The sequence below is a fragment of the Listeria goaensis genome, from assembly GCF_900186125.1.
GTDB lineage: Bacteria > Bacillota > Bacilli > Lactobacillales > Listeriaceae > Listeria > Listeria goaensis.
In genome coordinates, this window is sequence record NZ_FYBQ01000009.1 from 1 (window position 1) to 115,343 (window position 115,343).

Here is a 115,343-nt window from a genome sequence, read left to right on the forward strand (position 1 = left end):
TCACTCGTATCTAAAATTTCGAGCAAACTCCCGCCTACCGTCTGATACGTTTCGCGAAAATAATACTGGGAAGCTTGAATCGCTTGCCCGTCTAAGAAATAATCCACCGAATAACGAAAGGCGCTTGTTTGTACCGCTTGAATACGGGCACGCATGATGGCATTGGCCTTTTGTAAGGCTTCTTGAAAGGCACGTACTTCGGCAATACTAATCCGGCTCATGATGACAACGCCTTTCGAAGCTCGGCTTGTTGCGCCTCTAGCTCTCGTAAGGTCTGATAAGGTTCCCCGCCGCTTGCCTCCCGTAAGTCGCTGGCATGGGTCCGCAGTTCGCTTTCGCTAATTCGAATTTTAATCATGGTCATCACCTCTTGGTTGTTTTATAAATACATCCTTAAGTATAGCACAAAAAGATATGATAATAAATTGTACACAGGTGATTTCATGCTTTTATTTAACCGTTCTAGTATCCAAAAAAAAGAAGCCGTTAAGCCTCTTTTCGTTTATTATTCATCAAACAAACTTCTCACATCGTCAAAAAAACTTGGATAAGATACCGAAACGGCGTCTGCCTTTTCAAGCTCTACTTCTCCGTCTTGTACTAAAAGCGCTGCAATTTGGAGCATCATGCCGATGCGGTGGTCGCCGTAACTAGTTACCTTGGCACCACGGAGTTTGGTCTTCCCGCGAATAATAAGACCGTCTGCTGTAGGCGTAATGTCGGCGCCCATTTTCGCAAGTTCAGTTGCTACGGCATCAATTCGGTTTGTTTCTTTGACTTTCAATTCTTCGGCGTCGCGAATGATGGTTTCGCCTTCTGCTTGCGTTGCTAGGAGCGCGATGATGGGGAGCTCGTCGATTAAACGCGGAATTAAATCTCCGGAAATAGTCGTCCCAGTTAGACGTGACGTTTTCACGGTTATGGTGCCAGCTAAATCATCTTGCACAACCGAAATGTCTCCGCCCATTGCTTTCACCACGTCGATTATTCCTGTCCGTGTAGGGTTTAAACCAACATTTTTTAAAACGATTTCGCTATCTTCTGCAATCAACCCCGCTACGATGAAAAAAGCAGCCGAAGAAATATCGCCCGGAACCGTTAGCGATTGTCCTTGAAACGCCTGGTTGCCGGAGACGCGAATAGTCAGACCGTCCACCTCGATGTTCCCGCCAAATTTTTGAATCATTTCTTCCGTATGGTCACGCGTTTTTTCTTTTTCATGGATCATTGTTTCGCCTTCTGCTTGAAGTGCCGCAAAAATGATGGCGCTTTTCACTTGGGCGCTTGCAACTGGCATGTGATATGTGATGCCGTGAAGTTTTTCAGCGCGTTTAATAGCAATTGGGGCAAATTCGCTGCCCTCGCGACCTGTCATGTTGGCACCCATTTCTTTTAGCGGTAACATGACGCGATTCATTGGGCGTTTTGCAATCGAAGAATCGCCAAATAGTGTTGTAGCGAACGGTTGAGCTGCAAGGATTCCCATCATTAGTCGAATCGTTGTACCAGAATTTCCTACGTTAATAGGCGCCTTAGATGGTTTTAGACCGCCAAAGCCTACACCATGAACGATAATTTCATCGGGCGTTTCTTCAATTTGTACACCTAAATCACGAAATGCTTGAATCGTACTTAAACAGTCATCTGCACGTAAAAAATGCCGAATCCGCGTTTCGCCGTTTGCTAGCGCGCCAAACATAATGCTGCGGTGCGAAATGGATTTATCGCCTGGGACTTCGATCGTTCCGTGCAAATGGCTTTTCCCTGTTTGTAATTTCATCATTACACTCCTTTACTGCTCTAAATAGCACGTATATGCTGCTCTTGATTCAATACTTGCTTTAGCACGCAAGCGGTCAGTTTCATTTTGAAACGTAATTTGTAACACACCGTTTATATCTTCGCGCGTTTCCAAAATTTTCAAGTTCGTTAAACTAATTTTTTCATCCGCTAAAATGGCCGTCACTTCTGAAATGACACCCGGATAATCCGGCACATCGACAAATAAATCGTAGAAAGCTGGAATAGCACCGCGGTGAATCGGCAGCGAATCACGAAACTCTTTCGCACCGTCAAAAAAATCATAAATCGCGGTCTTGTCGGCGGTCTCAATGAGCTGAATAGCCTCATTCATTCGGTCGCGCCAAGAAGTAAGCTGTTCTTTCAAAATTTCACGATTGCTAAGCGAAATGTCCGTCCACATGCGCGGATCACTTGAAGCGACACGTGTAATATCGCGGAAGCCGCCTGCTGCTAAACTAAACGCATCAGGATGACTCGCTGTGAAAGCTTCCGTTTCTTGCACTAAAGCAGCCGCAACAATATGCGGAAGATGGCTCAGCATGCCTGTAATTTGGTCATGTTCTTTTGGCGATAGCGTTAGAAACTTAGCATTTGTCCCAATCAGCCATTCCTTTAATTCTGGCAGACGTTCGCTTGCCGTTTCATTTCCTGGCGTTAATAAATAGTAAGCATTCTCAAAAAGCAGGCGCTTTGCGGCAGTCACACCACTTTTATGTGAGCCTGCCATCGGATGACCCCCAATAAATGTAATCGACTTGTCAGCGAGCCCTAGTGCGGCCTGCATAACGGTTTGCTTCGTACTCCCTGTATCCGTCACGATAACCTGTTCTTTTAAGTTTAATCCCGGTAAATGACGAACGAGTTCTTCGGTTTCTTTCACCGGACAGCAAAAAATGAGCAAATCTGCTTTTGGTGCATCGATTAGGACACTTTCGCCGATTTCGTCAATAATCCCGAGCGAAAGTCCTTTTTCAAGCGTGTTTAACGAGACATCGATTCCGATGATGTGCGCCTCTTTATGTTTCGCTTTAATAGAAAGCGCAATCGAACCGCCAATGAGTCCCAGCCCAACAATAACGACTGTTCCCTTCATAAAGATTGCCTCCTATCCCAGAAACTCTTTTAGGAGCGCAATCACTTGCTCGTTTTCCGCCGCTGTCCCAACCGTAATCCGCACCGCATTTGGAAATCCAAGAGCAGCCCCTGATCTTGTAATAAAGCCATTTTTCTCTAGGTAAGAAAAAATATCCGCTGCTTTTCGGCCTAGATCGAGCAGTACAAAATTGCCTTGCGACGGGTACAGTGTGACTTGCGCATATTCTGCGCTAAACGCCTCGTAAGCCGCGATTCCCGCGTGATTTAATGCCCGACATTCCGCGACAAAATCCTGATCAAGCAAAGCCGCTTGCGCAAGCAATTGTCCCGCTGTCGTCGTATTAAACGGCGGTCTGACAACATTTAAATAGTGCACAATTTCTTTGGAACAAATGCCGTAGCCAACTCGCGAACTAGCTAGCCCGTAAATTTTACTAAACGTCCGTGTAATAATCAGATTTGGAAACTCTCGAACCCATTTTTCATGAGCAGCAGGTTGCGGTTCCACGTATTCAATATACGCCTCATCAAGAACGACTAAGCAATCTGCTGGCACTTTTTGAATAAATGCACGAATAGCATCAAGCGGCAAAAAATTCCCCGTCGGATTGTTCGGATTACAAATCCACACGATTGCCGTATTCTCATCAATCGCCGCTAACATTCTTTCGAAATCATGATGCCCATCAGGTTTTAAAGCAATTTCTCGTACTTCCGCACCTTCAATGAGCGCATTTTGGCGATACTGAACAAAAGTTGGTGTTGCCATGACCGTGTTCGTTGTTTGATCGAGCAATACGCGCGTTAAAAGCTCAATTAATTCATCAACTCCAGCCGTGAAAACAAGTTCGTCTTCTGAAATATCATAAAACTCCGCAACGGTTTTTCGAAGGTCACTCGCATGCCCGTCAGGATAAATTTCTGTTTTAAACGCTAATGAACGCGCAAGTTCTTGTACTTTTTTAGACGCACCAAGCGGGTTTTCATTGGAGGAAAGTTTCGTAATTTTAGTTAACCCTAATTCTTTCATCACCGCATCTTCTCTTTTTCCCGGCTTATACGAATGAAGCCCTTCTAAAGACGTTTTCCATTTCATCAAGAATCCTTCCTTTCCGCGAGGTCTGGGCGCAGGCGCACCGCATCGTTTAAATAAACATGTTCAATTTCCGCAAGTGATTTATCCACACTTGCTTGCACCATCATTCGAATACATTTTAAAGGGGCACCCGGTACCGGGATTTCTTGCATACCCATCACAGGAACAAGCTCAAAACCAGGCGTTACACGTACAGCACGCGCCGGAAAAGCCGCATTAATATCTTCCGTTACCGTTATGATGACCGAAATAAGCGTTTCCGCGTCAACAATTTGATTTTTCTTTAAAATTTCCTGAAAAAGTTCGCTCGTCGCCTCGTAAATTTCATCTGCCGTATTTTCTTTTATAGTCGTTGCACCGCGAATCGCTCTCACACTCATCATTCTCCTTTTTTCATTTGATTAAAAGTTTGTAAAATCAGTGCCCGGTCAGCAGGAACAATTTCCATGTGACCGATTTCGTTCAACAGCACCATTTTAATTTCTTCAAAAGTCGTTTTTTTGTCGTGTAGCATATTTTCAAAAATCGTTTCAAACGGGACGTCATCTGGGAGCTCAGTTTCGTAACCGAGTCCAGTTAGCCAAGCAGTAAATGTCGCCCTATCAAACGTGAGATTTTGGGTTTCTTCGCTCATCAAAAGCGCATAAATCATTCCAAAAATGATGGCCTCGCCGTGAAGGAAACGCGAAAAATTACCGTAGGCCTCAAGAGCATGCCCAAACGTATGACCGAAATTCAAATACGCGCGGACGCCCTGTTCAGTTTCATCTTGCGCCACTATACCCGCTTTAACCAAAATGCCCTTTTGTAAAAACGGGGTTAAATCTTGCGAGTAAAAGTCGTCCGGCGTTTTGAAAGTCGCCATCAGTTCATCTAGTAACGCCTGATCGCTAATTAAAGCGTGCTTGATAAGTTCCGCAAAGCCCGAGCGCATTTCGCGTACCGGCAGCGTTCCAAGTAGCGCCGTATCGTAAATAACCGCTTCAGGTTGATAAAAGTTGCCAATCAAATTTTTCCCAAGCGGGTGGTTTATTGCCACTTTGCCACCTACCGCACTGTCATGCGCTAAAACAGTCGTCGGAATTTGGTAAAACGGAATGCCGCGCATATAAGTCGCCGCAACAAAGCCGCCCAAATCACCAATCACACCACCACCGTAAGCAAGAATCACAGACTTGCGGTCAAGCCCCGTTTCAATAATTTTCGTCATCACATCTTCATACACCTGAAACGTTTTCGCAGCCTCACCGTTTGGCGTCACGTAATACGTCACGTGCGGCAAACTTTTAAGAACACGGTCAAGCTTCTCTTTATGCAATTCAAAAACGTGTCGATCCGTCAAAACAAAAACCTTTGAAAACCTTTTTAGCTCGGTTAAAAACTCAGCACCATATGAAACTAACATGTCATTGCCAATACATACAGGATACGTTTTGCTCGCTGTTTGAACTGTAATTTTAGACATTTTAAAAGCCCCTCGTAAGTTCGCGATGTTCTTCCACATGTTTCTTTAAAACGTCAAAACGGTCGCTATCAAATTTATCAAGCACGGCACAGGCCACTTCCCATGCGACTACATTTTCAGCAACTACACTTGCCGCTGGAACCGCCGAACTATCTGAACGCTCAACGCTCGCACTAAACGCCTCTTTCGTATCAATATCCACACTTTGAAGTGGCTTATATAAAGTCGGAATGGGCTTCATGACGCCGCGAACCACAATCGGCATACCGTTTGTCATACCGCCTTCAAAGCCACCCAAGTTGTTGCTTGTTCGGGTATAGCCGTCATTTTCTGACCAAACAATTTCATCCATAACTTCGCTACCATATTTACGTGCCGCAACAAACCCAACGCCAAATTCAGCACCTTTAAAAGCATTAATACTAACGATTGCACGTGCAATTTTGGCATCTAGCTTTTTATCCCATTGCACATAGCTACCAAGGCCAGCTGGAACACCGCCAACAACGACCTCAACAATGCCACCAATTGTATCCCCTTTTTTCTTCGTATCATCAATCTTATCCATCATCGCCTGCTCAATATCCGTATCGAGTGTTCGAACTGGCGAATTATTCGCGATGTCAGCAATTTCAGCCACCGTGTAATCACGCGTCAAATTCGCCCGCACACCACCAATTTCCAGCACATGCGCGGCAACTGAAATCCCCAGTTCACGCAAAAGTTGTTTAGCTACCGCACCAGCAGCCACTCGTACCGTTGTTTCTCTCGCACTTGAACGCTCCAGCACATTACGCATATCTCGGTGACCGTATTTCATGCCGCCCACCAAATCAGCATGTCCCGGACGAGGTCTAGTAACTTTTCGTGACGCCTCGTGTTTCTCATCAACAGGTTCAATGCTCATCACCGTTTCCCAGTGCTTCCAGTCTTTATTTTCCACAAAAATGGCAACCGGCGCACCAAGCGTTTTCCCGTGCCGAATGCCAGCCGTAATTTGCGCACGATCTTTTTCAATCTTCATGCGTGCCCCCCGACCATGCCCACCTTGCCGTCTTTTTAGTTCCACATTAATATCTTCAGATAAAAGTGGCATCCCCGCAGGTAGCCCCTCAATAATTGTCGTTAAACCCGGTCCATGTGACTCTCCAGCCGTTAAATATCTCATAAGTCCTTCTCCTTTACCACAAATATTTTAGCGCTTTAAAGTGTATGTGTTAAATAATAGCATAACATTCACCAGAAAACAACCAGTTATTTTGAAAAAACTGCCTCTTACCATAAGAGACAGTCACCATTCAAAGCCAAGAATCCGTAGCTTTTTCGTAATCCAAGAGCTCCTCTTGTTTAAAAAAGAGGCCAATTTCCCGTGCGGCAGAAGCCGAACCATCAGAACCATGAATCACGTTTCTATTCGTATGTATCGCAAAATCTGACCGAATTGTTCCCGGCGCCGCATCAAGCGGATTTGTTTTGCCCATCATTTGGCGTGCCGTGGCAATTGCTTCGTCACCCTCTAAAACCATAGCGAAAACAGGACCAGATGTGATGAACCCAATTAAGTCCGCGAAAAACGGTTTCCCGTCATGTTCCGCATAATGCGTTTTAGCCAAAGACTCAGAAATCCGCATCAATTTTACGCCTGCAATCCGCAAACCCTTTTGCTCAAAGCGCGTGACAATTTCCCCGATTAAACCGCGCTGTACGCCGTCCGGCTTTACCATGACAAAAGTTCTCTCCACCCTACATTCCTCCTAATAATCTCGTTTATCAAGCATTTTCACGATTTGTTTCAAAGGTTTAATTTCTTTCGATGCTGGAAAAGTATCTAAAATCGCCATCGCCTTCGTTAAATAAGCCGTCGCCACCTGTTCAGACTGCTCAATCGCACCGCTCGCTTTAATCGCCGCAACTAAGTGCATCATCTCCTCTTTTGACGACTCCTCCGTCACACGACTAATTCGCTTTTTAAGAAGCGGATCTTGCATCGCAAAAAAGACCGGCAACGTCACATTCCCTTGACGTAAATCTTCACCAGCAGGCTTTCCAAGCGTCCGCTCATCCGCCGCAAAATCCAAAATATCATCCGTAATTTGAAACGCCATACCTACATAGTAGCCAAATAAATAAAGTTTATCATCAACCTTCTCAGGCAATCCCGAAAGAACCCCGCCGAGCCCCGAACTTGCCGCAATCAAAAGTGCCGTCTTCCGCTTAATACGCCGCAAATAACACCTTACACTTTGATTAAAGTTGAATTTATCCTTAATCTGTTCGATTTCCCCTACCGCAAGCTCAACCGTAACCGCCGACAACATTTGATGCGCCTTGAGGCTGTCAATTTTCGTCATATATTCAAGCGATTTCCCAAAAAGAAAATCTCCCGTATACATCGCAATATGATTGCCCCAAATCGACTTAATCGTCTTTCTACCACGTCTAAGCCCCGCATCATCAACCACGTCGTCATGAACAATTGAAGCCATATGAATGAGTTCAATCGCAACCGCCGCATCTCGCACATATGTAAAATCAGCAGGCGCACCTAGTCTTGCCGTCAAGCAAACAAACATCGGCCGTATTCTTTTTCCGCCCGCCTCCAACAGATGTAGCGCAGAAGCAGAAGTCGTTTCCGCGTCAGCATTTGAAACCGCACGTTTTAATTCTGCTTCAACCGCTTCAATATCTTTTTGAATCGCCGGATACAAAAAATTAAATTTCATCTACCGTCACCTTTTTATAGCCAAAATGTGTAGCACTCGCCCCGCCACTATGTGAAATATAGCGGACATATTTAAAACCAGCTTCATAAAATAAATCAGAAAGCTCGCCCATTCCCGGGAAAGTTCTAGTTGATTCTTGTAACCAACTATATTCCTCATAACTTTTCGCAAACAATTTACCAAAAAGCGGCATCACATGGCGAAAATATGTATTAAAAAACGGACGCCAAAGTGGCACGTTCGGCTGGCTCGTATCTAAACAAACCGCCTGTCCACCCGGCTTCAAAACGCGATTCATTTCCTTTAAAACTTGTAAATAATCCGGCACATTTCGAAGACCAAAACCAATCGTCACAAAATCAAATTGATTATCCGAAAAAGGCAGCTCCATCGCATTGCCGTGAGTTAAAGTCACATTCTGAAGCCCGCTCTCGAGCACTTTTTCTCTACCAATTTGAAGCATATTCTCACTAAAGTCAAGCCCCACAACAGAGCCCTTTTCCCCAACATGCCGGGCAGAAAGAATTGTCCAATCCGCCGTACCACAACAAACGTCTAAAATTTTTGCCCCTTTCGGAACACGCATAAGTTCCATCGTTTGTTTACGCCAAAACAAATGAAGCTTAAAACTAATCAAGCTGTTCATTCGGTCATAATCCGGAGATATTTTTTCAAAAACTTTATGAACTTTCTCTTCTTTCGTTTCCACCATACAAAAACTCCCCTTTAATTTAGCGCTGTAACATTTCATTTAAACGTGCGTGTAGCGAATCAGATAGCGGTCTAGAAGTCTTAAGCAAATGATGAATTCGCATCTTTACTTCATCCATAAGTTGCTCGAGCCATTCCTCAAAAGTCGCCATCGCCTCTTTCACAAAGAAACCATGATCATATGCACGTTTCAATGTTGAAAGCCCATACTGTTCATAAAAATGTTGTTCCCGCTCCAAGCGTTTTAATAAAATAGCTTGGCAAGCAAGCTTCGTAAAAGCTTCCTCATTCTTAAAATAAGAAGAAAACTCAGCAAAGATAGCTGAAGATGAAGCAAGCAGTTCCTCCATATAATCATCATCTGTTACAACATGTAACTGATAAATATTTGTTTTAGCCGTATTCGTTTTCTGCACACCACGTTGAAGTGCTGCAAGTAATTGTGTCATACCAAGTTCTGCCATCGTCCGGTAATACAGTGCGCTATAATAATCACCGGCAAGCACCGTAAGTTCTCGTCCTTTTCGACTAACCCCTCTACCGTCTTTATCTTCATCAATCATCTCATGCGTATCATGAGCAAGAATCACATAAAGTGTTGCGGTTATAATCCGGTATTTCTCTGTTTCAGCAAGATCAGAGCCATGAATGGATTCATTCAGCCATAGCATTTGGTCCTTATCAGTTTCAGGCCCGTAAAAATTGTCCTTTAAAAACCGATAGGCTGATTTTTCATGAACCAATCTTTCCACTTCTTTCAACTGCGCCAGGCTCCCTTGATAGGTCATTTAAATTTCCCCTTTAACTCATAATAACAAATAATATGAAATATATTATATCACAAATCTATTTTGAAACGTAATTGTTCACTTCATGAATGATTAATTAACGACATCACTTCGCTACGTAATTTATCATCCGTTCGGAAAGCACCGCGAACCGCACTCGTAATCGTTTTCGTTCCCGGTTTATTCACACCGCGAATCGTCATACACATGTGCTCCGCCTCTAAAATGACCATCACACCAAGCGGCTTTAATTTTTCCATCATAATTTCCGCTACCGTCGTCGTAATACGCTCTTGAAGTTGCGGACGTTTACTCACATCATCTACAACGCGAGCAAGTTTACTAAGTCCCGCAACCCGACCATTCTGCGGCAAGTAGGCGACATGAGCCACCCCAAAAAAGGGAACTAAGTGATGCTCACACATCGAAGAAAAACGAATATCTCGAACAAGAACAAGCTCTTCATGCTGCTCTTCAAACACTGTATTAAAATGAACCGAGGGATCTTTCGTAAGCCCCGAAAAAACTTCCTCATACATACGCGCAACACGCATCGGCGTATCAATTAACCCTTCACGATCTGGATTTTCCCCAACCGCTTCCAAAATAACACGAACAGCATCTGCAATCTTTTCTTTATTAATCTCTTCCATGCCCTTACCCCTTTTTGATTTAGTCCCCTTTATCTTAACACATCACACACTTTACGGTAAATGCAAACACTTCTCATGTTTAAAGAATTAAAAAAAATCTTCCTATATATAACGATACGCAAACCTCTACTTCATTCCCGCCAAAAAGAAAAAGCTTGTCAAAAATGACAAACTTCTTAAACGGTCCCGACGGGATTTGAACCCGCGATCTCCTGCGTGACAGGCAGGCATGTTAACCCCTACACCACGGAACCTAAGTGACCCGTACGGGATTCGAACCCGTGTTACCGCCGTGAAAGGGCGGTGTCTTAACCGCTTGACCAACGGGCCATAGTGTATAATTATGCTGTGAAACTAATAACCGCTTCTCATTCAGCTTTTTTATTATATCATATTTACCTTTACTGTCAATCACTTTTTCCAGATAAAATAGAAAAACCGCTCGAACTATTTTTCAAACGGTTTTTCTGTACACGAATTAGCTTAACAATTAAGGTGCATCTTGAAGCGTCCACGAAATTTTGCCTTGGTAGGCATCACCAGCATAAACCGCCGTCGTATCAGCCTCTACAAGCACCCCGCGATTATTTGCCCAGTCCACTTGAACAGGATTTGCATTTGTCGTTTCATATTCAAAAACAGGATAGGGCGAGTCCCCTAAAACAATTTTTTCCCCGTTTGAACCAACAAAAATAAAAGCATTTTCTAAAACACGATCTGGATTTTTAGTAGAGGTTAACGGCTTCGTAATTGTAGCATTTACAACCCATTTTGAGCCCGAATTCCTCGTATCCACCACACTAATTTCCCATGTCGACTCATCACGTTCAAGAATTTCTCGCTTCCCAGTAATCTGAGCAGGTTTAAAGTCCATTTCTTGACTAACTTCCTCAAACTTCACACTACGCACAAATACATGAATCGAAACGGTTTTCGTAACGCCACGCAGTTCAAGTGTGGCCGTGTAGTCCCCTGGGACCGCTTGAAGTGTCGAACTTTGAATCGTAATCTCATTCGAAATATTAGCGCCAGAATTCACATCAAAACCGAGCGCATTCGATTTCTCTTTAATCAATTGTCCAAGCTCAGCAGCCGACTTCCCACCAACTTCACTTTGGTCAACACTAAATGAAGTTGCCTTTAAAGCCGTCCCATTTTGAACAACCGTATCAGCATCTTTCACAAAAACCGGTACGTCAATTCGCGTTTGATTTCCCGCACGGTCCGTCAAGGAAACCTCTGCTTTTTTCGAACCAAATGTGCTTGTATCTGGTGTAGCTTCAATGTTCGCCGTCACACCCTGACCACTCGTATTATCTGCTTTATCTCGAATGTTTGTCACAAAAGCATTGGCATTTGTAGAAAGCGCCTCACCAATTGAAACAATTTGTGGAACAGCATCGCCCGTTGGCGGCGTCACATCGACGACAGTAATTTTAGTTGTCTTATTAATATAATACTCCGTCGAAGCCGTCACACTTACTTCCGTATACGGTTTTATAAAGCCGCCTGGAATCGCCACTTGAAAATTCCCAGCGTTATCTGCGGTTCCAGTCAATGTTTTCGTCGTGCCATTTTCTACATAAGAAATTTCAATAGCCGCATTTGTAACGGTCGCTCCACTTAAAGTAGCCTGACTATCATTTAAGGTATTCACATTTAGCGGCAAATTTCCAATTGAGAGAACTTTCATTTTGGCAACATTAAATTCCGCTGCTGTCACTGGCACATTCGCGCTATTAATTGTTGTCGTAGAACCATTAGTCGTAATGCCCATTTGGACATTTGCTTGATCTTCCCTACTGTAGGAATAAGTTGGCAAACCAATTGTACTGGCGCTCCCGGATCTATCCCAATAATTTATTAGCCCGCCATTTAAATTCATCTGGCCAGAACCCGAGGCATAGCCAATTGTATTAGAAGTATTACCATTGTATAGAAGGAAATACGCTGGATCATTAACATTTAGACTTCCACCACTATTGAATTTAATTACATTACCGCTTCCTCCCGTTTTATTCAAAACAACAGTTGCGTCTTTATTAACCGTTAAAGCACCTGAAAGCGAGAGCAACTCACTACTAACATCCGATTGATAAATTCGTGCGGTACCTCCTTCGTCTACGAAAAAGTTGCCGCCTACACCACTGCGGTTAAAGGAAGTCGTTGTATTTAAATTAAGCGTTGCATTTTTACCAACACTTATGGAAACTGGGTTTGATGCGCTTCGGTAAAACACGCCATTACCATTAGCAGAAATGTTCACGTTGGCTCCGTCACGAACATTGAAAAAATTGCTCGTCGAAGAATCTTCGCCATACCATACCAAGCTGTCACTGGAACTTGATGGGTGATAAATTTCAATATTCCCACCAAAATTAATGCCACCTACTTCGGCAAATTCCTGGTTCGATGCTGAGCCACTAACAAATTTGCCAATTTCAACATTTGTATTTCCGACAAGTTCTAGCGTCCCAGCGGTATTCCAAATAAGTTGTGGTCCTTTGTACACCACGTTGTCATAAGTTACATTAACACCTTTTGCAGCGTTAGCAACATAAACTGTTCCATAATAATTTTTCCCCAAAATAGTAAGGTCTTGCATTGTAATTTGTTTTGTCGAGGAATTCGAGCTAATGTAAATAGTTCCTGATGTGCTTGTCGAACTCCCTGTTTCTGTTAATGTGTGTATTTCTTCTGTTGTTGGGTCTTTTCCAGAAATCGTGAATGGCGTTCGGCCGACTGGCACTTGAATACCACTTGATAAACTAATATCCGCTCCAAAATAAATTTTTGATATACTGTTATTTTGAACTGCCGCTTTTAACTCTGTATAATTGTTTACAATCGTTTCATCTGCGTTTAAAGTAATCGCCGCAGAAACAGAGTCCCGACTAGAAAATTTCGAGTCTATAACTTTAACGGATTGAAGAGCACCTAAAATGACCAAAGTGAAGAAGAAAATGAACACGCATTTTCTCATAAAGTACTCACTCCTTTAATCCTCATCATCCTTTTTGTTCTTGCGACGCACGATGAACCAGATGATAAGAAGCACGATAGCAATCGCCAATGCTCCGCCAATTATCCACCACCATAAATAATTTTTCTCAACATCGACTGCTTTTTTATTTAAATCTTTTGCATCATTTCCAATTTTAAATTCTTTTGTAAAATTCCACGTTTCGCTTCCATTATCAGCTTTTAATTTTAAAACATAAGTTCCTTCTTCAAGGGGCTGATTTTCCCAATCAATAGCATAGCCAAAATTTGAGTTTGGTGCCATCTTTAAGTCTGTTTTTGCTGTTTCATGAAGAACTTTATTTTCACCTTTTTTATATACTTTTGCATCGACCGATAAATGATCTAAAATGACTGGCTGATCATTTTGTAAAACGGCACTTACAGATGTTCGATAATTATCTAAGCCTGCTTTTACATTTAATAAATTTAAGTTAGGTTCAATTTTCTTTGCAGTTTCAGAAAGTTGAATTCCCACTACGTAAGAATATTCATTTTCAATACTTAATCCTGATTCCTTTTTATCATCCACTTCTTCATTAACTTGTGTAAATTCAACAGCGCCTAAAATGATGCCATCAAAACTTTCTTTCGGCATTTTCACATTAATCCAAACATCTTTAAAGCTATTTGCTGGGATTGTAATGTTATCCTCTATGACTTCTGCGATTTTTGGAAGCGGTACTTTTAAACTTTCATCTGCTTTTTTCAAGCTTTTTTTTGAGTAGTCTATCATACCACTCTTATTTGTTGACGCATAAGTTACGTCTTGTTTAACTTTAATTTCATGATTTGAACTGTTAAATACTTTCACTTGAAGTCTCTGCTCCATAAGTGGTTGCATACGTAAATCAAAGTAACCTTGTTTTTTATCAATTTGATTTTCTGGAATAATAGCTTGAACAGAATAATCAACATCCTCAGCATGTGCGGTTATGTTTGGAGCAAACAAAATCACGGTTAATGTAGTTGCGATTACTAAGAAAAATTTTTTCATTTTCTTCCCCCTACTAAAAAATAAAGACTGCTGCTTTTTAAGCAGCAGCCCGCATAAAAGGTTTATACGCCGGGTGCGTCTGTTAGTTTCCACGTAATTTTTGCTTGATGGCTTCCTACAGTGGCTGAACCACCTGGAACTTCGATGGATACTTTTTCATTTGTATCGCCTGCGGCCATCCATCTGTTAATCCAAGTTCCCATACCTTGATTAGAACTGGCTATCATAACAGAAGCGCTTGTTGTACCATCAGTTGGAAGTTCTACAGATTGTCTGCTTACTGGAGCATTTGAAGTTGAAGAACCTGTTACAGCCTCACCATTTTCAAATTTAATCTTAGCTCCGCGAAGTGACTCGTTTGTGCCATCTGTAAATTTGCTCGCTGTAGCTGAAACAGACCAACCAGCACCTGTTCCGCGTCTATCTGAAACTTGAATAAAAGGTTTTTTAGAAATAGCAGAGTAAACTTCGGATGCACTTGAAACTTCGTGCGATCCAAAATGAATAGAAGAAACATAATCAAGCGTCAAAGCACCTGTATCCCCTGTTGGTGAATCTGTCGGATTTTCTGGATCATCTGGATTTAATGGATTAACTGGATTTAGTGGATCTACAGGGGCAACTGGTCCAGTACCCGCAATAAATGTAATGTTCGCATTTGATTCCGCCGTTTTATCAGCTGCAAATGATGTTACAGGCAATAATGATGTTACTAAGACTGTTGTTCCTAAACCTGCTAATAAAGCTGTTGTTTTTTTCATGTGTTAAATCTAACTCCTTTGTAGTTGATAACAACATTATAGGTGATGTCTTTTTTCTTGACAATAGCATTTTTTATCAGATTCAGGTTTTCAAAGCGAAATTTTACATTTTTTCATTTTAGAAACACTCAAAACGCAGTTAAGCCAACCATTCATACAAATGTGAACAAAGTGTGACTTCCCCGGATTTTATTTTTCGTTATTAAATATCAATATATGAGTCTATACCCCAAATTACACATACTGAAAACATTTCGCGCATAAAAAAAAGAAGCCAATTTTGTGTCATTTTGAAAAATTGGCTTCTTTTAAATTATTTATCATCATGATTTTGAATATCTTTTAGTCGGTCCCCAATTAAATCACCCAATTGGAAGCCTGTGCTTTCTTCTGGAAGTTCATAGTCCGCTTCTTCAACTGGCTCTTCTTGAAGCGCCTTAATGCTAAGCGATAAACGTTTCTCACTTTCATTCACATCAAGAACTTTTACTTCCACCTCTTCACCTTCAGATAAAACTTCATTCGGTGTGCCAATATGTTTATGCGCAATTTGCGAAATATGAACTAAGCCTTCTACGCCAGGGAAAAGTTCAACAAACGCACCAAACGATACAAGACGCATGACTTTTCCTTTAAGGACTGAGCCAACAGGTGCTTTCTCATTAATATTATCCCACGGACCTGGTTCTGTTTCTTTAATGGAAAGTGAAATTCGTTCATTCGCCGGATCAATTCCGATTACTTTTACTTGAACAGATTGTCCTTCAGATAAAACTTCTCCTGGAGTTGAAATGTGTTGGTAAGAAATTTGCGAAATATGAACTAGGCCATCCACGCCGCCTAAATCAACAAACGCGCCAAAGCCAGCAAGACGTTCTACTGTACCAGTAAGTACATCGCCTTCCTTAATGTTTGCTAGAATCTCTTTTTTCTTCGCTTCTTTTTCTTCTTCCACAATCGCGCGATGGCTTAAAATAACACGGTTATTTTCCGGTTCAAACTCAACGACTTTAAATGCAATCGTTTTTCCTTTGTAATCAGAGAAATCTTCGACAAAATGGTCTTCCACTAAAGAAGCTGGTACAAATGCGCGCACGCCTAGGTCAACTACTAAACCACCTTTGACAACGTCACTCACAACGGCATCAAATACTTCACCAGATTCAAATTTAGATTGAATATCATCGACTGCTTTTAAAGCATCTACTTTACGTTTAGATAGGACAAGTACATCTTCCTCTACTTTAGTTACGATTAAATCTAATGTGTCTCCAACTTTAACTACGTCAGAAGCTGATTCCACATGTACATTTGAAAGTTCACTGATTGGAACAACACCATCCAGTTTGCTATCGGGAATACCTACGTAGACTTGTTTTTCTTCTACGCTTGTAACTGTACCGGTGACTTTGTCTCCTTCTTCAAAATTCCTAACTTCCACATTACTCAATTCATCAGACATGTGTAGCCCTCCTCAATTCGTTTGTCGAATTAGGACTTTCTGTAAGTGCAAAAGAAGTGACAAGCTTCAAAAAATTTCCTCATGAAATCACTCAGCAACATTTGTCGCAAATGATACACGTATCCATCGTTGTTAATAACACTTGATTTTTTGCAAGAAAATCCTAAAAGATTTTTAGATTTAAAAAAATCTCTCTTCTAACATCCTATAATTGCCACAATTTGTCAAGTTTTTTTATAATAAAAAAAGGCCATTCCGTTTAGGCCTTTTTTTGGAAAATATACTCTTTAATCCATTGTTTGTTTAGCAAGTGATAAAATTTTTGTTGCGACTTCATCAATCGTCATACTTGTCGTATCAACAACTATTGCATCATCTGCTTTCTTAAGTGGAGAATGGTCGCGCGTATAATCTAAATGGTCGCGCGCTTCAATTTCTTTCTTCAATTGATCCATATCGACGTCAAACCCTTTTGCCTTGTTCTCTTTAAAGCGTCTTTCAGCACGTTCCTGAACACTAGCCAAGAGAAAAATCTTGAGTTCTGCTTGTGGTAGAACAGCCGTCCCAATATCGCGGCCGTCCATTACAATGCCACCCTCTTCAGCAAAAACTTGTTGCCGCTTTTGGAGCTCAATTCGAATAGCGGGGTGAGCCGCGACAATCGAAACATGATTTGTCACTTCATTTGAACGAATGACTTCCGTAACATTTTCATCATTAAGAAACACTTGTTGCACTTCTCCTGGCTCAAAACGAATCATCGTTTTTTGTAGCAAACTAGCCAAAGTTGTTTCATCTGTATAATCAATTTTATTTTCCCATGCGAGGTAGGTAACCGCCCGGTACATCGCCCCTGTATCAATGTAAATAAAACTTAATTTTTTAGCGACGATTTTAGCTACAGTGCTTTTTCCTGCAGCAGCAGGTCCATCAATCGCAATACAAATCTTTTTAGTCATATTAAAACCCTTTCAGTTCACTAAAGTTAGTTTGATTTATTTCTACATTTGCCGCAAGTAAAACCATTAGCCGCATTCGCGCTTTCTTACTATCATAATCGCCACCCAAAAGAACGCCATGATTTAGAAGATCATATGTACTACCTAAATAATCATATGTCGTATAGACATTCCCTTCTTCCGCACTTGTTGTAATCACAACGGGTATTCCATTTTCAATGGCACGTTTTATCGCGGGCATCATTTTGGGGGCTACTTGTCCTCTACCAACACCCTCTAGAACAATTCCAGCTACATTTTTTGCAATGGCAGAATCGATAAAAAATCCATCTGCATCTAAATAGCATTTAATAATCACAACATCAGAGAGCGCTTCTTGTAGTGGATAGCATTCATGCTCAACAGGTTTTTGATAAATAAAAACTTTATCATTGTCAATAATTCCTAAATAGCCAAAACCAAATGAACTAAAACCTTGAATATTAGAAGCATGCACCTTTTTTACATACCGGGCTGCAAAAATTCGTTCATTAAATACAACAACAGTTCCTGCATTTTGAAGGAGTGGTTCACTAGCTGTATAAACCGCATGACGAATATTAATATAAGAATCTGTTCCCATTTCCTCAGGGCCGCGCTGTGAACCCGTTAACACGACTGGGCGTTCGTCCGTTACTGCCAAATCAAGAAAATAAGAAGTTTCTTCGAGCGAATCCGTACCATGCGTTACAACGACTCCATCATAACTTTCATCTTCAAAAATTTTCATTACGAGCTTTGCGAGCTCTGCCAAATTTTCTTTTGTAATATGCATGGATGGCAATTGGAAAGTAGAATAAATATCTACTTCAATTTCACGAGGTAACTCACATAATTCAACAAGTTCCTCACCAGTAAGCTCACCTGAAGCAAGCTTTCCTGATTCTGCTTTCTTACTTGCGATTGTTCCGCCAGTTGTAATCAATGCAATTTTCGCCATACATACACCTCCATTTTTCCCATAAAAAGAACGAGCGCTTTTGGAAAAAACTTTTCCGAGTCATGCTCATTCTTTTTTAATCTTATTGTGGAATTTTAAGTACTGTCCCAATTGGAACATTATTACTTGTTAAGCCGTTCGCTTGTTTGATCTTTTCAACACCGCTTGCAGCACCAGCAGAACCATAAGCATTGACAGCTATTCTGTAGAGTGTTTCGCCACTTTGTACCGTATGTGTACTTTTAGCCGCTTGCTCTTGCTGTTGTTTTGCTTCCTCAGCCGCTTTCGCATCTGCAGCAGCCTTTTCTTCCGCTGCTTTTCGGTCAGCTTCTTCTTGTGCTGCCTGTTGTTGTGCTTCTTCCGCTTTTTTTGCTTCCTCAGCTTGTTTCGCTTCTTCGACCGCTTTCGCATCCGCTACTTTTTTCGCTTCCGCTTCTTTGGCTGCTTTTTCATCAGCAGCTTTCTTTTCTTCCGCTGCTTTTTCCTTTTCAGCCGCTTCCTCTTTCGCCTTTTTATTGCTATCTACCGTAACATTTTTTTCCTCTTTAACTTCATTATCTGGCGTGCCAGCATTTTGAACAGCTAAAAAAACAATAATAGATACAATCGGAATCAGAAGAAAGAATACAATCAAAACATTTAATAACGGATATTTAAAGAAACCTTTTTTCTGTTTTCTTCTACTATCAGATCTAGATAACATCGGAGGTTCATTATCAAACTCATCCTCTTCATCGTAATAATCGTTATAATAATCGTCGGACTCCGTATAATTACGTTTGCCTCGTTTTCTTCTAGCCATCTACGTTCCTCCTTCGTTCCAAACTAACATGGATATTGAAACATCCCTGAAATAATTATACCTATAAACGTAACATTCAACAACCTTTAGAGCTAATTTCTTTTAAAAAAATCATTCTAAAAACAATTTTCCGAGGATAGCTTCCCAGTCAAACGCTTGTCGCCTAGGTCCCTCTCCCAATTGTTTCATATATGGTTCTAAGTCTAAAACGTCCAAGTCACAACATGTACCAGGTAATTTGACAGGTTGTTCTTTCTCAGAAAAATAGCGCATAATGTATTCCCGGCGACAACTTGACTCTTGCAAGTACCCCATAAATTTCTTTAAGTTTTCCAATTTCCAAGCTTTGCGGTATTCCATTTTTGTCACAATTTCCTGTTCGGAAAGTCCAGAACGGGCAAAGTAGTCTAGCAGTCTTTTTTCGGTTTCAGGAAGCGTATCGCGTAGATTTTCTGGAAGCTTTAGCAACGCCACATCAGGCGCATCTTTATCCGCAAGTTGTCTTTGTAAATTTTCATCTCCGTTTGCATACAGCAAAATGGCAAGACTTGGCTCGCCGTCACGCCCAGCCCGGCCAATTTCTTGAACATAAGCTTCTAAATCAGCTGGCATGTGATAATGAATGACGTAGCGAATATCCGGTTTGTCGATGCCCATTCCGAAAGCACTCGTGGCGCAAATGATGTCTAAAACACCCGCGACAAACTGTTGCTGAATAACAATGCGGTCGGAAGCTTCCATATCGCCATGATAATGCGCCGCCGTCAAATGAAACTCATTCCGCAACTGAAAAGCGACTTCTTCTGCCAAACGTTTGCTTGAAAAATATAGAATACCAGGACCAGAAAGTTTACGCACCCACTCTAGAAGTGCTTCCATTTTTTCTTGTCTTCCATTGAATTTTTGAACGGAAAGTGCGATATTCGGACGGTTCACGGAATAAATAAACGACTCGATTTCTTCCATATGTAATTGTTTTAAAATATCCCCTCGAACCATTTCTGTCGCCGTCGCCGTTAAAATCATCGTCGGCGGGTAATTAGACAGCTTACGAAACTCCCCTAAATATAAATAATCCGGCCGAAAATCGTGCCCCCACTGCGAAATACAATGCGCTTCATCGATGACAAACAAGGCTAATTTTTGGTTTAAAATCACGGCCCGAATTTCCTCACTAGCGAGCATTTCAGGCGAAAGAAACAGAAACTTATACGCGTTAAGATTCGCTAAAATCGCTTTTTTCTCCGGAAAAGAAAGAAAACTATTTAATGCCGCGACCCGTTTTTCGCCGCCCGCGCGCATTCGCTCCACCTGATCTTGCATTAAACTTAACAACGGCGAAACGACAATCACAAGCCCGTCTAGTAAATGCCCCGCTAATTGATAACAGAGCGTCTTCCCTGTTCCAGTCGGCAACATCGCAAATACATCACGCCCAGAAAGCGCTGCCTCAATAATTTCCTTTTGTCCGCTTCGAAACGTATCAAAACCTAAATAATTCTTTAACTCTAGCTCTAAATTCATGATTTCACCTCGGAAACGACAGCAAGTCTAAGCTCAAAATAACTCAAGTCTGGCATAAATTCTTTCATTTCCTTTAAAGTTAAAAAGGAGTGTTCAGAAAGCTTCAAAAGCACAGCATCATCTGGCCTAAAAGGGACCGTCAAATGCGGAAAAGTCGCCTGAATTTCCACAAAATGATCTTCAATTGTGCTTTTTTTCAACCTACGCCGCTGCACAATTTGTTCAAACGTTTGCCCGCTTTGGAACAATTCATATGTCGCTAAGCCCGATTTCGTAAGCAACGCCTGATCCGCGCACATGAATTCACTTAAAAGGGGAAAATCTGTTTTTTTAGCGTGGAGCACATGCAAACCGCGTAACCATTCAAAATAGCCATTCCAGAGCGGCACTTCCAAACGTTCACAAATTTGCATCGCTGTTTCGCCGATTCGGTCGCCGCCTGAAAAGCGTCCAACGTATAAATCTTGATATGTAATATCCGGCCTCTCTAACCACATTTTTAATTCTAAAAATAGCTTTTCAGCTAAATCATGTTCATTTTTATGCCGATTTAACCAGCGTTTTATCCAAATTTGTGTTTTTTTGTTGCGCACAATCGGCAAATAATGCCTATTTTGATGATGCTTATTGCTAACAACTTGCACCGCGAGGAGTAAATGCTCAAAAAAATGATGTGGCAAATCTTGCATAAAAAAGCCATTCCATTCATTTTCAATAAAATAAGTTGGTGGATCTAATTCCGTCACGGGAACAACGCCTGATTCGTCTATTCGAATGAATCCCGCTTCTTCTAAACCGTGTAGCCGCAACAAAAACACTTCTTCTTTTAAAAATGGGGCTAGTCCAAAATAATTTTTAGCCCGAAAAAGGTGTGTGTCCGTTACCGCTTGTCCCGTTCGTTTTCCGGTTACGACCGCATATAAAAATGGCTTTTTCCGTGCCCGTCCAAAAGTATGAACCATAAATAGGAGATATTCATCTAGTCTATCCAAATTTCCGCCTCCATTCTCTCGTTATCATAACATAGAAACGTTTGTTCGACATCTGTTTTTTGAAAAAAATATGTTATACTTAATCTATATTTTGGCAGAAAGGGGTGGTCAAGTGGGAAAATACGCCATTGTTGACCAGGACACCTGCATTGCGTGCGGAGCTTGTGCGCTTCATGCGCCGCAAATTTTCGACTATAATACTGATGGGCTCGCGTTTAATTTGCTTGATGACAATTCGGGAACACAGCCGATTTTTGAACGCGACGAGGACCAAGCAGCAGAAGCCGAATTAAACTGCCCATCATTATCCATAAAAATAGCGGACCGCCCGTTTAATGGCAATCCGCATCGATTCGATTCCTAGTTAAGCGTTATGAACCTCATGACGCTTTTTTTCATGCTTTTTCCGTTCTTTTGGCGATTGATTTTTAATAATGAAATTCTTCATTGGCGCATAAAGAAGCAAGAAGCCAGCACTCACAATTACACCCTTTAATAAATTAAATGGAATAATAGCCGTTATGATAAGCCCGAATACATCAGTAGACGCTGGAAGACCACCAAGTTTTATATAAAACGGCAATAATACAAAGTAGTTGAAAATTGCCAACACTATCGTCATACAAATTGTTCCAACACCAGTCGCGAAAATAAGACCTTTTGTTTCACGGAAATGACGGAATAAATAATAAATCGGTAAAGTAAAACAAATACCAGACAAGAAGTTGGAGATTTCGCCTACAGGCACGCCAACTGGGCTTCCAGAAACGATAAATTCCAAAACATTTTTAATGAGTTCAATTAAAATGATGGCGAGCGGTCCAAACATTAACCCACCAATTAGCGCTGGAATATCACTAAAATCCAGCTTTAAAAATGGTGCACTTGGTAAAAGTGGAAATTGCAAAAGCATAATGACAAAGGCCAGCGTACCAAGCACTGCAACACTAACAAAAGTTTTCATCGAGTAATTTCTCATGAGTAACTCTCCTCTTTTGTCCATCCAAAGAAAATACGGTGCCCATTTAACCGTCTAACAAAAAAACCTCTCTAATCTTTAGCATTAGAGAGGTTTGTGAATATCTAAACAAGCTGGGCGTAAAAACGCCAAACTCATGTAAATGTTCATTTGCAGACAAGCCAAAAAGGCTGCCAACATCCTCTCCCATCCAGACTATACTGTCGGTCCTGGAATTGCACCAGAGTCACCTGTTAAAAACAGATCGTGGACTATTACCACCGGTCGGGAATTACACCCTGCCCCGAAGATGAACGATATTTTATTTTCACCAAAAAGATGATGAATCATTTAATATTTTACCATGAAAGTAAAAATTAGCAACCTTTTTTTGTTTAAAATAGCCATAAGACTTCGGTATTTAATGATTCGGCAAGCACTCGGCTTGCTTTTAGACGTTCTTTTCTGGCATTCGCCCGCGCCTCACGCCCCGCATGAATCATTTTTTCTTCAGCACTTTCCGGCACTACTTCCGGCACTTCAACTGTTTTTCCGTCATCATCAATGGCAACAAAAGTCAAAAATGATGTGGCCGCTAAATAGCGATCGCCTGTCTTTAAGTTTTCAGAAATCACCTTAACGAAAATTTCCATTGAAGAACGTCCAACTGCTGCCACATATGATTCAAGACAAACAGAATGATCACTTTTAATGGGACGAAGAAAGTCAACTGAATCGGTTGAAGCCGTAACAATGCCAACACGGCAGTGTCTAGACGCACTAATCGACGCTGTGTCGTCAATATACGTCATCAGTTTTCCCCCAAAAAGGGTGCTATGGTTATTTGTATCTTGTGGAAACACACGGCTTGTTTTAATAACACGGGATTCTTTGCAAAATTTTTGTTCTCGATTGGACAATTTAACTAACTCCTTTTTAGCGGCAGGCTAATAATGAACGATGAGCCTACGCCTACTGTACTTTCTACTGTAATATTACCATTATGTGCCTCCACGATGTTTTTAACAATGGCTAAGCCAATTCCGGTGCCTGCTTTGCTGCGCGTTCTTGCTTTATCTGCTTTATAAAAGCGTTCAAACAAGTACGGGATATCCTCTTCTGGAATTCCGCTACCATTGTCACTGACAATAACTAACAACTGCCCATTTGCATAATCAGCATGCTCACGAACGGTGACAACGCCGTGATAGCCTTCTCGTCCGGTGTGACGAATGGCATTCATGATTAAATTAATAAGCACTTGCTCAAGACGATCGACATCGAAGTAATAGACTAAATCATTATCATCAACCTCCACTTTTAATTCAACAAAATTTTCTTTTGCTAAAACTTCGAAGTTAGATACAACTTTTGAAATAAACGGTGCGATTTTCATTTCTCGCCTATCTAGCTGTGTAAAGCCTGCTTCCATTCGTGCAAGGTCTAGCATATCATTGACTAGACGGCCAATTCGAAGCGACTCCTCATAAATAATTTGTGCAAACTCCCGTACTTCCTCATCTGTTTGAGCAACACCATCAATAATCGCCTCACTATAACCTTGCAACATAGAAATCGGCGTTCTAAGTTCATGCGAGATATTGCTAACAAAATCGCTTTTCATTTTCTCAAGTCGCTTCTCTTCGGTCATATCACGAATAACAGCTACAATACTACGAACATTTTCTCCGTTATAAAGCAACGTTAAAATCGCTACATACGTCTGATCTCCAAACGTAATTTCGCCAACTTGTTCATCTCGACTGCGCAAAATCTCATCAAGCATCTCTTCTAATTTTTTAGGAATTAAAACTTTCTCGTTGTTTTCATTAGAGAAAAACCAGTTATGCAAAAATTCTTCAGCTGGTGGATTACTTAAAATAATCGTTTTATCGATATTAAATTTTATAACCCCATCTGCCATTCCAACTAAAATATTCGATAATTGTTCTTTTTCTTGGCGAAGTGCACTAATATTATATTTCAACTGCTGTGCCATATTATTGAACGCCAGTCCCAAATCACCAATTTCATCATGCGTATAGCTCGGCACACGATTATCAAAATTCCCCCGTGAAACAGCAACTGCTATCTTTTTCATCTCCCGAAGTGGGAACGCCATTCTGGAAGAAAAGACAAACGATAAGAATGACGTAATTAAAATCGCGCCTAATCCAGCCAATATAAGCGTTCTAGTTGCTTGTTTTGTCACACTTAAAATATCATGGAATGATTTATAAATATAAAGCACACCACTTTCACCGTTATCCAATTGGAATTTTTTCACATAGAGTTGCACCGGATAATTCATATCTTTGTCTTTAAAATCATATTTCATTTCTAAAGGCTCATCTTTTTCAGCCAAGGCTTCATTAATCTTTTTGTTGTGCGTTAATCTTTCTATAGAATTATTAGAAATCTTATCAGTTGACTGCCTTGTATAAACGCTTTCACCATCGCTAGAAATAATAACACCTATCGTATCATCAAGTAGCGTGAGCGATTCGCTACCAATCCCGTTATCAGTAATAAAGGCATCATTTTTATGCATAACACCAATGATTTTAGATGCATCTTGGTCTAGCTCAGCTTTAATCTCATTGAAATTATTTTTTTCATAAATAACCGCAACTAAAAAACCGCAAATGACAAGGACACCAATTAGAAGTAAAATAATTGTGCTCCAAATCTTTCCGACGATGCTATTCCATAACTTCATCCCACTAAGCCTCCCTTTAACCTAAAAATGAACAGGTTTTGAAGGTTGTCCATCACAACCGATTCAACCTGTCCATCTATTTTACTTAATCTTCTGGGACTTCAAATTTATAGCCCAGCCCCCAAACCGTTACAATCATTTTGGCAGCATCTTCAGAAACATCAAGTAATTTTTCTCTTAAACGTTTTACATGTGTATCAATTGTACGCAAATCCCCAAAGAATTCATATCGCCAAACTTCTTTTAAAAGTGATTCGCGATCAAAAACTTTATCTGGTGATTTAGCTAAGTAATATAACAAATCATATTCTTTTGGTGTTAAATTAATTTCAGTCCCATCAACAATAACTCGGTGTGCTTCATTATCGATGCTAAGGTGAGGGAAATTAATCATATCCCCAGGCGTAGCAGAAAACAAATTTTTGTCTTGTTGTTTTGCGCGCCGAAGAACAGCCTTAACGCGTAGTACAACTTCTCTTGGACTGAATGGCTTTACAATATAATCATCTGCCCCCACTTCAAATCCTTGCACGCGATTTGCCTCTTCGCCTTTTGCCGTTAGCATAACGACTGGTGTCGCCTTATACTCACGTAGTTCTCTACAAACTTCGATACCATCTTTTCCTGGCATCATTAAATCGAGCAATATCACTTCGTAATTATTGTTTAAGGCCATATGAAGTGCTTGATCACCATCACTTGCCTCTTCAATACGAAAATTTTCTCTTTCCAAATACATTTTCAAGAGCCGACGAATACGATCTTCATCGTCAACAACAAGCACTTTTACTTGATCACTCATAAGTACTCATCCCCCACATTCTCATTTGCATTTCATCTACTCTGTTAGAGAGAATCATTCTGCACGATTAACTTTATAAGCAGCTAAAATAGTACCCACATACTCTTTTAGTGCCTTTACTACTTTATTAAATAGCTTGTCTATTAAATTATACATGTTTTTTTAAAAACAAGCTATTAGAAACTTTTCTTTGTCGAAAAAAACTATCATTGTCCAGAAGGTTTTTGACCGAATTTGGCAAATGCTTGCAATTGTTTAACTTCATGATGACTAAGCTCTCGCCTTTCTCCAGCGTTCATTCCTCTTAAATCTAAAAAGGCATAACCTTCACGTGAAAGTTTTTGAACTGGATGACCAATTGCTTCAAACATTTTTCTTACTTGGCGATTTCTACCTTCATGAATAGTAATTTCAACAATTGATTTACTTTTTCCTTTATCAAAAGATCGCATTCTCACTTTGGCTGGCGCCGTCTTTCTTCCATCAATGATAACACCGCGTTCTAAATTTCTAAGCGCCACCTTTTCAGGAATTCCTTTTAAGCGAGCAATGTATCTTTTCTCCACTTTAAATTTTGGATGCATTAATAGATTAGCAAATTCTCCGTCATTTGTCATGAGAAGTAACCCCGAAGTTTCATAATCAAGTCTTCCCACTGGATAAAGCCTCTCTTCAATATCCAAAAAATAGTCCGAAACAACTTTTCGCCCTTTATCATCTGTTACAGCAGACACGACACCCCTAGGCTTATAAAATAAAAAATAACGATGAATTTCTTTTGTAATTTCAATACCTTCTACTTCGATACGGTCAGAACCACTGACCTTCACGCCTAATTCCTTTACGACTTTCCCGTTCACTTTTACTTTACCTTCTTGGATAAGCACTTCTGCTTTTCGTCTTGAAGTCACCCCTGCATTTGCAATCGCTTTTTGCAATCTTTCCATTATTCGTCTTCCTCCGTTCGGTTAAATTTATCAAAAAACAGATCCAATTCATCTTGTTCCGGTTCCGCCGAAGGTTCTGCAAGTTTTGGCAGCTCTTCAATACTACTCAAACCAAAGGCATCTAAAAATTCGCTTGTTGTGACGTATAACTTGGCACGGCCAGCTCCGTCTGCTCGACCTCTATCCGTTATGAGTCCTTTAGCGACAAGCGTGCGTATTGGACCATCCGTTTTCACACCACGAACTTCATCAACTTCCATACGTGTAATCGGTTGGTTATACGCAATAATCGCAAGCGTTTCAAGAGAAGCTTGTGAAAGAGAGCCTGAGTGTGGTGCCTCCACCAATTTGCGCAAGTATTCAGCATGCTCTTTTTTCGTAGCAAGCTGAAAAGACCCAGCAAGTTCAAGAAGAATAAGGCCACGAGAATCGTCCTGTTCATAGCGTTCCCCGAGGCTCTCCAGCAAGTTCAATGCTTCAATATAGGTGATTTCCATCGTTTCCGTTAATTGCTTTGTCGAAAGCCCCTCATCACCTGCCGCAAAAAGCAAGCTTTCTAACACGCCAATTTGTTGCTCTTTATTCACTAATTTCCCCTCTACCTTCTACATACAAGTCTTCTAAGCTTCCAGATTGCTCAACCGAAATTAATTTTCGCTTCATCAATTCGAGCAGTGCAAGAAAAGTTACGACAAGCTGGTCTTTCGTTCCTTTTTCGAACAAATCATCGAATTTCATTTTCCCTTTAACTTGATTTAGCTTCTCTAAAACTTCATCCATACGGGCGTCGATAGAAATTTCCTGTGTGGTGATACGCGTATGAAGCGGCTTATTGAGTTTTTGCCGACGCAGTAACTTATTGAAAGCCCCCAGCATATCGTTTAGCGTCACGTCAAGCTCCACCGAAGTTGTGCCATCATCATATTCGCCTAAATCCATCGGCGCTTTACTAAAGTAGAAACTGCGTTCGTTTTCCTTTTCCTTTAAATCTTTCGCCGCTTCTTTATAACGTTTATATTCCATTAAACGTTCAATCAACTCATCACGCGGGTCAAGTTCCGGATCAAACTCGTCAAAATCTTCTTCAAGCTCTTGTTTTGGTAGTAACATCTTACTTTTAATCGCAAGTAGCGTAGCCGCCATAACCAAGTATTCGCTTGCCACATCTAACTCCAAAAATTGCATTGTATGAATGTATTCCATATATTGCTCAGTAATTTCAGCAACTGGAATATCATAAATATCCACTTCCAATTTGCCAATAAGATGTAAAAGTAAGTCAAGTGGCCCTTCAAATGCCTCTACTTTAAAATTCATTTCCATCATGCGTTCACCACGGTAAATCGTTTTGCACTAGATTTTCATACGATTCGCGTCGCACAACAAGTTTTGCGTTACCATTTTCCACAAATACAACTGGCGGACGTGGAATGCGATTATAGTTGCTTGCCATCGCATAACCGTAGGCTCCTGTACAAAATACCGCTAGCACATCACCAGAATTTGATTTTGGAAGCGGCAAATCCCAAATTAACATGTCACCAGACTCACAACATTTCCCAGCAATTGAAACAGTTTCTTCAGTCTCAAGTAGTGGTGCATTCGCAAGCACAGCTTCATAATGTGCCTCGTAAAGCGCAGGACGAATATTATCACTCATGCCACCGTCAACCGCAACATATTCTCTAACACCCGGAACTTCTTTTCTAGAACCAATTTTATAAAGGGTCGTTCCCGCTTCCCCCACTAACGAGCGGCCCGGTTCAATCCAAATTTCAGGAACGCGCAACCCATTTTCATTCGCCATTTTCTTCACTTCTTGGATAATTTCCTTCACATATTCAGAAGGCTCAAGCGGCTTGTCCTCTTCCGTATAACGGACACCAAATCCACCACCTAAGTTTAAAACTTGTGAGTCAAACTGCAATGTGTCATGCCACTCCACCAGTTTTTCCATAATGCGATGAGCAGCCATAATAAACCCTGTTGTTTCAAAAATTTGGGAACCAATGTGGCAATGAAGCCCGATTAAATCAAATTGATTCGGTGCAGCCAAAATGCGTTTAATGGCCTCTTCCGCTTGACCATTTGTTAAACCAAAACCAAATTTTGAATCATCTTGCCCCGTCAATATGTAATCATGCGTGTGCGCTTCAATTCCAGGAGTTACACGAACTAAAACAGGCATTTTAGTCGCCCGTTTTTCAAGTATTTCCTTTAACAATTCAATTTCATAATAATTATCGACCACGATACAGCCAATGCCATAGTCAATCGCCATTTCAATTTCTTCCGCCGTTTTATTATTCCCGTGGAAATGAATCCGTTCAGGTGGGAAATTCGCTTTCATCGCCGTATAAAGTTCACCGCCTGATACAACATCAAGCGATAAGCCTTCCTCTGCCATAAGTTCATAAATCGCAATGGAAGAAAATGCTTTACTTGCATAGGCCACCTGCGCACGAACGCCTAACTTTTCAAATGTTTTCTTAAATCCTCTGGCACGCTCACGAATTAGCGCTACATCATAGACGTATAAAGGGGTTCCAAATTCTTCGACTAACTTTAATGTGTCTACCCCTCCGATTTCTAGATGTCCTTCCGTATTCACATTCATAGTCCCAAAACGTTCAAATGTCACGCCTATCCCCCACCTTTACCAAAGAAATTTAATTTAAGTTCTTTACTATAGTAGCATAAAGGGCACTTCGGAAACAATAACAATCTAAATAAAAATACCTTTACTAAAAAAGTAAAGGTATCGAATACGCCTATTAATTTAATTCGCCAACAATTGCTTTGACGTATGTTAAAAATGTGCTTCTAACTTTGTCAGTGGTTTCAATAACTTCGGCGTGAGATAACGGCTGGTCTAAAATTCCTGCCGCCATATTTGTAATGCAAGAAATCCCTAAAACGCGCATGCCAGCGTGTCTTGCCACAATGACTTCCGAAACCGTCGACATTCCAACGGCGTCAGCGCCCAGTGTGCGCATCATGCGAATTTCGGCTGGCGTTTCATATGTTGGACCGCTGAAGCCTGCATAGACGCCTTCTTGAATGTTAATTTCCAATTTGTTTGCCAGTTTTCTTGCTGTTTCGCGTAACGAAAGTTGATATGCTTCTGACATATCCGGAAAGCGGGGGCCAAAATGGTCTTCATTTTTTCCAATAAGAGGATTGGTTCCCGTAAAATTAATATGGTCGGAAATCAGCATCAAATCGCCCGCTTTGTAAAGCTCGTTCACACCGCCAGCCGCATTTGTCACAATCAAAATTTCGACGCCAAGCTCCTTCATCACGCGAACAGGGAACGTAACGTCTTGCATGGAATAGCCTTCATAAAAGTGAAAGCGTCCTTGCATCGCAACAACTCGCTTATTTTGAAGTTCACCGAAAACAAATTGGCCAGCATGCCCTTCTACCGTTGAAACTGGGAAATGTGGCACTTGATCATAAGATAATTGAACAGGATTTACAATTTCATCTGCCAAAACGCCTAACCCGGAACCGAGAATGAGTCCAATTGTTGGACGTTCTTGATAACTTTCTCTAATTTTTGCTACTGCTTCGTTCACTTTTTGAGTGCTCATGTCTTTACTCCTTCTTTTCTATTATTTTAAGTCGTGTAAAAAACTTTTACCATATTCAGGCATTTTAACAGCGAAGTTTTCAGCAACCGTTGCACCTAAGTCTGCAAAAGTTTCGCGAAGTGGTAACGCTTTTCCGCCATCTTTAAAGCGTTTGGAATACACAAGAAGTGGTACATATTCACGCGTATGATCGGTGCCGCGGTAAGTGGGATCATTTCCATGATCCGCTGTAATCATTAATAAATCGTCTTCCGCCATTTTTTCAAATACTTCTGGAAGTCGTGCATCGAATTCTTCAAGTGCACGTCCGTAGCCTTCTGGATCGCGGCGATGACCGAATAACGCGTCAAAATCAACTAAATTGAGAAAACTCATACCTTCAAACGGTTTGTCTAAAACTTGTACAAGTTGGTCCATTCCGTCCATATTAGACTTCGTACGGATGGATTCTGTGACGCCTTCCCCGTCAAAAATATCGGAAATCTTGCCAATCGCAATGACATCCTTTCCACCGTCTTTTAGCGCATTCATAACAGTTGGTTTAAATGGCTTAAGTGCGTAGTCGTGGCGATTCGCCGTCCGTTTAAACGCGCCTGGTTCCCCGACATAAGGTCGTGCAATAATTCGCCCTAGCATGTAAGGGTCGTCAAGCGTAATTTCTCGACAAAACTCACAGATTTCGTAAAGCTCTTCAAGCGGGATAATATCCTCATGCGCCGCAATTTGCAGCACCGAATCAGCAGATGTGTACACAATTAGTGCGCCGGTTTTCATTTGTTCCTCGCCGAGCTCATCTAAAATTTCCGTACCGCTAGCAGGTTTATTGCCAATTACTTTCCGCCCCGTCTTATCTTCAATCTGCTTAATTAGCGCATCCGGAAAGCCGTCAGGAAATACACGGAAAGGCGTATCAATGTACAGTCCCATAATTTCCCAGTGCCCGGTCATCGTGTCTTTCCCACGCGACGCTTCTTGCATTTTCGTAAAGTAGGCAAGTGGTTTCTCTTCTTTTTCTATGCCTAAAACGGGTTCAATGTTGGAGAGGCCCAGTTTGCCCATTTCTGGCATGTGTAAGCCTTTCATGTGTTCAGCAATATGACCAAATGTATCGACACCAAAATCGTCAAATTCGGCCGCATCCGGCGCCTCACCAATCCCAACTGAATCCATCACAACAACGTGAATACGTTTAAACTTTTCAACCATTTCCTCATCGCCCTTCTATAATTTATGCGCGCGGATGAAACTCTTTGTAGACATCTTTTAAACGCGCCTTTGTTACATGTGTATAAATTTGTGTCGTCGAAATATCTGAATGACCAAGCAGTTCTTGAACAGAACGCAAATCTGCCCCGTTTTCAAGTAAGTGCGTCGCAAATGAATGCCGTAACGTATGCGGGGTAATCGGTTTTTCAATGCCCGTCTTTTTCGCAAGTTGTTTCAAAATTTTCCAAAACCCTTGCCTTGTAAGCCCGTTTCCGTGATGATTCAAAAAGACAAAATCATTTCGATTAGAAGACTTCCTAAGTTTTGGTCGACCGTTTCGCAAATATTCTTCCAAAACCGTTGTCGCCGTTTTCCCAAGCGGAATGATACGCTCTTTGTTCCCTTTTCCAATCGTTTGAATAAAGCCCATATGTAAGTGAAGGTCATCCATTTTAAGTTGCACCAGCTCAGTAACACGAAGCCCTGTCGCATAAAGCACCTCAAGCATCACTTGGTCGCGCAAGCCAAGCGGCGTATTCGTATTTGGCGCATCTAGCAGCTTCTCAACCTCTGCAAGACTAAGCACTTTAGGTAAACTTTGCGCTTGTTTTGGCGTCTCAATTTGGATCATTGGATCGCCTTTAATTTTACCATCATGAAGTAAAAAATGAAAAAACGAACGAAGTGATGCAATGTAACGTGCCACCGTACGCGGCGACTTCCCGTCATTTCTAGCCACACTAATAAATGCCACAATATCTTCACGCCCAACCTTTTCAAAATCATCATCGTTTGATTTTTCCTTGTAGAAGTTCGCAAAGTAAAGCAAGTCGCGTTTATAGGCAGCAAGCGTATTCATCGATAAACCACGTTCAACAGATAAAAAATGCAAAAAATCCTCAATTAAATCGTTCATTTTCTCGCCTCCTGCCCATTCATTTTAACATGAAACCCTTTTCTGGTGAACTTTTATCTGCTCACTCCGAAATTGTTGTTTTTTTCATATAATTAAAAAAGAACTACTACATTCTTGTAGCAGTCCCAAACTATTTCTTGCTTTTTTTCTTGCAGTCTGAACAAACACCTTGAAACGTTAAACGATGGTCTTTAATAAGAAAATTCCAGCGCTGTTCAATTATTTTCTCGACATCTTCAAGCAAGTCTTCTTGAATCTCTTCCACCGATCCGCATTCTAAGCAAACAAGGTGATGATGGAAATGCTTGGCACCTTCTTTACGCAAATCATAACGCGATACGCCATCACCAAAATTAATTTTATCGACAACACGCAGCTCCGTTAAAAGTTCGAGCGTCCGATAAACCGTTGCAAGGCCCGTATCAGGCGCGATATTCTTCACACGTAAAAAGACTTCTTCTGCACTTAAATGATCTTTTTCATTTTCCAGCAAAACACGAACTGTCGCTTCACGTTGCGGCGTTAATTTATAACTCGCATCATGAAGCTGAGCCTTAATTCGTTTAATGCGACCTTCCATATAGACGCCTCCCTTTAAAAATAAATATTCTCAATCAGAAACCATTATTTAGAATTATTATTATTTAGAAATGAGTATCTTCACATTTCAACACTCTAAAAATATCCGCATTTCCATTCAGATAACTATGTTTATAACGATAACATAATTTACAAAAACTGTCTATAGTGATTATCATTTACAGTAAAAATCAAGATTATTTATAATTATTATTATTTATAATTTTTACTTCCTAAAAGTTTGCCTTGAAAGTTACGCCTAAAACGTCTATACTAAATTCATTGAGAATCATTATCACTAAAATAAATGGAGTGATTTTATGCAAAACTTATATACAGAAAACCTGCAAATTGCTTATGATAAACGAATTATTGTTGACTCATTAAATATATCTATTCCTAAGGGAAAAATTACCGCCCTAGTTGGCGCAAATGGTTCTGGAAAATCTACCATTTTAAAAACAATGTCTCGCCTTATGAAACCAAGTAAGGGACATGTCATTTTAGATGGTAAAAAAATCCATCAAGTCGCGACAAAGCAAATTGCGAAGGAACTTGCCATCTTGCCACAAAATCCGACAGCTCCCGGCGGCTTAACGGTTTATGAACTCATTGCTTATGGCCGCAGTCCTCATCAAACTGGTTTTAAAATCAGCAGTAAAGAGGATCAACATATGATTGAATGGGCGCTTAAAATGACGAATCTTGAAGAGTTTAAAGACCGCCCTATTGAAAACTTATCTGGTGGTCAAAGACAACGCGCTTGGATAGCGATGGCACTTGCACAAGATACATCCATTTTATTTTTAGATGAACCTACTACCTTTTTAGATATGACACACCAATTAGATGTGATGAACATTTTGAAGCAGTTAAATCAAACTGAAAATCGTACCATCGTTATGGTCGTACATGATTTAAACCATGCTTCACGGTACGCTGAACATATGATTGCCATCAAAAACGGGCAAGTTGCCGCAAGCGGAACACCTCAAGAAGTGATGACTTGCGAAATTTTAGAAGATGTTTTTAATATTAAAGCCGATATTTTAATGGACCCTAGAAGCGGCGTACCGCTTTGCCTGCCATATGAAACTTGTAACGGTTGTGAAATTAAAGATGTTGTAAGGGAGCTTGATCATGTTGAAGCCATCTCTATTTGATGTCACCATAATTGGTGGCGGCCCAGTCGGTTTATATGCCGCATTTTATAGCGGTCTTCGTTCTATGAAAACAAAAATTATTGATGCTGAACCAGATGTTGGCGGCAAAATTCGCTACTTCTATCCTGAAAAGCTGATTCATGATATTGGCGGCATCCCTGAAATTCTCGGTGCTGATTTAGTCGCTAATTTTACGAAACAGGCGGAAACGTTTAATCCGACCTTTGTTTTAAACACCCGCGCAACGTCTGTCGTCAAACAAAATGATGGCACTTTCTATATTAAGACGGACGACGGGACCGTTCATTTAACCAAAACGATTATTATTGCAGTTGGTAGCGGGACTTACAAAATGAATCCGCTCGAAGCTCGTTTTGCGGAAAATTTCCCAGCACAGATTCACTATCATTTGCGCGATTTGGAAAAGCTTAGAGATAAGAAAGTCGTCATTTCAGGAGGTGGCGATGCGGCGCTTGATGCAGCATTGATGCTTCTTCCGATTGCTAAAAGTGTTGAACTTATTTACCGTGGCGATGACTTCAAAGGCTATGAGGAACGCGCGAAAGCCGTTCATTCTTCTGGTATTACGACACATTTGCACCACGAGATTACAAGCTTACATGGTGATGAAAATTTGAAAGAAATTGAATTAACTTGTAAGCATTCTGGGGAAAATAAAAAAGTTATGTGCGATGCGGTTTTTGTCAATCACGGCGTTGAAGTCGATATTGGTACGATGCGTGACTGGGGATTTGCAACTGAAGAATGGGGCATAACAGTCGACAAAGAAATGCAGACGACTGTGCCAGGTATTTATGCTTGCGGCGATGTCGCCTGCTATCCGAGAAAAATTCGAATTATTGCAGCGGGGCTTCACGAAGGTCCAATTGCTGTCAATAGCGCGAAAAAATATTTGGATCCAAATGCGGCGCCAGAAGCAATGGTTAGCACACATCACGAGCATTTTATGCACTAAAAAAGGTTGGGAATTTTGAGCCACCAAAAAAAGTTAGACCTAAAATCTAACTTTTCGGGGGCATAACATTTTCCCAACCTTTTACTGTTCTTCTGCTTTTAATTGTTCTAACTCTAAATATTGAATTGCAAACATTGTTTTGGCATCGCAAATTGAAGCTTCTTCAATTAACTGCTTGGCTTCATCTAAAGTGACTTCTAAAACATTGATAAATTCATCATCATCTTGGGCTAAAGGTTTATTTTGTTTATGTAAGCCTCGTGCGACATAAATATGGATAATTTCATCAGCAAAGCCTGGTGCCGTGTAAAAAGAAGTTAATAACTCTAGTCCACTTGCCTTATAGCCTGTTTCTTCTTCTAGTTCACGTTGTGCTGTTTCTTCTTTTGGTTCATTTACTTCCATTTTACCTGCTGGAATTTCAACGACTGTTTTCTCTAAAGGTTTACGATATTGCTCGACCATAACAATTTTCCCATCGTGTGTAATCGGAATAATCCCCACTGCTCCCGGATGTTTAATGAGCTCTCTTTTCGCGATTTTACCGTTTGGAAGGCGCACATTTGCTACAGAAAGCTCCACAACACGTCCTTTAAAAATGGTTTCCTCACTAATTGTTTTTTCTTCTAAATCCTTCATTTAGAGCACCTTCTTTCTATTTATATATTTTAACATAAAATTTGGTCCGAGATGAATTTACATCGCACGACTGATAACATCATTTCTTCAATTATGGTATGATGAAGTCAAATCAAACATCCTTTCTAAAAAGAAAAAATCTTGTATAATGAAAGTAAGTAATCCCAAGAGATTACATAAATTTATTTTTTAGAATAGGTATCTGAAGGAGAAGATAAACAATGACTACATTTAAAAAGATTATGGCGTTTACAGGTTCCATTTTTATCGTCATCGTGTTATTCGGTATTCTTTCAGCCATCTTAAAGAGTAGCTGGCTTCTGATTGCTTTAATCACCATTGCTGTAGCTTCTATTCTGTTTTTCTTTTCTGCAAAAGCAGGTGACCAAGCTTTAACCGAAAAGACAGGTTTAACAAAAAAAGAATTCAAATATATTCGCTCAAATTTAGAGGAAGCGCGTCTTAAAATAATGCGCCTTCAAAAAATCATGTCTACAAATAAAGGACTCTATTCTTTTCAAGAACGTAACAAAACACTTCAACTGGCGAAAAGAATCTATGGGATTGTAAAAGATGAACCAAAACGTTTTTACGAAGCGGAAGATTTCTTCTTCTCCCACCTTGATTCACTTGTAGAACTTACTGAGAAATATGCTTTTCTTGAGAGCCAACCTGTTAAAGATAAAAAAATCTATCAAACTTTGTCAGACACTCGCTCACTTTTAAATGATTTGAGCCGTGTGATTGAAAAGGATTTGTTTACACTCCTTAATCAAGATGTTAACAGTCTTGATTTTGAGCTTGAAGTTGCTAAAAACTCAATTTCCAAGCAAAAACAAAAGTTCGAAAGGAGCTCGAAACATGAGTGAGAACAGTGAAAAAAAAGAATTAAATCAAACTGAATTACTTGAGAAAGATATGAATCATACATTAGATGATTTACTTAGCAATCCATTCGGAATGGATGATACAAAAAACACGAGCATTACGAATAGCGAAAATGACGCGGCGCCTCGCCTCGTAGATATGCTTCCTGAAAGCAATAAACGTCAGGCTCTTGAACTGAGCAAACAAATTGATGCGGGAAATCAGGCGGCCATTCTTGGATACGGTGCACCTGCTCAAGCGAAACTTCATGATTTTTCGCACTCAATGCTCGCCCACGTGCAGAAGCAAGATGTTGGTCCGATTGGGGATATCATTAGCGACTTGATGTATCGACTGCAAGAAGCTGATCCAGACGAGCTTGCTGCACGCAATAAAAATATTTTCACAAAAATGTTTCACCGTGTGAAACAATCGATTAATGAAATCACGTCAAAATATCAAAAAATTGGCACCCAAATCGACCGAATTGCTTTAAAACTAGAGCATTCGAAAAAACGCTTGATGGAAGATAACTCCTTCTTAGAGCAACTTTATGATAAAAATAAAGATTATTTTCAAGCTTTGAATATTTATATCGCGGCTGGCGAATTGAAGCTTGAGGAAATCAATGATAAATTGTTGCCTGAACTTCGCAAAAAAGCTGAAGAAACTGGCGATCAAATGGATTTCCAAGAAGTGAATGATTTGACGCAATTTGCTGACCGTCTTGAAAAACGTGTGCATGACTTAAAACTTAGTCGGCAGATTACGATTCAACAAGCACCGCAAATTCGTTTAATCCAAAATACGAACCAAGCGTTAGCTGAAAAAATTCAATCGTCCATTATGACGGCTATTCCGCTTTGGAAAAACCAAGTGGCGATTGCCTTAACACTTTTAAGACAACAACAAGCAGTTGAAGCACAACGTCAAGTTTCTGAAACGACAAATGAACTTCTGAAACGCAATGCTGACATGCTGAAAACAAACGCGATTGAAACTGCGCGTGAAAACGAAAGAGGTATCGTGGATATCGAAACGCTTAAACATACGCAATCAAGTTTAATTGAAACACTGCAAGAAACACTTAAAATTCAACAAGAAGGCCGTGCTAAACGTGCTGCAGCAGAAAAAGAACTCGTTTCTATGGAACAAGAACTAAAAGATCGTTTAATTGAATTACGTTAAAAATACTATAACTTAAACGTGTCGCGCAAAACTAGGCTTTGGAATCTCAAAGCCTAGTTTTTTAATGTGCGGTACATTAGTGTCACCGCATAGAACTTGTCGTGAACGCGGAAATAATCGGGATACTCCCCCGCCACATTAAATCCGAATTTTTTATATAACAGAAAGGCAGCTCGGTTCTCACTCACAACTTCAAGCGTCAAAATGTGCAGACCGGCTGTTTCGGCCGAATGGACAAGCGCCTCCAGCATTTGCGAGCCGATTCCTTGTCCCCAAAACGCTTTTTTCACAGAAAGTGAAATCTCCCCGCGGTGCGCCATTCGCTCTTTAGGCGGCACAATCACAAGCCCAACGCTAATTAGCTCATCATGTTCATAAGCCACGAGCATACAAGCCTTTTGATGATAAAAATAATCTTCGATGATGGCTTCTTCGTCTGAACGGGAAACTAAAAATTCATTTTTCCCAAAAGTTAAAAATGAAGTTTCTCCCCCAACACCGTTTAAATAACGAATAATATTTTCGGCATCCTTTTTTTCAGCAACGCGAATTGTAACCATATACTCCTCCTTTTATATACCTTCTAGGCGCATATTTTCAAAATGAATGGGTTTTAAGTTTGTGACGGTCAAACCGATTAGACGAATAGCTTCTTTACCATCATAAACATCATTTAGTAGCGCGGCTCCGGCTTCGTATATCATTTGGCGATCATGGATATAATCGGTAAGCGTCATCCGTTTTGTTATCGTCGTGAAATCACTATATCGCAGTTTTAAGACTACCGTTTTTCCGTGCTTTTGGATTTTAAGTAGTCGCGTTTCAATCTTTTCCGCAAACCGCATTAAACTTTTTTCAAGCAGAGCTTCATTTAAAACATTTCGTTCGAAAGTGGTTTCTTTCCCAACTGATTTACGGTCACGATGCGGATTAACAATGTTATTCGAACGACCTCGCACGTGGCGATACAAGTAGTAGCCATGTTTATGGAACTCTCGAATCAAATCCCATTCACTCCATGCTTTTAAGTCTTTACCCGTTTTTATGCCTAAACGATGCATTTTTTCGGAAGTTACTTTTCCTACTCCATAAAATTTGTCAATGGGAATAGTTTCTAAAAATTGTTCAGCTTTTTCTGGCGGGACGACTGTCAGACCGGCTGGCTTTTTATAATCGGATGCTATTTTAGCAATAAATTTATTGTAGGACACTCCAGCAGACGAAGTGAGGCCTAATTCATTGTATATCGCATATTGGATTTCCCTTGCGATAAGTGTTGCGGAAGTCATGTTTTTTTTATTTTCTGTCACATCTAAATACGCCTCGTCCAACGAGAGCGGCTCAATGATGTCCGTATAGCGTCTGAAAATATCGCGAATTTGGCTAGAGATTTCCATATAGTGCTCCATGTTTCCATGAATGAAAATCCCTTCTGGGCATAGCTTAACTGCTTGTTTTGTGGGCATTGCAGAGTGTACACCAAATTTACGCGCTTCATAAGAACAGGTCGAAACAACACCGCGCTTGTTTGGATCGCCGCCGATTATAAGCGGTTTCCCGCGGTACTCAGGATGGTCGCGTTGCTCAACAGAAGCATAAAACGCATCCATATCAATATGAATTATCTTTCTGCTCACATCCATGTTAAGCCACCCTTTCGAAAACGAACGTTTGTTCTATTTCCATTATACCAGAATCTTAATTTTTTTCAAGAAAAAAAACGCCTAATATGGCGTCATTTTTTCATGAAAGCATTTCGCCCAAAAAACTCGACGACACTCGGCATTACTTGATAAATTCTTGTCCCTATGTTCATCAAAAATGGCAAATTCACCTCGCGCCGATTTTTCCCAATGATTCGGATTGTTTTTTCAGCTACTTTTTCGGGTTTTAAAACGAAAAATCCTACGCTTTTTAAATACTCTCCTGATTCATCTGCAAGGTCAAAAAAGTTTGTCGCAATCGGTCCAGGATTCACCGTTGTCACCTTAATGTTGTCCGCCTTTAGTTCCATCCTTAACGCATTTGAATAGCCTAACACCGCAAATTTGGTTGCCGCATACGCACTCGATTTTGGCGTCGCAATTTTGCCGGCTTGAGAAGCAATATTTACAATATGCCCGCTTCGTTTTTCCTTGAAATGCGGAATAAAAAGTTGCGTCAAGCGAATGAGTCCCAAAACATTCGTATCAAACATCGCTTCCACCGTTTCAAACGGAGTGTTTTCTGCCGTTTCAAACAGACCAAAGCCAGCGCAATTGATTAGCACGTCGATATCGTGAGCCTGTAAAATTTCTTTGATTATTTGTTCCATAGCAAGAAAATCTGTCACATCGAGCGGGTAGACGTGTGTACTGACTTGGTAGTCACGTTCAATACGCGCACTAATTTCGGTAAGCTTAGCCGCATTTCGCGCAATCAAAATAACACTCGCTTCTGATTTCGCCGCATAATGGGCTAAATTTTCGCCAAGACCGCTTGAAGCGCCCGTTATTAGAACCGTTTTTCCTTTTAAAAAAGAATTCATTTTTGCCTCCTAAATAGTAAAACTAGCAAAGTCTTCGGCGATATCCGTATTTGGAAACACTTCACGCGCCTCGTCGCAAAGCTGTAAACTGGCTTCCTTGTCGTACCGCGAGCTAATATGCGTCAAAATAAGATGTTTCGCGCCAGCAATTTGGGCAAGCTTGGCCGCATCGGTTGTCGTTGAATGCATGTATTCTTTCGCCATCTCTTCTTTAGACGCTTCAAACGTCGCTTCATGCACAACGATATCTGCATTTTCCGCTAACGCTCGCTCGTTCTCTTGTGGCCTCGTATCACCAAAAATCGCAATAATGCGCCCTTTTTGTTTTGGCCCAATAAACGCCTCACCATCAATCATTCGACCGTCAGGAAGCGCCACTTTTTTTCCTTGCTTTAATTCCTGATAAAGTGGCCCTGCCGGAACCCCTTCCTGCTTAAGTCGTGCGGCATCAAGTGTCCCCGGCTTATCCGCCTCAACCAACCGGTAACCAAAGCTCGAAATGCCGTGATCGAGCTCATCACAAACAACTTGCCACTGATTGTCGCGGAAAATTTCGCCTGGTTCAACTTCTATGACCTGAAGTGGGTAGGTCAAATGAGAACCACTAAGTTCCAAAGAATTTTCGATAAAGGCAGCTATGCCCGTCGGACCATAAACTGTCAATTCTGTTTCTCCGCCTTGAAATGAACGGCTGCTTAAAAGACCGGGCAAACCAAAAATATGGTCGCCGTGTAAATGTGTAATAAAAATTTTTTCAAGTTTGCTTAGCCGAATTGAACTGCGCAAAATTTGATGCTGCGTCCCTTCTCCGCAATCAAACAGCCAAATCGCATTTCGCTCATTTAACATGGAAATGGCAATTGATGTGACGTTGCGATTTTTTGAAGGCACTCCCGCACCTGTCCCAAGAAAAATAAGTTCCATTTTTCTCCCAACTTTCTAAATCAATATGTTCCATTTTATCATACTCCTTCAAAAATGAAATGAATTCTCGAAATAAAACGTTTTCATTTTAAATTCACATTCTTTTTCTAGTTCAAACAGTTGCACAAACATACTTTAATGGATAAAATAGTATGGAGCTATAGAGCTTTTTGTGCTCGAATGGATTTATGTAATCCTTGTTAAAGCAGAAACGAGAAAGAGGGTAAGTGCGTATGACAGATAATTTAGAACAAAAAGCTTTGATTACAATTTTTGGCGGTACGGGAGATTTAGCAAATCGAAAACTTTACCCTTCGCTATATCATTTATTTAGCAAAGGCTATTTAAAGAAAAATTTTGCTGTAATTGGAACTGCGCGCCGGGAATGGAGTAATGATTTCTTTCGAGATAAGGTGAAAGAATCAATTCAAGATATTGCCGCTTCAAGTGCTGAAGCAGATGAATTTGCTAGTCATTTTTACTATCAGTCACATGATGTCACCAATAAAGAGTCCTACGTTTCGCTTAAAACATTGTCAGATGAACTTGATCAAAAATATGATTTAGCTGGCAATCGTATTTTCTACTTAGCTATGGCGCCGAACTTTTTCGGCATTATTGCAAGCCGCATCAAATCTGAAGGCTTTGTTGATACGAAAGGTTTCCATCGTTTAATTATTGAAAAACCGTTTGGGCATGACTTAGAAAGTGCTCATGAATTAAATGATTCCCTTCGTGAAGCTTTTCATGAAGATGAAATCTACCGTATTGACCATTACTTAGGGAAAGAAATGATTCAAAATATTTCCGTTATTCGCTTCGCTAATTCTATTATCGAATCACTTTGGAATAATCGTTATATTGACAATATTCAAGTTACGCTAAGTGAAGTTTTAGGTGTTGAAGACCGCGGGCGTTACTATGATGAAAGTGGTGCACTCCGCGATATGGTGCAAAACCATATTTTGCAAATTGTTTCCTTACTTGCCATGGAACCGCCTATTAAACTTTCCACCAAAGAAATTCGTCATGAAAAAGTACGAGCACTACGTTCTCTTCGCGTTTATGAAGGTGAAGAAGTGTTAGAAAACTTCATTCGTGGGCAATACGGTTCTGGTCACGCATTTGGTAAAGATTTAAAAGGTTACCGCGAAGAAGACAATGTGAATCCAGACTCCAATACCGAAACGTTTGTCGCGGCGAAACTATTAATTGATAATTTCCGCTGGACTGGCGTCCCGTTCTATATCCGAACTGGTAAACGTTTAGCTGCCAAAGCTACACAAATTGCGATTCACTTTAAAAACGTCCCAATGAACCTTTTTGGTAGCGATATGTCACTAGGCGGCAATGTGCTCGTCATTCATATCCAACCTAATGAAGGTATCACTTTACATCTTAATGTTAAAAAGCCTGGTCAAGGTATGGAAACCATGCCGATTAATTTAAACTACGCTCATTCTTCTCCAGACGGAATGAACACACCAGAAGCATACGAAAAACTCATTTTAGACTGCTTACGCGGTGATGCCACTTACTTCTCACATTGGGATGAGGTAAGTCTATCTTGGAATTTCATCGATCACGTAGCAGATGTTTGGAAAAACACGAAGGGACACTTCCCGAATTATAAACCTGGCACGATGGGGCCAGATGAAGCAGATGAACTACTCGCTAAGGACGGCTTTAGCTGGTTTAAAGTTCATGAAGAATAAAAAACAAGCGGCGAGGAATTAAATCCTCGCCGCTTGTTTTTAAACATTGTCCGCACTTTTATGGCTAATCGCAAAAGCTCTGCTTCTGTTTTTGGCTCCATTTGGGAATTTTAATGCCTCTAATCTTATCATTACTTCCCTTAGCTGTTTATATTTTGGAGGGCCCAATCAATTTTCCCGCGCCCAGATTTTTCGAGAAAGTCATTTGCTTTTGAAAATGGTTGGCTTCCAAAAAATCCGCCATTTGCTGCAAGTGGTGATGGGTGTGTTCCTTTAATTAAATAATGTTTTGGATTCGTCACACCTTCTGCTACCTTTTGAGCGTGGTTGCCCCAAAGAATAAACACAAGTGGTTCGGGGTAATCATTTAGTTCAGCTAACACTCTTTTCGTGAAAGTAGCCCAGCCATATGATTTATGGCTTCCCGCCGCCCCTTCCTGAACGCTCCAACTTGTGTTCATCATCAAAACACCTTGCTCCGCCCAACCACCTAAATAACCATGATTTGGCGCATCAATATTTAAGTCCGTTTTCAACTCTTTATACATATTTCGCAAGCTAGGCGGAATTTTTTGCCCCGGTTTAACCGAGAAACTAAGTCCATGCGCCTGCCCCGAGCGGTGATACGGATCTTGCCCGATAATGACCACTTTAGTCTTTTCATATGGGCATAATTTAAAACAGGAAAACATATCTTCTTCAGGTGGATAAACATTTCCTAAACGACGTGCCGCACCAACTTTTTCCATCAGTTCGACAAAATAAGTTTCATTCGCTTCCTGCTCTAAAAATTCACTCCAGCTTTTCATTAAGCTTACACCTCTTGCTTTCTTTTTTGACTAAAAAGAAAATATACGCCTAGCATACTTTCTAAGCCTCATCTTATGTATTTTTTTAGATTGCCCTAACTTATACTACAAAACGTAGTTATAAAAATTATATCATACCTAGAAGTTAAAAATAAAGTGCAAATTGATTATTCAAGCTTGAATTTAAATGGGCACATGCTAAAATGAAAGAGAATAATCTTAAAGGAGCAGTTGTAAAATGGCTGATAATTTGCAAGACTACATCGACAACGGGTTATATGGTCCGAAAGAATTGAATCCAGCAGAAAAAAAGAAATATTTGGGAACGTACCGAGAACGCGTCATTGTTGCGTTAAATAAAAGTGAAGTTCTTTCTAAAAAAATGTTGCCTGAACTAGAAGAAAAGGTTCTCACGTATGAAGGTTCCAAATTACTTTTAAATGGCGCACTTGGATACGCGCTGCTTCGGCCATATATTCAAATTGCTGAACGAACGAAACACGAGTTTTCAATTGTGTCACGTGAAGAAGAGGATACCGATATTTATCTCGTTTTAGCCGATACAAAAGAAGTGAATATCGAAGACGTCCATTTACATGCGGAGCAAAAGGAACCTGAAAACACAGAGAAACGCTCCCTTTTAGACAAAATCAAAGAAATTTTAAATTAGCATAGGAGGTTTAAAAGATGTTACACATAGTTGTTGTCGCATTATGCGCGCTAATGCTAATTCAATCACTTTACTTTTTCATTCGAAAAAACGTCAATATGGGCGTACTTTTCTTATTAATTACAGCCGCTTTATTCATGCTCACACGCATTTAACGGCTGATTGGACAAAATGGCTTGTTTCAATTTTGCCTGCATCACGCCAATTCCCGAGTAGCCAATGAGTGGCTGCACAAATTGCTGCGTACCACCTGTGATTTGTTCCAGAAGCGGACCATATTTTTTGCCACCAAGTAGAATAATTGATTCTTGATTTTCAAGTTTTAATGCGCGCCACTGCGCTTTTAGTGCGTCTAGTTGAATAGTTTCAGCTGTGACGCCTTTTTGATTGAAACGGACATCATATGTTTTCAAAAGGGTATCATTTGGGTGCAGGAATCCGTATTTGGGGGACAAAATCACGTATTCATCTGCAAATTTTTCTGCGTAAGCCTGACAGAGTTTATGAAACGTTCCAGTGTATGCTTTTCTTGCCTGACAAGGACCATATTTTGGATTTTTATCCCATATCTTAGGTTTCCCAGAAGGAATTATCATCATGTTTGATCCAGCTCCCAAAGTGTAATTTTCCCGCCTAGTTGCATTTCATCGTGGCCTTCTCGGTATTTAAAGCCGGTGCCTTGTAAAACATGTATCGAAGCTAAATTATGCTCAAATGACCGCGCAAAAATGCGGGTTATTTTTTTCTGCGCGACAAGCCACAAAACCATTTCAGCTAACGCCTCTTTCATGTATCCATGGCCTTGATAGCTTTCTACAATGCTGTATCCGAGCTCAATTTCTCCTGTTTCGTCGGGATTCCCTTGCCCACCAATTTCACCGATTACAATGCCTTCTTCTTTTAAGACAACAAGTTTTGTCCACTTTGTCATCTCAGGTTTGTTTTTCACATTTTCCAGAACATATGGTAAATAAAAAAAGAAATCGATTCCCGGCCATTCTTCTGAAACATCGTATCCCGTCACTTTTTCGAGCTCTGAAATACCTTTAATTGTGGCCTCAATCATTTCAAATGTATATTCAATTAAAAGCAACCGTTTTGTTTCCAAAGGTTCCATTTTATTCCCTTGCTTTCCTCATCAAATTTACTAATTTAAACTTATCAAAAAAAGCTCCACTTGTATACTTTTGGGCCCATCGTGATAAAAATATAATAATTTTAATCAAAAAGTAAAACTATTCTGTTTTCTTTTTTTATTTTCATTGAGAAAGCGTTTTCTTTTAAGTTATAGGTGGATTGTTATACCTGGTACTAATTTATCATTTTTCTATTCTCAATTATTGAATCGTCTAAACTGACAGAAAATTTTCAAATAACTGTTGACTTCTACGAGCAACACGTTTATATTTAATTATAACATTACATCACTTGCTAGATTTAAAGCTTTGATGTGGTAAATTATGAATGCTATATCCCATTTTGATTAAAAGGAGTTAATGACCATGAAACAAGTATCATTTAATGCCGTCATTACAATTTTATTACTCTAGCAGGACTTTGAATTCGCGATTTCAAGCGGTTTCGAGTCCTGTTTAGAATTACTAAATGGGATTCTTTCAAAGCATCCCATTTTGTTTGGAACAAAATTGGGGTGCTTTTTCTTTTGAAAAGATAGCTAGCATACATTTATTGTTTAGTAAATTCACAAAATTCTGCTTAGAAAATTTATGGTAGGAAAAGGGGTAGAAAAATGCGAAGTGATAAAATCAAAAAAGGTGTTGAACAAGCACCGGCAAGAAGCTTGCTGCATGCAACGGGGCAACTAAAAAGCCCGGGTGACATGAATAAGCCATTCATTGCAATCTGTAATTCATATATTGATATTGTTCCGGGTCACGTACATTTACGTGAACTTGCAGATGTAGCGAAGGAAGCTATTCGCGAAGCTGGCGGTATTCCATTTGAATTCAATACGATTGGTGTAGATGATGGGATTGCGATGGGACATATTGGTATGCGTTATTCCCTACCAAGTCGCGAAATCATTGCGGATGCGGCAGAAACTGTTATTAATGCGCACTGGTTTGATGGCGTGTTTTATATTCCGAATTGCGATAAAATTACGCCCGGCATGTTGCTCGCATCAGTTCGGACAAACGTCCCCGCTATTTTTTGTTCAGGTGGCCCGATGAAAGCTGGTCTTTCAGCAACCGGAAAAGCGTTAACGCTCTCCTCCGTTTTTGAAGCTGTTGGATCATTTAAAGAAGGCTCGATGTCGAAAGAAGAATTTTTAGATATGGAAAAAAACGCGTGTCCAACTTGCGGTTCATGCGCAGGAATGTTCACTGCCAACTCCATGAATTGTCTGATGGAAATTCTTGGTCTTGCTCTTCCGGGTAACGGGACGACACTCGCAGTTTCAGATGACCGGCGCGAACTGATTCGGAAATCGGCTTTTCATTTGATGGATTTGGTTAAAAAGGACATTCGTCCAAGAGATATTGTTACGAAGGATGCCATTGATGATGCGTTTGCGCTTGATATGGCGATGGGCGGTTCAACCAACACGGTACTGCACACGCTCGCGCTTGCTAATGAAGCAGGCATCGATTATGAGCTTGAGCGAATTAATGATATTGCAGCTCGTGTACCCTACCTTTCAAAAATCGCCCCGTCTTCCGCCTATTCGATGCACGATGTTCATGAGGCTGGTGGCGTTTCTGCCATAGTGAAAGAACTTGTGGAACTTGAAAATGCGATTCACCCTGACCGAATCACGGTAACGGGCAAAACGATTCGCGAAAATGTAGCGGATGCGGCAATCAAAAATGAAAAAGTCATTCATCCGAAAGAAGATCCTTATAGCCCTGTTGGCGGGTTATCCATTCTCTTTGGCAACATTGCACCAAAAGGAGCGGCGATTAAAGTCGGCGGTGTAGATCCGTCCGTTCAAGTGTTTAAAGGCGAAGCGATTTGCTTTAGTTCACATGATGAAGCGGTTGAAGCGATTGATAATCATACCGTAAAAGAAGGTCACGTCGTGGTCATTCGCTATGAAGGTCCAAAAGGCGGTCCGGGAATGCCAGAAATGCTCGCACCAACCTCTTCTATCGTTGGTCGCGGACTTGGTAAAGATGTGGCGCTCATCACAGACGGTAGATTTTCCGGAGCAACTCGCGGCATTGCCGTCGGTCATATTTCACCAGAAGCAGCAGCGGGTGGTCCGATTGCACTCGTTCGGGACGGTGACCAAATTATCATCGACTTGCCGAACAGAACGCTAAACGTGGACGTGTCAGATGCCGAACTTGAAGCGCGCAAACAAGAACTACAACCTTTTAAAGCAAAAGTAAAAACGGGTTATTTGGCTCGTTACACAGCGCTCGTCACATCGGCTCACACAGGCGGCGTTATGCAAATTCCAGAAGACTTATTAGATTAAAACGAGGTGATGAAGATGCTAAAAAACGAAGTAAGCGACACGGCAGCAAAAACAGGCGCCGAACTGCTAATTGATGCCTTGAATAAACAAAACGTTGAAATGATTTTTGGCTATCCGGGTGGTGCCGTTCTACCGCTTTACGATGGATTTTATGACTGCAATATTCCGCATATTTTGGCAAGACACGAACAAGGTGCCATTCATGCGGCGGAAGGTTATGCGAAAGTGACGGGCAAACCAGGCGTTGTTGTTGTGACAAGTGGGCCTGGTGCTACGAACGTGCTAACTGGAATTACTGATGCCATGAGCGATTCAATTCCTTTAGTCGTTTTTACTGGCCAAGTTCATACGCCGGGAATTGGTAAAGACGCCTTCCAAGAGGCTGATATGATTGGGCTAACCATTCCGATTACAAAATACAATTACCAAGTGCGCGATGTGCGTGACTTACCACGAATTGTAAATGAAGCATTTCATATTGCGACAACCGGTCGAAAAGGCCCTGTTGTAATTGATATTCCAAAAGACATTGGAATTGCGCATACGGATGTGGTACATCCCGATACAATTGATTTACCGGGATACCAACCTACTTACTTACCGAATCCATTGCAAGTAGAAAAATTGATGCAGGCGCTTGAAAAAGCGAATAAGCCGCTCATTTTAGCAGGTGCAGGCGTAAATCATTCGCGCGCGACGGCTGAACTTTTAGAATTTGCAGAACGTTATGAAATACCAGTTGTGAATACCTTACTTGGTCTTGGGAGCTTCCCTTCTGATCACGAACTTTTTCTTGGTATGGGCGGTATGCATGGCTCCTATGCTGCCAACATGGCGCTAACAGATTGCGATTTGCTCATCAACTTTGGTTCACGCTTCGATGATCGTTTAGCAAGCGCACCAAAAGAATTTGCCAAACACGCTGTTATTGCTCATGTTGATATTGACCCAGCGGAAATTGGTAAAATTATTCCGACGCAAATTCCTATTGTGGCAGACATTAATGAAACGCTACAGCAAATTTTAAAAATGGATTTAGCGGACAAGGAAGATATTGCCCACTGGCACAAATTAAATATGACGCGAAAAGAACGACATCCTTATTCATATGACCGGAAACAAAATGCTGAGATTAAACCGCAAAAAGTAATTGAACTCGTTGGTGAATTAACAAATGGTGAGGCGCTTGTGGCAACGGACGTTGGGCAGCATCAAATGTGGGTGGCACAATTTTATCCTTTCCAATTTGACCATCAAATTATTACAAGTGGCGGTCTAGGCACGATGGGCTTTGGGATTCCAGCTGGGATTGGCGCAAAGTTAGCTTTTCCAAATAAAACGGTCGTGGCTTTTGTTGGCGATGGTGGCTTTCAAATGACGTCGCAGGAACTGGCGATTTTAAATGATTACGGCATCGCACTTAAGACGATTATTTTAAACAATGGCTCTCTTGGGATGGTCAGACAGTGGCAGGAAAAATTCCACAATGAGCGCTTTTCACATTCCATTTTCCAAAGTCAGCCTGATTTTGTGAAGCTTAGTGAAGCATACGGGGTCAAGAGTGTACGCATCACAGACCCTGAAACGCTTGAAGCGAAATTACGCGAAGCTTTTTCACACGATGGTCCTGCTGTCATTGATGTTCATATTTCAAAAAATGAGCTCGTGCTGCCGATGGTGCCGAGTGGAAAACCGAATCATCAGATGGAGGGAGTCGAGTGAGATGCGCAGAATTATTACGGCAACGGTGAACAACGCTTCGGGGGTTTTGAACCGGATTACGGGTGTCATTTCGAGGCGACAATATAATATCGATAGTATTTCGGTTGGTTGGACAGAAACCCCGAATGTATCGCGGATTACGATTGTTGTTCATGTGGACTCACTGTATGAAATTGAGCAAGTGACGAAGCAATTAAATAAGCAAATTGATGTGTTAAAGGTTAGTGATATTACAGATGATCCGCATATTGAGCGTGAATTAGCACTTGTGAAAATTAGCGCCCCTGCTTCTGTTCGTGCGGAGCTCACTGCTGTGATTGAACCTTTTCGAGCGACGATTATTGATGTCGGTGCAAAAAGCATTGTCATTCAAGTTGCGGGAACGAGTGAAAAGGTAGACGCCTTTGTCGATGTTGTCAGACCTTATGGAATTAAACAAATGGCAAGAACTGGTGTGACTGGCTTTACACGCAGTCCGAAAAAAAATTAGGTAATGAATTACCCTATAGAAAAAATTTGGAGGTTAGGAAAATGACAAAAGTTTATTATGAAGATGCAGTAAATGGAAATGCTTTAGAAGGAAAAACGGTTGCGGTTATTGGGTATGGTTCGCAAGGTCACGCCCATTCTCAAAATTTACGTGATAATGGAAATAACGTTATTATCGGTATTCGTGAAGGTAAATCAGCGGAAGCGGCAAGAAATGATGGTTTTAAAGTATATTCTGTCAAAGATGCTGCTGAAAAAGCTGATGTGGTCATGATTTTGCTTCCTGATGAAACACAAGGAGAAGCTTATGAAAATGAAATTAAACCCGGCCTAGAAGCTGGCAATGCACTTGTTTTTGCACATGGTTTTAACATTCACTTTGACGTTATCACGCCGCCAAGTGACGTGGATGTATTTTTAGTAGCACCAAAAGGTCCTGGGCATCTTGTTCGTCGCACATTCGTTGAAGGCGGTGCAGTCCCTGCCCTGTTTGCAGTTTACCAAGATGCAACTGGAGGCGCGCGCGATGTTGCTTTATCTTATGCAAAAGGTATCGGAGCAACACGTGCTGGCGTTATTGAAACAACCTTTAAAGAAGAAACGGAAACAGATTTATTCGGTGAACAAGCTGTTCTTTGCGGCGGTGCTACACATTTAATCCAAGCTGGTTTTGAAACGCTTGTGGAAGCGGGTTACCAACCTGAACTTGCTTACTTTGAAGTGCTGCACGAAATGAAATTAATTGTAGATTTAATGTATGAAGGCGGTATGGAAAAAATGCGCCACTCCATTTCAAATACGGCAGAATACGGTGATTACGTATCTGGTCCTCGCGTTGTGACGGCGGATACGAAAAAAGCAATGAAAGAAGTACTTACGGATATTCAAAACGGAAATTTTGCAAAAGCCTTTATTGATGATAATAAAAACGGCTTTAAAGAATTCCACCGTTTGCGTGCTGAACAAAAAGGACATCAAATTGAGGAAGTTGGCGCGAATTTACGTCGTATGATGCCATTTGTAAATCCTAAACAAGTTGAACAAGTCAAATAATTTTGTTCCATCAAATAAATCTAATGAGGTGAAATCGAATGAAAAAAATCCAGTTTTTTGACACTACACTTCGCGACGGCGAACAAACCCCTGGAGTAAATTTTGATGTAAAGGAGAAAGTTAGAATCGCCTTACAACTGGAAAAACTTGGTGTAGATGTCATCGAAGCCGGTTTTCCGATTTCTTCTCTAGGTGATTTTGAATGCGTGAAAGCCATTAGTGAAGCCGTTCAAACATCTAGTGTAACTGGTTTAGCACGTTGCCGGGAACAGGACATTTTACGGGCACATGAAGCGCTAAAACATGCGAAAAGCCCGCAACTGCATATTTTTCTTGCGACAAGCGACGTCCATATGCAGTACAAACTCAAAATGACCAAAGATGAAGTTTTGGCTTCTATCAAACACCACGTTACTTTTGCTAGAAAGCTATTTAACATTGTTCAATTTTCGCCAGAAGATGCGACGCGGACAGATCGGGCGTTTCTAATTGAGGCCGTTCAAACCGCCATTCATGCTGGCGCAAAGGTAATTAATATCCCTGACACGGTCGGCTACACGAATCCTACCGAATTTGGCCAGCTCTTCCGTGACCTAAAAGCGAACATTCCAGAATTTGATGATGTGATTTTTTCCTCGCATTGTCACGATGACCTTGGAATGGCAGTTGCCAATTCGCTGGCGGCAATTGAAAACGGTGCGCTCCGCGTGGAAGGTGCTATTAATGGCATCGGCGAACGTGCGGGCAATACTGCACTTGAGGAAGTCGCTGTAGCGCTCCACATTCGGAAGGATTTCTACCAAGCGGAAACGAATATAACACTCAATCAAATTAAGGCGACGAGCGATTTGGTAAGCCGGCTTTCAGGCATGCCGGTTCCGCGCAACAAAGCGGTTATTGGTGGCAATGCCTATGCGCATGAATCGGGCATTCACCAAGATGGTGTGCTGAAAAATCCGGATACGTATGAGATTATTACGCCAGCTCTTGTTGGCGTTCAAAAAAATTCGCTACCACTTGGGAAGCTTTCTGGGCGGCACGCGTTCACAGCACGCATGGAGGAACTCGGCTATTCGCTTTCGGAAGCGGAACAAAACGAAGCCTTTAAACAATTTAAAAATCTTGCTGATGTTAAAAAGGAAATCTCCGAGGCAGACTTGCATGCGTTAGTGGCTGGTCAAGCGGCTGAAACAGCGGAAAATGAATCGCTGACTCACCTCCAAGTGCAATTTGTGACAGATGGCGTTCAGGCGGCGGTCGTTAGAACAGAGGGACAAGATGGCGTGCGCGAAGACGCTGCGACTGGAGCTGGAAGCATTGAAGCGATTTACAACACGATTAATCGTCTGCTAAATCAAGACGTTACGCTCGTGAATTATCACATTCAAGCCATTACTCCTGGTCAAGATGCACAAGCGGAAGTTCATGTGGTTATTAAAAATCAAGCGGGCCATGAAATTCACGGAATTGGCATTGACCATGATGTGCTGACCGCAAGTGCGAAGGCATACTTAAATGCAAGCACGAAAAAAATGCCTGAAACAGAAAAGTCATTTGAGGAGGCACGCTAAATGGAGTACACGATTACAGCACTTCCAGGCGACGGGATTGGATCAGAAATTATGGAGGCTGGTCTTTCTGCGCTAAAGGAAATTGAAAAACAATTTGGTCATACGTTTCAAATTAAAACTTGCGCGTTTGGTGGGGCGGCAATTGATTTGACAGGCCAGCCATTTCCAGAAGAAACGCTTCAAGCATGTCTAAGCGCTGACGCCATTTTGCTTGCGGCAATTGGAGGCCCAAAGTGGGATGATGCACCGATTCGGCCGGAACAAGGCTTACTTGCTCTTCGGAAATCACTCGGTTTGTTCGCAAATATTCGTCCTGTACAGGTGTCTGGAAGTATTAGCCATCTCTCCCCTTTAAAACAAGAGATTGTAAATGGCACTGACTTTGTGATTGTGCGGGAGCTGACGGGTGGGCTTTACTTCGGTGAGCCGAAGCGTTTCGACGCAGACAGCGCGGTAGATACGCTCGTTTATTCTGCTGAAGAGATCCGTCGAATTATCGTTCAGGCGTTTGAAATTGCGAAAAACCGCAAGAAAAAAGTGACTTCGGTTGATAAAGCGAATGTACTTGCATCGAGCAAATTGTGGCGCCAAATCGCAAATGATGTGGCGGCGGACTATCCTGACGTTACACTCGAACATCAATATGTGGACGCATGTGCGATGCATTTGATTCAAAATCCGCGGCAATATGATGTGCTCGTTACGGAAAACATGTTTGGTGATATTTTAAGTGACGAAGCTTCTGTTTTGTCTGGCTCACTGGGCATGCTTCCTTCGGCGAGTTTTGCGGAAAATGGACCTTCGCTTTATGAGCCGATTCACGGATCTGCGCCTGATATTGCGGGTCAAAACGTAGCAAACCCAATTTCGATGATTTTATCAGTTGCGATGATGTTAAGGGAATCTTTCCACTTGGAAGCTGAGGCGCACGCACTGGAAACCGCTGTAAATGATACCTTAATAGCCGGGTTTTTCACAAAAGACTTAAAAGGCGAAACGAGTACGACGGCCTTTACGGCAGAAGTTCAAAAACGGATTAAAGGAGGCGTTACACATGGGTAAGACGCTATTTGATAAATTGTGGGACCGTCATGTGATTTACGGGGAAGTTGGTGAACCGCAGTTATTATATGTTGATTTGCATCTCATCCATGAAGTGACTTCTCCGCAGGCGTTTGAAGGGCTTCGCATGGGAAATCGTCCAGTAAGACGGCCAGATAAGACGTTTGCGACGATGGATCACAACGTTCCGACTGAAGATATTTTTAACATTCAAGACTTAGTAGCGAAAAAACAAATTGAAGCTTTGCAAAAAAACTGTCGCGATTTTGGTGTCACACTTGCCGATGTAGGTTCTGACCGACAAGGAATTGTGCACATGGTGGGCCCTGAAACGGGGCTGACACAACCTGGGAAAGTCATTGTATGCGGTGACTCGCATACGGCGACACACGGGGCCTTTGGCGCGATTGGTTTTGGGATTGGTTCAAGTGAAGTGGAACATGTTTTTGCGACGCAAACCATTTGGCAGCAGAAACCGAAGTCGATGGGCATTGAAATTACGGGCGAGCTGCAACCAGGCGTTTATGCGAAGGATATTATTTTGCATTTAATTGCCACTTATGGCGTTGCTTTTGGAACGGGATATGCCATTGAATATTTCGGCGATACGATATCGAAGCTCACGATGGAAGAACGTATGACCATTTGCAATATGGCAATTGAAGGTGGCGCAAAAATGGGCATGATGGCGCCAGATCAAACGACATTTGACTATGTTCGCGGACGTGAATATGCACCGCAAGATATGGAAGCGGCCATTACAGATTGGCAGACGCTGAAAACAGACGACGACGCTACTTATGATTTGCATCTTCAAGTTGACGTTTCCACTCTCGAACCTTACGTCACATGGGGAACGAATCCTGAAATGGGCGTGCCGATTTCCCAGCCGTTCCCAGCGATTCAAAATATTAACGATGAGCGTGCCTACACTTACATGGGACTTACTCCTGGCGCACGCGCCGAAGATATTGAGCTCGGATACGTCTTTATCGGTTCGTGCACGAACGCACGGATTTCTGATCTTGAGGAAGCGGCTAAAATCATTGCGGGGAAAAAAGTTAAACCGGGGATTCGCGCACTCGTCGTCCCGGGTTCGCGCAAAGTCCGTTTTGAAGCAGAAAAGCGTGGTTTAGATGAGGTGTTTAAGGCGGCCGGATTTGAGTGGCGCGAGCCTGGTTGCTCAATGTGTCTTGGGATGAATCCCGACCAAGTGCCAGATGGTGTGCACTGCGCCTCGACGTCCAACCGTAATTTTGAAGGACGACAAGGGAAAGGTGCTAGAACGCATCTCGTCTCCCCTGCTATGGCCGCGGCGGCAGCTATTCACGGCAAATTTATTGATGTTCGAAAGGAGGCTGTTCTTAGTGGAAGCTATTCAAATTCATAAAGGGCAAACGGTGGCGCTCATGAATGATAACATCGACACCGACCAAATTATTCCAAAGACCTTTTTAAAACGAATTGAAAAAACGGGATTTGGTGAATTTCTGTTTGACGAGTGGCGCTATTTGCCAAATCGTAAGCCAAATCCTGAATTCCCGCTTAATGCGGCTGACAGACAAAACGCGACGATTCTAGTAACTGGCGACAATTTTGGTTGCGGCTCGTCGCGCGAACATGCCGCTTGGGCGCTACTTGATTACGGCTTCCGGGTCATCATTGCCGGTGGCTACAGCGACATTTTTTACATGAACTGCACAAAAAACGGAGTCCTCCCCATTGTGTTGCCTGCTCTGGCACGCGAGAAACTGTCCAAAATTTCCTCCGAAGAAGAAATCGTTATTGACTTGCCAAATCAAGAGGTGCGAAGCTCTGTCGGTCAATTTTCATTCACGATTGACCCCACTTGGAAAGAAAAGTTTTTGAACGGACTCGACGATATCGCGATTACGCTCGAACATTTAGATGCCATTTTGGCGTATGAAGAAAAAATCGAAACCAAATAGAAAGGTTGTGAAAAAATGGAACTGGCTGATGTACTCGTATCAAAATCCGATGTTTTAAAAGCATATGAGGTGTTAAAATCCATCGTAAAACGGACTCCGCTCGAACTAGATCCGTATCTCTCGCACAAATACGACTGCCAAGTTTTCCTTAAACGCGAAGATTTGCAATGGGTCCGCTCCTTTAAACTCCGCGGTGCCTACTATGCCATTCACCGCTTAGGCGAAGCCGAACGCGCAAAAGGCGTCACATGCGCAAGCGCTGGCAATCACGCACAAGGCGTTGCTTATACATGTCAAAAATTGGGGGTAAAAGCAGCCATTTTCATGCCCACAACTACGCCAAATCAGAAGGTCTCGCAAGTAAAATTTTTCGGTGGTGAGTTTGTCGACGTCATTTTAACAGGCGACACATTCGACGCATCTGCTGAATCTGCCAAAGCTTATTCAAAGGAGCATGAAACTACTTTCATCGCGCCGTTTGATGATCTTGATATCATTGCAGGCCAAGGCACGCTTGCTGTTGAAGCCTTTTATGACCTCGAAGCGGCTGGGGCAAAAGCCGATTACGTTTTCGCAGCAATTGGCGGTGGCGGCTTAATTAGTGGCATTTCGAGTTTCATGAAAGAAGCTAGCCCACATACGAAAATAATTGGCGTTGAGCCAAGCGGTGCACCTTCGATGGCTGCTGCCCTTGAAGCCGGCAAAACGGTCAATCTCCCCCAAATCGACAAGTTTGTAGACGGGGCGGCTGTGAAGCAAGTCGGTGAACTCACCTTTAAACATGCCGAGAAGTTTATAGATGGTTGTATTTCAGTCCCAGAAGGCGAAGTTTGCCAGACGATTCTTGAGATGTACACAAAGCAAGCGATTGTGGCGGAACCAGCTGGAGCCCTGTCTGTTGCGGCGCTTGAACACTATAAAGAAGAAATTAAAGGGAAAACGGTCGTCTGCGTGGTGAGCGGTGGTAATAATGACATCAATCGCATGCAGGAAATCGAGGAGCGCTCCCTTCTGTTCCAAGGTTTAAAGCATTACTTTATCGTAAATTTCCCGCAACGCCCTGGTGCGCTAAAGGAATTTGTTGGTGAGGTGCTCGGACCGCATGATGACATTACTAAATTTGAATACACGAAAAAAGTCAATCGTGGCAACGGGCCTGTTATCATTGGCGTGCTACTAAGTTATAAAGAAGACTATCCCGCGCTGCTCGAGCGAATGGAAATCTTTGACCCAAGTTTCATTCCGATTAATGACAATCAAACTTTATATACTCTTTTGGTTTAAAAAAAAAGCGTTTGGGGGTGCCCCAAACGCTTTTCATTATTCCGTGATAATTTTATGCACCAGTTTCGGCGCTTCCGCCTGACTAGAAATGCGGATATTCTCATAAATTTTCTCTGTGACACCCGCCACATCTTCCTTATTGCTGAAAATGGTTACGAGAGAGTCGCCTGCTTGAACGGCATCGCCAACTTTTTTGCGTAACATCAGTCCAACCGCTAGATCAATTTCATCTTCTTTCGTTGCACGCCCGGCACCTAGAATCATTGCGGCCACACCAATTTCGTCTGCTACAATTTCGCTCACAAAACCACTTTTTTTAGCAGGTACTTCAATTTTATATGTAGCTTGTGGCAATTTTTCTGGCGAATCTACAATGCTTGCATCGCCACCTTGGTTTTCTAAAAACTGTTTAAATTTCTGAAGCGCCTGTCCATTTTTCATAACAGCAAGCAATTTTTCGCGCGCCTCTTCTAAACTTTCTGCCTGCTTCGCTAACACTACCATTTGACTGCCTAGCACTAAAACAAGTTCCGTCAAATCAGCTGGACCTTCCCCTTTTAGCGTATCAATCGCTTCCTTCACTTCAAGCGCATTCCCAATTGCGTAGCCTAGCGGTTGCGACATATCAGAAATAACGGCCATCGTATTGCGACCAACACTGTTCCCAATGCGCACCATCGCCCGCGCCAAGTTTTCAGCATCTTCATCGGTTTTCATAAACGCACCCGCGCCAGTTTTCACATCCAAACAAATCGCGTCCGCACCTGCGGCAATTTTTTTACTCATAATTGAACTCGCAATAAGCGGAATAGAATCCACCGTACCCGTTACATCACGAAGAGCGTACAGTTTTTTATCGGCGGGTGTTAAGTTGCCAGACTGTCCAATGACAGCCACCTTATCGCGGTTCACAAGCTCAATGAAGTCATCTTTCGTAATCTCGACATGAAATCCTTCCACCGCTTCTAATTTGTCAATCGTGCCCCCTGTGTGCCCTAAACCTCGCCCAGACATTTTCGCAACCGGAACACCTAAAGCCGCAACAAGCGGAGCTAAAACGAGTGTTGTCGTATCCCCTACACCACCTGTGGAGTGTTTATCTACTTTTATTCCGTGAATGGCCGACAAATCAATTGTTTCACCTGAATTCACCATCGCCATCGTCATATCCGCGCGCTCGTTATCTGTCATATCTTCAAAATAAATCGCCATGAGTAGTGCACTCACTTGATAATCAGGAATTTTTCCTTTCGTATATCCCTCAATAAAAAAATTAATTTCAGCCGTCGTAAGTTCGTGCCCGTCCCTTTTCTTGGAAATAATATCCACCATTCTCACGCTAACCACTCCTTATTTGGTATCGGTTACATTTTTAGTAAACCGTTTTACTTTTGACTAAAACTATCAGATGTTTTCACTATACTTGAGGCTACCAAGTTCTGTCAAATCTTTTTTGTGCTGCCTCGCTCAATCAACTTTAAATCGAGTAAACGATTTTTCATTTTTTCTTCTGGGCAAGCAATTTTTTGCAAGAGAAATTCGGCTGCAATCGCGCCAATTTCATAGATAGGCTGGCGAATGGTTGTAAGTGGCGGCGTCATGAATTCCGAAAGTTCGATATCATCAAAGCCAATGACCGATAAATCCTCTGGAATTTTAATCCCCTTATCAAAAAGAAAGCGATAAAGTCCGACAGCCATTAAATCATTCGTTGCGAACACGCCTGTTACACCGCCTGCAAGCAACTTATCCCCAGCTTTAAATCCGCCGTCCATCGTCTGATCCCCGCTAGCAATCCAGTCTTCTGGTACGGTTATGCCCGCATCTTTCATACATGCCAAATAGCCTTCATAACGCTCAAATACGTTGTAAAATGAGTTGTCCGAAATAATAATCCCGATTTTTTCGTGACCAAGTTCAAGTAAATGTTTGGTCGCCATATAACCGCCCTCATAGTCATCAACAGCAATTCGTCCTTCTTTTTGTTCATTTCGTTGTCGATCGAGTAAAATATACGGTTTCTTTTTTTCACGCATACGTTCGAATACTTTGGAAGCTAAAATATTTGGGCTGGCAATAATAAGTCCATCTACAGCGCGGTGTAGTAGTTCCTCCACATATCTATCTTCGCGCTCTTTATCATTGGAAGAGTTGCAAAGCATAATCATGTAATCATGTTGATTTAAATAGTCTTCTGCCCCTTTGACCATTTGCGAAAAAAAAGCATCCGTCACTTCTGGTACAACCATGCCAATTGTATTCGTATGATTCGTGACCATATTTTTAGCAAAAAAATTCGGTTTATACGCCATATCTTTTGCTGCTTTTAACACGCGATTTTTAGTTACCTCGCTAAACCTGTCCCCTTTTCCGTTTAAGATTTGCGAAATGGCCGTAATCGAAACACCCGTTTTCTCCGCAATCTCCCGAATCGTTACACTCATGCCGTTCCCCCGCTTCCTTCAACGCTCCTCTTCATCATACACTAAAGCGACAATCGTTGCAACGCTAGCAATGTAAACGCATACTATTTTATTTTATAAAAAAGAAGCATGCCCGCATGCTTCCTCAAGTTATCCTAATAATCTGATGTACTCGTGCCGCCAGAAACAATAGCAACTCCCGCACTAGCGCCAATTCGTGTCGCACCTGCTTCAATCATCGCAAGAACATCTTCTTTTGTGCGTATGCCACCAGATGCTTTTACCCCAATATTCGGTCCAACTGTTTTGCGCATTAAAGTAATATCAGCTGCAGTCGCACCGCCTGTTGAAAAGCCTGTTGAAGTTTTTACGAAATCAGCTCCCGCTTTTACAGCTAGCTCACATGCACGCACTTTTTCATCGTCAGTTAATAAACATGTTTCAATAATCACTTTAACGAGTGTCCCATTCGCTGCATCTACAACGGCTTTAATATCAGCAAGAACTGCGTCATCGTTACCGTCTTTTAGTTCGCCAATATTAATAACCATATCTACTTCCGTCGCGCCGTTTTGGATAGCATCTTTCGTTTCAAAAGCTTTTACTTCTGCAGTGTTTGCCCCGAGCGGAAAACCAATAACCGTACAAACATCTACATCCGTTCCTGAAAGTGCTTCGCTTGCTAATTTTACCCATGTTGGATTGACGCAAACAGAAGCAAATTGATACTCTTTCGCTTCACTTGTTAGCTTTAAAATTGCCTCTTTGCTTGTTTCAGGTTTTAAAGCAGTGTGATCAATCATCTTCGCAATGTCCATTATTCAAAACTCCTTCGATACGTGATATCTGTATCTTAACCTAGTTTTCACTGAAATACAACGGAATAAAAAAATCTAGCAAATATTTTTATTTGCTAGATTTTTGGCTTGGTCAAACTGAAAATTATAATTTAGTTACGTTTTCAGCTTGTGGGCCACGTTGGCCTTCAACAACTTCAAATTCAACTTCTTGACCTTCGTCTAAAGTTTTGAATCCGTCGCCTTGGATAGCGCTGAAGTGTACGAATACATCGTCTCCGCCTTCAACTTCGATAAATCCAAAACCTTTTTCACTGTTGAACCATTTTACTTTACCTGTTTGCATATTTCACAAACCTCCAAAAATTTACTAATATGGCCTTTCTCAAAAAAAACAAACTGGTTCGAGCTAAACAACAAACAACCGAGTGCTTTTTTAAAAAAAATTCACATATTATAAAAAGTATTCAAATGACAAGGCGAATACCCTTTATAACATGTGAATAGTTCTCATCATTACTTCATGATACAACTTGCTTATTTTCTTATCAATATATTTATATTACATCGTTCTACTCTAAAATGCAAGTAAAAAGTAAGGCGTTTACATGATTGAAAATTCCAACCCTTTTATAAAACTTAATAAAAAAAGTGAAGCTTTCAGCATCTTTTCTGAAAAACTTCACTTCAATTTGTTTGCTTATTCTACAACACTTTTATCGTTAAGACGCCATTTTTTTAACATATCATGAAGTGGCTTGCGAACTAAGAAATAAACACCTGTCGAAAGGAAAATCGATGCCATTCCGAATAAGAAACCTCCCAATACGTCTGTCGGGAAATGAACGCCTAAGTAAACACGAGAATACATCACATAGCAAATGATAAATAGTCCTACTACACCTACAACAATTTTCAGCCACATTTGACGCACCGTGAAAATCAAAAATAGTGCTGCTAATCCATAAAACACGCTTGTTGCCGTCACATGCCCACTTGGGTAACTATAGCCAGTTTCAGAAATCAACCAATTTACTGAATCTGGGCGAGTGCGTTCAACTAAGTTTTTGAACAGTAAATTCAAAACGACTCCGCAAAGTAAAACTGTTCCACCGAACCATAGTCCAACTACAAATTTTCTCAAAATAAATAAGACAATCACGACGATAATCGTCATCACTATGATGTATTCAGCAGAACCAAAATGGGTCAGGAATTCAACCATGTTTGTCGTGCTCGGTTTAATGTTTCCTTCCCTAATACGTTCAATCCACATTAAATCAAATTTCGCAACCCATCTTTGTTCCGATGCCACACTCATAAGTTCAATCAAAAATAGTAAAAGAGCAAATCCTCCTATGACAAAAAGTGGCAAAGCTTTCTTTCGATTTGTATTCATAAATTCTCTCCTTATTTTGTATCATTTAAAAATTGTTCCACTTCACGAACCATCTTTAGATAATTTTCCTGCTCACCCGTTTCAGAAAAAGCGGTAACTTCAAAACCATTATCACTCAACTCAAAAGTCCCAAAAGCCGTAAATGTCGCATTTCCGATAAGTTGGATGGATTTTTCATCCGCCTTCACACGAACACGTCCACCATCATTATAAACGTCAAGCACCTCATCCAGTTTATCATGGTCGATGAGTTTTTTAATCAGACTAGAGGCCGACATCGCCGTTCCACATGCATTAGTGAAGCCTACTCCTCGCTCATACGTGCGCACAAAAATCTTTTCCGGCGTAAGCTTACGAACAAAACTAACATTGACACCGTCCGGAAAATAGGGATTTTCCCCGTTCAAATAATGCGAGAGCTCCTCCTGCTTACTCGATTCCAAAACGGCCTGACTAGTAAACGTAATCAAGTGCGGATTCGGCACCGCCACCGCAGAAAAAGTCAGTTCGTCATCAAATTCAGGGATTTTTTCATTCAAAAGTTCTTTTTTCTCGTAGTTAAAAGGGAGGCTTCCTAAGTCAAACAAAACGGGTGAAATTTCGACTTGATAGGTTGGAATGTCATAGCCGAGCGATTCATTTTTCTGAACCAAAAGATCCGCTTTCATCGTTTCAACTTTCGCCTCGTTTAAGTTTGCCTTCTCAAGCAAATAACGCGCGACCGTCCGAAGACCATTCCCACACATCGAAGCTTCCGAGCCATCCGCGTTAAAAACACGCATTTTCCCAATTGTACCCGCACGCCCAGTACTCACAAATAAAATTCCGTCAGCACCACGTAGTGCATTATCGCGCGCACAAATTAAAAGCGCCAAATTAGTTCGTCTTTCATCAGACCAATTTTCGATGTCATTTAAACGTTCATCGATGATAAAAAAGTCGTTTTGTGAGCCATGAACTTTAATAAACTCTATTTTCATTGCGTCAAAACTCCTCTCACTTTTTTATTAAGGAAAAGGGAGGTCGCTAGTAACGCCCTCCTCTACTCCTTTAATAGTTTTCCGTTACAATTGTCGCACAACGTCCGCAAAGCGTTGGATGAAGCGCATCTACGCCAACATCTTTTTTCACAACGCGGCAACGTTCACATGTTTCGCCTTCTGCTACTGTGATTTCTACGGCAACATGTTCACCTTTTACGGCTTGTTCATTCGCTTTTTCTAAACCAACGACCAGTTCGAAATCCGATACAATAAAGAGCTGCGCAAAGTCACCTTGTAAGGAGTTAAATAGTTGTTCACCTTCTGCATCAACGTAAAGCGTTACTTTCGCTAGCATGGACTTCCCAATTAGTTTCTCATTTCGCGCTTCTTCAAGTGCTTTTTGGACGTCATCACGCACACGGAGGAATGCATCCCATTTTGTTACTAAATCAGCAGTATCTGCGTAATTTTGAACTTCTGGAAGATCTTCTAAGTGAATGCTAGACGATTGTTCCCCGTTTAAATGGTACCACACTTCATCTGATGTATGTGGTAAAATTGGCGCCAGTAGTTTAGCCAGAGAAGAAGCGGCTTCGTAAAAGACTGTTTGCATTGCACGACGATCCGAGCTATTTGCCGCTTCGATGTATACGACATCTTTCGCGAAATCCATGTAGAACTGGCTTAGCATAACCGTACAGAAGTTATTGATTTGATGATAAATCGTCGAGAATTCGAACTTTTCATAGCCATTACGGACATTTTGCGTAAGCTCATTCAGTTTCACAAGCATAAATTGGTCCACTTCACGAAGATCCTGAAAAGCTACTTTATCAGTTTCAGGGTTAAAATCGCTCACGTTTCCAAGTAAGAAACGCATCGTATTACGGATCTTACGATAAACTTCCGACACTTGTTTTAAGATGTCATCACTAATCCGCACATCTGCTTGATAGTCAACGGACGCCACCCAAAGGCGAACAATATCCGCACCAAGCTGATTAATGACTTTACCCGGTAAAATCGTATTTCCAAGCGACTTACTCATTTTCCGACCTTCGCCGTCAAGCGCAAAACCATGGCTAAGTACATTGCGATAAGGCGCAGCACCCGTCATAGCAACCGCCGTAGTTAAGGAAGAGTTAAACCAACCACGATACTGGTCGGAACCTTCCATGTAGAGGTCAGCCGGACGCGAAAGTTCTGGTCGACTCGCTAAAACAGCTTGATGACTTGAACCAGAATCAAACCAAACGTCCATAATATCCGTTTCTTTTGTAAATTCGCCGTTTGGACTTGATGGATGCGTAAAACCTTCAGGCAATAAATCCTTCGCTTCGCGTTCAAACCAAACATTCGAACCATGCTCTCGGAATAAATCGGAGACGTGCTTAATCGTTTCATCCGTGATGATGGGTTCCCCGTTTTCACCATAGAAAATTGGAAGCGGAACCCCCCATGCGCGCTGACGCGAAATAACCCAATCGCCGCGGTCACGAACCATATTGTACAGGCGCGTTTCACCCCACGAAGGCGTCCACGTTACATCTTGAACGGCATCTAAAAGTTCACCGCGGAATTTATTAATCGAAGCAAACCATTGCGGAGTTGCTCGGAATATAACCGGCTTTTTCGTACGCCAATCATGCGGATAACTATGCGTAATGAATTCCATTTTAAGAAGCGCGCCCACTTCTTTTAATTTTTCCGTCACCAATTTGTTGGCATCATCATAAAACAGCCCTTCAAATCCGGGTGCCTCATCTGTAAATACCCCGCGCGAATCAAGTGGAGCTAACACCTCAAGCTCATATTTTTGCCCCACAATAAAGTCATCTTCCCCGTGCCCAGGCGCGGTATGAACTGCCCCAGTACCAGCGTCTGCTGTCGCGTGCTCGCCGTTAATAACAAGCGAATCGCGGTCATAGAATGGATGTTTCGCCACAACGCGGTCAAGTTCAACGCCGCGAATTGTTTTTTCAATGGTTACATCCGTCCAATCAAGTTGCTCTTTTAAGGAATCTACAAGTGCTGCTGCAACCACATATTTTTGCCCGCCAGTGTTCACAACCGCGTAGTCTAAATCTGGGTTTACCGTAATCGCCATATTAGCCGGAATCGTCCACGGTGTTGTTGTCCAAATGATAATTTTTGTGTCATTATCTAAGACACCTTTTCCATCTTTAACATCAAAAGCCACATAAATGGAGGCAGATGTTTTATCCTGATATTCGATTTCTGCTTCTGCTAGTGCGGATTCGCTTGAAGGCGACCAGTAGACCGGTTTTTTACCTTTGTAAATATAACCTTTTTTCGCCATATCGCCAAAAACTTTAATTTGCTCTGCTTCATATTCCGGTTTTAGCGTAATGTATGGATTATCAAAATCACCGCTAATCCCAAGGCGTTTAAAGCCTGTGCGCTGAATATCAACTTGCTTATACGCGTACTCTTCACAAAGTTTACGGAACTCTGCAACCGTCATTTCTTTACGTTTAACCCCTTTTTTGGTTAAAGCTTGCTCAATCGGCAAACCATGTGTATCCCAACCAGGTACGTACGGTGAGCGGAATCCAGCCATAGATTTGTACCGCACAATGAAGTCCTTAATCGTTTTATTCATGGCGTGTCCCATGTGAAGTTCCCCGTTCGCATACGGCGGTCCATCATGCAAAATATAAGTCGGACGTCCAGCATTTTTTTCTTGAATTTTATGGTAAAGATTTTCACTCTCCCATTTTGCTTGCCATTCTGGCTCCTTATTTGGTAAATTTCCTCGCATCGGGAAAGCTGTTTTTGGCATTAATAATGTGTCTTTGTATTCCATTTTTATTTGGCTCCTTTAAGATTTGTATATTTTTTGTGGATCAACGCAGGGCTTTGCCCAGCCTTGTATTGGAACTCTAAACGCTGATGCGTTAAGAGTTTTGTGGATCAACGCAGGGCTTCGCCCAGCCTTGTATTGGAACTCTAAACGCTGAAGCGTTAAGAGTTCCAACAAAAAATCTCCTCCCTCAAAAAAGGGACGAGATTATCGCGTTACCACCCTTGTTGACAGGAATTTAATTTCTTGCCCACTCGTTCCAATAACGCTTGGCGGCGCTAGTTCTTACTGGATTCGGAACTAGAGATTCCAGAGTGATTTCTATTTTCCGTCCAATTTCAGTCTCACACCGTCACTGAATCGCTTGGATTGGGTTAGAAAAATATACTTGTCTCTTTCAACATCTATTTAGTCAATATTTTCTTCTGAATCGGCATCTTGTACTTCTTTGATGGATTTTAATTCTGTTGCGTCAACATCATATTCCATCATTTGTTGCCAATCGTCACTTTGGATTAAATCCATTTGTGCTTCTACAAGTAGGCGAAGTCTTTCGCGGAAAACTTTGGATTGGCGTTTTAAATCTTCAATTTCAATCGCAATTTTACGTGCTTTTGAAAGAGAGTCAGCTAAAATTCGGTCTGCGTTTTTCTCTGCTTCACGAATGATTAATTTTGCTTCTTTTTCAGCAGATAGTTTCACTTCTTCGGCAGCTGTTTGCGCAACGATAAGTGACTTATTTAAGGTTTCTTCAATGTTTGTAAAATGACCTAAACGCTCTTCGTTGTTGCTAAGCGAATCCTCCATACGTTTCTTTTCTTTAATTACTTGCTCATAATCTTTGATGATTTGATCAAGAAAATCATTGACTTCATCTTCATCGTAACCTCTAAAACCACGGGTAAATTCTTTATTATGTATGTCCAGTGGTGATAATGGCATAGCTAACACCTCCATGCAAATTATAAAAACAGTTTTTAATTTTTTCTTTTAAATAGCTTTTCTGTAAAAATAGCCTAATATAAATTACATTTTACCATAAAGACCTTCGTTTTCATAGTTTTGTGTCAAATTTATTGAACTAGTATGCCTAAACGTCCTAACGCTTCAATAGCTTCATCTAATTGTTCGTCTGTATCTGCTTCAATTGTATGCAAATGAATACCATTAGTTAGCCCTGAAAGCATCATTGCGTTTGTTGCTCCGAGACGCCTAATAAATTTTTCAACATCAAAACGGTTGTTTAAATGTAACGACGCAACGATTTCTCCGTAAATGGGGTGTTCCACAATGACATCAATAATGGATACTCCATAATCAACAAGCGTGTTAAGTTCCTTTTCCGATTCTCGTTTCGTATGTTGACAAGCAATCACTCGCCTTGGCCGACTGCTCTCTGATACGTATAAATAGCCTTGTGGTGTAGAGATAACTGGTGAATTTGTTGCACGAAGAAGAGAAATATCTTGTACAATCACTTGGCGACTGACGTTTGTTCGTTTGGCTAGTTCTGCACCAGAAATTGGCTCGTCTGCTTCCATCAGCCATTTTGAAATCGATTTACGACGTTCCTCACCTAGCATTTTCTTCATTGGCACACCTCTTTAATTTTTATTTCAAAAAACCGATATCCATGCGAATTTTATCTTTTCTTGTTCGTCCATGTATATACAAAAGTTTAATTCGACCGTATCCGCGGACGGATAAGATGTCTGCTTCCTCACAATCAAAATCTGGATTCTCAACAACTTTCCAATTCACTTTAACAAGTCCTGCTTGAATCATTTGTTTCGCTTTTTGCCGTGATAAATGTAGGGCATTAGCTACCACACTATCTAAACGAAGACTTGGAACTGTAATCATTGTTTCTTCCCAGACTGGTTCAATTTGTAACGCCGCATCAAGCGGTAGCTTTTCAAGCGTAATATTGACTTTCCCGATTTTATCAAGTTGACTTGAAACATAATTTTCCATTTCTGAATCTACAAAAAATTGCCATTCCTCTTCTAAATTGACTATGTCACCAAAAATCTCCCTTTTTATTCCGAGTGACATAAGTGTTCCTAAAATCTTTTGATGCGAAAGCGTCGTGAATTTTACTGGGTAGCGAATATGGAAAAGCGCGATGTTAAAATCATCTATTGTTGGTGTGTAATAATCTGGATAGATGAGTGCTCTTTTCCGTTCTGTAACAGGCGTTCCGCCGAAAAACTTCACTTCAATATTTTCATAACTGCCCACTATCGTTTGTACGATAAAACGTTGTCGTGGATCTAAAAAGTCGGTTAGTTTCGGCGTATATTCATCTGTTACTTGCATCGTAATTTCTAATATTTGGTCAATAAAAGCATGTTCTTCCCCGCGAAAATGTTGATAAATCCCTTCCATTCGTACTCTCTCCTCTTTTTTAAACGCATATACATTTCATTATACCATGGATTTATAACGAACAAAAAAAGCCATGCCTAAGCATAGCTTTAAAATAACAATGGTAATACATATTTATAAATTAAATTTGTTAACACCGACATTGCAAATTGGAATGCAATAAAGGCAACAAGTGATGAGATGTCAAAAATACCAATTGGCGGTATAATCCTTCTAAACGGTTCTAAGATTGGTTCAAAGATTTTTCCTAGAAAACGTCCGATTTTAGATTCACGCGCTCCTGGGAACCAGCTCATCAAAAAGTAAACAAACATTAAAGTTGGCAAATAGCGAATGATAAACAAGATTACTTGCACAACTTGATATAAAAACAGTTCCAAAAAGAGTCCACCTCTCTAGTTACTTACATGAAGTCTTGTTCTTCTAACATTTCGGAAATAGATCCATCTACGTCCACATTTTCAGGTGTACATAAGAAAATATTATTTCCAATGCGCTGAATATCTCCGCCAAGAGCATATACAGTCCCACTTAAAAAGTCTACAATCCGAATCGCCTGATCATGGCTAATTCGTTGTAAGTTTACAACTAGTGTTTTATATTCTTTTAAGTAATCCGAAAGTTCTTGTGCTTCTGCATAAACACGAGGTTCAGCTAACACTACTTGACTAGAAAATTGCGCACCTTGCATACTTACCACCTTGTTGTTTTCAGATTCTTCCACTGCTCGGAATTTATTCTTAGCTGCTTTTTTTTGTACCATTGGTTCAGGCTCCTGTACTTTTTTTGATGTTGGTTCTTCGTAGTATTCTTCTCCATCTTCATCTAAAAAGAAAAAAGATTTAAATTTGTTTGAAAGTCCCATGATTTTTTGCACCTCCGTAATTAGTCGTTCACCAAAGCTCTACCTACTCGAATATGTGTAGCACCTTCTTCTATCGCAATCATGTAGTCATTCGTCATTCCCATCGATAGTTCCTTACATGGTACACGGTTTAAACCGAGCTTTTGAATGTCTAGTTGCAACTGCTTTAATTCGTGAAATACTTGATGTAACTCACTCACATCTTCCGTAAGTGGTGCCATAGTCATTAAACCAATAATTTCAATATTCTTAAAATCCGTCTCTTTCAAGAAACGAACAGCTGCTTCCCTAGTAAAGCCATGTTTTGCTTCTTCACCAGAAATATTAATTTGCAAGAAGCAAGGTGATGATTTTGTTGTACGTTTTTCAATTTCTTTTGCTAAACTAGGGCGGTCTACAGAATGAATGATGTCCACTTTATCCACTATGTCACGCACTTTTCGCGTTTGCAAGGAACCGATGAAATGCCAGACAATATCGGGCAAATCCTGTAAGGCCTCAAATTTTTCTAAAAAAACGTCCGCCCGGTTTTCACCAAAATTCCGTAAACCTAACTCGTATAGCTCTCGTATTCCAGCCACATCGATTGTTTTCGTGACTGCCACCAGATGGACATCATTAGTACGTCCAACTTTTTGGCAGGCTGCTTCAATATTTGATTCAATGTGACTAAGATTGTCTTTTTTCGTCATGATTACCTACACCTTTTTATGTGGATTCCCACTTTATCCGCGGTTTAAACGAAATTAGCTTCTGCGATTTCGATTGCGAATGAAGGCTGGCACATCAACATCGCCGTTATTCGTTTCCACAGCTTGTTTAGGTTCCGCAACTTGCGGTTCCTCATGCTTCACTTCTTGTGTTTCATTGGCTGCATAGTTTGGACGATTTACTTGAATTTGTTGCCCGGCAGCTGGACGACGGTTTTTCATCTCCGCTTGTTTCGCTTCATCAAATCCTGTCGCAATTACAGTCACAATAAGTTCATCTTTTAATTCATCATTGATGACTGAACCAAAAATCATATTGACTTCTGGATCAGATGCGCTTGATACAATTTCAGCTGCTTCTTGAACTTCATACAAGCTTAAGTTTGAGCCACCTGTGATATTCATTAGCACACCTTTTGCTCCATCAATTGATGTTTCAAGAAGTGGAGATGAAATTGCTTTTTTAGCGGCGTCTGCGGCACGATTTTCACCTGTCGCGATACCAATTCCCATGAGGGCAGATCCGCGGTTTGTCATGATGGTTTTTACGTCAGCGAAGTCTAAATTGATTAGCCCTGGGACAGCAATTAAATCCGAAATACCTTGAACGCCTTGTCGTAAAACATTATCAGCTTCACGGAAAGCTTCAAGCATTGGGGTGTTTTTATCTACAATCTGCAAGAGGCGATCATTTGGGATAACGATAAGTGTGTCTACCGCTTCTTTCATCGCTTCAGTTCCAGCTACAGCTTGCTTCGAACGTTTTGGTCCTTCAAAGCCAAACGGACGAGTCACAACACCGACAGTAAGAGCGCCCATTTCTTTTGCAATTTGTGCAATAACAGGGGCTGCTCCTGTTCCTGTCCCGCCGCCCATTCCAGCAGTGACGAAAACCATATCCGAGCCTTTTAATGCTTCTTCAATCATTTCGCGACTTTCTTCCGCAGCTTTTTTCCCGATGTCAGGAACAGCTCCGGCTCCTAGTCCACGCGTTAGCTTTGTGCCAATTTGTAATTTAATTTCTGATTTTGCTAAATTAAGCGCTTGAGCGTCAGTATTCACAGCAATAAATTCAACACCTTGAACACCGTGTTCAATCATGCGGTTAACAGCGTTATTTCCGCCACCACCGACACCAATGACTTTAATCGTCGCCAAGCTCTCAGAATTTGTATCAAACTCTAACATATTTTTGCCTCCTAGTTTCACGATTTCCGATATATTTTATTCGAAAAAGGCTCCAAAAAAGTTTTTCATTTTCGTTGTTACCTTTTCATCTTCTGTTTTCTTTCGCTTCGGCTGTTTCGTAGCTCTTGCTTGCGTTTTTTCCTCTACTTGCTCCTCTGTATCGCTGCTTAAATCTCGGCCATCAAACTCAGCTAAGTTATAAGCATACTGGATTAAACCGACCGCTGTCGTATAAGCAGGATCGCGTACACCGATATAATCTGGCATCGCGAGTCTAACGTGCCCACCTAGTGTTTTAGCCGCTAGTTCGAGGGAGCCAGGTATGCCAGAGCCGCCGCCAGTTAAGACAAATCCGCCCGGCAATTGGGTGAAACCAGCTTGTTTTAAGCCGTCTAGTGCGAGTAGGAAAATTTCTTCCATGCGAGCCTCGATGATGTCGGCGATTTCAACTTGCGTGAAATGTTGCTTCTGGTCAGAACCAATCACATCAATCGCAAAAATTTCGTCCGCTGAAGCTTCGTCATAAAAAGCGTAACCGTGCTCTAATTTAACCTTCTCCGCATTTGTCGTAGAAGTATTTAGACCAAGAGAAAGGTCTTTTGTGACATTATCTCCGCCAACTGGAATGACAAACGTATAAACTAATTTGCCATGTTCAAAGACGCTGACAGTCGTTGTGCCGGCACCGACATTAATTAATGTTGTGCCAAACTCCAAATCGTCTTCCGATAATGAAATTGCTGCTTCTGCTAAAGGTTGCAAGACGATTTCTGTAATTTCAAGTCCTGCTCGCTCCACACATCTCAGTGTATTATGTAAAATTGTTTTTGAGCCTGTTACAAGTGTTCCTTCCATTTCAAGTCGAACACCACTCATGCCGCGGGGATCTGTAATGCCATCAAAACCATCTACAACGAATTGTTCTGGAATTAAGCTAATGATTTCTCTTTCAGCAGTAAGCGGTATCACTTGCGCTGCATCCATCACATTCCATACGTCTTCAACAGTAATTTCAGGCTTGTCACTGCTTACGGCAACAATGCCACGCGCTTCTAAAAGCGCTACTTGACTCGCGACAATGCCAACAATGACTTGCGAAATTTCAACGCCAACCATGCGTTCAGCTTGACTAATTGCTTTTTTAATAGATTCAACGGCTTTATCGATATCAATAATAATACCTTTTTTAATTCCCTGTGCAGGAACATCTCCAACACCAATAATGTTAAGACGTTCGTTTGCCATTTCGGCAATAATGACCTTGATTTTGGATGAACCAATGTCAAGGCTCACATAAATTTCACTTTCTCCCATTTATCGGCACCTCCTTTTATTCATTCATATATTTTCCCAAAACGGGGTTGTTTTCTCTATCCTGTTTTCTATTGTTAGCTTCGAGTTCACTTATTTACAGTCTACACTAACAAAACATGTAATTAAAGCACAAAGAACAATTTTTGACTATTTTTTTGAATTTATTTTTTCAAAACTCAAAAAACGCGAACAAACGCTCGTAATCAAGCCTTAATTCTAATCTTTTTTCTGTTCTTCTGACTTTTTCGCTTCATTTTGTTTATAGTAACTTTCAAAATAGGCGCCTACTTCTAAATTAATGACACCTTTTTGTCCTTCTTGAAGCTGGGCTACAATAGACGGATAATAACTCATTTTTTCTGCAAAAGTAGGGATTGTTGCGGAAACTTGATTGCCGTCATTCATGTAAAGCACAATATGTTCGGCATCGCTTTTTTTAGGGTCTAAATGGACTTCTGAAATGGCTCGTATGACTTCTTCTGGCAATTGATTCATTTGCTCGACCATGTCTTTTAATACCGTTCCATTTTTAAAGCCGACATATAAAGCGCGGTTTCCAATTGGAAATTTTTGGGCATTATCATTTAGAATTTTGCCATTTTCTAAAATATCGTAGTACATGCCGTCTTTTTCCATATAGCCTACCGTTTTATATTCGGTAATTTTTAATTTTAAGTTGCGCAGTCCATCTTTTTCAACAACTGCCTTTTTAATGAGTTCTTGCTTCTCAAGTTGCTTTTCCACTTTGCTATTGTTAACAGCAATCACAAAATCGCTTGAGTCAACGCCACTTGCTTGTCTGATTTCATTCTCGGTCAATTGGCGATTTCCTGAAACATAGATTTGATCAACCTTGCTGAAAGGGGATAGAAAATAAAGGGTAATCAGGATTAAAACGGCAAAGAAGCCTACCAATATAGCGAGATGACGAATAAGTTTCTTCTTGCGATAACGTTTTAGTTCAGGAATTTTATTTTCGATTGAGATAATTTTTTTGTTGTCCGTCATATTCGCATCTCCTTTCTATTGTTTTCATCCCTTTTTTATTTAATTAGTTGCACAACCACATCAACAAGACGTTCTGCTGCGTCAGGTACTCCGAGCTCTTTAGCGGCGTAAGCCATTTTGTTTAACTTGGTTTCATCTACCATAATCGCATCGACTTTTTCCATTAAATTAGCTTGGGTTAATTCTTCTTGCGTAATGACGATACTGGCGCCATTTCTTTCTAAAGAACGAGCGTTATTCTCTTGGTGATTCGCCGTCACGTAAGGGCTCGGGATTAGAATACTTGGCAGTCCTAATGCTGTCAGCTCGGCAAGCGTCGTCGCGCCGGCTCTTGAGATGACGAGATTCACAGAGTTTAAAACAGCGGGCATATCATAGATAAAGGGTTGCACGCTAATGGTATTTGGTAAATCCATTGCGGCTAGCTTATCTTTTATTTTTTCGTAGTGCACTTCGCCAGTCACATAAAGGAGCTGGTAATCTTTTTCACACCACGCGGGTAAAATTTGCTCGACTGCCTCATTAATTGCTTTCGCTCCCCTACTTCCGCCAAATGCAAGCACAGTTTGTTTGGCAGAATCTAAGCCGTATGCCGAAAGAACAGCGGCGTCTTCTGTGCGGATGACTTCTGAGGCGCGCGGATTTCCGGTGAAAACAATTTTTTCAGAAGCAAAAGAATCGCTCACTTCTTCAAAACAGATTGCCACTTTATCCGCATACCGACTTAAAAACTTATTCGTCAGACCCGCGACACTATTTTGCTCATGTATGACAGTTGGAATGCCTAACTTTGCTGCCGCATACACGACAGGTCCGCAAACATAACCACCCGTACCAATTACACAATCTGGTTTAAAATCACGCAAAATTTCCTTTGAGCGCGTAACGCCCTTTAGAAAGCGTGTTATCGTTTTGATATTTTCAAAAGAAAGCGAGCGTTTAAAACCAGTGATTTCAATAGCTTCAAACGGAATGTCTGCATGCTTCACAATATCAGATTCCAGCCCCTTTTCTGTACCAATGTATAGAAATTCGGCGTCTGGATATTCTTTTTTACATTCTCTTAGGAAAGCAAGCGCCGGATAAACATGGCCACCCGTACCGCCTCCGCTTAATACGATTCTCATTGTTCCACCTCATCTGTCAATTCTTGAATAGCATTCATATAGGCGTTGCCACGCACTTCAAACGTGCGGTACTGGTCCCAACTTGCACAGGCTGGCGAAAGCAAAATGACGTCGCCGGGTCTTGAAACCTTGAAGGCAACTGGAACGGCGTCCTCAACATTTTTCACGTAGTGGACATCAATCTCGACTTCTTTTGCAATGCGTGCCATTTTATTTGCTGTTTCGCCAAAGACAACAACGGCTTTAACATTTCTTAAAAATGGTTTTAATTCATCAAATTCATTGCCGCGATCAAGTCCGCCGGCAAGCAATATCACAGGCTGTTTAAACCCTTTAAGCGCGCTTTGAGTTGCAAGAATGTTCGTTGCTTTTGAATCATTATAAAATTTTCTGCCGAGTAGCTCAGTGACAAACTGCGTCCGGTGCTCCACACCTTTAAAGGTTTCAAGCACATGCATGAGGGCTTCATTCTGTACGCCAATCGTCTTCGCTACCGCAATAGAAGCGAGAATATTTTCCAAATTATGTTCGCCCGGAAGTAAAATATCATCGCGTTTCCCAATTTCTTCCTCGCCAAACATCAACATGCCGTTCTGCACATAAGCCCCTTCTGAAAGCCTTTGGGTGGTTGAAAACGGGATGATCTTAGCCGCCGTTTTTTTCGTTAAGTGGATAAGTTCTTCCTGGTCCCAATTGATGACTAAATAATCATCTGCGGTTTGATTTTTTTGGATTTTCCACTTGGCAGCCACATATTCCTCACGCGTATGATGATAATCAAGATGGGCTTCATAAATGTTTGTAATCACTGAAATTTGCGGACGGAATGTATCAATTCCCATCAATTGGAAAGAGGAAAGTTCCATCGTAATGTATTGGTCACTTGTTGCTTTTTCTGCCACTTCTGACGCGGGGAAACCGATATTCCCTGCAAGAAGCGACTTGTTTTTTTCCATTTCATTTAACATGTGATGAATAATGGTCGTTGTCGTTGTTTTACCATTCGTTCCCGTAATGCCAATGATAGGCGCATCTGAAATTTGGTAAGCAAGTTCAACTTCTGTTAAGATAGGCAATTTCAAGCGTTCTGCTTTTGCAATCATCGGGTTATTATATGGAATGCCTGGATTTTTCACAACCAGTTCAAAGCCTTCATCAAGTAATTCTGTTGGGTGGCTGCCGCAAATGACTTTGATTCCTTGTTCAAGTAAACCTTGTGCTTCTGGGTTCTCACTAAAAGGTAGTTTGTCGTTGACTGTTACGAATGCGCCCAATTTATGAAGTAAACTTGCTGCACTAACACCACTTCTGGCTAAACCAAGCACAAGTACTTTTTTGTGATGGTATTGACTAATATTTTTCATAAAAATTTCCCCCGTTTTTTAAATGCTTAGAAACGACCGAAAGCGCCAACTAAAACTGGTTTTTAAAACCGTTTAGAGACGCCTTATGCCGCAAATTGCGGCCTATATAATAACAAGTAGTACGGCTAAAATGCCCGCTACAAGTCCTACTGCCCAAAAAGTTAAAACAACGCGCCATTCGCGCCAGCCAACAAGCTCAAAATGATGATGAATTGGCGTCATTTTAAAAATTCGTTTTCCGCCTGTCGCTTTAAAATAGGCGACTTGTAACATGACAGACGCGGTTTCGATGACGAAGACGACACCGATTAAAAGGAGCAACCATTCGTGTTTTAAGAGAATCGAGACGGCTGCAAGTGCCCCGCCTAGCGCAAGGGAACCTGTATCACCCATAAATATTTTCGCTGGGTTTTTATTAAAAAGAAGAAAACCTAACATGCCGCCAACAACAGCAAAACAGAAAAGCGCTACTTCCATTTGGTTTTCGTAAATCGCGATAATCCCGAACGCGAGAAACGCGATGCTTGAAAGTCCTGAAACGAGCCCGTCTAAACCATCTGTTAAGTTGACCGCGTTTGAAAAGCCCACAAGCCAGAACAAAACAAACAGCAGGAAAAACCAGCCAATATTAATTTCTGTGCTTGTAAAGGGAATCGTTAATGTGTCTGGGTAACCGCTCAAATGGTAAATGATATAAAAGAGCAGCGAGATAGCTACTTGACCAAAAAACTTTTGTTTAGATGTTAAGCCAAGATTACGTTTTTGTACTACTTTAATATAATCATCGAGAAATCCTAGTGCCCCGAACAGTAGCGTCACTATCAAAATCAGCCATGTTGCAGATGTAAAATCTCCACTTATAACAGATAGAAGCACATAGCTAATTACAATAGCCGTTAAAAAGACTATCGCGCCCATCGTTGGAGTCCCGGATTTTTGCGCATGCAGTTTCGGGCCTTCCTCACGAATGCTTTGACCAAATTTTAGCTTCACTAAAAATGGGATAAATATTGGTACGAAGGCTACTGTTATGATAAAAGCAACCGCTAATGCTGTAATTAAAAAGTATAAAGACACAATTTTTTCTCTCCAATCTTTTTTTCCACTCTAAACTGTTACTATTGTATTAAAGTTTTTGTTTTTTTTCAATAGCTTCTCTAGCGACAACGCGGTCATCAAAATCATGTTTTTCTGTACCGATGATTTGATAATCTTCATGCCCTTTTCCCGCAATTAAAATCACATCGCCGGGTTCTGCTTCGTTTATAGCATATTCAATGGCTTCTTGGCGATTCACACGCACCTCATAAGACTGGCCTTCCACGCCTTTTAGCATGTCCGAAATAATCGACATTGGCTCTTCCGTACGTGGATTATCTGATGTAAAAACAGGATCGGTTGCATATTCTGCCGCGATTTTCGCCATTTTAGGACGCTTGCCTTTATCGCGATCTCCCCCACAACCGACTACAACAAAAATGCGTTTTTTGGCAAATTCAGAAACGGTTTGTAACACGTTCAAAAGTCCGTCTGGTGTGTGTGCGTAATCAACAATGACTGGGAAATCTTGTCCGGCATGGACTAACTCAAAACGACCGGCAACACCTTTTATCGTACAAATTGTTTTCATAATTTGTTGCAGCGGAATTCCGCTAATATAACAAGTTGCGATGGCCGCTAACACATTATAAATACTAAATTTACCAATCATTTGAATGTGAACCTTTTCGCGTCCTTCTGGAGAAAACAATTCGAAAGTGGAACCTTGACTCGTAATTTCAATATTTTGTGCTTGGAAATCTGCCGTTTTATCAATACCATATGTAATTACATGTGCAGCTGTTGCGGTTTTCATCGTGTCAAAAACCGCATCATCCACATTTAAAACCGCCATTTTCGGATGACTTTTCGAGTAACGATTGCCCAGTTGCGCAAAAAGAAGACTTTTCGCATAGGCATATTCTTCCATTGTTTTGTGATAATCTAAATGGTCTTGCGATAAATTCGTAAAGACCGCAACATCATAATCCGTGCCGTAAACACGTCCTTGCACAAGCGCGTGACTGGATACTTCCATGACCGCAGATGAGACGTCTCTTCTTTTCATCTCGGAAAAAACACGCTGTAAAGTCAGACTATCTGGCGTTGTATTTTTCGTTTCAACTGTTTGATTCGCAATGCGCATGTACATCGTACCAATTAATCCCGTTGTTTCGCCTGAATCGCGCAAAACCTGCTCCACCAAATGACTTACAGTTGTCTTGCCATTTGTGCCAGTGATGCCAATGAGACGCATCTTTTGACTCGGAGAACCATAAAAACAATCCGCAAGAAGCGCCATTCCACGTTTTGTATCCCGAATAAGGACAACCGGAATCGAAACGTCTACTGGCTTTTCAGCAATAATGGCTACCGCCCCGTTTTGTTCCGCAACTTGCGCAAATTGGTGTCCGTCTACAACTTCGCCATCAATACAAATAAAAAGCGTGCCTGCTTCGACTTCGCGACTATCTTGTGCAATTTTGGTGATTTCCATATTTAAATCCGCCTTCGACTCATAAAGCGGCAATATACTGAGCAACTCTTTTAACTTCAAAATGTCCATCTCCTTTAGCGACATTTTCCCGCACTTTGCTAAGAGAAAAAATATCCTTCTCTATCTTAGCAAAAAGCAAGAAGCATTTCCATAGGGTAAAATGAGTACATGTCTCAGACAAAAATGGCTTATTTGTCTAAGACACGTCTTCATTTATCTTGTAAGCAAGTCCCCAACACCCGCATTTTCTTGAATGTTCGTATCCTGCTTCAATTGGTCTTGATTCGTCTGATCACGGTTTTGATTAAAGGCATAAATTTCATTTGGTGCTTTCATCGTTAAGGTCACTTTCGAATTTTCATTTAAAATAGAACCTGCTGAAACGCTTTGCTTCGCTACATATCCGCTTCCATTATAGGTGAACGGGATACCTGTTATTTCGGAAACTTTTTGAGCATCATCGCGCGACCAATTTGTCATGTCTGGCATCGTCATATCGCCATCTGTCATGATGACAATTCTCTCGCCTTCCATCACTTTATTTGCCTGTTGCGGGATTTGTTGAACTACTTTTGAACCATTTCCGACAACAACAGGAACCAATTTGCTTTTCGTAATAGCGGCCTTAGCGTCTTCAACCGATTGTCCAGCATAATTTGGAACTGAAACTTTTTCCATCTTCGCTTCTTTCGCTGGCTTAATGTTCATATATTGCAAACTGTTTTTCATAACCGGATTAAACACTTCTGAAACGGCCTCACCACCAGTTTCGCTGCCCTCCAATTGCGGCTGTTGCATCGTAACATACATCACCAATTCTGGATCGTCTGCTGGTGCCATTCCCATGAAAGAGAAAATATAATTATCGCTTCCCGTCATGTATTTGCCCGTTTTCGGGTCAGCAATTTGAGAGGTTCCCGTTTTACCGGCAACCGAGTAGCCTGGAATCGCATATAATTTACCAGTTCCGTGTTCTCCGCTAACAACTTGCTGCAATTCTTCACGTGTTTTCTTAGCAGTTGCCTCACTAATTGGTGTTCCTGATACTTTCGTTTTCGTTTCGGTTACTTCATTTGTATTTGGATTGGTAATTTTTGAAACAATATAAGGCTGCTTCATTTTCCCATCACTTGCAATTGCTGAAGCTCCTTGAAGCATTTGCATCATGGATACGGTTGTCCCTTGACCGAAAACAGTTGTTACTTTTTCAACTGGATAGTTGTAGAGGATTTTCCCGCTTGCTTCATTTGGGAGCTGGATTCCGGTTTTTTGGCCAAAGCCGAACTTCGTCAAATATTCTTCAAACGTATCCGTCCCCATTTTATTCAAAAGAGTAGCAAACGCCACATTACTAGAGCGTTCAACGCCTTCGCGATATGTGATTGTCCCCCAGCCGGCACCGCCGTTATGGTCATGAATCGGAATATCGCCGACGCGGTAAATACCGGATTTATAGTAGGCATTTGGATTATAAACACCTGTATCAATTGCTGAGGCTAATGAGAAAATTTTCATAACAGAACCTGGCTCATAAGCATATTCGACTGGCAAATCTTGCCACACACCCGCATTTTCTGTACTTAAACCTTCTTTAGTTGACGGATTGAATGATGGGCGTTGACTCATCGCTAAAATTTCACCTGTTTTAGGATTCATGACAACTGCCATCATATTTTTAGGTTTATATTTCGCATTAACTGTTGTCATCGTATCTTCTAAGAATGTTTGAATCTTTTTATCAATAGTCAGCGTAATATCGCTTCCATCTTCTGCTTCTTTTACGTTTTTCTTTGAATTAGGTAAAATGTAACCGAGTTTATCTGTACTATAATTAATTTCGCCATCTTTACCCGTTAATATGGAATTGTAGCTTTTCTCGAGTCCCATTTTTCCAACAAGTGTGGATTCACCTGTTTCGCCTTCGGTTTGTTGCGCAAAGCCCACTAGCTGCGAAGCAAAGGTGCCATTTGGATAAAACCGGGCAGCTTGACGTGTAAATTCAAGTCCTGGTAAATTCTCCGCTTCAATTTTATTTTTCGTTTCGACGGATATATTTTTTCCAGCTTTTCCAAATTCAACTTGGTAAACATCTTCCGTATTTAAACGTTCTAAAATTTCTGCTTTAGACATAGCAATGTATTTCGCAAGTGTTTCCGCTGTTTGCTCTTTATCGACGACATATGTAGGATTTTTTGATGTTTTGGAAAACTTATCCGACACGACAGCCGCAAGCGTATACGTTGATGTATCTTCAGCAATCACTTCGCCTTTTTGGTCTAAGATAGAACCACGTTTCGCTTCTATCTTTTCCGTTTTCAAATGTTGTTTTGCGGCTTCAGCGGCTAATGGTTCGCCGTTTGCCTCGCCGGTAATTTGCAAATAAAGAAAACGGCCAGTAAGAATAAGGAAGAGCGTCGCGAAAAAGACAAAAAGTACCAGTGCGCCCCTCCTCATATTTCCTCTGCGCCGTTTCATTTACCGTCCACTACCTTTACATTATCTCCGTTTAAACTTAAGCCTTTTTCTTTCGCCATTTTCAAGATGCGTTCATACCGACCTAAATCGTTTACTTGCACTTTTAAATCATCATTCGTTTTTTGCTGAGTTGCTAATTTTTCTTCGCTTGCTTCAATATCCTTATTAACGGTATAAATAGAAGTTTGAACGCTGATGATAGAAAATGCAAAAATCGCCATAGCCACAATCGCCATGAGTACAATTAGTTTTTCAAAGAGTGTCACTTGTCCACGCTTTAAAATTGCTTTTTTCGGTTGTTCTACTTCCTTATGTATTCGCTTAGGCTCCAGATTGGATTTGTAGGCAAAATTACTCACATTTTTCAACTCCTACTCATTTCTCAATTTTTTCAATAACGCGCAGTTTTGCTGAACGCGCCCGATTATTTGCTTCAACTTCTTCTTCACTAGGTAAAATGGGTTTTCGTGACACAAGCTTAAAGTCAGGCTCAAATTCTTTCGGAATAACAGGAAGTCCTTTCGGTATTTCCGGCCCCTTCGTCACTTCTTGGAAAATGTGCTTCGTGATGCGGTCCTCTAAAGAATGAAACGTAATCACACTAATTCGACCGCCCGGTTTTAAAAGCGTAAGCGCATCGTGTAATGAATCCTCGACAGCACCAAGTTCATCGTTCACCGCAATTCGAATCGCCTGAAAAGTTCGCTTACCAGGGTGTCCCCCTTTGCGTCTTGCCGGCGCTGGAATCGCTTCTTTAATAATATCAACGAGCTCTTGTGTCGTTTCGATCTTCTTCATTTCCCTACGACGCTCAATCTCACGTGCGATTTGTTTTGAAAATTTTTCTTCCCCGTAGCGAAAGAATATTCGCACCAAATCTTCGTACGCCCATTCATTAACAACAATTTGCGCTGTAAGTTCTTGTGATTGATCCATGCGCATATCTAGCGGAGCATCTTGATGATAGCTAAAACCTCGTTCACGAACGTCAAGCTGCGGTGATGAAACACCTAAATCATATAAAATACCGTCCACCTTTGAAATGCCATTTTCTAACAGCGCTTCTTTAATAAAACGAAAATTAGATTTAATAAAGAGCACTCGCTCATCTTGTAATTTCACTTTCGCGTTTTCGATTGCCGTAACATCTTGGTCAAAAGCCACTAAACGCCCTTGCTTTCCCAGTTTGCTTAGCAAGTATGCGGAATGACCTGCACCGCCTAGCGTGCAATCCACATAAATGCCATCTTTTTTTATATTTAACATGTCTACAGTTTCATGTAGTAAGACAGTTTCATGCTTAAACATCGTAGCCCCCCTTTAAATATCGAATCCAATCATATTTTCTGCAATTTCGGAGAAGGATTCTTCTGATTCCTCAAAAACAGCATCCCATTCCGACTTACTCCAAATTTCAATACGATTTGAAACTCCGATAATAACGGTTTCTTTTTCAAGCCCCGCATAACCGACTAGATTTTGCGGAATATTAATTCTTCCTTGTTTATCTAACTCACACTCAGAAGCACCTGAAAAGAAGAAACGCGTAAAAGAACGAGCATCTTTTTTAGTCAGTGGAAGCGTCTGAAGTTTTTCCTCGAGTTTTGACCATTCATTTTGCGGATAGGCAAATAAGCACTTATCTAGCCCGCGCGTAATGACAAAATTGTCCCCGAGTAGTTCACGGAACTTCGCTGGCACGATTAAACGGCCCTTTATATCAATGTTGTGTTGATATTCTCCCATGAACATTAGACTTCCCCCACTTTCTTACGTACAACTTTACCACATCTCCCCACTTTGTACCACCCAAAACCTAAAAAAAGACAAAAAAAATTCATCTCTTCATTTAAAAGAGATGATAAATCATTGGTACAAAGCCATTTTCGCATAAGATTATAAAGTGGTGGGAAAGTGGGGGACAAAACCACTAATCCCCACTTTCAAGAGAATCTGATTCATTTCCGGCAAGAAGAACTTGTTTTTTTCTGAGTGCAAGACGCCCGAAGATACATGCCAAGGCGCCGCAAACAATGATGAAAACGCCCATTCCATATTTTCCTATTAAAGGAGCGAATAATAAACTGGCGGCGCCAAATAGTTTTCCGACTTGAAAGATAATCCCATTAAAAGCCATATAAGCGCCTCGTTTATTGTCGTTGATAATCGCTGCTAAAATGGTTTGGCGTGTTGGTACATAGAGCAATTCCCCTAAAGAAAGTAAAAGCGTTGCGAAAAATAACAACCACATGTTTGATAAAAAGGCTGAAAAAGAAAAGCCTACTGCGAATAGAAGAAAGCCAACATACATGACCGGTTCATTTTTGCGATGTATTAGCCACTTGGCGACTGGCGCTGTGAACAATACGATGCACAACGTATTTAGCGCCGTGAGCAAGCTTAAAATTCGCACGCCATCAATTGGGATTGCCAAAAGCTGCCCCAATTGCAGCGTAAGGTTTTGAAATTCATCTGCAAGACGTACAGAAATGAAATTGTTACGCTGAAACTCAATTGTCATGATAAAAATCCCAGAAATCGTGAACAAAACAAAGCTTTTATCGCGAACGACGTCGGAATAGGCGTTAAAAACTTCTTTTATGCCAGTCCCTGAACTTTTACTTGAGTCTTGCTCATGCGTTTCTGTAATAAAGTGGAACGTTAACCACGTTGTTAGTATCGACATAAGAAAGAGCGCAATTAAAAGTTCGAAAAAATGTGTTGTAAAGAGCCAACCACCTATAATAATTCCAATCATAGAAGACAGATTATTTGCCCAGTAGCTAATGGAATACATAAAACTTCTGGATTCTGGTGTGCTGACATCGATTAGCATTGCATCTGCTGCAGGATTAATGATTCCTTGTGCAATTCCGATGAGCAATAAAAATACAAATGTGAGTAATGGAGAGCTAAATAGTGCGGAATTCACCAAAACTAGCCCCAGATAGCTAATCATTTTTAGCACTTCTCCGGTCACCATTAGTTTTCTGCGCCCCAATACATCTGCTAAATGGCCACCATAAAGGCCTACTACAAACGGGATCGCAATGTTAAGCATTAATAAAATGCCCGCTACAGAAGGATTAAAATGCGCTGTAAAGTAAATGGCCAAAAAAGGGAAAATCATGGAAGCAATAATTTTACTAAAAAAGTTAATCACAATTCGCATGCGAATATTTGGGTGAAGCGCACGAAACATGAATATCCCCTCCGTCTAAAATTTCTTTTGATACGTTACTTCTGTTATTATAAAGTAGAAACAAATTTATAAAAAGGGACGTTAATTGATTTTTTTGTCCCCTTTTAACAGGTGGAGGTTTTTAATATGGATTTTGACTATTTTAAATTGCGGACTTATTTAGAAAATCATAGCTGTTCTTTCAAACTGGCTGAAATCGCCAATCTTTGGTACTGCTCGCCCAAAAATGCGAAACGAAAAATCCAAGCTTACGCCACTCAAAATCTACTTTATTATTCTCCCGGCCGCGGTCGTGGGCATTTATCTTCCATAACTTTCACGCAATCTTTTTTAGAAGATATCACCTCTTTTTTGGGAGGAAAAACAAAAGAAGAACGACTTTCTTGCATTGCAACTTTTCTAGAAAGTGATTTGCCGCCTCATATTCTTTCCTTTATAACAGAAGAGTTTCGCCAATTATTTAATACGCAACTTCACGAGGGGAATACGGACGTTCTCCGAATGATGATGCGACGCAAGATTAGTACATTAGAGCCTAAACGGGTGTCCACTTCCATTGAGTCTTTCCTGCTGAAACATTTAAGCGACACATTGGTCATCTTTAATCGAGAAACACAAAAAATCGAACCGTGGCTTGCGCACCATTTTTCTTCTAACGCGACTAAAACAAGCTGGACTTTTTATTTACGTAAAGGGGTGTCTTTTCATAATGGACGTTATTTAACTAGTGAAGATGTCACCTATTCGCTTTACCGCGCAAAGGAGGCGGATTCTGTAGTGGCACATTTTTTGAAGGATATCCGGCATATTGAGCTTGTTTCTACTTACATTTTGCGGATTCATTTGGTTAAGCCAGATCCTTTCTTTATTCGTTATTTAACGTCTATTAATGTTCCCATTTTGCCTAAAAATACGATTTTTGATGAAATGAAATGGATTTCGACAGGGCCTTTTCGCCTGAGCGAACGTTCTGGGAATAAAATTACGTTGGAAGCGTTTGATGGCTATTTCATGCCGCGGGCTTTGCTAGATAAAATTGAGTTTTGGTATATTGAAGGTGCTGAAAAATTAAATGATGTGCGCTTTTCCTATGGTTTGGAAAAATCGGATGAGCATTACGTTAAAACGGCTAGTCAGTCTTCTGGTGTTTCGGCGGTTTGTTTTAATTTCCAAAAACAAGATTCGCTTATTCAAAATAAAGCGTTTCGCGAAGCGATTTATCATTTGTTTGATGGACAATTAATTGGAGTTTCTAAAGAGCGGCAGGCGGCGAGTTATTTTAAATCGGGAAGGAATCCTGGTATTCGGAAAGACGCAAAACAAATTCCCTCTTTGCTAGAAAAGTCGGGTTATGACGGGCGCATCATTTATTTAGGGATTTTTGACCGCCCCATTATTAAACAAAACGCTGAAATTTTCAGGCAACAGGCTTTGGCGTTTGGCCTTCAAATGGAATGGGTGCCCATCAATTTGGCGACTGATTATTATGACACGAGTTTTCAAAAATTAGATTTTATTTGGCTGGAGGACGAACCAGGCGCTGATATGGAACTTGGCTACATGGAGTTCTTCACTAACCCTCATTTATTCCCAAAAAGGTTTTTAAGTGAAAAAATCTTAGCTACTGTAGCTCCTTTTTTGGAAGATATGAAGTTTGGTGAGACTTTTTTAGAGCGAGAAAAAAGCCGCATGTCGCTTGACACATGGCTTACGGAAAATTTTTTCTTATTTTATGTGGCTTACGGCGATAAAACACATAACATTGACAGCCATATTCGCGGCGTAGAGGACATGATTTATGGTTATTTCAGTCTTTCTAAAGTTTGGGTGCCTTTATCCGAGTAGGTAAACGACGCTCATTACAAGACCCGTAAGGAACAATGCGATATAAAGCAAGCTGAAAACAAAGAAGCAAATGCGCCAATAAATACGAATTGTTCGATAAACATGAATTTCTCCATCACGTTTAGCAAACAGCGCGATGATAACGATCCCAATGATGAATAAGAAAAGGAATATGTATAGTAGGAAAGAATGATTAAATAGCAGTTTCATGAATAAGTGAACAGCAATAATAAGGAAAAGAGTTGTAAAATCGGCTGCGAGTTTTAACGCGCGACGTGGTTGTTTGAGTAAAAAGCGAACTGTCCAAAATACGATTAAAAAAACGATTACGGGTAGCACGATTAAAACAAAAGTCGTGTCGGTTAGCCAATTAAACATATTGTTGCTCCTTTCCTTTTATTAGTTTATATAGGGTCCCTAGACGAGTTGCAGGGTAATTGCCCTCTTCTAACAACCGGATCACGGGAAGTAAAATGCTATCGATTTCTGTGCGGCGATTCAATTTTACGTCGGTTGCCATGGAAGATAGATTTTCTTTTGTCGCGATTAACACCTGCTCCACTTTCTGCATGGCATCATCAATTTGTAGCGCGCGGTTCACTTCTTCGACGATTTCGTGAAGTAACTCGCGCCAGTTTTCGTTTTGGATTAAATCGCCATTTTTGGCTCCTAAAACCGCGGCAAGCGGGTTCACTGCTGCATTAATTAGGAGTTTCTCGTACATCGCTTTTTTGATGTCATTTGAAAATTCGAAGGAAAAATCGGCCAATTGTTGTAAGAAATTCAATTTTTCTGTAGCGACACTCCCTTTTAGTACGCCGAAAATTGTTTTCCCTTTGCCTTTTTGTTCAACAGAAAAGTCATTCAGGCGCTTCGCTCCGTAGGTCGTCGTGGCCGCCCAAATATTTGTCGCCGTGAGGTCTAAAATGAATTTCAAGTGCGCAATGCCATTTTGAATGAACAAAAGCGGAATTTCTGACGGAATTTTATTTAAATCTGTCCAAATATGTTCAAGTTCATAACTTTTCACGGCAATTAAAATAATGCCATGCTGTTTCATTTTTTCAAAAGAAATGCCCTTGGTCGCCTGAACAGGGAGAGTTTCTCCGTTAAAATGCAAACCGTTCTTATTCAAACTTTCCAGCTGTTCCTCGCGCCTTACATAAAGTGTTACGTGCGCATATTTAGCAAGATGAGCAGCATAAAGCAGCCCCATCGCACCTGCTCCAATTATTCCAATACTCGGCTTCATCTTCTCACCTACTTTTATAATATAGAAAACGCACTACATCTCATATTTTACACTATTTTGTTATTTATGTATGCAAAAAAACGACAAGATCCATGGCATCTTGTCGTTTTTTTAGTGAACAAGTGTACGTCTCACTTGTTAGAATTAGCTATTTACCACGTCTTTACCATCGTAATGACCACATTCAGGGCATACACGGTGAGAAAGTTTCATTTCACCACAGTTTGAACATTCGTTCATACCAGGTACTTGTAATTTGAAATGCGTGCGACGTTTGCGTTTTTTTGTTTTAGAAGTTCTTCTAAAAGGTACTGCCATTTCCATACACCTCCTTAGAGATTAAAACTATTCTTAAGGTTTCCCTTAGATATATTCCAGCTTTACTGAAACTAATCTTCTTTTTCGTTAAAAAAGTCGGCTAGTCCAGCAAGACGAGGATCCACTTTCGGTTCGTTTTTTGCTTTTTCAGAAGCAAATTTTTCTTCTGTTTGAAGTTCCCAGTCACGACCTTTAGGAAGTGCGTCTACATCAGCCGCTTCTTCACTAAAAACTTGCATGGGAATTTCAACTAGCAGAAGTTCGCTCACAACAGGAACTAAATCTACCGTATCTTGTTCCATTACATGCCAAGATTCATCATGAACTTGGTCACGATTTTTAACAAAGGTTTCCACCGCTTTAATTTCATACGGATAAAAAACGTCTGTAAGCGTCCTTGCACACGGCAACGTCCACTCGCCAGCAATTGTCAAATGAGCAATTACTTCGTCGCGCTTCATTTCGAATGTTCCGGTAACGTGAACAGGCGAAGCCTCTCTGACGTCATGATTATTTTCTTTTAAAAACTCGGTTAAGTCGATCGTTTCATTAATTTCAAACTCGCCATCGCGATATTTTTTTAGTTGACTTAAAGACCATTTCATCATTAATCACCTCGGGCGCAACAAAAATCATTATAGCTTTTCTAGGCGGGTTTGTCAATCCTTTTTAGGAAAAGAAACGGCACCACATCACGCAAATTTGTGCTAAAATAAAAAGAAAAAAGGAATAGGTGATTTTCATGCGTGCTACGGGAATTGTGGTTGAATATAATCCATTTCATAACGGACATCTCTATCATGTGAATAAAGCTAGAAAACAAACTAAGGCGGACTGTATTATCGCAGTTATGAGTGGCTCTTTTGTTCAGCGGGGGGAACCTGCTATGCTTGATAAGTGGACTCGAACAAAAATGGCGATTCTTGGCGGGGCTGACCTCGTCTTTGAACTGCCTGTTAGGTTTGTCATGCAGCAAGCTGATATTTTCGCAACTGAAGCCGTGCGAATACTTGCAGATTTAAAGGCTGAAACCATTTTTTTTGGAAGTGAAAATGGGGATAGCGAAGCCTTTGTTGAGGCGGCAAAACTAGCCAATCAAGAATCATTTGATGCGCTTATAAAAGAAAAATTAAGCGATAAGACATTAAGTTACGGTGCGGCACTAACAGAAGCTCTCCATGAACAAATTGGGGACCGACTTGATGTGACACTGCCAAATAATATCCTTGGCTTCCATTATGCGCTAGCCAATGAAAAAATGAATCGCCCGCTAAACATTCAAACTTTAACGCGCACAACAAATTACGCGGAATTAGCGCCCGCAAGACCGGCTGTCACAAGCGCAACCGCTGTTCGCAATATGCTTTTACAAGGACACTTTAACGAGGTAAAAAAATACATTCCTCCGTTTGTTTACTGGGAAATCATTGGGAGTTCAGCAAATTTGATGACATTTGCCGAGCTGTATCCGCTTTTGCGTTACCGTCTTATAACGGACGATCCGGGGACACTTTCGAAAATTAATAGCGTTACAGAAGGCATCGAAAATCGCTTTGTGAAAGCGGCCAGACATGATGAGGCGGAAGCCTTCTTAAATGAAATCGTAACAAAACGCTATAGCCGCGCACGTGTTCAGCGTACGGCCATGCAAATTTTAATGCGCTTTGAAAAACAAGACGAGGTGTCGCCTTACTTGCGCCTCCTAGGCATGAACCAAACTGGGCAGGCCTATTTATCCCAAGTAAAAAAAGACCTTGAACTTCCGCTCGTTACGACGGTTTCAAAGGCAAAAGAAAAACTTATTGCCTACGATGTTCGCGCGACAAAGCTCTACAGTCTGATGGAAGGCAGCCTCGTTGCGCCAGATAATGATTTTTCAAGGCGACCGCTCATCTACTGGTGAAACACGAACTGACTGTGTATCTTGGCTAATTTTAATGCGCGGAGCTACTCCTGAATGCGCGATATGTTGAAGATCCACAGCACGTGCGCGGTACTGAACCGCGATAACGGGCGCTTTGGTTTCGCTTACCGTACAAACATAGTTCAACGCCACTCTTTGATACGCCGAAACAACTAGAGCCCGAGGACGGCTTTCCGCATAAAGCGGCGTCTTGCGTGGCTCTTCTGCTACTAAAAAGGTGGCGCGAATGCCAATTGCCGTCAAACTATTCGCGTCACCTTCTTTATGGTGCCCAATATGCCTAAAATTGTATGCTCGGTTATCCCCGCGCGAATAATGCCCAATAATTTGTGTGTCATACGCCGCAGAGCTCGTTTCATGCGCCTTAATTTCCACGCCACCAAAACAATTTTCCGTACGATTATTGTGTAACACCACATGCCGCGAACCATCGTCCACTTCAATTCCATTCGAGTTCGAGGCGCCTTTTTTGTGCGCTCTACCGCTCGGATTGTGCAAATAAGAATGCGTAATGTACACATAATCACTATGATGCGTCGTCACACCATCATCACCAAACCCATAAACCTCCACGTCATCAATCCACACGTAGCGACTCCTAAAACGCGAAGTCGTCCCGTCACCCCCATAACTATAATAAGCAGACGTCACATCAATTCCGTGCAGCCCCGGATTTTGCACACAAACATCCCGCACGAGCCCAAACATCACATTGCAAAACGCAATCCCACTCGAACGAATTCCTCGAGCCGCACTTTTTTCTTTTTCAGGAAAACGCTCCGCGCGCCAATCGAGCGTGAAGCCTTCTAGCCGAATGCTCTTGTTCCCTGTGAAGCGATTCCGATTTCGAATCCCCTGACGCGATTTCGCAGCAAAATCATGCATCCGCAAAATTGTTTTCCCCGAGCCCGCCCCGATCAGCTCCGTATGAGAAGGCACCTTAAGGCCAGTTATGATAAACTCCCCTTCTGGAATCCGAACGCTTCGCCCGCCTTGTCCCATCGCGCGTACAAATGCCCCCGTACAATCCGTTTTTCCGTCCGCTACCGCACCAAAATCCAATACCGAAACTTGAACCGCTTCACCTCGAAGCTTGCCTAGTTCAGCAAAAAGAAGCGGCTGCCAGTCCACTTCAAGTAGCGGCCGTTTTTTAATCAGCGCCGGTCGCATAAACGTATTATCAAGCTTTCCCGTCGTATGCCATTTCCACGTACGCATCTTTTCGATTTCCCGTGTAAAAGGCAAAGCTAAAAAAGCCCGTTCCGTCTCCAAAATTCCCGCATCAAGTCCTTCCGCGTCCACGTATGCCGGAAAGAAGTGACCAATTTTATTTTTCGTATCATTCTTAAATTTCATCGTCCCCACCTATTTCTTGTTCTTACCTAGTAATTTCCCGAATTTCAAACAAAAAAACAAGAACTTCGAATATAAGAAAAATGTAACAAAATTTACAAAAAAATTGATAGAAATTTGATTTTAATAGCCTCTGAATTTTTTCCTGAAATGTTACCATGACAATGTATGATTGACAAGGAGGTGGATTTGATTTGGAGAATAAATAAAGATTTTTTTCTGATTTTTCGTTATGTAGTACAGATTATTACTTAAAAAAGGAGAGTTTAGCATGTACATAAAAAAAGAACAATTAAGAAAATCAGCAGTTAGTATTTTAACAGGAGGACTTATCATTTCAACCATGTTTTCCCCACTGTTAGGTAACGACAAAGTGAGTGCATCTAGTGTTGAAACAAAAAAAAGCAGTCTAAAAAATTCAACCACAAACCAATATATTCTCACGCCAATCAGCATTAATTCTCTGACATCCGAATCTATAACAGTTCAAGGAACAGCTGAACCAAATGCTGTTATTTCAATAAGTTTGAATGGAATAATACTTGCAACCGGGAAAGCAGACTCAAATGGAAGATACAGTTTTTCGATTCCTAGGCAAGCTGCTGGTACGCTTATAGTAGCAACAGCATCTTTAAACGGAAAAACAACAAGTGCCAGTACAGTTGTCGCACAAGGCAATATTGCCCCAACAACTATCAACCCGTTAACTACAGACTCTACGAAAGTTGAAGGAACTGCTGAGCCAAATGCCTCTTTACTAATTAAAACTGGCGCAACAAGAATTGGAGTAGGGCAAGTGAGTTCAAGTGGTCATTATAGTATCACAATCCCTCAACTAGAAGCTGGTACCATTGTAACAGCAACAGCGACAGCTAGCGGACAAACAACAAGTGCCAGTACAGTTGTGGCACAAGGGGCTTTTATTCAGCACAAGAATGAACTGAATGTCACACCTTATACACTCTCAACTGACTCCTATGTAAGAGGCACTTTTGAGGGAGATGTAAAATATATTTCATTAGTAGTAAATGGAACTGAGTATAGTAGAGTACGCGTTTTAGATGCTTCGAATTGGCAATACTATGCAAAGGGGAAAATTAGCCTTTCAGATATTGTAAGCATAAAAGCTTATAATTCAGCAGGTATAGTTATAAATCAAGAACGTGTAACAGTCAATCAAAGTGCAATTTTGAATCCAGATGAGTTTGTCCTGAACCAGGATAGTTATGTGAAAGGGACTTACACAGGAAACATAAAATATGTAGCGTTAAAAGTGAATGGAACCATTTTAAGTAGAGTAGGTGTCATGAATACAACAGATTTCCGATACTATGCAAAGAGCCGCGTATCGACTGTAACTGATCAAGTGAGTCTTCTAAGCTACAGCCATGAGGGAAATGTTATAGCAGAAACTCCAGTCAAAATAGCAAAATAAATAACAATAAGCGCTAAAGGTCAACGTTCGACCTCCTAGCGCTTATTGTTTCTTAACATATTAGAGCCTGACCAAATTCGAGTGAGGTAAGCTTTTATTCCTTACTTTAAATCCATCAAATAATCCACCGCGTCCTGAAACGTCTTAACAGGCACAATTTTCATATCTGTATCAATGTCTTTCGCCGTTTCAACCGCTTCTGCATAATTGGATTTTAGCGAGGCATCCTTTTTCTTCATTTCAGCCGTAATCTCATCATTTGGAGCAAAGAAAATTTCTGCACCGCTTTTATCTGCCGCCACAACTTTTTGATTAATGCCGCCAATACGCCCGACATTGCCAGCTGGATCGATTGTTCCAGTCCCAGCAATTTGATAGCCTTTTGTTAAATCAGCCTCTTGAAAACGACTGTAAATTTCTAAACTAAACATTAATCCCGCAGACGGACCACCAATTTGTTCCGAATTAATTTTCACCGCTGGATCCGTCGTCACTTTTTCATCATCAACAAGCGTAATCCCGATGCCAACTGTGCCCTTATCATCAATCGTTGTCAGCTCAATTTCCGCCGACTCCGCTTTTTTCTTATGCACATAATCAATTTTCACAACGTCCCCAGCTTTTTTGCTCTTCACATATTTAATAAACTCCGCGCTAGAATCAAAAGCATGGCCATCAATTTTTGTGATTAAATCACCTGCGTGTAGATACTTTGCGGCCGGTACATTTTCCAGTACGCTCAAAACATAAATCCCGTCGTATTCCACTGTCACCTTTTGATGCGCCGCTTTATAGGCTACTTGAATCGCGTTGTTTTTCGATTCATTCATCATGTACATTTGACGGACGTTATATTCTTCATCCGTTTCGTTTTCATAGCGAACATCGCTTTCCTTTTCGATTTCCTGATAAGGCAAAAGTTTAGCCAATCCGTATGTATAAATGTTCGCATTGGCCATCGCAATGGTCACAAGACTTAACGAACCTTTCAATTCACTTTCATGCCCTGCAATTTCAACAAGCGGCTCAAGTTTTTCCGTCGAACCGGGTTTTGTAATGTAATAGGGCATTGGAATGAAAAAGCCCGCAATTACAACCACTAAAATGACAATAGCAACTATTTTTTTCCATTGCGTTCGCATCTGATTACTACACCTCTATTTTTTATATTTAGCAAGTAGCGCCTCGTTCACATTAGGCGGCACTAAATTTCCAACATCACCATTATAACTCGCCACTTCGCGAATCATGCTAGAACTCAAGAACGAATATTTTGGATTGGTCATCACAAAAAAAGTTTCCAATTCCGCATCAAGCGTTCGGTTCATTGCCGCAATTTGCAGCTCGTATTCAAAATCCGTCACAGCTCGCAAGCCGCGAATCACGACTGTTGCCCGTTTTTTGCGCGCATAATCAACAAGGAGGCCTTCTGAACTTTCCACGCGGACGTTAGGCAAATGGTTTGTTGCGTCCTCGATTAGCTGAATTCGTTCCTCCAAACTAAATAGCGGTTTTTTATTCGCATTTTTTAAAACCGAAATAAAAATCACATCAAAAGTTTTCGCCGCGCGTTCAATAATATCTAAATGACCATTCGTAATCGGATCAAACGTTCCCGGACAAACTGCAATTTTTTCTTTCAATGCGCTCACTCCTCAAATTTAAAAATGGATAGCACCGTAATGCCATAATTCACCTCGCGTGTCTTCGTAAAACGACCAATCGCATCCGGCAAAGCATCATCTTTCTCATACTCACAAACAACAAGCGCGCCATCAGACACTAAATTTGCTTCGTCCAAAAAGGTCAAAATTTTCGCGAGCTGCTGCTTTTTATAGGGTGGATCTAAAAACACCAAATCAAACACTTCTTCATTTTTTTGGAAAATTTTAAGTGCGCGCATCGCATCGTTCCGATAAACGACCGCCTGATTTTCCAAACGGCACGCCGTCAAATTTTCCTTCACCGTCTTAACCGCGAGAGACGCCTGATCAATAAAGACGGCTTCGCCTGCGCCACGACTTAGCGCCTCAATGCCAAGGCCTCCACTTCCCGCGAATAAATCCAATACTTTTTCCCCATCAAAAAAAGGACCAATAATCGAAAAAAGTGACTCTTTAATTTTATCTGTCGTCGGGCGCGTCGTTTTCCCTGGAACGGCTTTTAGCGCGTGCCCTTTCTTACTTCCCGCAATAACTCTCATGTTAAACATCCTTTTCGCTTCGATTTGACACTTGAGGCAGTGCCCGTTTTGAGCACTGCCTCGCATTTAAATACTGATTTGAACATCTTCATTTTTACGTTCATACATCATTTCTTTCTTCGATTCATATTCCGTTTTCAAAAACGGCCGAAAAGAAGGCTCGACACGCTTCACATAATTAAAACGCGCTATTTTCGTGGAAATTTCTTCTAGTTCATTCATGTTGCAATATAATACCGCATATTTAAGTTTTCGTGAAACATAATGAACATTTCCAAAACGTTTGAGCGAACGCACTTGCTTCAAATGATTCATCCAAACAATAATCGCTTGTCTATCATTTTCCATCTCTATTGCCCCTTTAGCACGCAAAGTCCTAGGCTGAACAACTACAACTCCCGCCGCTACCACAACCTGAACTGCATGCAGATTTTTGTTCAAAAAACGGATTCCCAGTTGGAACCTTTATATGACTGGATACGGCATTTGCTAGCATCAGACTGATTTCATCGAGCAGTGACTGAAAATCCATCTCCGCTTGCCGAAAAGCCGCAATATGCGCATCCATGTCTAATTCACGTTTTAAAGCACGCGTTTTCCGTGTCACTTCTTTATAATCGGGATGATACCGACCAAAGCGTTCCACTTCTTCAAACTGCGTTTTAATTTTCGTAAAAGCTTTAATTTTATTTTGCGTTTCCGCATTTTCTAGCGCACTCTTTTTCTCAACATACGCTTGTCTTTCTTCTGACTCTAAAATCATGGCAGATAGTTCATCCGACAAGTCAAGAAGCGCTAAACTTTCCATTGTTGCAAACAAACTTATTCCCCCTTAGTTTCATCGATATTTCATTATAACACGTAGAGCTAAAATTCGTCTTTTATTTTGTAATGAAATTTTGCGTATAATATTTTTGGAAAGTGCCCTCTCCCATATACGTAAAACTTTTATCGAGCAGATTTTTGCGATGCCCTGGCGAATTTAACCAGCCTTCAACCGTTGCGCCCGCATCTAAATAGTTATATGCAATGTTTTCGCCCGCCTTCGTGTACTTCACCATGCCCTTTTCTAAGCGGTCAGAAAGTGTTCCGACAGTTGGTGAGTCGTGATCAAAATAATTATTGTTCGCCATGTCCACACTATGACCGTAAGCTACGCGCGCAACATCTGGATCGAGCGCCACAGGTTCCGCCCCGTAACGTTCACGAAGCACATTTGTAATTTCGAGCACTTGCATATCGCTCGCTTTATCAATTTCGCTCCATAAAGCCGCCGAAACATCTTCCTCGTAAATATCACCTTGATAGTTAAGCTCGTAAGGATGCATTTTTATGAAGGAAAGTTTGTTCAAATAGCGCACGCTCACGAGCTTCCCGTCTACCTTGTCGAAATTTAGTTGGGCATAAACACCACTGCCTAAATTAGCAACTGGGCGCATGTTTAAATCGTTCTCGGATAGCTCAAAACGATAAAAATTATTTTCATAATTAAACGCGATTTCAGATTGCAATTTCGCATTTGTAAATACTTTTTCAACAGACATACCAATTTTATATGGGGTTAAATTTAAGTCTTGACCTAGCGCGTAAATAGTCTGCACTTTATTATTTAAAACGCCAACCAACATGTAGCTTGTATTCGGTTGGTTGTAGACATAATATTCAAAGCCATATGGCGTCTTATCAATTCGAATGGGATCGCCAAATTTTTCTTTTAATTGACTGACGTCTTGATTGACAAAACTTGCCATACTGTCCGTATTCGCTATGTCCTCAGTCGATTCATTCGTTTTTTTATCTTCAGGAAGGATTGTTCCTTGCTTCACTTTTTCAGAAGCCTCATTTTTTTCCGTCGGTGCTTGAAAAAATAAATCTGTGTTATAGAAAATAAAGAGGCTGATAACAAGAAGCACAATCACTCTTAAAATAAATTTCACACTTTAGCCTCCCGAATAACCTTTTCTCTATTGTAGCCGTTTTTCGAGTTAAATACTAGCCTTCACTCATAAATTTCCGTATATTTACCGTCCGCCACGATATGCGGCATCATACCTTCCATTGCAAGCTTTTCTTTTTTATCGGTCGTCCAAGAATCACCATAGACATGGCTAATTTTTCCGTCTTCCAGAAGCACAATTAAATCAAATTGATTATTTTCCTGCGTCAAATAGGCTTTTTCCGCTCCGTCCAGTGCAAACATTTGGTAAAACTTAAAATTCATAAACGCATGATAATTTTTAGCATCTGCTATTTTCTGTTTAAATGTTGGTAAATACGAACGTGCGACATATTCCAGAAGCGCAACATCATTTTGTTTTCCGTTTTCAAGCAATTTCCGAAGAGCTAACACACGGTCATAATCCGCGCTAAAAGTGGCATTTTCAGACGTATTCGCAACGCGCATCTTTTTTTCCGCATGCGACTGCACCATCATTTGCCTTTTTGGCACAGCCACTTCCTGTTTCACCGCATCAAGCGCCAAATGCACAACTTGAATCCCCGCCGGAATAAACAGGATTATCAGTGCGATAATCGCAATTGGTAAGCGCACATACCGGTTTTGCTTCGCTTGCATCGTTTCCTTTTGCCGGGTGCCAGTTTGCACTAAAATCGCGACAATTAAAATCCCTAGCGGAATAATCCACATGACAACCGCAAGATAGCCTACTGAATTTAATGCCCACATGAAAAGAAGCACATAGGCTAACACGATGAGTATAGTAACACTAATTGGCACACGATGCGTATATAGACGTACTTTTTCATACGTGCCAAAAAACGGATTTTGCGCAAGCTCCACTTCCTCATAAAGCTCACGCGAATCTTCTCTGTCTGGCGCAAGACACAAAGCACGCTCCGAGTATTGAAGCGCCTTTTTAAAATCACCGCGCGCATAATTCATTTTAGCAAAGCGATTTAAATTGTCTATGTCATCTGGTTTTGTCGCAAAAGCTAAGTTTTCCAGCTCAAGCGCACGTAGATTTCGTGGATTTTGGTTGAAAATAGCCTCGCTTAAAATGCCCATATAGCTCGTATTGTTGGGCGCATAAAATAGGGCTTTCTCGTACAAAGCGATTTTTTCTACCAATCCTCCACTCCCATTTTCTGCCAAAGCTTCGTAAAATTTCGCTTGCGAGTGATCAAGCGTTAGACCGAAGCGAGCGAGCTCTGTGACGCGTTTTGGTTTATGTAACTGTTCGTAGATGGCAATGCCGACGACGTAATTTTCAACAATATTTTGGTTATATGATAAAGCTTGTTCAATATAATTTGTTGCTAAATCGAGATTTTGATTCGTTTCTGCATAAACATAAGCAAGGCAAAGGTAACCCGCGTAATGCGAAGGATTCTCGGTAATCATATTTTGGCTTTCTTTTTCAGCCTCTTGTTCTTTTCCACTGATAAGCAGTTGTGTCATTCGCTCAAAACTTGCTATTTTCATAACAATCAACTCCGATTTCTTCGTTCTCCCCTTGACTATATCACCTGAAATGGAAAAAACGATGAGGAAAATTCAAAGATTTTTTAAAGAAAAAAAGCCCGATTAAAATCGGACTTCAGCTTGTAGAAAACCTCTAAACTTAAGCCAAACAAAACGTACCACGCACAATCAGACTGATGACATCCCCTATAAGAAAATTGAAATTACAATCATGGAGACAAATAGAATGGTCATGTAGTTTAGTGAGTAGACAAACATTAGGCGGGACCATTTTAGGCTGTCTTTCATTTTGAAGCCGTAAAAGCTTAAAACGAGCCAGCCAATATTAAGTGCGGTTGCTAAAATAACATATACGATGCCGAGTTCGGTCATAAAAAATGGCAAGACACTTAAAAGTAGCACCCAAAAGACCATGCTTTTTCTCGTCCGCTCGATGCCTTTTACAACAGGCAACATAGGAATCCCAGCAGCGCGGTATTCTTCTTTTCGCTTAATCGCAATCGCATAAAAATGCGGTGGTTGCCAGCAAAACATCACAAGAAACAACATCACTGGGATTAAACTAAACGTCGGGTCAACTGCAAACCACCCAATTAGTGGCGGGACAGCGCCTGAAAAGCTACCGATAACCGTGTTGCTAACTAAATTTCGTTTTGCGTACATGGAATACACCACAACGTATAAAAACACGCCTAGTATGCCAAGCACACCAGCCTGCCAAGTTGTCATAAAGAGCATCGCTACACCAATGATTAGCAGCACAGAAGCTAAAACGAGTGCTTTTTTCCCCGAAATTTTCCCTGTCATCGTTGGTCGGCTTTTCGTTCGCTCCATTTTACCGTCGATATCACGGTCAATAACGTTATTAAAAGCGCCCGATGCGGCGACGATGAGCGCAGAACCAATAATCGTAAAGAACATCACATCAAGATTTTGCATAAATGAAATACCATTTAACTGGAATGCAAGCCACATTCCTGTAAATGCTGTAATTGTATTGGAATTAACGATTCCTATTTTAACCAGTTCCGTGAAATCCCGAACCGTAAATTTACTGGCAACTCCTGTTTTTAACTCGCCAGTATTCTCTATTCTGTTCAAAATCTCTCCCCCTTAAACGCGTAAATCACTCTACGTCTATTATGTGAAATTAGGACATGCTTTGTCAATCAATCGGCTTCACAAAACTCGGCTGGATAAAACTAATTCCAAGCAAGCGTTATGTGAATTTGTTAGCAAAGATTTCGTTTTAGTTTGTGAAACAGCGCCAAATAACGAATTCTTTACTTCTGTTTTAAAATTCGCTACAATAAAATTAATGTGTAAAAGCACGTTTGATGACAGATTCATCTAAAAGGAGAGAATAAGAAATCATGAATAAGTTTCTTAAAATTTGGTCCGTCTTGACGATTATTTTCATGACATTTGTTGTTTTTGGTGGGGCTTTGGTGACCAAAACGGGTTCAGCAGATGGTTGTGGAAACACTTGGCCACTTTGCAACGGACAACTCGTTCGCCTGACAGACGTTACAACGGAAAAACTAATTGAAGTCGCGCACCGAATGACAACGGGACTCGCTTCCATTTTTGTTATTGTGTTGGCCATACTCGCTTGGCGAACAATTAAAGATCGCCGCGAAACAAAACCACTCGCTATTATCGCTGTTTTATTTTTAATTTTACAAGCTTTCATGGGTGCTGCCGCCGTCATGTGGGGCCAAAACCCATACATCATGGCGTTACATTTTGGCATTTCCATTATCTGTTATGCGGCAATCATTTTACTGGCGCTACTTATATTTGAGTTTGACCGCAAATTTGATGCCAGAAATTTAGTGATGGGCACGAAACTGCGATTTAATCTTTACTTTTTAACCATCTATACATACTTAGCTGTCTATACCGGCGCACTGGTTCGACATGAGCGCGCAAGTCTCGCCGTTCCAGTTTGGCCATTCCAAGACGGGACATTCATTTGGCCAGATTCCATTCAAGATTATGTGCAATATGGGCACCGCATTGCCGCTTTCATTTTAGTCGTTTGGATTTTCTATGTGACATGGCTTGTTTTCCGTGATTACAGACATTACCGCGTGCTCACCTATGGCATGGTCCTCGCTGTTATTCTCGTAGCACTTCAGGCGCTCACAGGTATCCTGTCTGTTTACACCGAGGTTAATCTTTATGTGGCACTATTCCACAGTTTAATCATTACCATTTTATTCGCGCTCTTCTGCTACTTATGTATGCTCGGTGCGCGGAGCAAAAAAAATCGTTTACGTATTCGTTAAAACGAGCCCTTTCAGGCTCGTTTTTTTTGTTCAACATATGCTATGATAGCTAAGTGAGAATAGAACATTGAAGGAGTTTGACATGAACCAACAAATTATTTTCATTGATGTTGATGGTACACTTTGTAACGATTATGGCCGCGTTCCCGAGTCCGCTGGGGTGGCCATTCATAAAGCACGACAAAACGGGCATAAAGTTTATTTATGCACTGGCAGATCCAAAGCGGAAATCACGGACGAAATTAAAAATATTGAATTTGATGGCTTTATCGGCGCAGGCGGCGGCTACATTGAAGAGCAAGGCAAGCTCCTTCTGCATAAAAAATTCGATTTAGCAGATCTTTCAAGCATCGTTCGCTTTTTCAAAAAAGAAGGTATCGGCTACTATTTGGAATCAAACGACGGCCTTTTTGCAAGTGACACATGCATTCCAGAAATTCGCAAACAAATTTTTAAAGGGCTAAACAAAACGGACGCCGAATACCAAAAACGCGCCAGCGAATTGAGTTTCTTTTTTGACTTACTTTTACCTGAAAAGCCCGTTTCTGAACTGACTACGGTAAACAAAATTTCATTTATGAGCGAACACGTGCCTTTTGAAAAAGTTAAAAATGCATATCAAGATAAATTTACAATTTTACATACTACTGTTCCACTTTTTGGAGAAAATAGCGGCGAAATTGTTTTACGTGGTATTAATAAAGAAGTCGCAATTCGCTACTTACTGACACACCTCAATGCGAGCCCTGCACAGACAATTGCAATTGGGGACGGTATGAATGATTTTGAGATGCTCCAATTTGTAAATTACGGTGTTGCAATGGGAAATGCAAAACAAGAATTAAAAAATATTGCCGATTTTGTCACAGGTACGCCAGATGAAGATGGCATTGCAAATTTCTTTAAGCAACACGGTCTCACTTGAATGAAAGGATGATGATTATGAAAATCTCAAAAAGGACACTTATATACGAATTATTCATGCTTTTACTTGTTATATTATCCCTCGCGTTACTTCCCTATCATAATTTTTGGACAATCCTTTTAAATTGGGTGATTTGGGGAATCTTCACATTAGACTATTTTTCCCGCCTCGTTCGGGCAGAGGACAAAAAACGCTACATTAAAACACACCCGTTCCAACTAATTGCCATTATCCCATTATACGGCGGTTTTCGGGCAGCACGAATCGTGAGCCTATTCCATATTTTACGCCTTACCGCAATGGGAAATCGCTATTTAACACCTCTTTTTAATTTTTTAAAAACAAACGGTCTGAATCGCTTCATTTTAATTTTCTTACTACTTGTTATTTTCATTCCACTTCCAATGGTACTGATTGAGCCAGATATCCACGACTACCCCGATGCAATCTGGTGGGCAATTGTGACCGCTACAACTGTTGGTTACGGCGACATCATTCCCATTACACCAATTGGGCGCATTTTAGCCAGTATTATGATGCTTGTCGGTATCGGTTTTATCGGTATGATTACTAGTACGATTATGAGCTACGCGAGTAAGCAACGAAAAATTTCCACCAGTTCTGAAAAAATCTCGCATATTACGAAAGCAATCGACCAAGTGGAAGAGCTTGATGAAAAGGAAATTGCTGTTTTGGAAAGTTATCTTGATATGAAAAAGAAAAAATAGCTTGCTCTGAAATGCATTACAGAATGTATACTTCTTGTAGAACAAAAAAGGAGGAGCTATTTAATGAAACTAATTGTAGAAAAAGATTATGCGTCGATGAGCAGAGTTGCAGCGAATATTTTACTTGGAAAAATGTATCAAGTAAATCGGGTGAATTTAGCCATTACGGCCGGAAACACGCCAGTCAAAATGTATGAGTATTTAGTAGCAGAGATAAAAGAGCGTCCTTATTTGGAAAATGTTCATTTTTATAACTTTGACGAAATTCCTTATGCTGGCGAAAGCGGTTTTGGTGTGACGATGACAAATTTAAATCGCCTTTTCTTTCATCCGGCAAAAATTTCGGAACGAAACATTCACGTTTTAGATACTGAAAACTATCAAAATCAAGATGCTCGTATTCAAGCAGACGGCAGCTTAGATTTAATTTTGCTCGGTATTGGTGAAGATGGGCACTTTTGTGGCAACCTTCCGGGAACAACAACCTTCGCAGATGAAACAACACTCGTGCGAACAGACTCTATTCCTGAAATGCGCGACATCTTAATTGCAGAAGTTGGCGGCGACGAATCCAAATGTCCTGACGTTTACGTAACGATGGGGCCAAAAAGCGTAATGGCAGCCAAATCAATTGTTTTGTTTGCAAATGGACGAAAAAAAGCAAGCATCATCAAAAAAGCCTTTTTTGGCCCGGTCGACAGCGCTGTCCCTGCTTCCATTCTTCAGATGCATCCGAATTTAACCGTAATTTTAGATGCGGAAGCGGCTATGGAGTTAGATGTGGAGGAACAATAAATTCTTGATGAATCTAAAACAGGAGAGAAAATCAAAAAAGATTTTCTCTCCTGTTTTATTATTGAAAAATCAACCTTTACATTATCTAAAAATGATGTGGTCTACTCACTACAGCTTCAAATTAAAGAATCTTTTAAGTTCAGTTACTTTATTCAAGAATATAATCAATTATTGCCTTCGTATTAACACTCACATATTCATCTACATCTAGTTGAACAGCATCAACTAGATCATTATAAGTCGGTAGATTTAAAGCCCCTCTATGTTCGACCAAGTTTGGCGATGTCACCTACTTGAGTTTTGCAACTTTTTCTGCAAGGACTCATAGTAGCGTTCGGACAAAGCTTTGACGGCGGCAATCCTTTCGAAATCAGCTTTTGCTCCTTTTTTATGTAAAACCATCTCGTGACAATAAGCAACTGTAACTTGGTGCGCGTCCGCTTCAAGCAAAATCACTTCGTCCAATTGCTGAATCTTCCCTTCCTTAATCGTGCGGCACAAGTAGCCTGTAAAGCCGGTTTGCTGCACTTCTTTATAGAGTTCAGGCATATGATTATATTTTCCAATGGTGGAACACGGGTTACGCGCCTCTGTCACCTGAATGACCGCTTCACCAATTTGGAAAATATCGCCAATCGCAACATCTTTTTCAAGCATGCCAGAAACCATTAAATTTTCGCCAAATGCACTTTTTGGTAACTTCTTTTGAAATTTCTCCTCAAAATACGCATAATGTTCCACTGGAAACACACATACCGTACGGTCAGGGCCGCCGTGATGCTTCATGTTAAACGGTCCATCGCCAACAAATCCTTGAAATGTGAGCTGGGCTTCTAACACACCTGTTTTTTCAATTCCTGTCAACATTTTCGACTTGCTCGAAAACGCCAGTTCCTTAGGCTTCCCAATCGCGACATGATGTACTTTTCTCATTTCTAGCACACTCCATTTTGTATTATTTTTTCTTCCGAAGTAAAGCAAACAAACTAACAATAATGGCTAAAAGGCTAATTCCAAGTGTCGTGTAAATGAGCCAAGCAGAGAATTCATTTTTTTCGTCCTGCTCTTTGCTCGTGGTATTTCCGTGCGCGTCCGTCTGCGGAACACTCGATTCATTCACCGTCGTAACCGCATGCGGCGTATCCGAATTCGCATCCCCCGTCCATTCCACTATCGACCCGTCCGCATAGTATTGAAAAGCATCCCAATTAAGTTGAGCGGCTTTTTCCGGGTTGCTCGCGATGAAACTAAAACGCATAAACTGACCTGGCAAAATGCCCGCGCCTGTTGCCTCCCATGTTATCACATTTTTCGATTTATCAAAAGTCGTTTTAAATCCAGCCACTGGCTCATAAGAAACATACGTAGCTCCGGCAGGCATTTTAAGTACAATTTTCGTCGTGTTACTCTCTTTTTCAACAGGCACCTTCATCGTATACGTCTCGTACGCTCCCGTTTGCGATTCACTAGGCGAAACACTGACATGGGCGCTCACAAGAGCAGGAAATCCCCAAACTAACATCGCTACACTACACATTACAATCCATTTTTTCATCGCTTACTCCTTTATTTGCACAGTAAATGTTTGTTCTATCGTCTCAAAATTTTCCGTTAAACCGCGCACCGTAATTTCCCATTTTCCAATTTGATTTAAGTATAAACCGCTTGCGACATAATCGCCGCTTTCCGCGAGCTCGCCCTGAAACTCATGCGCACGGCCACCCGCATGTTTAGCGCTAAATGTTACTTGTTGAAACGCTTCAAGCACAGCCCCTTCTTTGGTTAAAAAACGAGCTATAAATGTGTTATCTCCGACTTTGGCTGGCGTAATTTGCAGCCGAATTTTTGCTCGATCATTTTTGTCCGCCATCACCTCACTGAAAGGTTTACTTGGCGCAGGGGGCGGTGTTTTCGTGTCAGATAAAATACTCGCGGCGCTTAAAATAAGCAAGCCCAGTAGCATTTCAATGAGAATCGTTTTAACCGGAATTTGTTTTTGCGTATTCTTCAAATAGAAGTAGTGGCCTAAACCGATTAGCGCCATTAAAATGACGAGGCCGATTTTGATGAGTAGCGTGATGCCATACGCGGTTTGGACGAGGTTTTTCATTTGCCCGATATTCATGACGGACATGAGAATGCCCGATAAAATGAGCAGACCAAACGCAGCCATCGCGTAAATCGCAAATCGGTTCCACATTGCTTTGGCTTCTTGTTTTGGGACAACGAAAAGCAAGGCAATAATGCCGCCTACCCAAAGGCTCGCCGAAATGAGATGCAAGAAGTCAGCGGTTGTCGCAACAATTCGGTCCGCCTGCGCCTGGCTGTGCCCACTAAGTGCTTTGGTCATAAAGATGGCAAGCAAAGTTAGGGCAGCAAGAAGCGGCATTAAAATCCGGCTTTTTCCTTTAAACAAAAAGAAAAACAAACTAGCGAGTATGAGCCACAAAATGAATTGCGTAAGCCAAAGTTTCCCAGTGCTCGTGCCGAAAAATGTGCGCATGAGTTCGGGCGTCAGGGCGGCGCCAAATGTCATGGTTTTGACTTGAACCGGTAGGAAAAGCGCCACCACGCTGCCCATCATCCCCATTCCAATAGCTGTCAGGATTTTTGCTCGTTTCAGCATTTGCCGCGGAAATGCTTCTTTCTGCGGGAAAAGAACGAATAAAACGAACAACACACCGAAAACAATACTAAAGCTTATATAAAGAAAGTCTTTTAAAATGGTGTTCGTTATTTCTAAGTTTGGCGTTTCAGCAATCGTTTTCGGGAGTTCTTTGTCCGTCTTACCGACTTTAAAAGAAATAACACCTGAAATCGGATGACCATCCGCCGAAACGACACGCCATTCTGCCGCGTACACGTCTGGTTTTGCTTCTCCGTCCACATGCACCGAAACAACATGATCATTCTCTGCAGACACAAGCGTTTTTCCTGTCGAAATTCGCTCCCCTTTCGAGTTGGTCACTGTAATTAGCGGAAAATCAGATTTGATCGTTTCATTATATGTAAGAACAATTTCTGCCGGCATTTTAGCTACACTGCTACCATCTGCCGGTGTTGAATTTTGTAAATAGGCATGGGCATCTGCGTGAGTTGCCGGAAAAAGAATAAGTAAGAAAAAAATCAGGAACCCTTGCCAAAATCGATTAACAGCCATTTCTTCCTCCCTTTTCATAATCACTTTCCATTTTACGATACCTGAATTCTTTTTCTATTTAAAGCAATATGCATTCAAAAAAGCCACAGTATATAATACCGTGACTTTCATAAATAACCGTTTAGAAGCCTCTCCCAGCTCCGCCACCGCCAGAACTTCCGCCGCCACCAAAGCCGCCAAAACCTCCACCAGAGCCGCCTGAGCGTCCGCCTCCAAAACCGCCGCCGATAAATGGACCGCCACCACGCCCCCGTCCGCTATCAAACGGACCTCGTGAACCGCCGCGCGGGCCTCTGCCATTTATCATCGAAATAATAATAAATGTAACAACTACAAGAATAATGATGCCAATAACGCCCGGACTAAGCTTACCTGAAGCGCCTTTCTCTCCATTCGTTTTTGCCAGTTGCATCTCGTTAGTGTAGTTCTTAAAAATCGTTTCGTCTTTATAGTTATATTCTTGATTTACTTTTAAAGCCACTTCCGAAAAAATATTGCGCAACCCCGTGTTATAATCATCCGCCTTTAAGTAAGTCAGGTTATTGTCTAAAATTTCACCCGCCGTACCGTCCGTAATTGCGCCCTCAAGCCCGTAGCCGACTTCAATTTTAATTTCCCGCTCACCAGTTGAGAGCAAAATCAAAACGCCATTGTCGAGAGAATCACTACCAATTTTCCACTTATTAAAAAGTTGATGCGCGTATTCTTCTTTGGTTAAACCATCAAATGAATCCACCGTTGCCACCACAATTTGTGGCTTTTCCATCTGATTTTGATACGCATAGTTCACCGACATTATCATATTTTTCGTCGTTTCATCTAAAATATTCGCGCTATCCGTAACATAAAATTGCTCGGTTGGTTCAGGAAGTTTGACTGCTTGTGCATGATTGGGCAGAAATACAACAGCCAGAAATAAAATAAAAAATGTAAAAAAGGTTAGCCGTTTCAAAACGCGTCATCTCCCTTTCCTCTATAGTTAGTCGAAATTCACTTCCGGCGCTTTATCCGCCCCTTCTACAGCTTTAAAATACGGTTTCGTTTCAAAGCCTAGCATGCCAGAAACAAAGCTTGTTGGCGCGCTTGTCACTTTCGTATTGTAGGAACGGACGACATCATTATATTTATCTCGTTCAACTGAAATTCGATTTTCCGTTCCAGCTAACTCGTCCATTAAACGCGTCACATTCTCGCTTGATTTTAGTTCTGGGTAGTTTTCTACGGTTGCAATTAGGCGTGTGACAGCTTGGTCCATTTGGTTAGCCGCATTCATTTCTTCACTTTGCGTACTAGCTTTAGACACAGCGGTTCTTGCTTCGGCAATTTGACCGAAAACTTCTTTTTCCTGCTTCATGCTGCCTTGCACTGAATTTACTAAGTTGGGAATTAAATCATAGCGGCGTTGCAACTTACTTTCTACGTTTGCCCACTGCGCAGAAACTTCATTTTCTTTTTTATTTAAAGAATTATATGTAGCAATAAAGGGCACGCCTAAAACAATCAAAGCAATCGCTATCCCAATAATTACTTTCCAAGTATTTTTCATTCGTTTTTCTCCTTTTAAATAAGATATTTTCATTATATCAATAACGCTGTATTTTTTCATACTTCCCTCGCATGATTTTTTGTAAAACACATTTATTCTGTGCTACACTAAGGTGAAGCGAGGTGATTAGATGCAGGAAGCACTCATTTTAACGAGTATTATCGTCCTCGGACTCATTGCACTTGTATTTGAATATCATTACACAGTGAAACGAGCCATTCGTTATATGAAAAAAAATAATCTTACCAAACAAGCGATTAAGGATAAAATAGAAATTTATGAGGATTGAAAACCCGTGCTGACACGCAGCACGGGCTCTTTTCATAATTTAAAATGAATCAAATTGATTTTTCTCACTAGAAAGTTTTGCTAGCGACATAATTCCTGAAATAAGGAATAAAACGCCCGTTACAAAACCATAACTAAAGAAACTGATTCCGCCAATCACAATTAAAACGATTGACCAGCCTTTTACACTAACACCATTTTTCAATTTAAAGGCAGCGATAAAACCAAACACGCAAGCTGCAATAGCAAGCAAGAGGCTAAGTGCAATAAATCCAATACCAAATGACATATCAATAAAATCATCACGTGTCACTACTGGATCAACCGATGCTGCAAATAGCATTATAATGCTAAACCCTCCCATAATAAAGACGCCTAGAGCTGCTAAACTGGCACCAATAATACTCATGATAAATTCTGCTTTTCTATTAATCATAATTGCCCTACTTTCTGTTTATTCTAAAGTACATTATACCTGAAAATAAAACATAATTAAATAGCGGATTACAATAAAAGAAGAACAGGCCTAGGTGAGCCTGCTATTTTTTATTTATCAAACTCTCCACCAAGTATTCTTGTTCGTAATTCTGAAACTTTCTTTTGTATCAAGTCCCTTGTTTCTCTAAACTTATCAATTGAGCTTCCACTTGGATCAACTAAGCCCCAATCTTCCTGATAACGGCTCGGCAAATTAGGGCAAGAAACGCCACACCCCATTGTAATCACTATATCTATTTCGCCAGGAATATCCGCCAATAATTTAGGATATTGCTCGGCTATATCTACTCCTGCTTCCCCCATAACCTCGACTGCTAACGGTTTTACTTCTGGATAGTTCTCCGTTCCTGCTGAATATATCTCTGCTATATCATTTAATAATACTTTCCCCCAGCCTTCAGCCATCTGAGAGCGACATGAATTATGAATACAAATAAAGGCAATTTTCCGCATAATAATCCTCCAAACATTTCTCCGTGTTTATTATATAGTATTAAAGCAAAAAAAGATAGAGGCAACAGAGTGCCTCTATCTTTCATACTAGCCAAACATAGTCATTCAAAGATTATAAAATCCTTCGTTTTAATACCAACCAGTTTGCAAGTGGTGTGCTTTCGCATTACTCCAAGAACCATAGCGGCTCTTCACATAGTTTTCAGCTACACGTTCTTGATTGGCAGCAGAATAGTCACCATTTAAGTACGAGTTCGTTAATTGGTAACGACCAATATATTTACCTGTTGCACTTACTGCACCGTAGTTACCACCAGATTCTTTTTGTGCAATCCATTCTTTCGCTTGTTGCTCTGTGGAACTTCCAGTTGATGCGCTCGCGCTTTGACGAGGTTGCGTTTGTTTTTGCGCTGGTTGTTGTTGTGTCGGTTGCTTGCTTTGTGCAGCTGGTGCAGGTGCAGCAGTAGCTACGCCATTTCCACCTTCTCCAACTTCAAGCGCTTGACCTATATAAATAAGATTAATATTCGAAATGTTGTTATCCTTGGCAATTTGATCGACAGTCGTATTGTTATTCTTGGCGATTTCGGATAGAGTGTCTCCCTTTGCTACATTGATTTGTTTAGCGTCTACGAATTGACCTCCAGCGATAATTACTGCTCCAATCACAAAAGATGATACGGCAATTCCTAATGCATTTTTTTTCATTCCTTAAAAACAACTCCTTAATTTTTCTACGGGATTCATCATAACATAGCAACATTTCAAAACAACTACTGTTCCATTTCATTTTGTTTCAAAACAAAGTCATAGGCACCAAACGTCAATAGGAAAATTTTACCAATTAAAATCTAACTTCCTGCTATACAGCCCTTCTTCTAAGTTTGAATTTTCAGACGTTTAGTGACATATCCCTTCATTAAAATTTATTTTTTTACTGAATTTATTAGTGAAATTGCTTGATTTCATTAAAAAACACGGCTAAACTTATTCATTTTCTCCCTGTATCGACAACCCTATATCCAAAATTTGTTCTATTTCTTCTATAATAAGAAGCCCACCTTTTTTGATAACTTCATCATTTAAAACAACAATTGGTAATTTTTCAGCCATGAATAAAGGCTCCTCACGAAAAAAGTTCCACCTTTTCTCCTTTTAACTTAAAATAAATGTTTTGAAATTCTTCACACACACACCAAACTTTGGAATATTTCTAGTTCCATATCGTAATTTTCCTTATTACTTCCACAAAAATATTCTAGTTTTATCATTTCTATCCAATAAAAAAAGCACCCTTTTGAAAGGGTGCTTCCTTTAAATTAACGAATTTCTTTAATACGAGCCGCTTTACCGCGTAAGTTACGCAAGTAGTAAAGTTTCGCACGACGAACTTTACCGCGACGAATAACTTCTAGCTTAGCGATACGAGGTGTATGTACTGGATACGTACGTTCAACACCAACGCCATAAGAAATTTTACGAACTGTGAAAGTTTCGCTAATACCAAAACCACGGCGTTTAATTACAACACCTTCGAAAAGTTGGATACGTTCGCGCGTACCTTCGACAACTTTTGCGTGAACACGTACAGTGTCACCAGGACGGAAATCCGGGTTGTCAGTTTTTAGCTGTTCTTTCGTAATTTCTTCGATAAGTTTATTCATCTTATTCTCTCCTTCATACAAATATTCATACGTATTAAGAACGAAGCGGAATATTGTTATCAAATCTGGAATAGCCCAGATACTTAATTAGATTAACACAAACTTCTTTGACTGTAAAGTTTTTTTCTTGATAGTTTATCTTTTAATAGACGCCCATCTCTTCTGTAAGCTTTCTATTCAGAAAGAGAAGTCTATATTTATTAGCATAACTTATAAGTTGAACTTTTGTGTCCTTGGGAATGCTATCTTTTCTTGTAAACCATGTTTTTGTAGCATCATACGCTGTCCCTTTCACCTTATCCTCAGCATAATCCCCTACGTACGGTAAAACACGATTAAGCCCCTCAGCCAATATTTGAAAAAGTCTGGGTGGCATTTTATGATAGTCATAATGAATCAAGATATCCAATAAAATATTGATATATTCATCATAATTGGAAAATGCATTTCGTTTTCTAGCTTTCTCCCATAACTCATTAATGCAAACTAATAGAAATTCGATATACGATGAAATCATATGATACTCAAATTGAGGAAGCATTTCTAAGAGCTGTAGTCTAAAATCTTGATTAGTAATAAATTCTTGAATTTCCTCATCTTCTTTATTATTCAAATTTTCTACAACAGCTTGTAGCTCTTCTAATTTATGAAGATACAAACCTTGAGATTTTTGTATATAGTCCGCTAATTCTTGTAGAAACTCTTCTATATTCGAAATTTCAATAATTAAATTTCCCATCTCATCTCTATATGGCAGCTCTTTTGGATTTTCTGACCAAAGAGCTTGAATAATTTCATAGGGATATTCATTTCCTCTTGTGTATAAATTCTTCGACCAATCTACTGCAGACAATACATTTACATCCCCAAGCCCATATCCAAGAACTAATGTTGTAGATTCTCGTATTGTCATTGCTAATTTTGATTGTCTATATTCAGTTGGTCTAAAAAGTGGGACATAATCTTCCTGAACAATGATAATCGATTCCGGATCATTCCGCACGCCATGTAAATGATAAATAGGAATAATACCTTTAGGAGCTGAAAGATAATCAAGTGGACCTAAGCTCTTACTTTTTCCCGTTAGAATTGTTTCTAGAACTAAATCATAGTTTGTCGTTACAATCCAAGAAGGCTTAATTTCATCAAATAATTTTTTTAAAAGTTCAATCTTATCTTCTTTTGGGAGCCAATTGGCCAGCAAGCAAATTTCTTCTTTAAAAGTATTTTTTGCCTCAGCGTAATCATCATAACTTTTCCTATCCGCCAATTGTTTGCACAATAATGTCGCAAGTTCTGGCATGGAAAGACCAATTAAATTTTCTCCCTCAGGCATATGCAATTCGTGTACTATACTTGCTTCTTTAATTAAATCATACCATCCCAGTGCTTCGTCAGCCATTGCTTTCGAAAATCCAGCACCTATAAACAAACCCAAGTTCCCATAACTATGTGCATTAAATAGTTTCTCAAAAACTTCTTCCCTTTTTATACTGCTCATCCCGTCTCCCCCATCTATGTATGCGTTTTCTTTCAGTTTAATGCTAAAACGTATAGATTTCAAATTATATACATTTATATACGTAAAAAAATCACTAGGCAATGCTAGTGATTTTCTTTTAAAATCTCGTAATCTTAATATTCACAGCTGTACCGTATGCGAGTTGATAGACGCGGTCGCCGACAAATTGTTCCGTGAAGTTACAGTGGATTATCCCGTTTCCCCCGACGTCAAGCGCTTTTTGTTGGAGCTCTTTAAGTAAGTTTTCAAAGCCGACTGTTTCTAAAATCGCTTCGTCGTCTGACTTCAATTTTTGGCGCACACTTTTTGCGAAAACGACCGTTAGAACATCGTGATTGACATTAATGCCACCCGTTGACACTTGCACATTCTCCCAAGTTTCACCAATTCGTTTCTGGTCATTTTGCTCAGATACATATTCTTCCCGATTTTTATCCCGAACAGCTCGGTCTTTCCCAAAAAAAGTCATATTAACGCTTCCTTTCATCACATTCTTCTTCTATTTCATGTAGCCATTCTTGCTCTTTTTTGGATAAATTGTATGTTTCAAGTAAGTCCTTGCGGCGTAAAAACGTTCTCCGAAGCGACTCTTTGTTTCGCCATTCCTCAATTTTCGCGTGGTTCCCACTTAAAAGCACATCTGGAACCTGCATGCCACGAAAGTCAGCGGGACGCGTATAGTGCGGATGTTCAAGCAAACCGCTTGAAAATGAATCGTGCACCGCAGAATCGGCATTGCCTAGAGCGCCTGGAAGCAGCCGAACAATGCTGTCCGTCATCGCCATTGCCCCGATTTCGCCGCCTGTCAAAATGTAGTCGCCAATTGAAACTTCGTCGGTTACAAGATGCTCGCGAATGCGTTCGTCGTAGCCCTCGTAGTGCCCACAAATAAAAATGAGTTGTTCTTCTTCTGCAAATTCTTCTGCCATTTTTTGATTAAACGGCTTACCAGCTGGATCCATCAAAATGATGCGCGGTTTTTTATGTTCGAGTTGTACATGTGACACGGCATCGAAAATGGGTTGCGCCTTGAGCAACATACCTGCGCCGCCGCCATATGGATAGTCGTCCACCACCTGATGCTTTCCTTCGGCGTATTGTCTAAAATCTGTCACCGCAATGTCCACGATGCCTTTTTGAATCGCTTTGTTCATAATGGATTCAGATAGCATGCCGCTGAACATTTCCGGGAAGATGGATAAAATATCAATTTTCATTTAATCTAGCAACCCTTCAAGTGGCTCGATAACAATTTCCTTGCTCCCGATATCGATTTTTTTTACAACGTCAGCAATATACGGAATAAGCATTTCTTTTCCGCGCTCTGGTTTCACAACCCAAACATCATTCGCGCCTGGCGTCAAAATCTCAGTAATTTCGCCGAGCAAAAGGCCGTCTGAGGTGCGCACATGACAACCAATAATTTCATGAAAATAATACGCGTTTTCCTCTAATTCACCTAGCGCTTCTTCTGGCACTTTTAAAATGCCTTCCTTCATTTTTTCTACTTGATTAATCCCAGTGTAGCCTTCAAACGTTAGCAAGTCGAAATTTTTATGCACGCGGTGTGAGCGTACCGTAAGTTCAATTGGCGTATTTTCATTTTTTAAATACAAAAAAAGTTTATTGCCTGTGCGGTAGCGTTCGCTTGCGAAATCAGTTCTTGAAATGACGCGCACTTCGCCCATTAGTCCGTGTGTATTCACGATTTTTCCTACATTAAACATCTTTCCCATAAGTCACCTCTAGCGTATTTCTGTAATTACTCCGTCCGTTACAACAATCGTTTTACTAAGTGTGGCATCGCTCCACTCATCGCCAACTTGAACATCTACAATCGTTTCAAGCTCGCGTTCGCGAATTTCACTCCCAAGCGGTAGCGTTTCAAGTTGTTCCATTTGAAATTCCACCAACTTGATTTTCTCTTGGCGCAAGTTTAATTCATGTTCAAAATATTCATTAACACGCTCTGGCTGGTAACGGTTTTTATGTTCCACTTTTTTTTGTTCAAATAAAAGCTGTTCACTTTCTGTTTCTAAAAGGCGTTTTTGCTCTTTATAATACGTTAAAAGTTCAAGTTTGCTTTGTTCCGTCAAAACTTGCATAATGACTACTTTTTGAATGAGTTTCACTTTGCACCTCCAGACGCGTTACTACTATTTTTATTTTATCAGTTTGCCGCACACTTTCCAAAGGTTTTCTAAAAAAGCTTAGTTTTTCTTACTTGCTTTTACAAAAAGGGCGAATAAATCTTCGCTCTCTCTGTCCATTTGGAACATGAGTTCAGGGTGCCACTGGACGCCGATGAAAAAGCTTTCTAGTTCGTTTCCTTCCACAGCTTCAATCATACCGTCTTGTGTACGCGCTGTGACATGTAGACGACTAGCTACTTTTTTAACATACTGGTGGTGCAAGCTATTCACACGCTTTCTAGTGCCATGAACTGTTGCTAGTAAACTTCCTGGATCTATATCAATTAAATGGGAGCCGAGTTGTTCATCTACTTGCTGTAAGTGTTGCAAAAGCGAACCTTCTACGTACTTCCCGTCTTGATAAAGCGAACCGCCAAGCGCCACATTGACTACTTGCATACCACGGCATACTGCAAGAATTGGCGTTTTAGCTGCGAATGCTTGTTTCGTAAGTTCAATTTCAAATGCATCGCGAATGGGTGCATAATCGGCAATTTCAGGAAGCGGTTCTTCTCCGTAATAAAACGGCGTAATGTCTTGTCCTCCCGTCATTAATAAGCCATCTACTAACCCGATCATTTGCTTGGCGCTATCTGGGTCATCAATCGGGATAACAATTGGTAATCCCCCTACTTTATGAATCGCATCAACATAGCGTTGTTGCGTATATGTGACACGATGCCCGTAAAATTTATCAATACCTTTTGCGAGCCTATTTCCTGTAATCCCAATAATTGGTTTCATTTTCTCTACCTCCTGACCTCAATTTATTTTACCCCATTCAGAAGGATTTTACTCTGTTTTTGCAAAAAAGAAAAACTCGCCTGGATTTCTAGCGCCAGACGAGTCTACTTCGATTATTTTACATTTGACACAAGCCAAGTTAAAGCTTGTGAATCATTATACGCTTTTTCCCATGAGGCGTGTGGATTTGGTGCCACTAAACCAGACGGGTACTCTGTCATTTGAACTTTCTTACCTCCTGCATCTTGAATCGCTTTGACCGCTTGAAGCGAGCCTTGAACACTGTTGACAGGATCATCTTCTGCTTGGAATGTCCAAATCGGAATATCTTTAATTTTCGCAGCATCCGCTTTATCTGGCGCTAAATACCGTGCGGAACCAACTTGAATGAATTCCGAACCTTCATGATACATATAGCCAGCAATTGGCATCGCAGCCGCGAAGAAATTAGGATTCTCCGTTAACATTTTCCAAGTTCCTGTCGCTCCATTGGAAACACCTGAAATATAAATTCTTGATGTATCAATATCGTCATTTTCCGAAACCACTTTATCAATTAGT

General features: G+C 41.0%; 121 protein-coding genes, 2 tRNA genes, 1 riboswitch and 1 other annotated feature (1 of these 125 running past the window's edge). Of the genes, 25 read left to right on the forward strand and 98 right to left on the reverse strand.

Features of this window, described 5'->3' with window-relative positions; all coding sequences use genetic code 11:
- From CFT42_RS10390 to CFT42_RS10500, 23 genes are all read right to left on the reverse strand, one after another.
- The coding region (locus tag CFT42_RS10390; protein WP_425268593.1) for a hypothetical protein at positions 1 to 221 on the reverse strand (221 nt) is incomplete at its 3' end.
- Positions 222 to 505: 284 nt separating this feature from the next.
- Positions 506 to 1,780: a 3-phosphoshikimate 1-carboxyvinyltransferase gene (gene aroA, locus CFT42_RS10395; protein WP_088816101.1), complete on the reverse strand. Its 1,275-nt coding sequence runs from the start codon at positions 1,778 to 1,780 to the stop codon at positions 506 to 508.
- Positions 1,781 to 1,792: 12 nt separating this feature from the next.
- A complete protein-coding gene (locus CFT42_RS10400; protein ID WP_088809644.1) occupies positions 1,793 to 2,896 on the reverse strand; it encodes a prephenate dehydrogenase in 1,104 nt (367 codons plus the stop codon).
- A gap of 12 nt (positions 2,897 to 2,908) precedes the next feature.
- Positions 2,909 to 3,994 carry a histidinol-phosphate transaminase gene (gene hisC / locus CFT42_RS10405; protein ID WP_088809643.1) on the reverse strand — a complete coding sequence of 362 codons (1,086 nt, stop codon included), beginning with the start codon at positions 3,992 to 3,994 and terminating at the stop codon, positions 2,909 to 2,911.
- On the reverse strand, positions 3,994 to 4,368 hold the full coding sequence (aroH, locus tag CFT42_RS10410; RefSeq protein ID WP_088809652.1) for a chorismate mutase: 375 nt from the start codon (positions 4,366 to 4,368) through the stop codon (positions 3,994 to 3,996). The genes hisC and aroH overlap by 1 nt, the downstream gene beginning before the upstream one ends.
- Positions 4,369 to 4,373: 5 nt before the next feature.
- Complete coding sequence (gene aroB / locus CFT42_RS10415; RefSeq protein ID WP_088816102.1) at positions 4,374 to 5,459, reverse strand: 3-dehydroquinate synthase; 1,086 nt, start codon at positions 5,457 to 5,459, stop codon at positions 4,374 to 4,376.
- 1 nt (position 5,460) lies between these two features.
- Positions 5,461 to 6,627 carry a chorismate synthase gene (gene aroC / locus CFT42_RS10420; protein WP_088816103.1) on the reverse strand — a complete coding sequence of 389 codons (1,167 nt, stop codon included), beginning with the start codon at positions 6,625 to 6,627 and terminating at the stop codon, positions 5,461 to 5,463.
- A gap of 130 nt (positions 6,628 to 6,757) precedes the next feature.
- Positions 6,758 to 7,201, reverse strand: coding sequence for a nucleoside-diphosphate kinase (gene ndk / locus CFT42_RS10425; protein ID WP_088816104.1), 444 nt, complete (start codon positions 7,199 to 7,201; stop codon positions 6,758 to 6,760).
- A 12-nt stretch (positions 7,202 to 7,213) separates the two neighbouring features.
- Positions 7,214 to 8,182: a heptaprenyl diphosphate synthase component II gene (gene hepT / locus CFT42_RS10430; protein WP_088809639.1), complete on the reverse strand. Its 969-nt coding sequence runs from the start codon at positions 8,180 to 8,182 to the stop codon at positions 7,214 to 7,216.
- Positions 8,172 to 8,894, reverse strand: coding sequence for a demethylmenaquinone methyltransferase (locus CFT42_RS10435; protein ID WP_088816105.1), 723 nt, complete (start codon positions 8,892 to 8,894; stop codon positions 8,172 to 8,174). The genes hepT and CFT42_RS10435 overlap by 11 nt, the downstream gene beginning before the upstream one ends.
- A 19-nt stretch (positions 8,895 to 8,913) precedes the next feature.
- Positions 8,914 to 9,681, reverse strand: coding sequence for a heptaprenyl diphosphate synthase component 1 (locus tag CFT42_RS10440; RefSeq protein ID WP_088809637.1), 768 nt, complete (start codon positions 9,679 to 9,681; stop codon positions 8,914 to 8,916).
- A gap of 83 nt (positions 9,682 to 9,764) precedes the next feature.
- Positions 9,765 to 10,334, reverse strand: coding sequence for a GTP cyclohydrolase I FolE (folE, locus tag CFT42_RS10445; RefSeq protein ID WP_088809636.1), 570 nt, complete (start codon positions 10,332 to 10,334; stop codon positions 9,765 to 9,767).
- Positions 10,335 to 10,515: 181 nt separating this feature from the next.
- Positions 10,516 to 10,588 (reverse strand) — tRNA-Asp (locus CFT42_RS10450).
- A gap of 4 nt (positions 10,589 to 10,592) precedes the next feature.
- Positions 10,593 to 10,664, reverse strand: a tRNA-Glu gene (locus tag CFT42_RS10455).
- A gap of 160 nt (positions 10,665 to 10,824) precedes the next feature.
- On the reverse strand, positions 10,825 to 13,317 hold the full coding sequence (locus CFT42_RS10460) for a pectate lyase-like adhesive domain-containing protein (RefSeq protein WP_088816106.1): 2,493 nt from the start codon (positions 13,315 to 13,317) through the stop codon (positions 10,825 to 10,827).
- Positions 13,318 to 13,332: 15 nt separating this feature from the next.
- Entirely contained in the window at positions 13,333 to 14,352 is a 1,020-nt protein-coding gene (locus CFT42_RS10465; RefSeq protein ID WP_088809634.1) for a WxLIP family cell surface protein, read from the reverse strand.
- 62 nt (positions 14,353 to 14,414) lie between these two features.
- Entirely contained in the window at positions 14,415 to 15,113 is a 699-nt protein-coding gene (locus CFT42_RS10470; RefSeq protein ID WP_088809633.1) for a WxL domain-containing protein, read from the reverse strand.
- A 313-nt stretch (positions 15,114 to 15,426) separates the two neighbouring features.
- Positions 15,427 to 16,575 (reverse strand): 30S ribosomal protein S1, encoded by a 1,149-nt coding sequence (rpsA, locus tag CFT42_RS10475; RefSeq protein WP_088816107.1) that lies wholly within the window; start codon positions 16,573 to 16,575, stop codon positions 15,427 to 15,429.
- 287 nt (positions 16,576 to 16,862) lie between these two features.
- Positions 16,863 to 17,534: a (d)CMP kinase gene (cmk, locus tag CFT42_RS10480; protein WP_088809631.1), complete on the reverse strand. Its 672-nt coding sequence runs from the start codon at positions 17,532 to 17,534 to the stop codon at positions 16,863 to 16,865.
- Between the two features lies 1 nt (position 17,535).
- Entirely contained in the window at positions 17,536 to 18,513 is a 978-nt protein-coding gene (locus CFT42_RS10485; protein ID WP_088809630.1) for an asparaginase, read from the reverse strand.
- A gap of 82 nt (positions 18,514 to 18,595) precedes the next feature.
- Positions 18,596 to 19,315 (reverse strand): LysM peptidoglycan-binding domain-containing protein, encoded by a 720-nt coding sequence (locus tag CFT42_RS10490; RefSeq protein ID WP_088816108.1) that lies wholly within the window; start codon positions 19,313 to 19,315, stop codon positions 18,596 to 18,598.
- A gap of 111 nt (positions 19,316 to 19,426) precedes the next feature.
- On the reverse strand, positions 19,427 to 20,839 hold the full coding sequence (locus CFT42_RS10495; RefSeq protein WP_088809628.1) for a RecQ family ATP-dependent DNA helicase: 1,413 nt from the start codon (positions 20,837 to 20,839) through the stop codon (positions 19,427 to 19,429).
- Positions 20,836 to 21,831, reverse strand: coding sequence for a YpbB family protein (locus tag CFT42_RS10500; RefSeq protein ID WP_088816109.1), 996 nt, complete (start codon positions 21,829 to 21,831; stop codon positions 20,836 to 20,838). Before CFT42_RS10500 ends, CFT42_RS10495 begins: the two co-directional genes overlap by 4 nt.
- Positions 21,832 to 21,901: 70 nt before the next feature.
- Between CFT42_RS10500 and CFT42_RS10505 the strand changes: the two genes are divergently transcribed.
- Complete coding sequence (locus CFT42_RS10505) at positions 21,902 to 22,195, forward strand: ferredoxin (protein WP_162859594.1); 294 nt, start codon at positions 21,902 to 21,904, stop codon at positions 22,193 to 22,195.
- Here the strand turns inward: CFT42_RS10505 and CFT42_RS10510 are convergent, their stop codons facing one another.
- The 12 genes from CFT42_RS10510 to fur form a co-directional block, all read right to left on the reverse strand.
- On the reverse strand, positions 22,196 to 22,810 hold the full coding sequence (locus CFT42_RS10510) for an ECF transporter S component (protein ID WP_088809625.1): 615 nt from the start codon (positions 22,808 to 22,810) through the stop codon (positions 22,196 to 22,198).
- A 174-nt stretch (positions 22,811 to 22,984) separates the two neighbouring features.
- Positions 22,985 to 23,105, reverse strand: a riboswitch (FMN riboswitch).
- A gap of 79 nt (positions 23,106 to 23,184) precedes the next feature.
- Entirely contained in the window at positions 23,185 to 23,709 is a 525-nt protein-coding gene (locus CFT42_RS10515) for an acyl-CoA thioesterase (protein ID WP_088809624.1), read from the reverse strand.
- A 5-nt stretch (positions 23,710 to 23,714) separates the two neighbouring features.
- Positions 23,715 to 25,508, reverse strand: coding sequence for an ATP-binding protein (locus tag CFT42_RS10520; protein ID WP_088809623.1), 1,794 nt, complete (start codon positions 25,506 to 25,508; stop codon positions 23,715 to 23,717).
- A gap of 85 nt (positions 25,509 to 25,593) precedes the next feature.
- Positions 25,594 to 26,310 (reverse strand): response regulator transcription factor, encoded by a 717-nt coding sequence (locus CFT42_RS10525; protein WP_088809622.1) that lies wholly within the window; start codon positions 26,308 to 26,310, stop codon positions 25,594 to 25,596.
- 206 nt (positions 26,311 to 26,516) lie between these two features.
- On the reverse strand, positions 26,517 to 27,257 hold the full coding sequence (locus tag CFT42_RS10530) for a pseudouridine synthase (RefSeq protein ID WP_088816111.1): 741 nt from the start codon (positions 27,255 to 27,257) through the stop codon (positions 26,517 to 26,519).
- Complete coding sequence (gene scpB / locus CFT42_RS10535) at positions 27,257 to 27,844, reverse strand: SMC-Scp complex subunit ScpB (RefSeq protein ID WP_088809620.1); 588 nt, start codon at positions 27,842 to 27,844, stop codon at positions 27,257 to 27,259. The genes CFT42_RS10530 and scpB overlap by 1 nt, the downstream gene beginning before the upstream one ends.
- On the reverse strand, positions 27,837 to 28,583 hold the full coding sequence (locus CFT42_RS10540) for a segregation/condensation protein A (protein WP_088809619.1): 747 nt from the start codon (positions 28,581 to 28,583) through the stop codon (positions 27,837 to 27,839). Before CFT42_RS10540 ends, scpB begins: the two co-directional genes overlap by 8 nt.
- Before the next feature lie 4 nt (positions 28,584 to 28,587).
- On the reverse strand, positions 28,588 to 29,898 hold the full coding sequence (lysA, locus tag CFT42_RS10545; protein ID WP_088809618.1) for a diaminopimelate decarboxylase: 1,311 nt from the start codon (positions 29,896 to 29,898) through the stop codon (positions 28,588 to 28,590).
- A gap of 133 nt (positions 29,899 to 30,031) precedes the next feature.
- Positions 30,032 to 30,850 (reverse strand): purine-nucleoside phosphorylase, encoded by an 819-nt coding sequence (locus CFT42_RS10550; protein WP_088809617.1) that lies wholly within the window; start codon positions 30,848 to 30,850, stop codon positions 30,032 to 30,034.
- Between the two features lie 21 nt (positions 30,851 to 30,871).
- Complete coding sequence (gene deoB, locus CFT42_RS10555; RefSeq protein WP_088809616.1) at positions 30,872 to 32,056, reverse strand: phosphopentomutase; 1,185 nt, start codon at positions 32,054 to 32,056, stop codon at positions 30,872 to 30,874.
- A 22-nt stretch (positions 32,057 to 32,078) separates the two neighbouring features.
- Positions 32,079 to 32,972: a site-specific tyrosine recombinase XerD gene (gene xerD, locus CFT42_RS10560; RefSeq protein WP_088816112.1), complete on the reverse strand. Its 894-nt coding sequence runs from the start codon at positions 32,970 to 32,972 to the stop codon at positions 32,079 to 32,081.
- Positions 32,973 to 33,102: 130 nt separating this feature from the next.
- Positions 33,103 to 33,552 carry a ferric iron uptake transcriptional regulator gene (fur, locus tag CFT42_RS10565; RefSeq protein ID WP_088809614.1) on the reverse strand — a complete coding sequence of 150 codons (450 nt, stop codon included), beginning with the start codon at positions 33,550 to 33,552 and terminating at the stop codon, positions 33,103 to 33,105.
- Positions 33,553 to 33,871: 319 nt separating this feature from the next.
- Between fur and CFT42_RS10570 the strand changes: the two genes are divergently transcribed.
- A complete protein-coding gene (locus CFT42_RS10570) occupies positions 33,872 to 34,714 on the forward strand; it encodes an ABC transporter ATP-binding protein (protein WP_088809613.1) in 843 nt (280 codons plus the stop codon).
- A complete protein-coding gene (locus CFT42_RS10575; RefSeq protein ID WP_369821463.1) occupies positions 34,692 to 35,690 on the forward strand; it encodes an NAD(P)/FAD-dependent oxidoreductase in 999 nt (332 codons plus the stop codon). Before CFT42_RS10570 ends, CFT42_RS10575 begins: the two co-directional genes overlap by 23 nt.
- Positions 35,691 to 35,771: 81 nt before the next feature.
- Here the strand turns inward: CFT42_RS10575 and CFT42_RS10580 are convergent, their stop codons facing one another.
- A complete protein-coding gene (locus CFT42_RS10580; RefSeq protein WP_088816113.1) occupies positions 35,772 to 36,329 on the reverse strand; it encodes an NUDIX domain-containing protein in 558 nt (185 codons plus the stop codon).
- Positions 36,330 to 36,550: 221 nt separating this feature from the next.
- Here CFT42_RS10580 and CFT42_RS10585 point away from each other — a divergent pair, with 221 nt between their 5' ends.
- Together CFT42_RS10585 and CFT42_RS10590 are read left to right on the forward strand one after the other, a co-directional pair.
- Positions 36,551 to 37,198, forward strand: a complete 648-nt coding sequence (locus CFT42_RS10585; RefSeq protein WP_088809611.1) for a 5-bromo-4-chloroindolyl phosphate hydrolysis family protein — start codon at positions 36,551 to 36,553, stop codon at positions 37,196 to 37,198.
- Positions 37,191 to 38,384 carry a toxic anion resistance protein gene (locus CFT42_RS10590; protein WP_088809610.1) on the forward strand — a complete coding sequence of 398 codons (1,194 nt, stop codon included), beginning with the start codon at positions 37,191 to 37,193 and terminating at the stop codon, positions 38,382 to 38,384. The genes CFT42_RS10585 and CFT42_RS10590 overlap by 8 nt, the downstream gene beginning before the upstream one ends.
- Positions 38,385 to 38,437: 53 nt before the next feature.
- On the opposite strand, the gene CFT42_RS10595 is transcribed toward CFT42_RS10590, so the two are convergent.
- The 4 genes from CFT42_RS10595 to rnz form a co-directional block, all read right to left on the reverse strand.
- Positions 38,438 to 38,944 carry a GNAT family N-acetyltransferase gene (locus tag CFT42_RS10595; RefSeq protein WP_088809609.1) on the reverse strand — a complete coding sequence of 169 codons (507 nt, stop codon included), beginning with the start codon at positions 38,942 to 38,944 and terminating at the stop codon, positions 38,438 to 38,440.
- Between the two features lie 12 nt (positions 38,945 to 38,956).
- Positions 38,957 to 40,027, reverse strand: a complete 1,071-nt coding sequence (dinB, locus tag CFT42_RS10600) for a DNA polymerase IV (RefSeq protein ID WP_088809608.1) — start codon at positions 40,025 to 40,027, stop codon at positions 38,957 to 38,959.
- 92 nt (positions 40,028 to 40,119) lie between these two features.
- Positions 40,120 to 40,911 carry an SDR family NAD(P)-dependent oxidoreductase gene (locus tag CFT42_RS10605; protein ID WP_088816114.1) on the reverse strand — a complete coding sequence of 264 codons (792 nt, stop codon included), beginning with the start codon at positions 40,909 to 40,911 and terminating at the stop codon, positions 40,120 to 40,122.
- Between the two features lie 9 nt (positions 40,912 to 40,920).
- The gene (rnz, locus tag CFT42_RS10610; protein ID WP_088816115.1) at positions 40,921 to 41,835 is read right to left on the reverse strand and encodes a ribonuclease Z; all 915 of its coding nucleotides are present in this window, start codon (positions 41,833 to 41,835) and stop codon (positions 40,921 to 40,923) included.
- Positions 41,836 to 42,068: 233 nt separating this feature from the next.
- Here rnz and zwf point away from each other — a divergent pair, with 233 nt between their 5' ends.
- Complete coding sequence (gene zwf / locus CFT42_RS10615; protein WP_088809605.1) at positions 42,069 to 43,550, forward strand: glucose-6-phosphate dehydrogenase; 1,482 nt, start codon at positions 42,069 to 42,071, stop codon at positions 43,548 to 43,550.
- A gap of 140 nt (positions 43,551 to 43,690) precedes the next feature.
- Here zwf and CFT42_RS10620 read toward each other — a convergent pair whose 3' ends face one another.
- Entirely contained in the window at positions 43,691 to 44,359 is a 669-nt protein-coding gene (locus CFT42_RS10620) for a uracil-DNA glycosylase (RefSeq protein WP_088816116.1), read from the reverse strand.
- 238 nt (positions 44,360 to 44,597) lie between these two features.
- Between CFT42_RS10620 and CFT42_RS10625 the strand changes: the two genes are divergently transcribed.
- On the forward strand, positions 44,598 to 45,029 hold the full coding sequence (locus CFT42_RS10625) for a YueI family protein (protein ID WP_088809603.1): 432 nt from the start codon (positions 44,598 to 44,600) through the stop codon (positions 45,027 to 45,029).
- A 17-nt stretch (positions 45,030 to 45,046) separates the two neighbouring features.
- A complete protein-coding gene (locus CFT42_RS14850; protein ID WP_088809602.1) occupies positions 45,047 to 45,184 on the forward strand; it encodes a hypothetical protein in 138 nt (45 codons plus the stop codon).
- Here the strand turns inward: CFT42_RS14850 and CFT42_RS10635 are convergent.
- Positions 45,161 to 45,628 carry a DUF6884 domain-containing protein gene (locus tag CFT42_RS10635; protein ID WP_088809601.1) on the reverse strand — a complete coding sequence of 156 codons (468 nt, stop codon included), beginning with the start codon at positions 45,626 to 45,628 and terminating at the stop codon, positions 45,161 to 45,163. The genes CFT42_RS14850 and CFT42_RS10635 overlap by 24 nt on opposite strands.
- Positions 45,625 to 46,146 carry a GNAT family N-acetyltransferase gene (locus CFT42_RS10640; RefSeq protein ID WP_088809600.1) on the reverse strand — a complete coding sequence of 174 codons (522 nt, stop codon included), beginning with the start codon at positions 46,144 to 46,146 and terminating at the stop codon, positions 45,625 to 45,627. Before CFT42_RS10640 ends, CFT42_RS10635 begins: the two co-directional genes overlap by 4 nt.
- Before the next feature lie 633 nt (positions 46,147 to 46,779).
- Between CFT42_RS10640 and ilvD the strand changes: the two genes are divergently transcribed.
- The 9 genes from ilvD to ilvA are packed head-to-tail and all read left to right on the forward strand — an operon-like array spanning position 46,780 to position 57,601.
- The gene (gene ilvD, locus CFT42_RS10645) at positions 46,780 to 48,471 is read left to right on the forward strand and encodes a dihydroxy-acid dehydratase (protein WP_088809599.1); all 1,692 of its coding nucleotides are present in this window, start codon (positions 46,780 to 46,782) and stop codon (positions 48,469 to 48,471) included.
- Positions 48,472 to 48,480: 9 nt separating this feature from the next.
- On the forward strand, positions 48,481 to 50,193 hold the full coding sequence (gene ilvB / locus CFT42_RS10650) for a biosynthetic-type acetolactate synthase large subunit (RefSeq protein ID WP_179946580.1): 1,713 nt from the start codon (positions 48,481 to 48,483) through the stop codon (positions 50,191 to 50,193).
- 1 nt (position 50,194) lies between these two features.
- Positions 50,195 to 50,683, forward strand: coding sequence for an acetolactate synthase small subunit (ilvN, locus tag CFT42_RS10655; protein ID WP_088809597.1), 489 nt, complete (start codon positions 50,195 to 50,197; stop codon positions 50,681 to 50,683).
- A 41-nt stretch (positions 50,684 to 50,724) separates the two neighbouring features.
- The gene (gene ilvC, locus CFT42_RS10660; protein WP_088809596.1) at positions 50,725 to 51,735 is read left to right on the forward strand and encodes a ketol-acid reductoisomerase; all 1,011 of its coding nucleotides are present in this window, start codon (positions 50,725 to 50,727) and stop codon (positions 51,733 to 51,735) included.
- A 38-nt stretch (positions 51,736 to 51,773) separates the two neighbouring features.
- A complete protein-coding gene (locus tag CFT42_RS10665) occupies positions 51,774 to 53,306 on the forward strand; it encodes a 2-isopropylmalate synthase (RefSeq protein ID WP_088809595.1) in 1,533 nt (510 codons plus the stop codon).
- The gene (gene leuB, locus CFT42_RS10670) at positions 53,307 to 54,368 is read left to right on the forward strand and encodes a 3-isopropylmalate dehydrogenase (protein ID WP_088816118.1); all 1,062 of its coding nucleotides are present in this window, start codon (positions 53,307 to 53,309) and stop codon (positions 54,366 to 54,368) included.
- On the forward strand, positions 54,361 to 55,758 hold the full coding sequence (gene leuC / locus CFT42_RS10675) for a 3-isopropylmalate dehydratase large subunit (RefSeq protein WP_088809593.1): 1,398 nt from the start codon (positions 54,361 to 54,363) through the stop codon (positions 55,756 to 55,758). The genes leuB and leuC overlap by 8 nt, the downstream gene beginning before the upstream one ends.
- Positions 55,736 to 56,317 carry a 3-isopropylmalate dehydratase small subunit gene (leuD, locus tag CFT42_RS10680; RefSeq protein WP_088809592.1) on the forward strand — a complete coding sequence of 194 codons (582 nt, stop codon included), beginning with the start codon at positions 55,736 to 55,738 and terminating at the stop codon, positions 56,315 to 56,317. Before leuC ends, leuD begins: the two co-directional genes overlap by 23 nt.
- 15 nt (positions 56,318 to 56,332) lie before the next feature.
- On the forward strand, positions 56,333 to 57,601 hold the full coding sequence (gene ilvA / locus CFT42_RS10685; RefSeq protein ID WP_088816119.1) for a threonine ammonia-lyase IlvA: 1,269 nt from the start codon (positions 56,333 to 56,335) through the stop codon (positions 57,599 to 57,601).
- A gap of 36 nt (positions 57,602 to 57,637) precedes the next feature.
- Here the strand turns inward: ilvA and CFT42_RS10690 are convergent, their stop codons facing one another.
- The 25 genes from CFT42_RS10690 to CFT42_RS10810 form a co-directional block, all read right to left on the reverse strand.
- Positions 57,638 to 58,939 carry a pyrimidine-nucleoside phosphorylase gene (locus CFT42_RS10690; protein WP_088816120.1) on the reverse strand — a complete coding sequence of 434 codons (1,302 nt, stop codon included), beginning with the start codon at positions 58,937 to 58,939 and terminating at the stop codon, positions 57,638 to 57,640.
- 104 nt (positions 58,940 to 59,043) lie between these two features.
- On the reverse strand, positions 59,044 to 60,045 hold the full coding sequence (locus CFT42_RS10695) for a LacI family DNA-binding transcriptional regulator (protein ID WP_088809589.1): 1,002 nt from the start codon (positions 60,043 to 60,045) through the stop codon (positions 59,044 to 59,046).
- A 134-nt stretch (positions 60,046 to 60,179) separates the two neighbouring features.
- Entirely contained in the window at positions 60,180 to 60,842 is a 663-nt protein-coding gene (gene deoC, locus CFT42_RS10700) for a deoxyribose-phosphate aldolase (protein WP_088809588.1), read from the reverse strand.
- Between the two features lie 124 nt (positions 60,843 to 60,966).
- Complete coding sequence (cspD, locus tag CFT42_RS10705; protein WP_007472424.1) at positions 60,967 to 61,167, reverse strand: cold-shock protein CspD; 201 nt, start codon at positions 61,165 to 61,167, stop codon at positions 60,967 to 60,969.
- A gap of 354 nt (positions 61,168 to 61,521) precedes the next feature.
- On the reverse strand, positions 61,522 to 62,220 hold the full coding sequence (locus CFT42_RS10710) for a phosphatase PAP2 family protein (protein ID WP_088816121.1): 699 nt from the start codon (positions 62,218 to 62,220) through the stop codon (positions 61,522 to 61,524).
- A gap of 11 nt (positions 62,221 to 62,231) precedes the next feature.
- Positions 62,232 to 63,200: a diaminopimelate epimerase gene (dapF, locus tag CFT42_RS10715; protein ID WP_088816122.1), complete on the reverse strand. Its 969-nt coding sequence runs from the start codon at positions 63,198 to 63,200 to the stop codon at positions 62,232 to 62,234.
- A gap of 70 nt (positions 63,201 to 63,270) precedes the next feature.
- On the reverse strand, positions 63,271 to 66,030 hold the full coding sequence (gene ileS, locus CFT42_RS10720; RefSeq protein ID WP_088816123.1) for an isoleucine--tRNA ligase: 2,760 nt from the start codon (positions 66,028 to 66,030) through the stop codon (positions 63,271 to 63,273).
- A 191-nt stretch (positions 66,031 to 66,221) separates the two neighbouring features.
- Positions 66,222 to 66,437 (reverse strand) — a binding site (T-box leader).
- Positions 66,436 to 66,969 carry a DivIVA domain-containing protein gene (locus CFT42_RS10725; RefSeq protein ID WP_088809583.1) on the reverse strand — a complete coding sequence of 178 codons (534 nt, stop codon included), beginning with the start codon at positions 66,967 to 66,969 and terminating at the stop codon, positions 66,436 to 66,438. It overlaps the preceding feature by 2 nt.
- A 131-nt stretch (positions 66,970 to 67,100) precedes the next feature.
- Positions 67,101 to 67,619: a transcription repressor NadR gene (locus CFT42_RS10730; protein ID WP_088809582.1), complete on the reverse strand. Its 519-nt coding sequence runs from the start codon at positions 67,617 to 67,619 to the stop codon at positions 67,101 to 67,103.
- A gap of 19 nt (positions 67,620 to 67,638) precedes the next feature.
- Positions 67,639 to 68,415 carry a YlmH family RNA-binding protein gene (locus tag CFT42_RS10735; protein WP_088816124.1) on the reverse strand — a complete coding sequence of 259 codons (777 nt, stop codon included), beginning with the start codon at positions 68,413 to 68,415 and terminating at the stop codon, positions 67,639 to 67,641.
- A gap of 89 nt (positions 68,416 to 68,504) precedes the next feature.
- Positions 68,505 to 68,795, reverse strand: a complete 291-nt coding sequence (locus tag CFT42_RS10740) for a YggT family protein (RefSeq protein ID WP_088809580.1) — start codon at positions 68,793 to 68,795, stop codon at positions 68,505 to 68,507.
- A gap of 23 nt (positions 68,796 to 68,818) precedes the next feature.
- On the reverse strand, positions 68,819 to 69,280 hold the full coding sequence (locus CFT42_RS10745; protein ID WP_088809579.1) for a cell division protein SepF: 462 nt from the start codon (positions 69,278 to 69,280) through the stop codon (positions 68,819 to 68,821).
- A gap of 20 nt (positions 69,281 to 69,300) precedes the next feature.
- Positions 69,301 to 69,972 carry a YggS family pyridoxal phosphate-dependent enzyme gene (locus tag CFT42_RS10750; RefSeq protein WP_088809578.1) on the reverse strand — a complete coding sequence of 224 codons (672 nt, stop codon included), beginning with the start codon at positions 69,970 to 69,972 and terminating at the stop codon, positions 69,301 to 69,303.
- A gap of 54 nt (positions 69,973 to 70,026) precedes the next feature.
- Positions 70,027 to 71,178, reverse strand: coding sequence for a cell division protein FtsZ (ftsZ, locus tag CFT42_RS10755; RefSeq protein ID WP_088809577.1), 1,152 nt, complete (start codon positions 71,176 to 71,178; stop codon positions 70,027 to 70,029).
- Between the two features lie 36 nt (positions 71,179 to 71,214).
- Positions 71,215 to 72,492 (reverse strand): cell division protein FtsA, encoded by a 1,278-nt coding sequence (gene ftsA / locus CFT42_RS10760; protein ID WP_088809576.1) that lies wholly within the window; start codon positions 72,490 to 72,492, stop codon positions 71,215 to 71,217.
- Positions 72,493 to 72,708: 216 nt separating this feature from the next.
- The gene (locus CFT42_RS10765; RefSeq protein ID WP_088809575.1) at positions 72,709 to 73,500 is read right to left on the reverse strand and encodes a cell division protein FtsQ/DivIB; all 792 of its coding nucleotides are present in this window, start codon (positions 73,498 to 73,500) and stop codon (positions 72,709 to 72,711) included.
- A 35-nt stretch (positions 73,501 to 73,535) separates the two neighbouring features.
- Positions 73,536 to 74,627, reverse strand: coding sequence for an undecaprenyldiphospho-muramoylpentapeptide beta-N-acetylglucosaminyltransferase (gene murG, locus CFT42_RS10770; protein WP_088809574.1), 1,092 nt, complete (start codon positions 74,625 to 74,627; stop codon positions 73,536 to 73,538).
- Positions 74,624 to 75,991 (reverse strand): UDP-N-acetylmuramoyl-L-alanine--D-glutamate ligase, encoded by a 1,368-nt coding sequence (gene murD, locus CFT42_RS10775; protein ID WP_088816125.1) that lies wholly within the window; start codon positions 75,989 to 75,991, stop codon positions 74,624 to 74,626. Before murD ends, murG begins: the two co-directional genes overlap by 4 nt.
- A gap of 102 nt (positions 75,992 to 76,093) precedes the next feature.
- Positions 76,094 to 77,068 (reverse strand): phospho-N-acetylmuramoyl-pentapeptide-transferase, encoded by a 975-nt coding sequence (gene mraY, locus CFT42_RS10780; protein WP_088809572.1) that lies wholly within the window; start codon positions 77,066 to 77,068, stop codon positions 76,094 to 76,096.
- 49 nt (positions 77,069 to 77,117) lie between these two features.
- Complete coding sequence (locus CFT42_RS10785) at positions 77,118 to 78,587, reverse strand: UDP-N-acetylmuramoyl-L-alanyl-D-glutamate--2,6-diaminopimelate ligase (RefSeq protein ID WP_244169965.1); 1,470 nt, start codon at positions 78,585 to 78,587, stop codon at positions 77,118 to 77,120.
- Between the two features lie 153 nt (positions 78,588 to 78,740).
- Positions 78,741 to 81,002: a penicillin-binding protein gene (locus tag CFT42_RS10790; RefSeq protein WP_088809571.1), complete on the reverse strand. Its 2,262-nt coding sequence runs from the start codon at positions 81,000 to 81,002 to the stop codon at positions 78,741 to 78,743.
- Positions 80,999 to 81,361 (reverse strand): cell division protein FtsL, encoded by a 363-nt coding sequence (gene ftsL / locus CFT42_RS10795; RefSeq protein ID WP_088809570.1) that lies wholly within the window; start codon positions 81,359 to 81,361, stop codon positions 80,999 to 81,001. Before ftsL ends, CFT42_RS10790 begins: the two co-directional genes overlap by 4 nt.
- Before the next feature lie 16 nt (positions 81,362 to 81,377).
- Positions 81,378 to 82,310 carry a 16S rRNA (cytosine(1402)-N(4))-methyltransferase RsmH gene (gene rsmH / locus CFT42_RS10800; RefSeq protein ID WP_088809569.1) on the reverse strand — a complete coding sequence of 311 codons (933 nt, stop codon included), beginning with the start codon at positions 82,308 to 82,310 and terminating at the stop codon, positions 81,378 to 81,380.
- 12 nt (positions 82,311 to 82,322) lie between these two features.
- The gene (gene mraZ / locus CFT42_RS10805; RefSeq protein ID WP_088809568.1) at positions 82,323 to 82,754 is read right to left on the reverse strand and encodes a division/cell wall cluster transcriptional repressor MraZ; all 432 of its coding nucleotides are present in this window, start codon (positions 82,752 to 82,754) and stop codon (positions 82,323 to 82,325) included.
- A 178-nt stretch (positions 82,755 to 82,932) separates the two neighbouring features.
- Positions 82,933 to 84,204, reverse strand: a complete 1,272-nt coding sequence (locus CFT42_RS10810; protein WP_088816126.1) for an MDR family MFS transporter — start codon at positions 84,202 to 84,204, stop codon at positions 82,933 to 82,935.
- A gap of 126 nt (positions 84,205 to 84,330) precedes the next feature.
- Here CFT42_RS10810 and CFT42_RS10815 point away from each other — a divergent pair, with 126 nt between their 5' ends.
- Complete coding sequence (locus tag CFT42_RS10815; protein ID WP_088816127.1) at positions 84,331 to 86,049, forward strand: ABC transporter substrate-binding protein; 1,719 nt, start codon at positions 84,331 to 84,333, stop codon at positions 86,047 to 86,049.
- Here CFT42_RS10815 and CFT42_RS10820 read toward each other — a convergent pair.
- The 4 genes from CFT42_RS10820 to CFT42_RS10835 all read right to left on the reverse strand — a co-directional run bounded on the left by CFT42_RS10820 (position 86,038) and on the right by CFT42_RS10835 (position 88,224).
- Positions 86,038 to 86,427: a DUF3397 domain-containing protein gene (locus CFT42_RS10820; RefSeq protein WP_088809565.1), complete on the reverse strand. Its 390-nt coding sequence runs from the start codon at positions 86,425 to 86,427 to the stop codon at positions 86,038 to 86,040. The two genes, CFT42_RS10815 and CFT42_RS10820, sit on opposite strands and share 12 nt — an antisense overlap.
- Complete coding sequence (locus CFT42_RS10825; protein WP_088816128.1) at positions 86,420 to 87,301, reverse strand: 2-dehydropantoate 2-reductase; 882 nt, start codon at positions 87,299 to 87,301, stop codon at positions 86,420 to 86,422. Before CFT42_RS10825 ends, CFT42_RS10820 begins: the two co-directional genes overlap by 8 nt.
- A 144-nt stretch (positions 87,302 to 87,445) precedes the next feature.
- Positions 87,446 to 87,619 carry a 50S ribosomal protein L32 gene (gene rpmF, locus CFT42_RS10830; RefSeq protein WP_088809563.1) on the reverse strand — a complete coding sequence of 58 codons (174 nt, stop codon included), beginning with the start codon at positions 87,617 to 87,619 and terminating at the stop codon, positions 87,446 to 87,448.
- 71 nt (positions 87,620 to 87,690) lie between these two features.
- Entirely contained in the window at positions 87,691 to 88,224 is a 534-nt protein-coding gene (locus tag CFT42_RS10835; protein ID WP_088809562.1) for a YceD family protein, read from the reverse strand.
- A 137-nt stretch (positions 88,225 to 88,361) separates the two neighbouring features.
- Between CFT42_RS10835 and CFT42_RS10840 the strand changes: the two genes are divergently transcribed.
- On the forward strand, positions 88,362 to 89,522 hold the full coding sequence (locus tag CFT42_RS10840) for a nucleotidyltransferase (RefSeq protein ID WP_088809561.1): 1,161 nt from the start codon (positions 88,362 to 88,364) through the stop codon (positions 89,520 to 89,522).
- Here CFT42_RS10840 and CFT42_RS10845 read toward each other — a convergent pair.
- Positions 89,496 to 90,899 (reverse strand): glycosyl hydrolase family 28-related protein, encoded by a 1,404-nt coding sequence (locus CFT42_RS10845; RefSeq protein ID WP_088816129.1) that lies wholly within the window; start codon positions 90,897 to 90,899, stop codon positions 89,496 to 89,498. The two genes, CFT42_RS10840 and CFT42_RS10845, sit on opposite strands and share 27 nt — an antisense overlap.
- 268 nt (positions 90,900 to 91,167) lie before the next feature.
- Between CFT42_RS10845 and CFT42_RS10850 the strand changes: the two genes are divergently transcribed.
- Positions 91,168 to 92,331 (forward strand): immunoglobulin-like domain-containing protein, encoded by a 1,164-nt coding sequence (locus tag CFT42_RS10850; protein WP_088816130.1) that lies wholly within the window; start codon positions 91,168 to 91,170, stop codon positions 92,329 to 92,331.
- A 101-nt stretch (positions 92,332 to 92,432) separates the two neighbouring features.
- Here CFT42_RS10850 and CFT42_RS10855 read toward each other — a convergent pair whose 3' ends face one another.
- From CFT42_RS10855 to cyoE, 8 genes are all read right to left on the reverse strand, one after another.
- Positions 92,433 to 93,473: a SepM family pheromone-processing serine protease gene (locus tag CFT42_RS10855; RefSeq protein ID WP_088809558.1), complete on the reverse strand. Its 1,041-nt coding sequence runs from the start codon at positions 93,471 to 93,473 to the stop codon at positions 92,433 to 92,435.
- Between the two features lie 15 nt (positions 93,474 to 93,488).
- Positions 93,489 to 93,974, reverse strand: a complete 486-nt coding sequence (gene coaD, locus CFT42_RS10860; RefSeq protein WP_088809557.1) for a pantetheine-phosphate adenylyltransferase — start codon at positions 93,972 to 93,974, stop codon at positions 93,489 to 93,491.
- Between the two features lie 5 nt (positions 93,975 to 93,979).
- Positions 93,980 to 94,600, reverse strand: coding sequence for a 16S rRNA (guanine(966)-N(2))-methyltransferase RsmD (gene rsmD, locus CFT42_RS10865; protein WP_369821462.1), 621 nt, complete (start codon positions 94,598 to 94,600; stop codon positions 93,980 to 93,982).
- Entirely contained in the window at positions 94,601 to 94,882 is a 282-nt protein-coding gene (locus CFT42_RS10870) for a YlbG family protein (RefSeq protein WP_088809555.1), read from the reverse strand.
- A 28-nt stretch (positions 94,883 to 94,910) separates the two neighbouring features.
- Entirely contained in the window at positions 94,911 to 95,354 is a 444-nt protein-coding gene (locus tag CFT42_RS10875) for a YlbF/YmcA family competence regulator (RefSeq protein ID WP_088809554.1), read from the reverse strand.
- Positions 95,355 to 95,415: 61 nt separating this feature from the next.
- The gene (locus tag CFT42_RS10880) at positions 95,416 to 96,471 is read right to left on the reverse strand and encodes a CAP domain-containing protein (protein ID WP_088816131.1); all 1,056 of its coding nucleotides are present in this window, start codon (positions 96,469 to 96,471) and stop codon (positions 95,416 to 95,418) included.
- 62 nt (positions 96,472 to 96,533) lie between these two features.
- Entirely contained in the window at positions 96,534 to 97,976 is a 1,443-nt protein-coding gene (locus tag CFT42_RS10885) for a tetratricopeptide repeat protein (RefSeq protein ID WP_088816132.1), read from the reverse strand.
- Positions 97,977 to 98,162: 186 nt separating this feature from the next.
- Positions 98,163 to 99,077, reverse strand: coding sequence for a heme o synthase (gene cyoE / locus CFT42_RS10890; protein WP_088809551.1), 915 nt, complete (start codon positions 99,075 to 99,077; stop codon positions 98,163 to 98,165).
- Between the two features lie 272 nt (positions 99,078 to 99,349).
- Between cyoE and CFT42_RS10895 the strand changes: the two genes are divergently transcribed.
- The 4 genes from CFT42_RS10895 (at position 99,350) to CFT42_RS10910 (ending at position 102,715) form a co-directional block, all read left to right on the forward strand.
- Positions 99,350 to 100,267, forward strand: a complete 918-nt coding sequence (locus tag CFT42_RS10895; protein WP_088809550.1) for a COX15/CtaA family protein — start codon at positions 99,350 to 99,352, stop codon at positions 100,265 to 100,267.
- 82 nt (positions 100,268 to 100,349) lie between these two features.
- A complete protein-coding gene (locus tag CFT42_RS10900) occupies positions 100,350 to 101,192 on the forward strand; it encodes a Cof-type HAD-IIB family hydrolase (RefSeq protein ID WP_088816133.1) in 843 nt (280 codons plus the stop codon).
- Between the two features lie 17 nt (positions 101,193 to 101,209).
- Positions 101,210 to 101,920 carry a potassium channel family protein gene (locus tag CFT42_RS10905; protein WP_088809548.1) on the forward strand — a complete coding sequence of 237 codons (711 nt, stop codon included), beginning with the start codon at positions 101,210 to 101,212 and terminating at the stop codon, positions 101,918 to 101,920.
- Between the two features lie 63 nt (positions 101,921 to 101,983).
- Positions 101,984 to 102,715, forward strand: coding sequence for a glucosamine-6-phosphate deaminase (locus CFT42_RS10910; protein ID WP_088816134.1), 732 nt, complete (start codon positions 101,984 to 101,986; stop codon positions 102,713 to 102,715).
- 285 nt (positions 102,716 to 103,000) lie between these two features.
- Here CFT42_RS10910 and CFT42_RS10915 read toward each other — a convergent pair whose 3' ends face one another.
- From CFT42_RS10915 to CFT42_RS10930, 5 genes are all read right to left on the reverse strand, one after another.
- Positions 103,001 to 103,648: an MOSC domain-containing protein gene (locus tag CFT42_RS10915; RefSeq protein WP_088816135.1), complete on the reverse strand. Its 648-nt coding sequence runs from the start codon at positions 103,646 to 103,648 to the stop codon at positions 103,001 to 103,003.
- Positions 103,649 to 103,670: 22 nt separating this feature from the next.
- The gene (locus tag CFT42_RS14905; RefSeq protein WP_088824925.1) at positions 103,671 to 104,270 is read right to left on the reverse strand and encodes a YcnI family copper-binding membrane protein; all 600 of its coding nucleotides are present in this window, start codon (positions 104,268 to 104,270) and stop codon (positions 103,671 to 103,673) included.
- A gap of 3 nt (positions 104,271 to 104,273) precedes the next feature.
- Positions 104,274 to 105,875 carry a copper resistance CopC/CopD family protein gene (locus CFT42_RS10920; RefSeq protein ID WP_088824924.1) on the reverse strand — a complete coding sequence of 534 codons (1,602 nt, stop codon included), beginning with the start codon at positions 105,873 to 105,875 and terminating at the stop codon, positions 104,274 to 104,276.
- A gap of 121 nt (positions 105,876 to 105,996) precedes the next feature.
- Positions 105,997 to 106,827, reverse strand: coding sequence for a TPM domain-containing protein (locus tag CFT42_RS10925; RefSeq protein ID WP_088809543.1), 831 nt, complete (start codon positions 106,825 to 106,827; stop codon positions 105,997 to 105,999).
- Between the two features lie 27 nt (positions 106,828 to 106,854).
- Positions 106,855 to 107,421, reverse strand: a complete 567-nt coding sequence (locus CFT42_RS10930) for a LemA family protein (RefSeq protein WP_088809542.1) — start codon at positions 107,419 to 107,421, stop codon at positions 106,855 to 106,857.
- A gap of 130 nt (positions 107,422 to 107,551) precedes the next feature.
- Between CFT42_RS10930 and CFT42_RS14795 the strand changes: the two genes are divergently transcribed.
- Positions 107,552 to 107,710, forward strand: coding sequence for a hypothetical protein (locus tag CFT42_RS14795; protein WP_159457901.1), 159 nt, complete (start codon positions 107,552 to 107,554; stop codon positions 107,708 to 107,710).
- 39 nt (positions 107,711 to 107,749) lie between these two features.
- Here CFT42_RS14795 and CFT42_RS10935 read toward each other — a convergent pair whose 3' ends face one another.
- The 12 genes from CFT42_RS10935 to CFT42_RS10985 form a co-directional block, all read right to left on the reverse strand.
- Entirely contained in the window at positions 107,750 to 108,145 is a 396-nt protein-coding gene (locus CFT42_RS10935; RefSeq protein WP_088809541.1) for a hypothetical protein, read from the reverse strand.
- 110 nt (positions 108,146 to 108,255) lie between these two features.
- Positions 108,256 to 108,660, reverse strand: coding sequence for an arsenate reductase ArsC (locus tag CFT42_RS10940; RefSeq protein WP_205408887.1), 405 nt, complete (start codon positions 108,658 to 108,660; stop codon positions 108,256 to 108,258).
- A 129-nt stretch (positions 108,661 to 108,789) separates the two neighbouring features.
- Positions 108,790 to 109,368, reverse strand: a complete 579-nt coding sequence (apf, locus tag CFT42_RS10945) for an aggregation-promoting factor (protein ID WP_088809539.1) — start codon at positions 109,366 to 109,368, stop codon at positions 108,790 to 108,792.
- Positions 109,369 to 109,647: 279 nt separating this feature from the next.
- Positions 109,648 to 109,773 (reverse strand): hypothetical protein, encoded by a 126-nt coding sequence (locus tag CFT42_RS15060; protein WP_255377772.1) that lies wholly within the window; start codon positions 109,771 to 109,773, stop codon positions 109,648 to 109,650.
- 206 nt (positions 109,774 to 109,979) lie between these two features.
- Entirely contained in the window at positions 109,980 to 110,324 is a 345-nt protein-coding gene (gene rplS, locus CFT42_RS10950) for a 50S ribosomal protein L19 (RefSeq protein ID WP_088809538.1), read from the reverse strand.
- Between the two features lie 142 nt (positions 110,325 to 110,466).
- Entirely contained in the window at positions 110,467 to 111,825 is a 1,359-nt protein-coding gene (locus CFT42_RS10955) for an SIR2 family NAD-dependent protein deacylase (protein ID WP_088809537.1), read from the reverse strand.
- Positions 111,826 to 111,943: 118 nt separating this feature from the next.
- The gene (locus tag CFT42_RS10960) at positions 111,944 to 112,315 is read right to left on the reverse strand and encodes a hypothetical protein (protein ID WP_088809536.1); all 372 of its coding nucleotides are present in this window, start codon (positions 112,313 to 112,315) and stop codon (positions 111,944 to 111,946) included.
- A 1-nt stretch (position 112,316) separates the two neighbouring features.
- Positions 112,317 to 113,063, reverse strand: a complete 747-nt coding sequence (gene trmD, locus CFT42_RS10965; protein ID WP_088809535.1) for a tRNA (guanosine(37)-N1)-methyltransferase TrmD — start codon at positions 113,061 to 113,063, stop codon at positions 112,317 to 112,319.
- The gene (rimM, locus tag CFT42_RS10970; RefSeq protein ID WP_088809534.1) at positions 113,064 to 113,582 is read right to left on the reverse strand and encodes a ribosome maturation factor RimM; all 519 of its coding nucleotides are present in this window, start codon (positions 113,580 to 113,582) and stop codon (positions 113,064 to 113,066) included.
- Positions 113,583 to 113,591: 9 nt separating this feature from the next.
- A complete protein-coding gene (locus tag CFT42_RS10975) occupies positions 113,592 to 113,978 on the reverse strand; it encodes a YlqD family protein (protein WP_088809533.1) in 387 nt (128 codons plus the stop codon).
- A gap of 78 nt (positions 113,979 to 114,056) precedes the next feature.
- On the reverse strand, positions 114,057 to 114,782 hold the full coding sequence (locus tag CFT42_RS10980) for a gamma-glutamyl-gamma-aminobutyrate hydrolase family protein (protein WP_088809532.1): 726 nt from the start codon (positions 114,780 to 114,782) through the stop codon (positions 114,057 to 114,059).
- A 113-nt stretch (positions 114,783 to 114,895) separates the two neighbouring features.
- Positions 114,896 to 115,343, reverse strand: the end of a protein-coding gene (locus CFT42_RS10985) for a prolyl oligopeptidase family serine peptidase (protein WP_088816136.1). The gene runs 788 nt beyond the window's last position; 448 of the gene's 1,236 nt are visible here — the last part of the coding sequence; its start codon lies beyond the right edge, outside the window; its stop codon occupies positions 114,896 to 114,898.

Bases quoted from the DNA above. Each gene is read 5' to 3' on its own strand.
- CFT42_RS10960 (WP_088809536.1), bottom strand. From the start codon at position 112,315: ATGACTTTTTTTGGGAAAGACCGAGCTGTTCGGGATAAAAATCGGGAA.
- CFT42_RS10845 (WP_088816129.1), bottom strand. From the start codon at position 90,899: ATGAAATTTAAGAATGATACGAAAAATAAAATTGGTCACTTCTTTCCG.
- CFT42_RS10695 (WP_088809589.1), bottom strand. From the start codon at position 60,045: ATGAGTGTAACGATTCGGGAGATTGCGGAGAAAACGGGTGTTTCGATT.
- ilvB (WP_179946580.1), top strand. From the start codon at position 48,481: ATGAAGATGCTAAAAAACGAAGTAAGCGACACGGCAGCAAAAACAGGC.
- rsmD (WP_369821462.1), bottom strand. From the start codon at position 94,600: ATGCGAGGCAGTGCTCAAAACGGGCACTGCCTCAAGTGTCAAATCGAA.
- CFT42_RS10935 (WP_088809541.1), bottom strand. From the start codon at position 108,145: ATGATTAATAGAAAAGCAGAATTTATCATGAGTATTATTGGTGCCAGT.
- ilvA (WP_088816119.1), top strand. From the start codon at position 56,333: ATGGAACTGGCTGATGTACTCGTATCAAAATCCGATGTTTTAAAAGCA.
- ftsZ (WP_088809577.1), bottom strand. From the start codon at position 71,178: ATGTTAGAGTTTGATACAAATTCTGAGAGCTTGGCGACGATTAAAGTC.
- CFT42_RS10900 (WP_088816133.1), top strand. From the start codon at position 100,350: ATGAACCAACAAATTATTTTCATTGATGTTGATGGTACACTTTGTAAC.
- CFT42_RS10885 (WP_088816132.1), bottom strand. From the start codon at position 97,976: ATGAAAATAGCAAGTTTTGAGCGAATGACACAACTGCTTATCAGTGGA.
- folE (WP_088809636.1), bottom strand. From the start codon at position 10,334: ATGGAAGAGATTAATAAAGAAAAGATTGCAGATGCTGTTCGTGTTATT.
- CFT42_RS10850 (WP_088816130.1), top strand. From the start codon at position 91,168: ATGTACATAAAAAAAGAACAATTAAGAAAATCAGCAGTTAGTATTTTA.
- dinB (WP_088809608.1), bottom strand. From the start codon at position 40,027: ATGGATGTGAGCAGAAAGATAATTCATATTGATATGGATGCGTTTTAT.
- deoB (WP_088809616.1), bottom strand. From the start codon at position 32,056: ATGGTTGAAAAGTTTAAACGTATTCACGTTGTTGTGATGGATTCAGTT.
- CFT42_RS10465 (WP_088809634.1), bottom strand. From the start codon at position 14,352: ATGAAAAAATTTTTCTTAGTAATCGCAACTACATTAACCGTGATTTTG.
- CFT42_RS10895 (WP_088809550.1), top strand. From the start codon at position 99,350: ATGAATAAGTTTCTTAAAATTTGGTCCGTCTTGACGATTATTTTCATG.
- hisC (WP_088809643.1), bottom strand. From the start codon at position 3,994: ATGAAATGGAAAACGTCTTTAGAAGGGCTTCATTCGTATAAGCCGGGA.
- CFT42_RS14905 (WP_088824925.1), bottom strand. From the start codon at position 104,270: ATGAAAAAATGGATTGTAATGTGTAGTGTAGCGATGTTAGTTTGGGGA.
- ftsA (WP_088809576.1), bottom strand. From the start codon at position 72,492: ATGGGAGAAAGTGAAATTTATGTGAGCCTTGACATTGGTTCATCCAAA.
- CFT42_RS10820 (WP_088809565.1), bottom strand. From the start codon at position 86,427: ATGTTTAATTGGCTAACCGACACGACTTTTGTTTTAATCGTGCTACCC.
- CFT42_RS10585 (WP_088809611.1), top strand. From the start codon at position 36,551: ATGACTACATTTAAAAAGATTATGGCGTTTACAGGTTCCATTTTTATC.
- CFT42_RS10980 (WP_088809532.1), bottom strand. From the start codon at position 114,782: ATGAAACCAATTATTGGGATTACAGGAAATAGGCTCGCAAAAGGTATT.
- murD (WP_088816125.1), bottom strand. From the start codon at position 75,991: ATGAAAAATATTAGTCAATACCATCACAAAAAAGTACTTGTGCTTGGT.
- rsmH (WP_088809569.1), bottom strand. From the start codon at position 82,310: ATGTTTAAGCATGAAACTGTCTTACTACATGAAACTGTAGACATGTTA.
- CFT42_RS10580 (WP_088816113.1), bottom strand. From the start codon at position 36,329: ATGAAGGATTTAGAAGAAAAAACAATTAGTGAGGAAACCATTTTTAAA.
- CFT42_RS10835 (WP_088809562.1), bottom strand. From the start codon at position 88,224: ATGAAATGGTCTTTAAGTCAACTAAAAAAATATCGCGATGGCGAGTTT.
- CFT42_RS10570 (WP_088809613.1), top strand. From the start codon at position 33,872: ATGCAAAACTTATATACAGAAAACCTGCAAATTGCTTATGATAAACGA.
- CFT42_RS10930 (WP_088809542.1), bottom strand. From the start codon at position 107,421: ATGAAAAATACTTGGAAAGTAATTATTGGGATAGCGATTGCTTTGATT.
- rnz (WP_088816115.1), bottom strand. From the start codon at position 41,835: ATGGAACTTATTTTTCTTGGGACAGGTGCGGGAGTGCCTTCAAAAAAT.
- ilvN (WP_088809597.1), top strand. From the start codon at position 50,195: ATGCGCAGAATTATTACGGCAACGGTGAACAACGCTTCGGGGGTTTTG.
- ilvC (WP_088809596.1), top strand. From the start codon at position 50,725: ATGACAAAAGTTTATTATGAAGATGCAGTAAATGGAAATGCTTTAGAA.
- trmD (WP_088809535.1), bottom strand. From the start codon at position 113,063: ATGAAAATTGATATTTTATCCATCTTCCCGGAAATGTTCAGCGGCATG.
- CFT42_RS10765 (WP_088809575.1), bottom strand. From the start codon at position 73,500: ATGACGGACAACAAAAAAATTATCTCAATCGAAAATAAAATTCCTGAA.
- CFT42_RS10575 (WP_369821463.1), top strand. From the start codon at position 34,692: ATGTTGAAGCCATCTCTATTTGATGTCACCATAATTGGTGGCGGCCCA.
- CFT42_RS10440 (WP_088809637.1), bottom strand. From the start codon at position 9,681: ATGACCTATCAAGGGAGCCTGGCGCAGTTGAAAGAAGTGGAAAGATTG.
- CFT42_RS10530 (WP_088816111.1), bottom strand. From the start codon at position 27,257: ATGGAAAGATTGCAAAAAGCGATTGCAAATGCAGGGGTGACTTCAAGA.
- CFT42_RS10620 (WP_088816116.1), bottom strand. From the start codon at position 44,359: ATGAAAAGCTGGAGTGAATTTTTAGAGCAGGAAGCGAATGAAACTTAT.
- aroA (WP_088816101.1), bottom strand. From the start codon at position 1,780: ATGAAATTACAAACAGGGAAAAGCCATTTGCACGGAACGATCGAAGTC.
- CFT42_RS10710 (WP_088816121.1), bottom strand. From the start codon at position 62,220: ATGAATACAAATCGAAAGAAAGCTTTGCCACTTTTTGTCATAGGAGGA.
- CFT42_RS10825 (WP_088816128.1), bottom strand. From the start codon at position 87,301: ATGAAGCCGAGTATTGGAATAATTGGAGCAGGTGCGATGGGGCTGCTT.
- CFT42_RS10855 (WP_088809558.1), bottom strand. From the start codon at position 93,473: ATGCGAACGCAATGGAAAAAAATAGTTGCTATTGTCATTTTAGTGGTT.
- CFT42_RS10495 (WP_088809628.1), bottom strand. From the start codon at position 20,839: ATGAATTTAGAGCTAGAGTTAAAGAATTATTTAGGTTTTGATACGTTT.
- deoC (WP_088809588.1), bottom strand. From the start codon at position 60,842: ATGGACATTGCGAAGATGATTGATCACACTGCTTTAAAACCTGAAACA.
- zwf (WP_088809605.1), top strand. From the start codon at position 42,069: ATGACAGATAATTTAGAACAAAAAGCTTTGATTACAATTTTTGGCGGT.
- dapF (WP_088816122.1), bottom strand. From the start codon at position 63,200: ATGAAAATAGAGTTTATTAAAGTTCATGGCTCACAAAACGACTTTTTT.
- CFT42_RS10605 (WP_088816114.1), bottom strand. From the start codon at position 40,911: ATGAATTCTTTTTTAAAAGGAAAAACGGTTCTAATAACGGGCGCTTCA.
- rimM (WP_088809534.1), bottom strand. From the start codon at position 113,582: ATGGGAAAGATGTTTAATGTAGGAAAAATCGTGAATACACACGGACTA.
- ilvD (WP_088809599.1), top strand. From the start codon at position 46,780: ATGCGAAGTGATAAAATCAAAAAAGGTGTTGAACAAGCACCGGCAAGA.
- CFT42_RS10915 (WP_088816135.1), bottom strand. From the start codon at position 103,648: ATGAGAAAAGTACATCATGTCGCGATTGGGAAGCCTAAGGAACTGGCG.
- aroC (WP_088816103.1), bottom strand. From the start codon at position 6,627: ATGAGATATTTAACGGCTGGAGAGTCACATGGACCGGGTTTAACGACA.
- CFT42_RS15060 (WP_255377772.1), bottom strand. From the start codon at position 109,773: ATGGCTGAAAAATTACCAATTGTTGTTTTAAATGATGAAGTTATCAAA.
- CFT42_RS10625 (WP_088809603.1), top strand. From the start codon at position 44,598: ATGGCTGATAATTTGCAAGACTACATCGACAACGGGTTATATGGTCCG.
- fur (WP_088809614.1), bottom strand. From the start codon at position 33,552: ATGGAAGGTCGCATTAAACGAATTAAGGCTCAGCTTCATGATGCGAGT.
- CFT42_RS10665 (WP_088809595.1), top strand. From the start codon at position 51,774: ATGAAAAAAATCCAGTTTTTTGACACTACACTTCGCGACGGCGAACAA.
- CFT42_RS10940 (WP_205408887.1), bottom strand. From the start codon at position 108,660: ATGCGGAAAATTGCCTTTATTTGTATTCATAATTCATGTCGCTCTCAG.
- xerD (WP_088816112.1), bottom strand. From the start codon at position 32,972: ATGAACGATTTAATTGAGGATTTTTTGCATTTTTTATCTGTTGAACGT.
- CFT42_RS10520 (WP_088809623.1), bottom strand. From the start codon at position 25,508: ATGAAGTTATGGAATAGCATCGTCGGAAAGATTTGGAGCACAATTATT.
- aroB (WP_088816102.1), bottom strand. From the start codon at position 5,459: ATGTCTAAAATTACAGTTCAAACAGCGAGCAAAACGTATCCTGTATGT.
- leuC (WP_088809593.1), top strand. From the start codon at position 54,361: ATGGGTAAGACGCTATTTGATAAATTGTGGGACCGTCATGTGATTTAC.
- murG (WP_088809574.1), bottom strand. From the start codon at position 74,627: ATGAGAATCGTATTAAGCGGAGGCGGTACGGGTGGCCATGTTTATCCG.
- CFT42_RS10790 (WP_088809571.1), bottom strand. From the start codon at position 81,002: ATGAAACGGCGCAGAGGAAATATGAGGAGGGGCGCACTGGTACTTTTT.
- CFT42_RS10470 (WP_088809633.1), bottom strand. From the start codon at position 15,113: ATGAAAAAAACAACAGCTTTATTAGCAGGTTTAGGAACAACAGTCTTA.
- CFT42_RS10815 (WP_088816127.1), top strand. From the start codon at position 84,331: ATGGATTTTGACTATTTTAAATTGCGGACTTATTTAGAAAATCATAGC.
- CFT42_RS10910 (WP_088816134.1), top strand. From the start codon at position 101,984: ATGAAACTAATTGTAGAAAAAGATTATGCGTCGATGAGCAGAGTTGCA.
- CFT42_RS10595 (WP_088809609.1), bottom strand. From the start codon at position 38,944: ATGGTTACAATTCGCGTTGCTGAAAAAAAGGATGCCGAAAATATTATT.
- CFT42_RS10920 (WP_088824924.1), bottom strand. From the start codon at position 105,875: ATGGCTGTTAATCGATTTTGGCAAGGGTTCCTGATTTTTTTCTTACTT.
- CFT42_RS10840 (WP_088809561.1), top strand. From the start codon at position 88,362: ATGCGTGCTACGGGAATTGTGGTTGAATATAATCCATTTCATAACGGA.
- CFT42_RS10485 (WP_088809630.1), bottom strand. From the start codon at position 18,513: ATGGCGAAAATTGCATTGATTACAACTGGCGGAACAATCGCAAGTAAG.
- hepT (WP_088809639.1), bottom strand. From the start codon at position 8,182: ATGAAATTTAATTTTTTGTATCCGGCGATTCAAAAAGATATTGAAGCG.
- CFT42_RS10505 (WP_162859594.1), top strand. From the start codon at position 21,902: ATGTTATACTTAATCTATATTTTGGCAGAAAGGGGTGGTCAAGTGGGA.
- CFT42_RS10745 (WP_088809579.1), bottom strand. From the start codon at position 69,280: ATGGGACTTTCAAACAAATTTAAATCTTTTTTCTTTTTAGATGAAGAT.
- CFT42_RS10750 (WP_088809578.1), bottom strand. From the start codon at position 69,972: ATGACGAAAAAAGACAATCTTAGTCACATTGAATCAAATATTGAAGCA.
- rplS (WP_088809538.1), bottom strand. From the start codon at position 110,324: ATGAATAAACTTATCGAAGAAATTACGAAAGAACAGCTAAAAACTGAC.
- CFT42_RS10525 (WP_088809622.1), bottom strand. From the start codon at position 26,310: ATGAGTGATCAAGTAAAAGTGCTTGTTGTTGACGATGAAGATCGTATT.
- rpmF (WP_088809563.1), bottom strand. From the start codon at position 87,619: ATGGCAGTACCTTTTAGAAGAACTTCTAAAACAAAAAAACGCAAACGT.
- CFT42_RS10590 (WP_088809610.1), top strand. From the start codon at position 37,191: ATGAGTGAGAACAGTGAAAAAAAAGAATTAAATCAAACTGAATTACTT.
- rpsA (WP_088816107.1), bottom strand. From the start codon at position 16,575: ATGTCTGATGAATTGAGTAATGTGGAAGTTAGGAATTTTGAAGAAGGA.
- cspD (WP_007472424.1), bottom strand. From the start codon at position 61,167: ATGCAAACAGGTAAAGTAAAATGGTTCAACAGTGAAAAAGGTTTTGGA.
- CFT42_RS10955 (WP_088809537.1), bottom strand. From the start codon at position 111,825: ATGAGCAGTATAAAAAGGGAAGAAGTTTTTGAGAAACTATTTAATGCA.
- CFT42_RS10460 (WP_088816106.1), bottom strand. From the start codon at position 13,317: ATGAGAAAATGCGTGTTCATTTTCTTCTTCACTTTGGTCATTTTAGGT.
- ileS (WP_088816123.1), bottom strand. From the start codon at position 66,030: ATGGAATACAAAGACACATTATTAATGCCAAAAACAGCTTTCCCGATG.
- apf (WP_088809539.1), bottom strand. From the start codon at position 109,368: ATGAAAAAAAATGCATTAGGAATTGCCGTATCATCTTTTGTGATTGGA.
- CFT42_RS10510 (WP_088809625.1), bottom strand. From the start codon at position 22,810: ATGAGAAATTACTCGATGAAAACTTTTGTTAGTGTTGCAGTGCTTGGT.
- CFT42_RS10435 (WP_088816105.1), bottom strand. From the start codon at position 8,894: ATGGTGGAAACGAAAGAAGAGAAAGTTCATAAAGTTTTTGAAAAAATA.
- leuB (WP_088816118.1), top strand. From the start codon at position 53,307: ATGGAGTACACGATTACAGCACTTCCAGGCGACGGGATTGGATCAGAA.
- CFT42_RS10640 (WP_088809600.1), bottom strand. From the start codon at position 46,146: ATGGAACCTTTGGAAACAAAACGGTTGCTTTTAATTGAATATACATTT.
- CFT42_RS10905 (WP_088809548.1), top strand. From the start codon at position 101,210: ATGAAAATCTCAAAAAGGACACTTATATACGAATTATTCATGCTTTTA.
- CFT42_RS10810 (WP_088816126.1), bottom strand. From the start codon at position 84,204: ATGTTTCGTGCGCTTCACCCAAATATTCGCATGCGAATTGTGATTAAC.
- CFT42_RS14795 (WP_159457901.1), top strand. From the start codon at position 107,552: ATGCAGGAAGCACTCATTTTAACGAGTATTATCGTCCTCGGACTCATT.
- CFT42_RS10540 (WP_088809619.1), bottom strand. From the start codon at position 28,583: ATGATGGAAATGAATTTTAAAGTAGAGGCATTTGAAGGGCCACTTGAC.
- CFT42_RS10730 (WP_088809582.1), bottom strand. From the start codon at position 67,619: ATGAAGAAAATGCTAGGTGAGGAACGTCGTAAATCGATTTCAAAATGG.
- cmk (WP_088809631.1), bottom strand. From the start codon at position 17,534: ATGACTAAAAAGATTTGTATTGCGATTGATGGACCTGCTGCTGCAGGA.
- CFT42_RS10635 (WP_088809601.1), bottom strand. From the start codon at position 45,628: ATGATGATAATTCCTTCTGGGAAACCTAAGATATGGGATAAAAATCCA.
- CFT42_RS14850 (WP_088809602.1), top strand. From the start codon at position 45,047: ATGTTACACATAGTTGTTGTCGCATTATGCGCGCTAATGCTAATTCAA.
- mraZ (WP_088809568.1), bottom strand. From the start codon at position 82,754: ATGTTCATGGGAGAATATCAACACAACATTGATATAAAGGGCCGTTTA.
- CFT42_RS10400 (WP_088809644.1), bottom strand. From the start codon at position 2,896: ATGAAGGGAACAGTCGTTATTGTTGGGCTGGGACTCATTGGCGGTTCG.
- CFT42_RS10550 (WP_088809617.1), bottom strand. From the start codon at position 30,850: ATGAGCACTCAAAAAGTGAACGAAGCAGTAGCAAAAATTAGAGAAAGT.
- CFT42_RS10490 (WP_088816108.1), bottom strand. From the start codon at position 19,315: ATGGCTAGAAGAAAACGAGGCAAACGTAATTATACGGAGTCCGACGAT.
- CFT42_RS10725 (WP_088809583.1), bottom strand. From the start codon at position 66,969: ATGCCATTATCACCACTGGACATACATAATAAAGAATTTACCCGTGGT.
- CFT42_RS10735 (WP_088816124.1), bottom strand. From the start codon at position 68,415: ATGGAAGGGATTTATCAACATTTTCGCGGGGAAGAACATGCTTTTATT.
- CFT42_RS10870 (WP_088809555.1), bottom strand. From the start codon at position 94,882: ATGGAAAATGATAGACAAGCGATTATTGTTTGGATGAATCATTTGAAG.